This is a genomic window from Streptomyces glaucus, from assembly GCF_039533365.1.
Lineage (GTDB): Bacteria > Actinomycetota > Actinomycetes > Streptomycetales > Streptomycetaceae > Streptomyces > Streptomyces glaucus.
Genome location: NZ_BAAATK010000002.1, coordinates 1 through 110303, shown reverse-complemented (window position 1 = coordinate 110303; position 110303 = coordinate 1). Strand labels below are relative to the sequence as shown.

Here is a 110303-nt window from a genome sequence, read left to right as displayed (position 1 = left end):
CGCGCCCCCGGTGCACCACCACCCGGCTGTACGCCGACGACAGCGCCCCCGCCAGCCGTTCCGCGCGCACCGCCAGCAACTCGGCCGGGAAACCCGCCTCCACCCGCACCTCGGGCAGTCCCAGCACCGCCCGCGCCGACGCGCCCACCGTGTCGTAGGCGTCCTCCGGCCGCAGCCCGTGCCGCGAGGCCAGCAGGTACGCCGTGTCCAGCGGGTCCCCGCGCCCCACCGGGTTCGCCGCGTCCCGCAGCGCCCCGCTCCCCGCGGCGACCCGCACCCCGGCCGCCCGCAGCAGCCGTACCGGTGCCGTGCCGCGGCGGTCGACGCCCGCGCAGCCGCCCTGCGGCAGGCACACCACCGTCACCCCGGCCGCCGCCAGCCGGTCCGCGGCCCGGGACGCCGCCTCCGCGGGCAGCCGGCCGAGGCCGCCGCACGGACCCAGCGCCACCCCGGGACGCAGCCCGCCCGCCATCGCCGCGAGCCGGGCCAGCCGCCCCGGATCGGCGGCGTCCGTGTGCAGGTCGACCGGGCGGCCGTGCTCGCCGGCGACCTCCAGGACGGCCTCCACGTGACCGGTCGGGTCGGGATCCAGGTCCGGGCAGCCGCCCACCACGCAGGCGCCCATCCGCAGCGCCTCCCGCAGCATCGCCAGCCCGTCGGCGCCGGCCACCCCGGTCAGCACCCGCGGCACCGCCACCGCCGACAGCTCGGTCAGCCCGCGCAGCGCCCGCCGCGCCCGCAGCACGGCGGCCAGCGCGCCCAGCCCCTCGACGTCCCCCACGCGCACGTGCGCCCGCAGCGCGGTCGCCCCGTGCCCGAGCTGCAGCAGCGCCGCCTCCGTGGCCCGGCGCTGGACGTCCTCGGCGGCGCACGGGACCGGGCCGCCGGCGTCGGCCGACAGCGCGGTGTCGGCGTGCGCGTGCGGTTCGGCCGGGGCCGGCAGGAGCAGGTAGCCGGTGAGGTCCACGCGCGTGCCCGCGAAGGCGCCGGCCGCGGCCAGGCTGCCGGCCGTGCCGACCGCCTCGATGCGCCCGCCGCCCAGCCGTACGTCCACGGTCCTGCCGTCGGTGAGCCGTGCCCCGCACAGCAGCAGCGGGGCCGGGTCGGCCGGGTCCGGTACGGGCGACGAGGGGGGTGGCGGCTGCGGCCGGCTGTCGGGCATCGCGGTCCTCGGGTGCGGGGCTGCGCAGGGGGACGCAAGATCACGCAGAGCGGGTCGAGCCTAGGACGGTGATCGGTCCCCGGCGGGCAGGAGCGCAATAGTCGTACCGGTGTGGTCCGCCGTGCGGGCGACCGCGCGGGGGCTGCGGGGCGTCCGGGAAAGCCTCCGGAGCGGGGAGCGGACGGGCGCCGCGGAACGGATTTGGGCGAACGGCGGCGGAGCGTGTAATGTCTTCATCGCTCGCCCCAATAGCTCAGTCGGCAGAGCGTCTCCATGGTAAGGAGAAGGTCAACGGTTCGATTCCGTTTTGGGGCTCTGGTGTGAGAGGTTCCCGCCGCGAGGCGGGGCCCGATCGCATCGAAGCGGTGTAGCTCAGTCGGTAGAGCAAGCGGCTCATAATCGCTGTGTCACCGGTTCAAGTCCGGTCACCGCTACTCACAGTAGCCGATTGTGGGGTCGGTCCTTCGATCGGCTACTCTTCTTGCGTTAAATCAGTCCACCCGTTCGTCAAGGAGCACTCACGTGGCTGCCACCGACGTCCGCCCGAAGATCACGCTGGCCTGCGTGGAGTGCAAGGAGCGGAACTACATCACCAAGAAGAACCGGCGTAACAACCCGGACCGTCTTGAGATGAAGAAGCACTGCCCGCGTTGCAACGCGCACACCGCGCACCGCGAAACGCGATAAAACAGGCTCGTACGCGAGGCCGTCCCCGTCAAGCCGGGGGCGGCCTCGCGTCGTTTCCGGCCCACCGGCCGGCCGAGGACCTCAGGGGCTTCGTTATCGGGCCCCTACAGCGTGCGCCACCGGTCTCTATCGGGATCCGGCTGGAGAGCACCGGCGGTCGCCGTGGAGGATCACCGGGGAGGGACTTTCCCGTTCCTTGCCGAGGCCGCTCGTCACAGAGGTCGTCCGTGCGCCGCTCGACGACCGCCGACACTTGGAGGTGCCGCGCCCATGGCGCTCGACCAGTCCTTCGTGGGGCGGACCTATCCGCCCACCGCGCCCTACGAGGTGGGCCGGGAGAAGATCCGCGAGTTCGCGGAGGCGGTGGGGGACACCAACCCGGCGTACACGGACGTGGAGGCCGCCAAGGCGCTCGGCCACCCCGATGTGATCGCACCCCCGACCTTCGTGTTCTCCATCACCTTCCGGGCCGCCGGACAGGTCGTCGAGGACCCGCAGCTCGGCCTGGACTACAGCCGGGTCGTGCACGGCGACCAGAGGTTCGCCTACACGCGCCCGGTGCGCGCCGGCGACCGGCTCACGGTCACCTCGACCATCGAGACGATCAGGTCCATGGCCGGCAACGACATCCTGGACATCCGCGGCGAGGTCCACGACGAGGCCGGCGAGCACGTCGTGACCGCCTGGACCAAGCTCGTGGCCCGTGCGGCCGAGGAGGCGTGAACACACCATGACGGCGAAGATCGCGTACGCCGACGTCGAGGTCGGCACCGAACTGCCCGCGCGGACGTTCCCCGTGACCCGCGCCACTCTCGTGAAGTACGCGGGCGCCTCCGGCGACTTCAACCCGATCCACTGGAACGAGAAGTTCGCCAGGGAGGTCGGCCTGCCGGACGTCATCGCGCACGGCATGTTCACCATGGCCGAGGCGATCCGCGTGGTCACCGACTGGACCGGCGACCCCGGCGCGGTCGTCGAGTACGGCGTCCGCTTCACCAAGCCCGTCGTCGTCCCCAACGACGACCGGGGCGCCGTCATCGAGGTCGGCGGCAGGGTCGCGGCCAAGCTCGACGACCACACCGTCCGCGTGGACCTGACGGCGACCAGCGGCGGACAGAAGGTGCTGGGCATGGCACGGGCGGTCGTGCGGCTGGCCTGAGCGGGCGGCCGGATGCGCGCGTGCGAGGGCGTCGCGCGCGTGCAACTAGTCTTGGGCGCGTGCAGGAACTCCACGACGCCCCCCTCGCCCCGCTCACCACCTTCCGGCTGGGCGGCCCCGCGACCCGGCTGCTCACCGCCACCACCGACGACGAGGTGATCGCCGCCGTCCGCGAGGCCGACGACAGCGGCACGCCCCTGTTGCTCATCGGCGGCGGATCCAACCTGGTCATCGGCGACAAGGGCTTCGACGGCACCGCACTCGTCATCGCGACGAAGGGCTTCTCCCTCGACGGCACCGAGCTGGAACTGGCCGCCGGCGAGGTGTGGACCGACGCCGTCGCCCGCACGGTCGAGGCCGGACTCGCCGGCGTCGAATGCCTCGCCGGCATCCCCGGATCGGCGGGCGCCACCCCCATCCAGAACGTCGGCGCGTACGGCCAGGAGGTCTCCGCCACGATCACCGAGGTGATCGCCTACGACCGCAAGGCCCGCGCGACGGTCGCCCTCGCCAACGCCGACTGCGCCTTCGCCTACCGCCACAGCCGCTTCAAGGCCGACCCCGAGCGGTACGTCGTGCTGCGCGTCCGCTTCGCGCTGGAGGACGCCGGCGGGCTCTCGGCCCCCCTCCGGTACGCCGAGACGGCCCGCGCCCTCGGCGTCCGGCCCGGCGACCGCGTGCCGCTGGCCGACGCCCGCGACACGGTCCTGAAGCTGCGCGCCGGCAAGGGCATGGTCCTGGACCCGGAGGACCACGACACCTGGTCGGCGGGGTCCTTCTTCACCAACCCGATTCTCACCGACGCCGAGTTCGCCGTCTTCCGCGCGCGCGTGCGGGAGCGGCTCGGCGACGGCGTGGAACCGCCCGCCTACCCGGCGGGGGAGGGGCGCACCAAGACCTCCGCGGCCTGGCTGATCGACAAGGCCGGCTTCCCCAAGGGCTACGGCACCGGCCCCGCCCGCATCTCCACCAAGCACACGCTCGCCCTGACCAACCGGGGCGGGGCGACCACGGAGGACCTGCTCGCCCTGGCCCGCGAGGTCGTCGCCGGCGTCCGCGAGGCCTTCGGCGTCACCCTGGTCAACGAGCCGGTGACGGTCGGCGTGAGCCTGTAGCCGGTCCCCGCGCGCCCGTCGGAGGACCCGTCAGTACGCCACTCCCACGCCCTGCCGCACCGTCGCCGCGTCGTCGGTCATCGCCAGCATGGCGTGAGCCACGTCGGCGCGCCCGATGAAGCGCCCCTTGGGCGGGAACCCGCCGACGACCGTCCGGTACACCCCGCTGACCGGCTTGTTCTGCAGCCGCGGCGGCCGTACGACCGTCCAGTCCGTGGCGCTGCGGGCGATGTCGGCCTCCATCTGCCGCAGATCCGCGTAGACGTCCTTCAGGACCGCGGAGACGAGGGAGCGCACGGCGCGGTCCAGCGGCCCGTCCTGAGCCGGCGCGGGACCCACCGGCGCCGCGCTCACCACCAGCAGCCGCCGTACCCCCGCCGGCTCCATCGCGTCCAGCACCGTCCGGGTCAGCCGGGCCGCCACCCCGGCGTCCTTCCGGCTGCGGGCGCCGAGCCCGGACAGCACCGCGTCCCGGCCGGCCACCGCCGGGCGCACCGCCGCCGGGTCGTCCAGCTCGGCCCGGAACACCTCCAGGCCCGCGCCGGTCACCGTGAGCCGCGCGGGATCCCGTACCACCGCCGTGACCTCGTGCCCGGCGCCGAGCGCCTGCCGGACGATCTCCTGACCGATGCCTCCCGTGGCGCCGAACACCGTGAGCCGCATGACGTTCCCCTGTCCGCTCGGGTGGGTGAGTGCTTACTCACTCCGGTGTCCCCTATAGTGAGTAAGCACTCACTCACCGTCAAGCCCGGTTGGAGCAGCCATGCGGTCACCGGCCCTCAAGCCGGCCCGGGAGCGCGTCCTGGACGCCGCCCACCACCTGATGAGCACCGTCGGACTCGCCCGCACCACCACCAAGGAGATCGCCCGGGAGGCCGGCTGCTCCGAGGCCGCGCTCTACAAGCACTTCGCGAGCAAGGAGGAGCTGTTCATCAGCGTCCTGGCCGAACGCCTGCCGCAACTGGCGCCGCTGCTGCACGGCCTGGCCGCCGAGCCGGGGCGGCACACGCTCGCGGAGAACCTCACCGAGATCGCCCGCCAGGCCGCCCTCTTCTACGAGCAGAGCTTCCCGATCGCGGCCTCGCTGTACGCCGAGACCCAGCTCAGACGGCGGCACGACGACGCGATGCGGGAGGTGGGCAAGGGGCCGCACCTGCCCATCGAGGGGCTCGCCGCGTACCTGCGGGCGGAACAGGCCGCGGGACGGGTCAGCGCCGACGCCGACCCCTTCGCGGCGGCCTCGCTGCTGATCGGGGCGTGCGCGCAACGGGCCTTCGCGTACGACGCCGCGCCCGGCGGACGCCCCCCGGTGGACGACTTCGCCCGCCGCCTCGTCCGCACGCTGCTGAGCGGGATCTCCGCCGCCGACGACCGGACGTGACGGCCGCCGGGCGCACGGCGCGGGGCGCCCGTACGCGGCCGGGGCCGCGCCGCGGCACGCCGCCGCCCCAGGCGGTGGCCCGCCTCAGGCGACCGGGGCGCCGAGCCAGGCGTCGACGCCCTCCAGCAGCTTCGTCTTGACGTCCTCCGGGGCCACCGACGCCCGCACCGACTGCCGGGCCAGTTCCGCCAGTTCCGCGTCCGTGAACCCGTGATGCCGGCGCGCGATCTCGTACTGCGCCGCCAGCCGCGAGCCGAACAGCAGCGGGTCGTCCGCGCCCAGCGCCATCGGCACGCCCGCCTCGAACAGTGTCCGCAGCGGCACGTCCTCCGGCTTCTCGTACACGCCGAGCGCCACGTTCGACGCCGGGCACACCTCGCAGGTCACCTGCCGGTCCGCGAGCCGCTTCAGCAGCCGCGGGTCCTCCGCCGCGCGCACCCCGTGCCCGATCCGGTCCGCCTCCAGGTCGTCCAGGCAGTCCCGCACCGACGCCGGGCCGGTCAGCTCGCCCCCGTGCGGCGCCGACAGCAGCCCGCCCTCCCGCGCGATCGCGAACGCCCGGTCGAAGTCCCGGGCCATCCCGCGCCGTTCGTCGTTCGACAGCCCGAAGCCGACCACGCCCCGGTCCGCGTACCGCACCGCCAGCCGGGCCAGCGTGCGCGCGTCCAGCGGGTGCCTCATCCGGTTCGCCGCCACCAGCACCCGCATCCCGAGCCCGGTCTCCCGCGTCGCGGTCTCCACCGCGTCCAGGATGATCTCCAGCGCCGGGATCAGCCCGCCCAGGCGGGGGGCGTACGAGGTCGGATCGACCTGGATCTCCAGCCAGCCCGAGCCGTCCTTGATGTCCTCCTCCGCGGCCTCGCGCACCAGCCGCCGGATGTCCTCCGGCTCCCGCAGGCACGAGCGTGCCGCGTCGTACAGCCGCTGGAAGCGGAACCAGCCCCGCTCGTCCGTCGCCCGCAGCCGCGGCGGTTCCCCGCTCGTCAGCGCCTCGGCCAGCGTCTCGGGCAGGCGCACGCCGTACTTGTCGGCCAGCTCCAGCAGGGTGGCGGGCCGCATCGACCCGGTGAAGTGCAGGTGCAGATGGGCCTTCGGCAGCTCAGAGAGATCACGTACACGCTCCATTCCCAGATCCTGCCGCACGTCCCCGGCGTCCCGGTAGCGCCTTCCCCGTTCGTGGTCTTGCCCGCACACACGTCAGAGGGCCCGTCCCAGGAACGTTCCCAGGACGGGCCCTCCCGGCGGACGTCAGTCCCTGGCCTCCGCCAGCAGCTTCTGGATCCGGCTCACGCCCTCGACGAGGTCCTCGTCGCCCAGCGCGTACGACAGCCGCAGGTACCCCGGCGTGCCGAACGCCTCGCCGGGCACCACCGCGACCTCGGCCTCCTCCAGGATCAGCGCGGCCAGCTCCACGGTGTCCCGCGGACGCCTGCCGCGGATCTCCTTGCCGAGCAGCGCCTTCACCGACGGGTAGGCGTAGAACGCGCCCTCGGGCTCCGGGCAGACCACGCCGTCGATCTCGTTCAGCATCCGCACGATGGTCCTGCGGCGCCGGTCGAAGGCCTCCCGCATCCTCTCGACCGCGCTCAGATCGCCGGACACCGCGGCCAGCGCCGCCGCCTGCGCCACGTTGGACACGTTCGACGTCGCGTGCGACTGGAGGTTGGTCGCGGCCTTCACCACGTCCTTGGGGCCGATGACCCAGCCGACCCGCCAGCCCGTCATGGCGTACGTCTTCGCCACGCCGTTGACGACGATGCACTTGTCGCGCAGCTCCGGCAGGAGCGCGGGCAGGGACGTGAACGCCGCGTCCCCGTACACCAGGTGCTCGTAGATCTCGTCCGTCAGGACCCACAGCCCGTGCTCCACGGCCCACCGGCCGATCGCCTCGGCCTGCTCGGCGCTGTAGACGGCGCCGGTCGGGTTCGACGGCGACACGAACAGGACGACCTTCGTCCGCTCCGTCCGGGCCGCCTCCAGCTGCTCGACGCTCACCCGGTAACCGGTCGTCTCGTCCGCGACGACCTCCACCGGGACACCGCCGGCCAGCCGGATCGACTCCGGGTACGTCGTCCAGTACGGCGCCGGGACGATGACCTCGTCGCCCGGGTCGAGGATCGCGGCGAACGCCTCGTAGATGGCCTGCTTGCCGCCGTTGGTGACGAGGATCTGCGCGGGGTCGACCTCGTAGCCCGAGTCGCGCAGCGTCTTCGCGGCGATCGCGGCCTTCAGCTCGGGCAGACCGCCGGCCGGGGTGTAGCGGTGGTACTTCGGGTTGCGGCAGGCCTCGACCGCGGCCTCGACGATGTAGTCCGGGGTCGGGAAGTCGGGTTCACCGGCGCCGAAGCCGATCACCGGACGCCCGGCGGCCTTGAGGGCCTTGGCCTTGGCGTCCACGGCGAGGGTGGCGGACTCGGAGATCGCGCCGACTCGGGCGGAGACCCGGCGCTCGGTGGGAGGGGTTGCAGCGCTCATGAAACCCATCGTTCCAGACCGGAAACGCGCCCGGCACGCGGGTTTCACGTACTGAACAGCCCCGGGCAAACCCGTGGACACCCGTGCGGATCCACCCCGCGGACCGGGCGCTCTTCAGCCAGAGTTCCGCTCCCGAGGCCGACCACGGGCCTTTTCTGTTCGACGACCGGCCCCGGACCACGTACACTCTCACCTCGTTGGCCTTCAACAGCCGCACTCGCAGGGTGCACACCCGGCACCCGGGTGGATGCGGTACGTTGGGGGGCACACAAAGGGTCGTAGCTCAATTGGTAGAGCACTGGTCTCCAAAACCAGCGGTTGGGGGTTCAAGTCCCTCCGGCCCTGCTACACACACCGCCAGGATGTGTGCGCATGTACGTACAGCAATGCACTGCCGTGCGGCTCAGACCGGGCGCGGCACGGCCACGACCCGGAATCAGGTGAGGACGAGTGACGGACGCCGTGGGCTCCATCGACATGCCTGATGCCCAGGACGAGGCGCCGGACTCCAAGAAGACCCGCAAGGGCGGCAAGCGAGCCAAGAAGGGCCCGCTGAAGCGCCTCGCGCTCTTCTACCGCCAGATCATCGCGGAGCTCCGCAAGGTCGTCTGGCCGACCCGCAACCAGCTGACGACGTACACCACCGTGGTGATCATCTTCGTCGTCATCATGATCGGCCTGGTCACCGTGATTGACTATGGGCTCAGCAACGCCGCCAAGTACGTCTTCGGCTGAGCCGCGAGCGAAGAGCGCCGAGGTACCCGGCGCTCCTTTTCGCATGTTCCACCCCTATGTATCCAGGAAGAAGCAGCCACCGTGTCTGACCCGAACGTGAACGACGCCATCGAGCCGGTCGAGTCCGTCGAGGACGAGCTCGACACCGTCGAGGGCGCGGACAACGAGGACACCGAGACCTCCGCCGAGGTCGAGGCTGCCGACGCCGCCGAGGCCGAGGAGACGGACGGCGGGACCGAGGCCCGGGAAGAGGAGACCGAAGCCGAGCCCGAGCTCGACCCGGTCGAGAAGCTCCGCCAGGAACTGCGCGGCCTGCCCGGCGAGTGGTACGTCATCCACACCTACGCCGGCTACGAGAAGCGCGTGAAGGCCAACCTGGAGCAGCGCGCCGTCTCGCTGAACGTCGAGGACTTCATCTACCAGGCCGAGGTGCCCGAGGAAGAGATCGTCCAGATCAAGAACGGCGAGCGGAAGACGGTCAAGCAGAACAAGCTCCCCGGCTACGTCCTGGTCCGCATGGACCTGACCAACGAGTCCTGGGGCGTCGTCCGCAACACCCCCGGCGTCACCGGCTTCGTGGGCAACGCCTACGACCCGTACCCGCTGACCCTGGACGAGATCGTCAAGATGCTCGCCCCGGAGGCCGAGGAGAAGGCCGCCCGCGAGGCCGCCGAGGCCGAGGGCAAGCCGGCTCCGCAGCGCAAGGTCGAGGTCCAGGTGCTGGACTTCGAGGTCGGCGACTCGGTCACCGTCACCGACGGCCCGTTCGCCACGCTGCAGGCCACCATCAACGAGATCAACGCCGACTCCAAGAAGGTCAAGGGCCTGGTGGAGATCTTCGGCCGGGAGACGCCGGTCGAGCTCTCCTTCGACCAGATCCAGAAGAACTAGCCGCTTCCGGACCGCCAGCTCCCGAACAGGTCAGACGGGCTCCGAGCCGGTCTGACCTGCTCGGTTTTTGGCCGCACATGGATACCCGTTATCGTTGTGCGGTATGCCTCCATCCGGACGATCCGGATCGGACGGTGGAAAACTCTCACTAAGGACCCGGAGAGAGCACATGCCTCCCAAGAAGAAGAAGGTCACGGGGCTCATCAAGCTCCAGATCCAGGCCGGTGCCGCCAACCCGGCCCCGCCGGTCGGCCCCGCGCTGGGTCAGCACGGCGTGAACATCATGGAGTTCTGCAAGGCCTACAACGCCGCGACCGAGTCGCAGCGCGGTTGGGTCATCCCGGTGGAGATCACGGTCTACGAGGACCGTTCCTTCACCTTCGTCACCAAGACCCCGCCGGCCGCCAAGATGATCCTCAAGGCCGCGGGCATTGAGAAGGGCTCCGGCGAGCCGCACAAGACCAAGGTCGCCAAGATCACCCGCGACCAGGTCCGCGAGATCGCCCAGACCAAGATGCCCGACCTCAACGCCAACGACCTGGACGCCGCCGAGAAGATCATCGCCGGCACCGCCCGTTCCATGGGCGTCACGGTCGAGGGCTGACCTCAACCCCCGTACCAAGCGGAAGTGTGGCAGGGCCTGCTCGGCCCGGACCACGACTCCTAGGAATCCACAGGAGCTTTAAGTGAGCAAGCGCAGCAAGTCCCTTCGCGCTGCGGACGCCAAGATCGACCGGGAGAAGCTCTACGCTCCCCTCGAGGCCGTCCGTCTCGCCAAGGAGACCTCCACGACCAAGTTCGACGGCACCGTCGAGGTCGCCCTGCGTCTGGGCGTCGACCCGCGCAAGGCCGACCAGATGGTCCGTGGCACCGTGAACCTCCCGCACGGCACCGGCAAGACCGCCCGGGTCCTGGTCTTCGCGACCGGTGACCGTGCCGAGGCCGCGCGTGCCGCGGGCGCCGACATCGTCGGCGCCGACGAGCTGATCGACGAGGTGTCGAAGGGCCGCCTGGACTTCGACGCCGTCGTCGCCACCCCGGACCTCATGGGCAAGGTCGGCCGCCTCGGCCGTGTGCTCGGTCCGCGTGGTCTGATGCCGAACCCGAAGACCGGCACCGTCACCCCCGACGTCGCCAAGGCCGTCACCGACATCAAGGGCGGCAAGATCGAGTTCCGCGTCGACAAGCACGCGAACCTGCACTTCATCATCGGCAAGACGTCCTTCGACGACACCAAGCTGGTGGAGAACTACGGCGCGGCGCTGGAGGAGATCCTCCGTCTGAAGCCGTCCGCCGCCAAGGGCCGCTACATCAAGAAGGCCGCCATCACCACCACGATGGGCCCCGGCGTCCCGGTCGACCCGAACCGCACCCGCAACCTCCTCGTCGAGGAGGACCCGGCCGCGGTCTGAGCCCGGTGGCTCACCTGATCGGTCACGGGCCCGGCACCTTTCGAGGTGCCGGGCCCGTTCCCTTTGCGGGACAGCCGTCGGCGGCCTGCGTTAGCGTGCAGGCACGGGACACGCACAGGGGGGCCTCAGGGGTGGAACGGGTGAAGCGCGGGTTCGTACGCCGGGTGGGTCTCGTGATCGCGCTGGCGGCCGCCCTGACGGGCACGGGCGCCTGCACCGTCGCCGGCCCCTCCGACGGCTCGGCCGAGGACACCGGGACCGGCCGGGCCGCGACCCGGGCCGGCCTGGCGGCCCTGCGCGCCGCCGAGCGGTCCACGGACCGGGCCGACTCCGCCCGCGTCGAGTCCACCACGACGATGGGCACGCTGATGTCCATGACCGCCGACGGCACCCTGCGCTGGGGCGACGGCCTCACCGGCACCCTCACCCTCACCTGCACCGGCGGCACGCTGGCCGACACCATGCGCCGCCTCGGCACCACGTCGATGGAGGCCCGCTACCTCCCCGACGCCTACTACGCCCGCATGGGCGACGCCTTCGCCGAGCAGGCGGACGGCAAGCACTGGATCCGGTACGCGTACGACGACCTGGAGGACCTCGCCGGCGGCTCCGGCGCCTACCTCGGGGACCGGATGCGCAGCACCACCCCGAACCAGTCGGTGCAGCTCCTGCTGGCCTCCGGGGACGTCCGCGAGGTCGGCGAGGAGGAGGTGCGCGGCGAGCGCACCACGCACTACTCGGGCACGGTCGACGTCGCCGGCCTCGCCACCCGCGACTCCGGCCTCGGCGAGCGCCGGCTCGCCGACCTGAGGAAGCAGCTCACCGAGGCCGGCGTCACCACCGAGACCGTCGACCTCTGGATCAACGACCGGAACCTGCTGGTGAAGAAGGTCGAGAAGAGCCGGACGGCGATCGGGCAGCTGACCCAGACCGCGTACTACAGCGACTACGGCGTCCGGGTCTCCGTCGAGAAGCCCCCGGCCGACGACACCGGGGACTTCGAGGAACTGCTGCGCGAGCACGGGACCGCCCTGGACGACGGCGCCCCCTGACCCCGCTCGGGCCCGTGCGCGCGGGCTCCTCCCGGGTCCCGTACGGGCGGATTTGCTCGACGGCGTCTCGTTCCCGTACTCTCCTACAGAAGCCAAAGACCGCTGGTCGTTGCCGTGCCCCGAACGGGGTCGGTGGCCGAAGGATCCGCTGAACTGCGGACGACCCGCGCAGGTGACAGTGGAAGAACTCCCGGAGCATGCGTGTCCACACGCGTGTGCGGCCGGTCGAGTCCGCCCCGTGCGCCTGCGCCGGGGCGTTTCGTTTTCCCCAGTCCTCCTTCGGGTCCGCGCGGTCCGAATCACCCGGAAGGAGGCCGAGGCTCTATGGCGAGGCCCGACAAGGCTGCCGCGGTTGCCGAGTTGACGGACCAGTTCCGCAACTCGAACGCCGCCGTGCTGACCGAGTACCGCGGTCTCACCGTGGCCCAGCTCAAGCAGCTGCGCCGTTCGCTCGGTGAGAACGCCCAGTACGCCGTGGTGAAGAACACGCTGACCAAGATTGCGGCCAACGAGGCCGGGATCACGACGCTGGACGACCTGTTCAACGGTCCGACGGCGGTCGCCTTCGTCACCGGTGACCCGGTGGAGTCGGCGAAGGGTCTTCGTGACTTCGCCAAGGACAACCCCAATCTCGTCATCAAGGGCGGTGTCCTTGACGGCAAGGCGCTGTCCGCCGACGAGATCAAGAAGCTTGCGGACCTCGAGTCCCGCGAGGTTCTGCTGTCCAAGCTGGCCGGTGCCTTCAAGGCGAAGCAGTCCCAGGCTGCCTCCGTCTTCCAGGCGCTGCCGTCGAAGCTCGTCCGCACCGTGGACGCGCTGCGCGCCAAGCAGGACGAGCAGGGCGGTGCCGAGTAATTCGGCTCGCTTCCTGACCCACGCCGCCTGAGCGCGGCACGGGTCGCAGCGGGCCCGACGTACGCCCGCCTCACCCAGTACATCCGGCACCTGCCGATTTAGTGGAAGGACCGCCATCATGGCGAAGCTCACCCAGGACGAGCTGCTTGCCCAGTTCGAGGAGATGACCCTCATCGAGCTCTCCGAGTTCGTGAAGGCCTTCGAGGAGAAGTTCGACGTCACCGCCGCCGCGGCCGCCCCGGTCGTCGTCGCCGGTGGTGCCGCCGGTGGCGCCGCCGCCGAGGCCGAGCCGGAGAAGGACGAGTTCGACGTCGTCCTCACCGGTGCCGGCGACAAGAAGATCCAGGTCATCAAGGTCGTGCGCGAGCTGACCTCCCTGGGCCTGAAGGAGGCCAAGGACCTGGTCGACGGTGCGCCGAAGCCGGTTCTGGAGAAGGTCAACAAGGAGCAGGCCGACAAGGCCAAGGAGGCCCTCGAGGGCGCCGGCGCCTCCGTCGAGGTCAAGTAAGACCTCTCCGGGGCTCGGACACTCTCCGACCTCTCTGCGGCGCTGAGAACAGCCTCGTAGGGCTGTAACGCGAACGCACCGAGGAGCGATCATCCATCCGGGTGGTCGCTCCTCGGCGTTCCCGGGGTCCGGCCACGGTTGCCTTGCATCCCCGTTCGCGGGAGGTATGGTGATCTTCGTCGTCCCTCCGGGTGCCCCGCTCGGGGGTGGGGAGGGCCTTGACGAACCGCACGCAGCGCGCAATTCTCAGGACGCGTCGTCACAAGGATCCAGAAATCCGAGGCATGGATCGACGACGAAGAGGGCAGTATCAACGTGCGTTGAGGGCAAGCATGCCGAGGGCGTTGAGAACAACAAGGGTCGCGAAAACCCCGCACTGGACATCAGTGGGCCAAGTGGCTACACTGACCCTTTGCGCTGCCTGTTAGCTGTCCCCTGCCCGTCACCAGGGGTCTGCCCTCGCCTCAGCACCGACGACCGGATCATCCCCGACCTGGGATTTCTGTCTCCGTGCACGGTGGGGGACCGGTACGCGCGTAGTGAGTCCGAGCCCTCGGAAGGACCCCCTCTTGGCCGCCTCGCGCAACGCCTCGACCGCGAATACGAACAACGCTGCCAGCACCGCCCCGCTGCGCATCTCCTTTGCAAAGATCAAGGAGCCCCTCGAGGTTCCGAACCTTCTCGCGCTCCAGACCGAGAGCTTCGACTGGCTGCTCGGCAACGACGCATGGAAGGCTCGCGTCGAGGAGGCCCTGGAGAACGGTCAGGACGTCCCCACTAAGTCCGGCCTCGAGGAGATCTTCGAGGAGATCTCCCCGATCGAGGACTTCAGCGGGTCGATGTCGCTGACCTTCCGCGACCACCGCTTCGAGCCGCCGAAGAACTCGATCGACGAGTGCAAGGAGCGCGACTTCACGTACGCGGCCCCGCTCTTCGTCACGGCCGAGTTCACCAACAACGAGACCGGCGAGATCAAGTCCCAGACGGTCTTCATGGGCGACTTCCCGCTCATGACCAACAAGGGCACCTTCGTCATCAACGGCACCGAGCGTGTCGTCGTGTCGCAGCTGGTCCGTTCGCCGGGTGTCTACTTCGACTCCACCATCGACAAGACCTCCGACAAGGACATCTTCTCCGCCAAGATCATCCCGTCCCGGGGCGCCTGGCTGGAGATGGAGATCGACAAGCGCGACATGGTCGGTGTCCGCATCGACCGCAAGCGCAAGCAGTCCGTGACCGTCCTGCTCAAGGCGCTCGGCTGGACCACCGAGCAGATCCTCGAGGAGTTCGGCGAGTACGAGTCCATGCGCGCCACCCTGGAGAAGGACCACACCCAGGGCCAGGACGACGCGCTGCTCGACATCTACCGCAAGCTGCGCCCGGGCGAGCCCCCCACGCGCGAGGCCGCGCAGACGCTGCTCGAGAACCTCTACTTCAACCCCAAGCGCTACGACCTCGCCAAGGTCGGCCGCTACAAGGTCAACAAGAAACTGGGTACGGACACCCCGCTGGACGCCGGGATCCTGACCGTCGAGGACATCATCGCGACGATCAAGTACCTGGTGAAGCTGCACGCCGGCGAGACCGAGACGGTCGGCGACAACGGCCGCACGATCATGGTCGAGACCGACGACATCGACCACTTCGGCAACCGCCGTATCCGCAGCGTCGGCGAGCTGATCCAGAACCAGGTCCGTACGGGTCTCGCCCGTATGGAGCGCGTCGTGCGCGAGCGCATGACCACCCAGGACGTCGAGGCGATCACGCCGCAGACCCTGATCAACATCCGGCCGGTCGTCGCCTCCATCAAGGAGTTCTTCGGCACCAGCCAGCTGTCCCAGTTCATGGACCAGAACAACCCGCTGTCGGGGCTGACGCACAAGCGTCGTCTGAACGCCCTCGGCCCGGGTGGTCTCTCCCGTGAGCGGGCCGGCTTCGAGGTCCGTGACGTCCACCCGTCGCACTACGGCCGCATGTGCCCGATCGAGACGCCGGAAGGCCCGAACATCGGTCTGATCGGCTCGCTGGCCTCCTACGGCCGGGTCAACGCGTTCGGCTTCATCGAGACGCCGTACCGCAAGGTCGTCGACGGCCAGGTCACCGACGAGGTCGACTACCTGACCGCCGACGAGGAGGACCGCTTCGTCATCGCGCAGGCCAACGCGCCGCTGACGGACGACCTCCGCTTCGCCGAGAACCGCGTGCTGGTCCGCCGCAAGGGCGGCGAGGTCGACTACGTCGGCCCCGAGGACGTGGACTACATGGACGTCTCGCCGCGCCAGATGGTGTCGGTCGCGACCGCCATGATCCCCTTCCTGGAGCACGACGACGCCAACCGTGCCCTCATGGGCGCGAACATGATGCGCCAGGCCGTCCCGCTGATCCAGGCGGAGGCCCCGCTCGTCGGCACCGGCATGGAGTACCGCTCCGCCGTCGACGCCGGCGACGTGGTCAAGGCCGAGAAGGCCGGTGTGGTCCAGGAGGTCTCCGCGGACTACATCACCACCGCCAACGACGACGGCACGTACATCACGTACCGCCTGGCCAAGTTCGCCCGCTCCAACCAGGGCACCTCGGTCAACCAGAAGGTCATCGTCAACGAGGGCGACCGCGTCGTCGAGGGCCAGGTCCTCGCCGACGGCCCGGCCACCCAGAACGGCGAGATGGCGCTCGGCAAGAACCTGCTGGTCGCCTTCATGCCCTGGGAAGGCCACAACTACGAGGACGCGATCATCCTCAGCCAGCGCCTGGTGCAGGACGACGTCCTCTCCTCGATCCACATCGAGGAGCACGAGGTCGACGCCCGGGACACCAAGCTCGGCCCCGAGGAGATCACCCGGGACATCCCGAACGTCTCCGAGGAGGTCCTCGCCGACCTCGACGAGCGCGGCATCATCCGCATCGGCGCCGAGGTCATCGCCGGTGACATCCTCGTCGGCAAGGTGACCCCGAAGGGTGAGACCGAGCTGACCCCCGAGGAGCGCCTGCTGCGCGCGATCTTCGGTGAGAAGGCCCGTGAGGTCCGCGACACCTCGCTGAAGGTGCCGCACGGCGAGACCGGCAAGGTCATCGGCGTGCGCGTCTTCGACCGCGAGGAGGGCGACGAGCTGCCGCCGGGCGTGAACCAGCTGGTCCGCGTCTACGTGGCGCAGAAGCGCAAGATCACCGACGGTGACAAGCTCGCCGGCCGCCACGGCAACAAGGGCGTCATCTCGAAGATCCTGCCGATCGAGGACATGCCGTTCCTGGAGGACGGCACCCCGGTCGACATCATCCTCAACCCGCTGGGCGTGCCGTCCCGGATGAACCCGGGACAGGTGCTGGAGATCCACCTCGGCTGGCTCGCCAGCCAGGGCTGGGACGTCTCCGGCCTGGCGGAGGAGTGGGCGCAGCGGCTGCAGGCCATCGGCGCGGACCAGGTCGAGCCGCGGACCAACGTGGCGACGCCGGTCTTCGACGGTGCCCGCGAGGACGAGCTGGCGGGTCTGCTGCAGCACACCCTGCCGAACCGCGACGGCGACCGCCTGGTCCTCCCGTCCGGCAAGGCGCGGCTGTTCGACGGCCGTTCGGGTGAGCCGTTCCCGGACCCGATCTCGGTCGGCTACATGTACATCCTGAAGCTGCACCACCTGGTCGACGACAAGCTGCACGCCCGCTCGACCGGCCCGTACTCGATGATCACCCAGCAGCCGCTGGGTGGTAAGGCCCAGTTCGGTGGCCAGCGGTTCGGTGAGATGGAGGTGTGGGCACTCGAGGCCTACGGCGCCGCGTACGCCCTCCAGGAGCTGCTGACCATCAAGTCCGACGACGTCACCGGCCGCGTGAAGGTGTACGAGGCCATCGTCAAGGGCGAGAACATCCCCGAGCCCGGCATCCCCGAGTCCTTCAAGGTGCTCATCAAGGAGATGCAGTCCCTGTGCCTGAACGTGGAGGTGCTGTCCAGCGACGGCATGTCCATCGAGATGCGCGACACCGACGAGGACGTCTTCCGCGCCGCGGAGGAGCTCGGCATCGACCTGTCCCGGCGCGAGCCGAGCAGCGTCGAAGAGGTCTGACGGGAGTCCGGCGGGCCTGCCACCAAGGCCCGCCACCCCCGGTGACCCCCGTACAGACCGAAAGACTTACGACCCTGAGAGGGATTGACGCATAGTGCTCGACGTCAACTTCTTCGACGAGCTCCGGATCGGCCTGGCCACCGCTGACGACATCCGTCAGTGGAGCCACGGCGAGGTCAAGAAGCCCGAGACCATCAACTACCGCACCCTCAAGCCCGAGAAGGACGGCCTCTTCTGCGAGAAGATCTTCGGTCCGACCCGGGACTGGGAGTGCTACTGCGGCAAGTACAAGCGTGTCCGCTTCAAGGGCATCATCTGTGAGCGCTGCGGCGTCGAGGTGACCCGCGCCAAGGTGCGCCGTGAGCGGATGGGCCACATCGAGCTGGCCGCCCCCGTCACGCACATCTGGTACTTCAAGGGCGTCCCGTCGCGTCTGGGCTACCTGCTCGACCTGGCGCCGAAGGACCTGGAGAAGGTCATCTACTTCGCGGCGTACATGATCACGTACGTCGACGAGGAGCGCCGTCAGCGCGACCTGCCCTCGCTGGAGGCCCACGTCTCCGTCGAGCGCCAGCAGATCGAGCAGCGCCGCGACGCCGACCTGGAGGCCCGCGCCAAGAAGCTCGAGGCCGACCTGGCCGAGCTGGAGGCCGAGGGCGCCAAGGCCGACGTGCGCCGCAAGGTGCGCGAGGGCGCCGAGCGCGAGATGAAGCAGCTGCGCGACCGCGCCCAGCGCGAGATCGACCGTCTCGACGAGGTGTGGAACCGCTTCAAGAACCTCAAGGTCCAGGACCTGGAGGGCGACGAGCTGCTCTACCGCGAGCTGCGCGACCGCTTCGGCACGTACTTCGACGGCTCGATGGGCGCCGCGGCGCTGCAGAAGCGCCTGGAGTCCTTCGACCTCGAGGAGGAGGCCGAGAAGCTCCGCGAGATCATCCGTACCGGCAAGGGCCAGAAGAAGACCCGCGCGCTCAAGCGCCTCAAGGTCGTCTCCGCGTTCCTGCAGACCAGCAACAGCCCCAAGGGCATGGTGCTGGACTGCGTGCCGGTCATCCCGCCGGACCTGCGTCCGATGGTGCAGCTGGACGGTGGCCGCTTCGCGACCTCCGACCTGAACGACCTGTACCGCCGGGTCATCAACCGCAACAACCGTCTGAAGAGGCTGCTCGACCTCGGCGCGCCCGAGATCATCGTCAACAACGAGAAGCGCATGCTTCAGGAGGCCGTTGACGCCCTCTTCGACAACGGCCGTCGCGGCCGCCCGGTGACCGGCCCCGGCAACCGCCCGCTGAAGTCCCTCAGCGACATGCTGAAGGGCAAGCAGGGCCGCTTCCGCCAGAACCTGCTCGGTAAGCGTGTCGACTACTCGGCGCGTTCCGTGATCGTCGTCGGTCCGCAGCTGAAGCTGCACCAGTGCGGTCTGCCGAAGGCGATGGCGCTGGAGCTGTTCAAGCCGTTCGTGATGAAGCGCCTGGTCGACCTGAACCACGCGCAGAACATCAAGAGCGCCAAGCGGATGGTCGAGCGCGGCCGCACGGTCGTGTACGACGTGCTGGAAGAGGTCATCGCGGAGCACCCGGTCCTGCTGAACCGTGCGCCCACGCTGCACCGCCTCGGCATCCAGGCCTTCGAGCCGCAGCTGGTCGAGGGCAAGGCCATCCAGATCCACCCGCTCGTGTGCACCGCGTTCAACGCGGACTTCGACGGCGACCAGATGGCCGTGCACCTGCCGCTGTCCGCGGAGGCGCAGGCCGAGGCCCGCATCCTGATGCTGTCCTCGAACAACATCCTCAAGCCCGCCGACGGCCGGCCGGTGACGATGCCGACCCAGGACATGGTCCTCGGTCTGTACTTCCTCACCACCGACCACGAGGGCCGCGACGTCAAGGGCGAGGGCCGTTCCTTCGCGTCCGTCGCCGAGGCGATCATGGCGTTCGACGCCGGCGAGCTGTCGCTCCAGGCGCCGGTCGACATCCGCTTCCCGGTGGGCACCATCCCGCCGCGCGGCTGGACCCCGCCGGCCCGCGAGGAGGGCGAGCCCGAGTGGCAGCAGGGTGACAGCTTCCGGCTGCGCACCACGCTGGGCCGCGCGCTCTTCAACGAGCTGCTGCCCGAGGACTACCCGTTCGTCGACTACGAGGTCGGCAAGAAGCAGCTCTCCGAGATCGTCAACGACCTCGCCGAGCGCTACCCGAAGGTCATCGTGGCGGCCACGCTCGACAACCTGAAGGCGGCCGGCTTCTACTGGGCCACCCGCTCCGGCGTCACCGTCGCCATCTCCGACGTCGTCGTCCCCGAGGCGAAGAAGGAGATCGTCCGCGGCTACGAGGCGCAGGACGAGAAGGTCCAGAAGCAGTACGAGCGCGGTCTGATCACCAAGGACGAGCGGACCCAGGAGCTCATCGCGATCTGGACCAAGGCCACCAACGACGTGGCCGAGGCCATGACGGGCAACTTCCCGAAGACCAACCCGATCTTCATGATGGTCAACTCGGGTGCCCGAGGAAACATGATGCAGATGCGTCAGATCGCCGGTATGCGCGGTCTGGTGTCGAACGCGAAGAACGAGACCATCCCGCGGCCGATCAAGGCGTCGTTCCGCGAGGGTCTGTCCGTGCTGGAGTACTTCATCTCCACGCACGGTGCTCGTAAGGGTCTCGCCGACACCGCCCTGCGTACCGCCGACTCGGGTTACCTCACCCGTCGTCTGGTCGACGTCTCCCAGGACGTCATCATCCGCGAGGAGGACTGCGGCACCGACCGCGGCCTGAAGCTCCGGATCGCGGAGCGCGGCGCGGACGGCGTGCTGCGCAAGGCGGAGAACGTCGAGACGTCCGTGTACGCGCGCTGCCTCGCCGAGGACATCGTGGTCGACGGCAAGGTGCTGGCCCCGGCCGGCACCGACCTGGGCGACGTGCTCATCGAGGAGCTCATCCTCCAGGGCGTCGAGGAGGTCAAGACCCGCTCGGTCCTGACCTGCGAGTCCGCGGTCGGCACCTGCGCGATGTGCTACGGCCGTTCGCTGGCCACCGGCAAGCTGGTCGACATCGGCGAGGCGGTCGGCATCATCGCCGCCCAGTCCATCGGTGAGCCCGGCACCCAGCTGACGATGCGTACCTTCCACACCGGTGGTGTGGCCGGTGACGACATCACCCAGGGTCTGCCGCGTGTCGTCGAGCTCTTCGAGGCCCGTACCCCGAAGGGTGTCGCCCCGATCTCCGAGGCCTCCGGCCGCGTGCGGATCGAGGAGACGGAGAAGACCAAGAAGATCGTCATCACCCCGGACGACGGCAGCGACGAGACGGCTTACCCGATCTCGAAGCGCGCCCGGCTCCTGGTCAGCGAGGGCGAGCACGTCGAGGTGGGCCAGAAGCTCACCGTGGGTGCCACCAACCCGCACGACGTGCTGCGCATCCTGGGTCAGCGCGCCGTCCAGGTCCACCTGGTCGGCGAGGTGCAGAAGGTCTACAACTCGCAGGGTGTGTCGATCCACGACAAGCACATCGAGATCATCATCCGGCAGATGCTGCGCCGCGTGACGATCATCGAGTCCGGCGACGCCGAGCTGCTGCCCGGCGAGCTGGTCGAGCGCTCGAAGTTCGAGCAGGAGAACCGTCGTGTGGTCCAGGAGGGCGGTCACCCGGCCTCCGGTCGTCCGCAGCTCATGGGTATCACCAAGGCCTCGCTGGCGACCGAGTCCTGGCTGTCGGCGGCGTCCTTCCAGGAGACGACCAGGGTCCTCACGGACGCGGCGATCAACGCCAAGTCCGACTCCCTGATCGGCCTCAAGGAGAACGTCATCATCGGTAAGCTCATCCCGGCCGGTACGGGCCTGTCCCGCTACCGCAACATCCGGGTCGAGCCGACCGAGGAGGCCAAGGCCGCGATGTACTCGGCCGTCGGCTACGACGACATCGACTACTCGCCGTTCGGCGCGGGCTCCGGGCAGGCCGTGCCGCTGGAGGACTACGACTACGGTCCGTACAACCAGTAAGCGAGCAGCCTGACCGGAGGGCGGTCACCCCGCGCGGGGTGACCGCCCTCCGGCGTTTCCGGAACCGTTCAGCGGCCGGTCGGGACGTACGGCTCCGGGGTCCGCGGCCCCACTGGGGCCGGGGCGGCTGGGGAGCAGGCGGGCGAGGGCGCCGGACACGCCGTGCCGGTCCCCGCCGGCGGGGCCGCCGCCGGAGCCGGGCGCGCCCCCGGTGGGGCCGGGGACGACGCCTTTCGCGGGAGGCGCGGACGCGGTCCTCTCGCCCAGCCATGGGCGGCGAGGAGGACGTACGACGACGGCTCGTGCCGGCGGGCGGGACGCCGCGGGGCCGGAAGCCCGGCTCGCGGCCGGGACCGGGGAGGGTCTCGCGGTCCTGCTTCTCCGGGTGCGCCGGCAAGGGCAGCCGGTCGTCGGGCCCCGCCTCCGCGGGCAAGCCTGTCGTGGCCACGGAGCTCCCGTCCCCGCCGACCGCGCGGTGATCGTTCAACGTGCCGAAGCCGTCGTGGTCATGGCCGCCGGATCGGCGGACCGGCGCCCGGGGAGGCGCTGGTGCCGCACGCGCGGTTTCGGCGCATCATGGAGGGACTCCGGCGCTCCGGGAGGTGCTCCGTGTCGCAGCCACCGTATCCGTCGTGGCAGCCCTGGCCGCAGGGGCAGGGCGGCGCCCGGCAGCCGTGGGCCGGCCACGGCGCTCCGCCGATGCTCGCCTCGCACGCCGACCGGGAGAGGGCCGTGGACGTGCTCAGAGCCGGGTACGGGGAGGGGCGGCTCGAGCACGGGGAGTTCGAGGAGCGGGTGGCCCGGGCGTACGCGGCCCGCACGGTGGGGGAGCTGGCGGTGCTGGTCGCCGATCTGCCCCAGGGACCCCTGCCGGGGCCCGCGGCCGCCGCGGCCGTGCCGCGGACGTTCCCGCCGGCGCCGCGGTCGCCGGTCAACGGGAAGGCGGTCGGGGCCGCGGTCTGCGGGCTGCTGTGCGTGCCGACCTTCGGGCTGACGGGCCTGCCCGCGGTCGTCCTGGGGCACGTGGCGCGCTCCGAGATGCGGCACTCGGGGGAGAGCGGGGACGGGCTCGCCCTGACGGGGCTCGTCCTCGGGTGGTTGTCCACCGCGGGCTGGGTACTCGTCCTGGTGCTCCTGACCGTGATGTCGGTCGCGGTCGGCTGACGTCCACTCAGAATCGCCGGAAAAGTGTGCGAAACGGGCGGCGGCCGTCGATTCGAAGATCGTTTACGGGGCCGGGGCTTGACAGGACGCGCAGGGCGATGTGGGCGGTGTCCATTTGTTTTGACCGCAGCGTATGCGATAGGTACGCTCAGACCTTGTGCCTGGGGTGTGCCTTGGCTCTCCTGCGTGCCTTCAACCGCATAGGGAGCCGTGACCGGCCACCGTAATCCGTGCCCTTTTCGCCATGCGGCGGGAGCCCGCACGATTCGACACACCCGACCGCGTGGGTCGGCGACGTTCCAGGTTAGCTGTACCCATCGGCACACAGAAACCGGAGAAGTAGTGCCTACGATCCAGCAGCTGGTCCGCAAGGGCCGGCAGGACAAGGTCGAGAAGAACAAGACGCCCGCACTCGAGGGTTCCCCTCAGCGTCGCGGCGTCTGCACGCGTGTGTTCACGACCACCCCGAAGAAGCCGAACTCGGCCCTGCGTAAGGTCGCGCGTGTGCGTCTGACCAGCGGGATCGAGGTCACGGCCTACATTCCGGGTGAGGGACACAACCTGCAGGAGCACTCCATCGTGCTCGTGCGCGGCGGCCGTGTGAAGGACCTGCCGGGTGTTCGTTACAAGATCATCCGTGGCTCCCTCGACACCCAGGGTGTCAAGAACCGCAAGCAGGCCCGCAGCCGTTACGGCGCCAAGAAGGAGAAGTAAGAATGCCTCGTAAGGGCCCCGCCCCGAAGCGCCCGGTCATCATCGACCCGGTCTACGGCTCTCCTCTGGTGACCAGCCTGATCAACAAGGTGCTGCTGAACGGCAAGCGCTCCACCGCCGAGCGCATCGTCTACGGCGCCATGGAGGGCCTGCGCGACAAGACCGGCAACGACCCGGTCATCACGCTCAAGCGCGCTCTGGAGAACATCAAGCCGACCCTCGAGGTCAAGTCCCGCCGTGTCGGTGGCGCCACCTACCAGGTTCCGGTCGAGGTCAAGCCCGGCCGTGCCAACACCCTGGCGCTGCGCTGGCTCGTCGGTTACGCCCGCGCTCGTCGTGAGAAGACCATGACCGAGCGTCTGCTCAACGAGCTCCTCGACGCCAGCAACGGCCTCGGTGCCGCTGTGAAGAAGCGCGAGGACACGCACAAGATGGCCGAGTCCAACAAGGCCTTCGCGCACTACCGCTGGTAGTCGGAACCCCTTCGAGAACCGAGAGAAGACTGAAGCCTTATGGCTACCACTTCGCTTGACCTGGCCAGGGTGCGGAACATCGGCATCATGGCCCACATCGACGCGGGCAAGACGACCACCACCGAGCGGATCCTGTTCTACACCGGTGTGTCCTACAAGATCGGTGAGGTCCACGACGGCGCTGCCACCATGGACTGGATGGAGCAGGAGCAGGAGCGTGGCATCACGATCACCTCTGCTGCCACCACCTGCCACTGGTCGCTGGACGACGTCGACCACACCATCAACATCATCGACACGCCGGGCCACGTCGACTTCACCGTCGAGGTGGAGCGCTCCCTGCGCGTGCTCGACGGTGCCGTGACGGTGTTCGACGGCGTCGCCGGCGTCGAGCCGCAGTCCGAGACGGTGTGGCGTCAGGCGGACCGCTACGGCGTTCCGCGCATCTGCTTCGTCAACAAGCTCGACCGCACCGGTGCCGAGTTCCACCGCTGCGTCGACATGATCAGCGACCGCCTGGGCGCGCAGCCGCTCGTCATGCAGCTGCCGATCGGTGCCGAGGCCGACTTCAAGGGCGTCGTGGACCTGGTCCGCATGAAGGCCCTGGTCTGGTCCGCGGAAGCGACCAAGGGCGAGATGTACGACGTCGTCGACATCCCGGCCACGCACACCGAGGCCGCCGAGGAGTGGCGCGGCAAGCTGCTCGAGGCCGTCGCCGAGAACGACGAGGAGATGATGGAGCTGTACCTGGAGGGCGAGGAGCCCTCCGAGGAGCAGCTGTACGCGGCGATCCGCCGCATCACCATCGCCTCCGGCAAGGGCCAGGGCACCACGGTGACCCCGGTCTTCTGCGGCACCGCCTTCAAGAACAAGGGCGTCCAGCCCCTGCTCGACGCGGTCGTGCGCTACCTGCCGTCCCCGGTCGACATCGAGGCCATCGAGGGCCACGACGTCAAGGACCCGGAGACGGTCATCACGCGCAAGCCGTCCGACGAGGAGCCGCTCGCCGCGCTGGCGTTCAAGATCATGAGCGACCCGCACCTCGGCAAGCTCACCTTCGTCCGCGTGTACTCCGGCCGCCTGGAGTCCGGCACCTCGGTGCTGAACTCCGTCAAGGGCAAGAAGGAGCGCATCGGCAAGATCTACCGCATGCACGCCAACAAGCGTGAGGAGATCGACTCGGTGGGCGCCGGCGACATCGTCGCCGTCATGGGTCTGAAGCAGACCACCACCGGCGAGACGCTCTGCGACGACAAGGCCCCGGTGATCCTGGAGTCCATGGACTTCCCGGCGCCGGTCATCCAGGTCGCCATCGAGCCGAAGTCGAAGGGCGACCAGGAGAAGCTGGGCGTCGCGATCCAGCGCCTGGCCGAGGAGGACCCGTCCTTCCAGGTCCACTCCGACGAGGAGACCGGCCAGACCATCATCGGCGGCATGGGCGAGCTGCACCTCGAGGTGCTGGTCGACCGTATGCGCCGTGAGTTCAAGGTCGAGGCCAACGTCGGCAAGCCGCAGGTCGCGTACCGCGAGACGATCCGCAAGTCGGTCGAGAAGGTCGAGTACACCCACAAGAAGCAGACCGGTGGTACCGGTCAGTTCGGTAGGGTCATCATCTCGATCGAGCCGATCGAGGGCAGCGACACCTCGTACGAGTTCGTGAACCAGGTGACCGGTGGTCGCATCCCGAAGGAGTACATCCCCTCGGTCGACGCCGGCTGCCAGGAGGCGATGCAGTTCGGCATCCTCGCGGGCTACGAGATGACCGGTGTCCGGGTCACTCTGCTCGACGGTGCCTACCACGAGGTCGACTCCTCCGAGCTCGCCTTCAAGATCGCCGGTTCGCAGGCCTTCAAGGAGGCCGCGCGCAAGGCCAGCCCCGTTCTCCTGGAGCCGATGATGGCCGTCGAGGTCACCACGCCCGAGGACTACATGGGCGACGTCATCGGCGACATCAACTCCCGCCGTGGCCAGATCCAGGCCATGGAGGAGCGGGCCGGTGCCCGCGTCGTGAAGGGCCTCGTGCCCCTGTCGGAGATGTTCGGCTACGTCGGAGACCTCCGCAGCAAGACGTCGGGTCGCGCAAGCTACTCGATGCAGTTCGACTCCTACGCCGAGGTTCCGCGGAACGTCGCCGAGGAGATCATCGCGAAGGCCAAGGGCGAGTAACGGACCCCGTCCGAACGCCGTAGGCTTGACTCCGGAGCCTCGTGGGGCAAACACCCGCAATCGTGGGGGTTTGCCCCGGGGATCCGGGCCATCCAGCAAAGATCACCTGGCGCCGATGAAGTAAGGCGTACAGAACCACTCCACAGGAGGACCCCAGTGGCGAAGGCGAAGTTCGAGCGGACTAAGCCGCACGTCAACATCGGCACCATCGGTCACATCGACCACGGTAAGACGACCCTCACGGCCGCCATTACCAAGGTGCTGCACGACGCGTACCCGGACCTGAACGAGGCCACCCCGTTCGACAACATCGACAAGGCGCCCGAGGAGCGCCAGCGCGGTATCACCATCTCCATCGCGCACGTCGAGTACCAGACCGAGGCGCGTCACTACGCCCACGTCGACTGCCCGGGTCACGCGGACTACATCAAGAACATGATCACCGGTGCCGCCCAGATGGACGGCGCGATCCTGGTGGTCGCCGCCACCGACGGCCCGATGCCGCAGACCAAGGAGCACGTGCTCCTGGCCCGCCAGGTCGGCGTTCCGTACATCGTGGTCGCCCTGAACAAGGCCGACATGGTGGACGACGAGGAGATCCTGGAGCTCGTCGAGCTCGAGGTCCGTGAGCTCCTCACCGAGTACGAGTTCCCGGGCGACGACGTCCCGGTCGTCAAGGTCTCCGCTCTGAAGGCGCTCGAGGGCGACAAGGAGTGGACGCAGTCCGTCCTGGACCTCATGAACGCCGTCGACACCGCCATCCCGGAGCCGGAGCGCGACGTCGACAAGCCGTTCCTGATGCCGATCGAGGACGTCTTCACCATCACCGGTCGCGGTACGGTCGTCACCGGCCGTATCGAGCGCGGTGTCCTCAAGGTGAACGAGGAAGTCGAGATCATCGGCATCAAGCAGGAGAAGACCAAGACCACGGTCACCGGCATCGAGATGTTCCGGAAGCTCCTCGACGAGGGCCAGGCCGGTGAGAACGTCGGTCTGCTCCTCCGCGGCATCAAGCGCGAGGACGTCGAGCGCGGCCAGGTCATCATCAAGCCGGGCTCGGTCACCCCGCACACCGAGTTCGAGGCGCAGGCCTACATCCTCTCCAAGGACGAGGGTGGCCGCCACACGCCGTTCTTCAACAACTACCGTCCGCAGTTCTACTTCCGTACGACGGACGTGACCGGCGTCGTGACCCTCCCCGAGGGCACCGAGATGGTCATGCCGGGTGACAACACCGAGATGAAGGTGGAGCTCATCCAGCCCGTCGCCATGGAGGAGGGCCTGAAGTTCGCCATCCGCGAGGGTGGCCGCACGGTGGGCGCCGGCCAGGTCACCAAGATCCTGAAGTAAGTTCCGCTTGCTTTGAGGGTCGCCTGACCTCACAGGCCTGAGAGGGCCCGTACGACTCCGGTCGTACGGGCCCTTTCGTGTCTCCGCGTGCCGGAGTGAGGACGCGTGGGGGCGCGGGTGCCTGCGCGGGGTCCGGGTGCGGCGCCCGCGCGGGTTGCTCGTACGGGCGCCGTCGGCGCCGTCGGTGCGGGGGGTGCGGGGTGTGCGGGGTGTCCCGGGCGGGTGCGCGGCCGTACCGCTGCGGGCGGGGACGAGGGCCGGGCGGGGGACGGGGGTGAGGGACGAGGGGCGGAGACGGCGACGCCCCCGGCTCGTGGGGAGCCGGGGGCGCCGGTGTGGGGGGTGGGATGTGGGGGGTGGAGCGTGAGGGTCAGGGGGTCAGCCGACCGTCCACTTCTGGTTGGCGCCGCCGGTGCACGTCCAGATCTGGAGCGGGGTGCCGTCGGCCGCCGAATTGCCCTTGGCGTCCAGGCACTTGTCCGCGCCGACGTTGACGAGGTCGCGCGCGGCCGTGTGCACCCACTGCTGGGCCTTGGTGCCGTTGCAGGTGTAGAGCTGGACCGCGGCTCCGTCGGCGGTGGATCCGCCGCGCACGTCGAGGCACTTGCCGAGGGCGCGTACGGTGCCGTCGCCGCCGAGGGTCCACTTCTGGGCGTCGACGCCGGTGCAGTCGTGGAGCTGGATGGGCGTGCCGTCGGCCGTCGAGGCGCCGGCGACGTCGACGCACATGCCGCCGATGCCCTTGATGGCGCCGGTCCTCGAGGCGCCCCCGCCGCCGGAGCCGTCGGAGGCCGAGACGCGGACGTAGTCCACGGTCATCGTCTGCGGGAACCGCGTGTTCGCGTCCGGGCTGCCGGGCCAGTTGCCGCCGACGGCGAGGTTGAGGATCAGGAAGAACGGGTGGTCGTAGACCCACTTCTTGCCGCCCAGGTCGGCCGGGGTGCGGGTCTGGTAGGTCTGCCCGTCGACGGACCAGGTGATCTTCTCGGGGCTCCAGTCCACGGCGAAGACGTGGAAGTCGTCGGCGAAGGCCCGGCCGCCCGGGAGCGTGTACGCCGCGCCTATGCCGCCGCTGCCGGAGTAGCCGGGACCGTGCAGGGTGCCGTGGACGACGCCGGGCTCGTAGCCGACGTTCTCCATGATGTCGATCTCGCCGCTGTTCGGCCATCCGACGCTGCCCAGGTCGTTCCCGAGCATCCAGAACGCGGGCCACATGCCCTGGCCCCGCGGCACCTTGATCCGGGCCTCGAAGTGGCCGTAGGCCTGCGTGAAGGTCCTGGCGGTGTTGAGCCGGGCGGAGGTGTACTGGCAGGCGCCGTACCAGCACTGGAGCCCGGGGTCGGTGTTCTTGCGCGCGGTGATGACGAGGTTGCCGTTGCCGTCGAGGGCGACGTTGTCCCTGCTGTTCGTGTAGTACTGCAGCTCGTTGTTGCCGTTGCCGGAGCCGCCGGTCTCCACGGTCCACTTGGCCGGGTCCGGCGCGCTGCCGGCGGCGCCGTTGAATTCGTCGGACCAGGTCACTGCGGTGGGGGCGGCGGTCGCGGCGTCGGCCTCGTGGGCGGACGGGCCCGCCGTGGTCAGGGCGAGCGCGGCGGCGGAGGCGCAGAGCAGCGGGACGAGCCCGCCGAGCGACCACCGGCGTGCGCGATGAGCAGCCATGGCTGAACACACCTTGTCTGTGGGGTTGGTCGTGGGGGGTTCCCCTGGGGGTGCCGGGGAGCGGCCGAGGCTGTCGACCGTGGGGGGATGCTACGGACGGCTCACCGCGCGGCCAACTGTCCCATTGATCCCTCAACTGCCTTTGAGCTGCGGATACTTGAGCGGTACGGGCTGATCGACGGATCGCTTAATGCGTGTTTAAGGCGGCCTTAATCCCGGTCCTCGACGGCTCGGGGCGACGCCTGTGCCGAGACCGCGCCCCGCCCCGTCCGCGTCCGCCGCCCCGCTCCGCCCCGTCCGCGTCCGCCGCCCCGCTCCGGCCCGTCCGCGTCCGCCGCTCCGGCCGCGTCCCCGGACCCCGGAGCTCCGGGACGCGGTCGGACGGCCGGCAACGGCCCGGAGCGCGTGGGCCGGCTCTCCCGCGTACGGCTCAGGAAGGCGGCCGCCCAGTGGCACGCGCCCGCTCCCGGTCGTATACGAGAGCGGGCACCCCGTCCTGGCGCGGCCCCGCCGTCCCGTGCCAGGACGGCGGGCCCGTCCCCCGTGGCGTACCCGGTTTCCCGCCCGTCGTCAGGGACTGTCGGCCCGCGGTCCGCCGTCCCGCGTCCCGTGCTCCGGGTCTCGTATGGCGGACGGATGCGTGAGCTCTTGCCTTTCCGGTTTACACAGGGGTAACACTGGAAAGTCGGCCGCTTCCGGGCACTCGCCCCCGGCGGCCGCTGTCCTGCGCGCGGCAATGGCGCCGAGCGCCCCTCACCGGACCGTTCCCGGTGTCCGCCCGCGCCAGAAAGGGATTCCGTGGCCACACGACCCGACCCCAAGACCATGCTCGACCGGCTGCGCGCCGAGGTCGAGCGCCGCAACCCGGCGGAGCCGGAGTTCCACCAGGCCGCACGCGAGGTGCTGGAGACGCTGGCGCCGGTGCTCGCGGCGCGGCCCGAGTACGCGGAGCCCGGACTCGTCGAGCGGCTCGTCGAGCCGGAGCGGCAGATCATCTTCCGGGTGCCGTGGCAGGACGACACCGGCCGGGTGCACGTCAACCGCGGCTTCCGGATCGAGTTCAACAGCGCCCTCGGCCCGTACAAGGGCGGCCTGCGCTTCCACCCCTCCGTGAACCTCGGGATCATCAAGTTCCTCGGGTTCGAGCAGATCTTCAAGAACGCGCTGACCGGGCTCGGCATCGGCGGCGGCAAGGGCGGCAGCGACTTCGACCCGCAGGGGCGCAGCGACGCGGAGGTCATGCGCTTCTGCCAGTCCTTCATGACCGAGCTGCACCGGCACATCGGCGAGTACACCGACATCCCGGCCGGTGACATCGGCGTCGGCGCCCGCGAGATCGGCTACCTGTTCGGCCAGTACCGGCGGATCACCAACCGCTGGGAGGGCGGCGTGCTGACCGGCAAGAGCGCCGGCTGGGGCGGCTCGCTGATCCGCCCGGAGGCGACCGGATACGGCAACGTGCTGTTCGCGGAGGCGATGCTGCGCGCCCGCGGCGAGGACCTGGAGGGGCAGACGGCGGTCGTCTCCGGCTCCGGCAACGTCGCGATCTACACCGTCCAGAAGCTGGCGGCCCTCGGCGCCAACCCGGTGACCTGCTCCGACTCCAGCGGCTACGTCGTCGACGAGAAGGGCATCGACGTGGAGCTGCTGCGCCAGGTCAAGGAGGTCGAACGCGGCCGGGTGAGCGACTACGCGGAGCGCCGCGGCGCCTCCGCCCGGTTCGTGCCCGGCGGGCGGGTCTGGGAGGTCCCGGCCGACGTCGCGCTGCCGTCCGCGACCCAGAACGAGCTGAACGCCGCCGACGCCGCGATCCTCATCCGCAACGGCGTGAAGGCGGTCTCCGAGGGCGCCAACATGCCCACGACGCCGGAGGCCGTACAGCTCCTGCAGGAGGCCGGTGTCGCCTTCGGCCCCGGCAAGGCGGCCAACGCGGGCGGGGTCGCGGTCAGCGCCCTGGAGATGACGCAGAACGCCTCGCGCACGTCGTGGAAGGCCGACCAGGTCGAGAACGAGCTGGCCCGGATCATGACCGACATCCACACCACCTGCGCCGAGACCGCCGAGCGCTACGGCGCCCCCGGCGACTACGTGACCGGCGCGAACATCGCCGGCTTCGAGCGGGTGGCGGACGCGATGCTGGCGCAGGGCGTCATCTGACACAACCCGGCGAAGGAGGCCGGGAAGGAGCCGCGCGACAGGGCCCTTCCCGGCCTCCTCGCGGTGTGCCGGGCGGGAGCGGGGCGGGTCCGGGCGGCCGGGGCCCGGCCGCGCGTGACCGCGTTCGCCGCCGGTCCGGCCACGACGCGCCCCGCCGGGCGCAACGGCACGCTCCGGGCGATGCCGGCACACCGCGAGGTCCGCTCCGGGCGGGACGGCAGGACCGGGTCGCCGCGGTTCGCGGCCGGCACAGCGGCCGGGCGCTCCGCCGGGCGTCCGACGGCCCCGGCACCGTCCCCGCCCGGGGCCCCTGGCGCACCGGGGCCCCGACTCATGCTCGCGCCGAAGGCCTCGGGTCTTCGTGTCGTACGCCGGCCGGGACCGAAGCCCGTCCGCCGTCCGGCGCGGGTCTCAGCCGGCCATGGCGGCTTCGCCGCGGAGGGACCGCCCGGAGGGAGCGCCCGGGCTCCGCCCGACCGCGCGCTCGTAGTCCTGGGTCAGCACGCTCCATTCGGCCGCGCCGACGGCCTCTCCCGCCCGCGCGGCGAATCGCAACTCCGCCTGGCGCTGCTCCAGGGTGTCCGGGTGCATGGGGGAGAACCGCTGCGTGAGTTCGACCGCGAGCCCGGCGAACTCGCGGGACAGCTCGGCGGAGCGGCGGACCGGGGCCGGCGGGCCCGCGGAGATCTCCGCCGGCCGGCCCCGGACGGTTTCCGCTTCGAGAGCCGTACGGATGCGTGTGAGCGCCTGGTACACCTGCAGGGCGTCCTGGGGCCGGTCGTCGGGGTCGAAGGCCTGGAGCTGGTCGACCAGCTCCCGGAGGGCCTGGGGGAAGGCCTCCTCGTACTCCGACATGGTTCCGTACAGCCCCGTGTGGAGCAGCTCGGACAGCATGACGCCGAACGAGTACAGGTCGCTCCGGTGGTCCAGCGGCCGGAACCGCCGCTGCTCCGGTGACGCATAGAGACCGGTCATCGGTGAGTGTCCGTCGATCGTCGTGCTGAACATGCGCGAAGGTCCCCGGGACCTGATGAAGCGGGCGATGCCGAAATCAAGGACTTTGACGAGACCTCCGTGCGGAGCGTCGACGACGATGACGTTCGACGGTTTCAGGTCACGGTGGACCACGTCCCTGGCTCCGGCCCGGAAGAGCACGGACGCGATCTGGCGGCCCCAGTCGACCACTGTGGTCAGGGGAATCGGCGTGCCCGTCTTCAGAAGGTCCTCCAGGGTCGGCCCGGGGCAGAGGTCCATGACCAGGGCGGGGACCTCCGCCCCCTTGTGGCGCACCAGCCCGTACGCGTGGACGAACACGAGGTTGGGGTCGACACGCCGGGGATCGTCGCCGGACAGCATCAGCTGGATCTCGCCTCCCCGCTTGAACCGGAGCAAGGCCCTGTCCTGCTGCTTCGCCGCCAGCACCGCTGCCCCGATGCCCGTGCGCCTGTTCTTGAGGACCTTGATCGCGACCGCCTGGCCCGTCCTGCGGTCGTAAGCGCGCAGGACGGTCCCGTAACCCCCTTGACCCAGCTTTCGGTCCGTCAGTTCGTACCGCTCCTGAAGCCGCGGAAAGTCGTCCTGAAACATGCCGCTCCCCCCTCGGGAGGGGCGTCCGGCACGTCCCGCACGCCCTCGGACCACCCCTCCGGGCGAACTTTCCCCCTTAACCCATGGATGATGCGATCAATCGGCTAATTCGGAAATGTTGGTGCCAGTGAGGCTGCAAGGCATTTCCGGGATCGAGGTGAACAGTGCGCATGCGCGGTGAGCGGTCGCGCTCTCGCCGCTCATCGGCCGGGCCGTCGGCCAGTCGCCAACCAGGCGGCAAGCGGTATAAGAATCTGCCATGGTGATACTCGCGCCGGCCGCGGAGTCGGCCGACGACATCTGGGCGGCCGTGCAGGCGGTGGCGGCCGTGATCGCCATCCCGGTGGCGATCGGCCTCGGGCTGCTGGCCTACCGGGCCGTCTGGCCGCGTCGCAAGCTCCGCTGGTCCGCGCGTGTCCGGCCGTTGGTGAGCCACGACGCCGCGCACACGAACCGGCTGGCGGTGGTCTTCCAGGGGGTCCAGCTCGTCAAGCCGCACATCGTGGAGGTCGAGCTGAGCAACGTCGGCAACAAGGACCTGGAGCCGGCTCACTTCAACGGCACACCGGTGGACATCCGCTCGTCCGTCCCGATCGTCGAACTGCTCCAGCACGGCTCCAGCCCCGGCGTGCAACGGGTGCTGAGGCCGACCGTCACCGGCCGGACGGTTTCCCTCGACACGCGGACTCCGCTGCACAGCGGCCAGACGCTGACCTACGTGATGCTGGTCGACGGAGCGGACCCCGGGATCGAACTGCTCGCTTCCGTGAGCAACACGCGCATCGAGCGTGCGCCCGCGTCCGGACCGGTCACGCCGAGGGCGGCCTTCGTCAAGCCGGCTCTCGTCCTGCTGGTCGCCACCCTGCTCGTCATGGCCGCCTCCGGAGTCCTGGCCCTCTCCCGCCTGCGGGGCCGCTGACCACCGGTCGCGCCGGACGGTCGGCTGCAGGCGGCGTCGGCTCGCGGGCCGGTCGATCCGATGGGCCGCCTCACGGGGCGGGGGAGGGCAGGGACTCGGGCCGGATCCGGCGCTCCAGGCGCGGGCGCCCGCCGGGCCCGGAGCGGGGCGCCGGGTGGGGCGGCTCGTCGGAAGGCCGTGCCGCTCCGGTTTGATCCATGCCGCTCCCGGGGTAATCTCTACGCCCCCGATTGGCGTCCCCGCTGCCCCATATGGCAGACTGTCCGAGTTGCTCGGTCGAGTGTTGATGCTGCGCGCCTCCCGCCGGGAGGACCGGAAGCGAGTCCCACAGTACTCGTCAACCCCGCGCGGGTTGGAAGTACGGGAATCTTCCGGGAAGCGTCGGCGCGGCGCCGGCCAGGCACCCGGTGGGTCCTTCGCCCCCGGCTCGCGGTTCCGGCAGGGCCGTGTGCAATCCCGCAGGGATGTCCCGACAAGGGACATTCATGTCAGCGAGAGTGCGACACGCCCGACCGCGTGGGTCGGAGGAACGAACGAGACGGCCGGGTTCCAGAGCTGTAGAAGAGACAGGACTACGAAGTAGCCATGGCGGGACAGAAGATCCGCATCCGGCTCAAGGCCTACGACCACGAGGTCATCGACTCCTCGGCGAAGAAGATCGTCGAGACGGTGACCCGCACTGGTGCGTCGGTCGCGGGCCCGGTGCCGCTGCCCACTGAGAAGAACGTGTACTGCGTCATCAAGTCGCCGCACAAGTACAAGGACTCGCGCGAGCACTTCGAGATGCGCACGCACAAGCGCCTGATCGACATCCTCGACCCGACCCCCAAGACCGTTGACTCTCTGATGCGACTCGACCTCCCGGCCGGTGTCGACATCGAGATCAAGCTCTGAGGCCGGTGATCTGAAGAGATGGCTAAGCAGATCAAGGGCATCCTGGGCGAGAAGCTCGGCATGACTCAGGTCTGGGACGAGAACAACCGCGTCGTCCCGGTGACCGTCGTCAAGGCCGGCCCGAACGTCGTCACCCAGGTCCGCACCAACGACGTCGACGGCTACGAGTCCGTCCAGATCGCCTTCGGCGAGATCGACCCGCGCAAGGTGAACAAGCCCCTCAAGGGCCACTTCGCCAAGGCCGACGTCACCCCCCGTCGTCACCTCGTCGAGATCCGCACCGCGGACGCCTCCGAGTACACGCTCGGCCAGGAGATCACCGCCGAGGTGTTCGAGGCCGGCGTGAAGGTCGACGTCACCGGCAAGAGCAAGGGCAAGGGCTTCGCCGGTGTCATGAAGCGCCACAACTTCGGTGGCCTCGGCGCCGGACACGGTACCCAGCGCAAGCACCGCTCGCCCGGTTCCATCGGTGGCTGCGCCACCCCGGGCCGCGTGTTCAAGGGCCTCCGCATGGCGGGTCGCATGGGCAACGAGCGGGTCACCACCCAGAACCTGACCGTCCACGCCGTTGACGCGGAGAAGGGTCTGCTGCTCATCAAGGGCGCGGTTCCCGGTCCGAACGGCGGCCTCGTCCTGGTCCGCACCGCGGCCAAGGGGGCCTGAGGTAACCGATGAGCACTGTTGACATCCTTTCGCCGGCGGGCGAGAAGGCCGGTACCGTCGAGCTCCCCGCGGAGATCTTCGGCGTTGAGAAGGTCAGCGTCCCGCTGATCCACCAGGTCGTCGTCGCGCAGCTGGCCGCTGCCCGTCAGGGCACCCACAAGACCAAGACCCGTGGCGAGGTCCGCGGCGGCGGCAAGAAGCCGTACCGCCAGAAGGGCACCGGTCGCGCCCGCCAGGGCTCGACCCGCGCGCCGCAGTTCGCCGGTGGTGGCGTCGTGCACGGTCCCGTGCCGCGCGACTACTCGCAGCGGACCCCGAAGAAGATGAAGGCCGCGGCCCTGCGCCACGCCCTCACCGACCGGGCCCGCCACAACCGCATCCACGTCGTCACCGGCGTGGTCGAGGGCGAGACCCCCTCCACGAAGGCCGCCAAGAGCCTGTTCGGCAAGCTCAGCGAGCGCAAGAACCTGCTGCTCGTCGCCGACCGCTCCGACGAGGCCGCGTGGCTGTCCGCCCGCAACCTGCCCCAGGTCCACATCCTGGAGCCGGGCCAGCTGAACACGTACGACGTTCTCGTCTCGGACGACGTGGTCTTCACCAAGGCCGCTTTCGAGTCCTTCGTCGCCGGCCCGCAGAAGGCCAACGACACCGAAGGGAGCGAGGCCTGATGGCTGCACGTCACCCCTCCATCGCCTCGAAGGCCGCCAAGAAGGCCAAGGAAGCGCGTCTGAAGAAGGCGCGTCGCCACGCCACCGAGGGCAAGAACACCGTCGAGACGCCGCTGAGCAAGTCGTACACGGACCCCCGTGACGTCCTGATCAAGCCGGTCGTCTCCGAGAAGAGCTACGCGCTCCTCGACGAGAACAAGTACACGTTCATCGTCGACCCGCGTGCCAACAAGACCCAGATCAAGGAGGCCGTCCAGGCGGTCTTCGAGGTCAAGGTCACCGGGGTCAACACGATCAACCGCCAGGGCAAGCGCAAGCGGACCCGCACCGGCTTCGGCCAGCGCGCGTCCACCAAGCGCGCGATCGTGACCCTCGCCGAGGGCGACCGTATCGACATCTTCGGCGGTCCGACCTCCTGACCGGAGGTCCGGATCGTCCGGAATCGGACGAGGACTGAGAAATGGGTATCCGCAAGTACAAGCCGACGACTCCTGGCCGTCGTGGCGCCAGCGTCGCCGACTTCGTCGAGGTCACGCGGTCCACGCCGGAGAAGTCGCTGGTTCGCCCGCTGCACAGCAAGGGCGGCCGTAACAATTCCGGTCGTGTGACCGTCCGCCACCAGGGCGGCGGCCACAAGCGCGCCTACCGCGTGATCGACTTCCGTCGTCATGACAAGGACGGCGTGCCGGCGAAGGTCGCGCACATCGAGTACGACCCCAACCGCACCGCGCGCATCGCGCTCCTGCACTACGCGGACGGCGAGAAGCGCTACATCCTCGCGCCGCGTGGCCTGAGCCAGGGCGACCGCGTCGAGAACGGTCCCGGGGCCGACATCAAGCCGGGCAACAACCTGGCCCTGCGCAACATCCCGGTCGGTACCACGATCCACGCGATCGAGCTCCGCCCGGGCGGCGGCGCCAAGTTCGCCCGCTCCGCCGGCGCCTCCGTGCAGCTGCTCGCGAAGGAGGGCGCCTACGCCCACCTGCGCATGCCGTCCGGTGAGATCCGCCTGGTCGACGTCCGCTGCCGCGCCACCGTCGGCGAGGTCGGCAACGCCGAGCAGTCGAACATCAACTGGGGCAAGGCGGGCCGCAAGCGGTGGCTGGGCGTTCGCCCGACCGTCCGTGGTGTGGTCATGAACCCGGTCGACCACCCGCACGGTGGTGGTGAGGGCCGGACCTCCGGTGGCCGCCACCCGGTCTCCCCGTGGGGCAAGAAGGAAGGCCGTACTCGTTCGCCCAAGAAGGCGTCGAACAAGTACATCGTCCGCCGCCGCAAGACGAACAAGAAGCGCTAAGGACGGGTTGAGATGCCTCGTAGCTTGAAGAAGGGGCCCTTCGTCGACGACCACCTGATCAAGAAGGTGGACGCCCAGAACGAAGCCGGCACCAAGAACGTCATCAAGACCTGGTCCCGTCGCTCGATGATCGTCCCGGCCATGCTCGGCCACACGATCGCGGTGCACAACGGCAAGACCCACATCCCGGTGTTCGTCACCGAGTCGATGGTCGGCCACAAGCTCGGCGAGTTCTCGCCGACCCGCACCTTCCGGGGCCACGTCAAGGAAGACCGGAAGTCGAAGCGCCGCTAAGCGGATCGCATTCAGACACGCAAGTAACTGAAGGGACAACCATGGAAGCCAGGGCCCAGGCGCGGTACATCCGCGTCACGCCCATGAAGGCCCGCCGCGTGGTGGACCTCATCCGTGGCATGGACGCCACGGAGGCCCAGGCCGTCCTGCGATTCGCTCCGCAGGCAGCCTCCGTGCCGGTCGGCAAGGTGCTCGACAGCGCCATCGCCAACGCCGCGCACAACTACGACCACACCGACGTCGACAGCTTGTACGTCTCCGAGGCGTACGTCGACGAGGGCCCGACCCTGAAGCGGTTCCGGCCGCGCGCCCAGGGCCGCGCCTACCGGATCCGCAAGCGGACCAGCCACATCACCGTGGTCGTCAGCAGCAAGGAAGGAACCCGGTAATGGGCCAGAAGGTAAACCCGCACGGGTTCCGGCTCGGTGTCACCACCGACTTCAAGTCGCGCTGGTACGCCGACAAGCTCTACAAGGACTACGTCAAGGAAGACGTCGCCATCCGTCGGATGATGACGTCCGGCATGGAGCGCGCCGGCATCTCCAAGGTCGAGATCGAGCGCACCCGTGACCGCGTCCGCGTCGACATCCACACCGCGCGTCCGGGCATCGTCATCGGCCGCCGCGGCGCCGAGGCCGACCGCATCCGCGGCGACCTGGAGAAGCTGACCGGCAAGCAGGTCCAGCTGAACATCCTCGAGGTCAAGAACCCGGAGACGGACGCTCAGCTGGTGGCCCAGGCCGTCGCCGAGCAGCTGTCCTCCCGCGTCTCCTTCCGCCGCGCCATGCGCAAGAGCATGCAGTCGGCGATGAAGGCCGGCGCCAAGGGCATCAAGATCCAGTGCGGTGGCCGCCTCGGCGGCGCCGAGATGTCCCGCTCGGAGTTCTACCGCGAGGGCCGCGTGCCCCTGCACACGCTCCGCGCGAACGTGGACTACGGCTTCTTCGAGGCCAAGACGACCTTCGGCCGCATCGGCGTGAAGGTCTGGATCTACAAGGGCGACGTCAAGAACATCGCCGAGGTCCGCGCCGAGAACGCCGCCGCCCGTGCCGGCAACCGCCCGGCCCGCGGTGGCGCCGACCGCCCGGCCCGTGGTGGCCGCGGTGGCGAGCGGCGCGGTCGCAAGCCGCAGCAGGCTGCTGCCGAGGCCCCCAAGGCCGAGGCCCCCGCAGCCGCCGCTCCGGCTGAGAGCACCGGAACGGAGGCCTGACCACCATGCTGATCCCCCGTAGGGTCAAGCACCGCAAGCAGCACCACCCGAAGCGCAACGGCATGTCCAAGGGTGGCACGCAGGTTGCGTTCGGCGAGTACGGCATCCAGGCGCTGACCCCGGCGTACGTCACGAACCGCCAGATCGAGGCGGCTCGTATCGCCATGACCCGTCACATCAAGCGTGGCGGCAAGGTCTGGATCAACATCTACCCGGACCGCCCGCTGACCAAGAAGCCCGCCGAGACCCGCATGGGTTCCGGTAAGGGTTCGCCGGAGTGGTGGGTCGCGAACGTCAAGCCCGGACGCGTCATGTTCGAGCTGTCGTACCCCAACGAGAAGATCGCCCGTGAGGCGCTGACCCGTGCGGCCCACAAGCTGCCGATGAAGTGCCGGATCGTCAAGCGCGAGGCAGGTGAAGCGTGATGTCGGCCGGTACCAAGGCGTCCGAGCTGCGCGAGCTGGGCAACGAGGAGCTGCTGAACAAGCTCCGCGAGGCCAAGGAAGAGCTGTTCAACCTCCGCTTCCAGGCGGCGACGGGCCAGCTCGAGAACCACGGCCGTCTGAAGGCGGTCCGCAAGGACATCGCCCGGATCTACACCCTCATGCGTGAGCGTGAGCTCGGCATCGAGCAGGTGGAGAACGCCTGATGAGCGAGAACAACGTGACTGAGCAGAACACCGAAGCGCGCGGCTTCCGTAAGACCCGTGAGGGCTACGTCGTCAGCGACAAGATGGACAAGACCGTCGTCGTCGCCGTCGAGGACCGCGTCAAGCACGCGCTGTACGGCAAGGTCATCCGCCGTACGAACAAGCTCAAGGCGCACGACGAGCAGAACGCCGCGGGTGTCGGCGACCGCGTCCTCCTGATGGAGACCCGGCCGCTGTCCGCGACCAAGCGCTGGCGCGTCGTCGAGATCCTCGAGAAGGCCAAGTAGGCAATTCGCGCAAGCGGATTCCAATAGATACGCCTGCGGGCAGACCCCGCAGGTCAGTTCCGCCAGGCTCCGGGGGCCGCTCGCCGAGCGGCCCCCGGGGAACCGGCAGACGATCAGGAGATAGACGTGATCCAGCAGGAGTCGCGACTGCGTGTCGCCGACAACACGGGTGCGAAGGAGATCCTCTGCATCCGTGTGCTCGGCGGCTCCGGTCGCCGCTACGCGGGTATCGGTGACGTCATCGTCGCCACCGTCAAGGACGCGATCCCCGGTGGCAACGTGAAGAAGGGTGACGTCGTCAAGGCGGTCATCGTTCGCACCGTCAAGGAGCGCCGCCGTCCGGACGGCTCGTACATCCGCTTCGACGAGAACGCCGCCGTCATCCTCAAGAACGACGGCGACCCTCGCGGCACCCGTATCTTCGGCCCCGTGGGCCGTGAGCTGCGCGAGAAGAAGTTCATGAAGATCATCTCCCTCGCGCCGGAGGTGCTGTGAGCATGAAGATCAAGAAGGGTGACCTGGTCCAGGTCATCACCGGCAAGGACAAGGGCAAGCAGGGCAAGGTCATTGCCGCTTTCCCGCGCGAGGAGCGTGTCCTGGTCGAGGGTGTCAACCGGGTCAAGAAGCACACGAAGGCCGGGCCGACCGCCCGCGGCTCGCAGGCCGGCGGCATCGTGACCACCGAGGCCCCCATCCACGTCAGCAACGTGATGCTGGTCGTGGAGAAGGACGGCCAGAAGGTTCCGACCCGCGTCGGCTACCGCTTCGACGAGGACGGCAACAAGATCCGCGTTGCCAAGCGGACGGGTGAGGACATCTGATGACGACCACCACCGTGACTCCGCGTCTGAAGCAGAAGTACAGGGACGAGATCGTCCAGAAGCTGCGTGACGAGTTCAAGTACGAGAACGTCATGCAGGTTCCGGGCCTCGTCAAGATCGTGGTCAACATGGGTGTGGGCGACGCCGCCCGCGACTCCAAGCTGATCGAGGGCGCCATCCGCGACCTCACCACGATCACCGGCCAGAAGCCGGCCGTCACCAAGGCCCGCAAGTCCATCGCGCAGTTCAAGCTGCGTGAGGGCCAGCCGATCGGTGCCCACGTCACGCTCCGTGGCGACCGCATGTGGGAGTTCCTGGACCGCACCCTGTCGCTCGCGCTGCCGCGCATCCGCGACTTCCGCGGCCTGTCCCCCAAGCAGTTCGACGGCCGTGGCAACTACACGTTCGGTCTCACGGAGCAGGTCATGTTCCACGAGATCGACCAGGACAAGATCGACCGCGTCCGGGGTATGGACATCACCGTGGTGACCACGGCGACCAACGACGAAGAGGGCCGTGCCCTTCTCCGTCACCTCGGCTTCCCGTTCAAGGAGGCGTGAGCGAGATGGCGAAGAAGGCTCTCATCGCGAAGGCTGCCCGCAAGCCCAAGTTCGGCGTGCGCGCGTACACCCGCTGCCAGCGCTGCGGCCGTCCGCACTCCGTGTACCGCAAGTTCGGCCTGTGCCGCGTGTGCCTCCGTGAGATGGCTCACCGCGGCGAGCTGCCGGGCGTGACCAAGAGCTCCTGGTAATCCGGTAGTTCCGGACTCCCAGGACTCTCGGTAGGCAAATGGGACGGCAGGCCGCCCACTCCCCATGGCTTAGGCTTGTGGGGTTGGGCACCTGCCGTGCCGTACGACTTACTACGCCGTAGGTCCACCGCGCCGCACCCGTCCCGTCTCGGATCGGGGAGAGGGATGGCGCACCAGGAAACCCCGGCGAGAGAGGCCGAAGGCCAATTCATGACCATGACTGATCCGATCGCAGACATGCTGACGCGTCTGCGGAACGCGAACGCGGCGTACCACGACTCCGTGTCGATGCCGCACTCCAAGATCAAGTCGCACATCGCGGAGATCCTCCAGCAGGAGGGCTTCATCACGGGCTGGCGCGTCGAGGACGCCGAGGTCGGCAAGAACCTCGTCCTGGAGCTGAAGTTCGGCCCCAACCGTGAGCGCTCCATCGCGGGCATCAAGCGGATCTCCAAGCCCGGTCTCCGGGTGTACGCGAAGTCCACCAACCTGCCGAAGGTCCTCGGCGGCCTGGGCGTGGCGATCATCTCCACGTCCCACGGTCTGCTGACCGACAAGCAGGCGCAGAAGAAGGGCGTGGGTGGGGAAGTCCTCGCCTACGTCTGGTAACTCGGGAACGGAGGAGAGACAGCAATGTCGCGTATCGGCAAGCTCCCCATCCCGGTTCCCGCCGGCGTGGACGTCACCATCGACGGCCGTACGGTCAAGGTCAAGGGCCCCAAGGGCGAACTGACCCACACCGTCGTCGCGCCGATCGAGATCGCTAAGGGCGAGGACGGCACCCTCCAGGTGACCCGCCCGAACGACGAGCGGCAGAGCAAGGCCCTGCACGGCCTGTCCCGCACGCTGGTGGCGAACATGATCACCGGTGTGACCCAGGGATACGTCAAGAAGCTCGAGATCAGCGGTGTCGGTTACCGCGTGACCGCCAAGGGCTCGAACCTCGAGTTCGCGCTCGGTTACAGCCACCCGATCACCGTCGAGGCCCCCGAGGGCATCACCTTCAAGGTGGAGACCCCGACCCGTTTCTCGGTCGAGGGCATCGACAAGCAGAAGGTCGGCGAGGTTGCGGCCAACATCCGCAAGCTGCGCAAGCCCGACCCGTACAAGGCCAAGGGTGTCAGGTACGAGGGCGAAGTCATCCGCCGCAAGGTCGGAAAGGCGGGTAAGTAAGCCATGGCATACGGGCAGAAGATCCTCAAGGGCGACGCCTACAAGCGTGCCGCTATCAAGCGTCGCCACATCCGGATCCGCAAGAAGGTCTCGGGTACCGCCGAGCGTCCCCGTCTGGTCGTGACCCGCTCCAACCGCCACATCGTGGCGCAGGTGATCGACGACCTGAAGGGCCACACCCTGGCGTCGGCGTCCACCCTGGACGCGTCGATCCGCGGTGGCGAGGACGACAAGTCCACGCAGGCCAAGAAGGTCGGCGCCCTGGTCGCCGAGCGCGCCAAGGCCGCCGGTGTCGAGGCCGTCGTGTTCGACCGTGGTGGCAACCAGTACGCCGGGCGCATCGCCGCCCTGGCCGACGCCGCCCGCGAGGCCGGGCTCAAGTTCTGAGCCAGGTTCCGTAGCTAGCGGAAACAGAGAGAGGTAATTCCAATGGCTGGACCCCAGCGCCGCGGAAGCGGTGCCGGTGGCGGCGAGCGGCGGGACCGGAAGGGCCGTGACGGCGGCGCTGCTGCCGCCGAGAAGACCGCGTACGTCGAGCGCGTCGTCGCGATCAACCGCGTCGCCAAGGTTGTGAAGGGTGGTCGTCGCTTCAGCTTCACCGCGCTGGTCGTGGTGGGCGACGGTGACGGCACCGTGGGTGTCGGATACGGCAAGGCGAAGGAGGTGCCGGCCGCCATCGCCAAGGGTGTCGAGGAGGCCAAGAAGCACTTCTTCAAGGTCCCCCGGATCCAGGGCACCATCCCGCACCCGATCCAGGGTGAGAAGGCCGCCGGCGTCGTGCTGCTCAAGCCGGCCTCGCCGGGTACCGGTGTGATCGCCGGTGGTCCGGTGCGCGCCGTGCTCGAGTGCGCCGGTATCCACGACGTGCTGTCGAAGTCGCTCGGCTCCGACAACGCCATCAACATCGTGCACGCGACCGTGGAGGCCCTGAAGGGCCTGCAGCGTCCCGAGGAGATCGCGGCCCGCCGCGGTCTGCCGCTGGAGGACGTCGCCCCCGCGGCCCTGCTGCGTGCGCGTGCCGGGGTGGGTGCGTAATCATGGCTCAGCTCAAGATCACGCAGGTCAAGTCCTACATCGGCAGCAAGCAGAACCACCGTGACACCCTGCGGTCGCTTGGTCTCAAGGGGATCAACACCGTGGTCGTCAAGGAGGACCGTCCCGAGTTCCGCGGCATGGTGCACACCGTCCGCCACCTCGTGACGGTCGAGGAGGTCGACTGATCATGGCGGAGAACAACCCGCTCAAGATCCACAACCTCCGTCCGGCCCCGGGCGCCAAGACCGCCAAGACCCGTGTCGGTCGTGGTGAGGCGTCGAAGGGTAAGACGGCCGGTCGTGGCACCAAGGGCACCAAGGCCCGCTACCAGGTTCCGGAGAGCTTCGAGGGCGGCCAGATGCCGCTGCACATGCGGCTCCCGAAGCTGAAGGGCTTCAAGAACCCGTTCAAGACCGAGTACCAGGTCGTGAACCTCGACAAGCTGGCCAAGCTCTACCCCGAGGGTGGCGAGGTCACGGTCGAGGACCTGGTGGCCAAGGGCGCCGTTCGCAGGAACAGCCTGGTCAAGGTCCTCGGCGAGGGCGAGATCTCCGTGGCGCTGACGGTGAAGGTCGACAAGGCCTCCGCCTCCGCCAAGGAGAAGATCGCCGCCGCCGGCGGCAGCGTCACCGAGCTCGTCTGACCCGTTCCAGGCGTCTCGATGGCTTGAACGATCCCAACCGGGGATGCCCACAAAAGGGGTATCCCCGGTTGGTCGTTCCTAGGGCGGCAGTCTCGCCGGTAAGGTGGCCTGCACTGCCCACTTTCCCCGGGTGCCCCACACGGGGCACCCTGAGCGGCAGTAGACCGTTAGCCAGTCGTCCCTATCAGTCGAACCTCAAGACCGTCACCCTTGACGCAGTTGCGCGGGGGTCGCAGGAGGCACCGTGCTCACCGCGTTCGCCCGGGCGTTCAAGACGCCCGACCTGCGCAAGAAGCTGCTCTTCACGCTCGGCATCATCGTGGTCTACCGGATCGGTACGAACGTCCCGATCCCGAACATCGACTACAAGAACGTCCAGTACTGCATCGACCAGGCCAATGCCCAGCAGGGCCTGTTCGGTCTGGTCAACATGTTCAGCGGCGGCGCCTTGCTGCAGATCACGGTCTTCGCGCTCGGGATCATGCCGTACATCACGGCGAGCATCATCCTGCAGCTGCTGACCGTGGTGATCCCGCGCCTGGAAGCCCTCAAGAAGGAGGGCCAGGCCGGTACGGCGAAGATCACGCAGTACACCCGCTACCTCACCATCGCGCTCGCCATTCTGCAGGGCACCGGCCTGGTGGCCACCGCCCGCAGCGGTGCGCTCTTCTCCGGCTGCTCGGCGGCCGGCCAGATCGTGCGGGACCGTTCGATCTTCGCCACCATCACGATGGTCATCGTCATGACCGCCGGCACGGCCATCGTCATGTGGCTCGGTGAGCTGATCACCGACCGCGGCGTCGGCAACGGCATGTCGATCCTGATGTTCATCTCGATCGCCGCCACCTTCCCGTCCGCCCTGTGGGCCATCAAGAAGCAGGGCGACCTGGCGGGCGGCTGGATCGAGTTCGGCACCGTCATCGCCGTCGGCCTGGTCATGGTGGGCCTGGTCGTCTTCGTGGAGCAGGCTCAGCGCCGCATCCCCGTGCAGTACGCGAAGCGCATGATCGGCCGCCGGTCCTACGGCGGCACGTCCACGTACATCCCGCTCAAGGTCAACCAGGCGGGTGTCATCCCCGTCATCTTCGCGTCGTCGCTGCTCTACATCCCGGCCCTGATCGCGCAGTTCTCCAGCGGAACCTCGGGGTGGAAGACCTGGATCGAGGCCCACCTCGTGAGGGGCGACCACCCGATCTACGTCACCCTGTACTTCCTGCTCATCGTCTTCTTCGCGTTCTTCTACGTGGCGATCTCCTTCAACCCCGAGGAAGTCGCGGACAACATGAAGAAGTATGGTGGCTTCATCCCGGGCATCCGGGCTGGCCGACCGACCGCTGAGTACCTCAGCTACGTACTCAACCGGATCACCTGGCCGGGTTCGCTGTATCTGGGTCTGATCGCTCTCGTACCGACGATGGCGTTGGTTGGTTTCGGGGCAAACCAGAACTTCCCGTTCGGCGGGACCAGCATCCTGATCATCGTGGGTGTCGGTCTCGAGACGGTGAAGCAGATCGAGAGCCAGCTCCAGCAGCGCAATTACGAAGGGTTCCTCCGCTGATGCGAATCGTCCTCGTCGGGCCGCCGGGTGCCGGTAAGGGAACGCAGGCCACGCGACTGGCCGAGAAGCTGCGCATCCCGCACATCTCCACGGGCGACCTGTTCCGCGCCAACATCAGCCGGCAGACGGAGCTGGGGAAGCTCGCGAAGTCCTACATGGACGCCGGCAACCTGGTGCCGGACGAGGTCACCATCGCGATGGCCAAGGACCGCATGGAGCAGCCGGACGCCGAGGGCGGCTTCCTGCTGGACGGTTTCCCGCGCAACGTCTCCCAGGCCGAGGCGCTCGACGAGCTCCTGCGGACCGAGGGCATCCGGCTGGACGCGGTGCTGGACCTGGAGGTCCCGGAGGAAGAGGTCGTCAAGCGGATCGCCGGGCGGCGGATCTGCCGCAAGGACTCCAGCCACGTCTTCCACGTGTCGTACAGCCCGCCGAAGCAGGAGGGCGTCTGCGACGTCTGCGGCGGCGAGCTCTACCAGCGGGACGACGACTCCGAGGAGACCGTGCGGACCCGGCTGGAGGTCTACCACACGCAGACCGAGCCGATCATCGACTACTACAAGGCGCAGGGGCTGGTCGTGACCATCTCCTCGCTGGGGCCGGTCGACGAGGTCACGGGCCGGGCCCTGGAGGCGCTCAAGCGCGACGAGGACGGCCGGTAGCCGTCCGTACGCAGCCGAGCCGCGGTTCCCTGTGAGGGAGCCGCGGCTGCTGTGTGGGGGCCGGCCGGCCGGCGCGGCCCCGTATCGTTGAAGGCGTTCGTACTCTTCCGGTCCAGAAAGGCCGCAGTCCCCATGGTGCAGATCAAGACGCCCGAGCAGATCGCCAAGATGCGTGCGGCGGGCCTGGTCGTCGCCGCCATCCACGCGGCCACACGGGAGGCCGCCGTGCCGGGGGCCACGACGAAGGACCTGGACCAGGTCGCCCGCAAGGTGCTCGCCGAGCACGACGCCAAGCCGAACTTCCTCGGGTACGGCGGTTTCCCCGCGACGATCTGCACCTCCGTCAACGAGGTCGTCGTCCACGGCATCCCCTCCGAGGACGTCGTCCTCAAGGACGGGGACATCATCTCCGTCGACTGCGGCGCGATCGTCGACGGCTGGCACGGCGACGCCGCCTACACGGCCTTCGTGGGCTCCGGCCACGCCCCGGAGCTGATCGAGCTCTCCCGGGTGACCGAGGAGTCGATGTGGGCCGGCATCGCCGCGATGAAGCAGGGCAACCGCCTGGTGGACATCTCCCGGGCGATCGAGACCTACATCCGCCGCCAGCCGAAGCCGGGCGGCGGCCGGTACGGGATCATCGAGGACTACGGCGGCCACGGCATCGGCACCGAGATGCACATGGACCCGCACCTGCTGAACTACGTCGACCGGCGCCGCGGCAAGGGCCCCAAGCTGGTCCCCGGCTTCTGCCTGGCCATCGAGCCGATGGTCTCCCTCGGCACGCCGAGGACGCGGGTGCTCCAGGACGACTGGACCGTCGTCACCACCGACGGCACCTGGTCCTCGCACTGGGAGCACTCCGTGGCGCTGACCGAGCAGGGCCCGCTGGTCCTCACCGCGCCCGACGGGGGCCGGGCGAAGCTCGCCGAGTACGGCGTCACGGCCGCCCCCGACCCCCTCGGCTGACGGCCCCGGCCCCCTCGGCCGGCACCTCCCGGCCCCGCCGGTTAACGCTCTTCGGAGCTGGGCAGACTTCCCCGATTCGTCTTTCCGGGTGCGCTGACGTAGACTGACTCGTCGGCTCTTGTGCACCCGCATGTTCGCATGCGCCCGTCAGGGAAGTGCGGGAGTCGATCAAGGTAGTCGATTCGAAGGGCGAAGCGTGGCCAAGAAACAAGGTGCCATCGAGATCGAGGGCACTGTCGTCGAGTCTCTGCCGAACGCCATGTTCAAGGTCGAGCTCCAGAACGGCCACCAGGTCCTGGCACACATCAGCGGCAAGATGCGTATGCACTACATCCGCATCCTCCCTGACGACCGGGTCGTGGTGGAGCTGTCTCCGTACGACCTGACGCGTGGCCGGATCGTCTACCGCTACAAGTAGATCTTGCCCGCACCTCGTCCCGCGGGGTGGTGGCACTGACCCGGAGAACCTCGATCCCATGAAGGTCAAGCCGAGCGTCAAGAAGATCTGCGACAAGTGCAGGGTGATCCGCCGTCACGGTCGGGTCATGGTCATCTGCGAGAACCCGCGCCACAAGCAGCGCCAGGGCTGACCGCACGACCGCACCCTCTGCGATTCGCAGAAATTCGCGCGACGCGAGCAACACATGTTCATACGCAGAGCCCAGACGGCCAGCCGTCTGACACCCCCGGTCGGAGGCCGGGGACCCGGTCCGTACCTGATACGGCGGTCGGGAACCGGTTCTGCGGAAGACCTCCGAAGATCAAACTGGAGCCATTGAATGGCACGCGTTTCCGGTGTTGACATCCCGCGCGAAAAGCGCGTGGAGGTCGCCCTTACGTATGTGTTCGGCATCGGCCGGACCCTTTCGAAGCAGACGCTGGCCGCGACCGGCGTGGACCCGAACACTCGCGTCCGTGACCTCTCCGAGGAGCAGCTGGTCGCGATCCGCGAGTACGTCGACAACAACATCAAGACCGAGGGTGACCTCCGTCGCGAGATCCAGGCCGACATCCGCCGCAAGGTCGAGATCGGCTCGTACCAGGGTCTGCGGCACCGCCGTGGTCTGCCCGTCCGCGGCCAGCGCACCAGCACCAACGCCCGCACCCGCAAGGGCCCGCGTCGCGCCATCGCCGGCAAGAAGAAGCCGGGCAAGAAGTAGTCCGCAGCGGACACCTGTCCACGGTCTTCGCTGTAGGACCGACCACCTCCCGAGGAGTTAGTAGATGCCCCCCAAGGGACGTCAGGGCGCTGCCAAGAAGGTGCGCCGCAAGGAAAAGAAGAACGTCGCTCACGGCCACGCGCACATCAAGAGCACGTTCAACAACACCATCGTTTCGATCACGGACCCGTCCGGCAACGTGATCTCCTGGGCCTCCGCCGGCCACGTCGGCTTCAAGGGCTCGCGGAAGTCCACGCCGTTCGCCGCGCAGATGGCCGCCGAGTCGGCCGCCCGCCGCGCCCAGGAGCACGGCATGCGCAAGGTCGACGTGTTCGTGAAGGGCCCGGGTTCCGGTCGTGAGACCGCGATCCGCTCCCTGCAGGCCACCGGCCTGGAGGTCGGCTCGATCCAGGACGTCACGCCGACCCCGCACAACGGCTGCCGTCCGCCGAAGCGCCGCCGCGTCTGACGCACGGCTCTTCGCCGCGGGATGTCCGGGCGGCACGGTCCCCACGGGTCGTGCCGCCCGTACCCTTGCAGTACCCGCACCTTCCCGGGTGCGGCTCTCAGGGTCGGGCGTCATATAGCGGGCGCCCCCGACTGAAGGATCTGATCCACACATGCTGATCGCTCAGCGTCCCTCGTTGACCGAAGAGGTCGTCGACGAGTTCCGCTCCCGGTTCGTGATCGAGCCGCTGGAGCCGGGCTTCGGCTACACCCTCGGCAACTCCCTCCGCCGCACCCTCCTGTCGTCGATCCCCGGTGCCGCCGTCACCAGCATCCGCATCGACGGCGTGCTGCACGAGTTCACCACCGTGCCGGGCGTCAAGGAGGACGTCACCGACCTGATCCTCAACATCAAGCAGCTGGTCGTCTCCTCGGAGCACGACGAGCCGGTCGTGATGTACCTGCGCAAGCAGGGCCCGGGTCTGGTCACCGCCGCCGACATCGCGCCGCCGGCCGGTGTCGAGGTGCACAACCCCGACCTCGTCCTCGCCACGCTCAACGGCAAGGGCAAGCTGGAGATGGAGCTGACCGTCGAGCGCGGTCGCGGCTACGTCTCCGCCGTGCAGAACAAGCAGGTGGGTCAGGAGATCGGGCGCATCCCGGTCGACTCGATCTACTCGCCGGTGCTCAAGGTCACCTACAAGGTCGAGGCGACCCGTGTCGAACAGCGCACCGACTTCGACAAGCTGATCGTCGACGTCGAGACCAAGCAGGCCATGCGTCCGCGCGACGCGATGGCCTCGGCCGGCAAGACCCTGGTCGAGCTGTTCGGTCTCGCCCGCGAGCTGAACATCGACGCCGAGGGCATCGACATGGGCCCGTCCCCGACGGACGCCGCCCTGGCCGCCGACCTGGCGCTGCCGATCGAGGAGCTGGAGCTCACGGTCCGCTCCTACAACTGCCTCAAGCGCGAGGGCATCCACTCCGTGGGCGAGCTCGTGGCGCGCTCCGAGGCCGACCTGCTCGACATCCGCAACTTCGGTGCGAAGTCGATCGACGAGGTCAAGGCGAAGCTGGCCGGCATGGGCCTGGCGCTCAAGGACAGCCCGCCCGGATTCGACCCGACCGCCGCGGCGGACGCGTTCGGCGCCGACGACGACGCGGACGCCGGGTTCGTGGAGACCGAGCAGTACTGAGAGCCCGGGCCTTCCGGCCCGTACTCGGGCGCGGGTGCGCTGCGGCTCGTCGCGCCCGCGCGGCGGAGCCGCATATCGAATGCAGCCCCGCGCCCCTTCCGGACGACAGCCCCTCCGGGGTTTGTCGTCCGGATCTCCGACAGGCAACCGCCTGCTCGGATACTGACTCCGGTACCTGATACGGCCGGGGCAGACACACAGGAGAAGAACCATGCCGAAGCCCACCAAGGGTGCCCGCCTGGGCGGCAGCGCCGCGCACGAGAAGCTGCTCCTCGCGAACCTCGCGAAGTCGCTCTTCGAGCACGGCAAGATCACCACCACCGAGGCGAAGGCCCGCCGCCTGCGCCCGTACGCCGAGCGGCTGATCACCAAGGCGAAGAAGGGCGACCTTCACAACCGCCGCCAGGTGCTCCAGGTCATCACGGACAAGAGCGTCGTCCACACGCTCTTCACCGAGATCGGCCCGCGCTACGAGAACCGTCCGGGTGGCTACACCCGCATCACCAAGATCGGCAACCGTCGCGGCGACAACGCGCCCATGGCGGTCATCGAGCTGGTCGAGGCGCTGACGGTGCAGCAGACGGCGGTCGGCGAGGCCGAGGCCGCGACCAAGCGCGCGGTCAAGGAGGCCGACGAGGCCAAGGCCGAGGAGACCAAGGCCGAGGAGACCAAGGCCGAGGACGCCAAGGCCGAGGAGACCCCGGCGGAGGAGTCCAAGGACGAGGAGTCCAAGGACGCCTGAGGCACTGCCGAAGCGCTGAAGCGGGTCCGTCCTTCGGGGCGGGCCCGCTTTCGCGTACCTGAGAGGATCTGAGGGTGAGCGACGAAGTACAGCCCGGACACGTCCGCATCCGCCTCGACCTGTCCTACGACGGCACCGACTTCCACGGCTGGGCCAAGCAGGCCGGCGGCCGGCGGACCGTGCAGGGCGAGATCGAGGACGCGCTGCGGACCGTCACCCGGTCCGGGGGCACGACCTACGAGCTGACCGTGGCCGGGCGGACCGACGCCGGCGTGCACGCGCGCGGGCAGGTGGCGCACGTCGACCTGCCGCGCGAGGTGTGGGCCGAGCACAGCCGGAAGCTGCTCAAGCGGCTCGCCGGCCGGCTGCCGAAGGACGTGCGGGTGTGGGCCCTCAGGGAGGCGCCGCCCGGCTTCGACGCCCGCTTCTCGGCGATCTGGCGGCGCTACGCCTACCGGGTCACCGACAATCCCGGCGGGGTCGACCCGCTGCTGCGCAACCACGTGCTGTGGCACGACTGGCCGCTCGACGTCGACGCGATGAACGAGGCCGCGCAGCGGCTGCTCGGGGAGCACGACTTCGCCGCCTACTGCAAGAAGCGGGAGGGGGCCACGACCATCCGGACCCTCCAGGAGCTGAGCCTGGTGCGCGGGGACGACGGGATCGTCACCGCGACCGTGCGGGCCGACGCCTTCTGCCACAACATGGTGCGCTCGCTGATCGGGGCGCTGCTGTTCGTGGGGGACGGGCACCGCCCGCCGGACTGGCCGGGGAAGGTGCTGGCGGCCGGCGTACGGGACTCGGCCGTGCACGTGGTGCGGCCGCACGGGCTGACGCTGGAGGAGGTCGGCTACCCGGCGGACGAGCTGCTGGCGGAGCGGAGCCGGCAGGCCCGGAACAAGCGGTCGCTGCCCGGGGCCGGGTGCTGCTGAGCCGCCCGGGCCGGGTGCCGTCGAGCCGTCCGGCGGAACGGGGCCGGTGCGCCGCGCCGGTCAGTCGTGCGCCCACGCGGAGAGCAGTCCGGTGATCGCGTCCGCGGCCTCGTCGGCGTCGCGTCCGTCGCCGCGGGCGTGCGGGGCGAGTTCCAGGTGGACGAAGGTCGCGTGCTGCCGCTGGGCCGCACGTCCCTGGACGTTGCTCCGGCCCTCCAGGGGACAGCGGTCCGACCAGCCCCGGCAGACCCGCAGTCCGTCGGCCTCCATGCGGTCGGCCAGGGCGACGACCTCGCCGGGCGCGCTCTGCGCGGCGCCCGTGGAGAGCACGGCGTCGTAGGGCCGGCGGTCGGAGGAGTCGTCGAAGCCGTGCAGCTGGATGCCGGGCACCCCGCGCCGCTGCAGTTCCGCCACCACGGTGTGGAACGCGCTGTCCTCCCGGTGGGCGACGTCGGCGGCGCCGTCGTCGCCGGCCCGGCGGTGGGCGCCGGCCAGCACCAGGGCGCCGCCCGGGGCGTCCTCCAGCAGCCGCACGCCGAGGTCCTCGGTGTTCCGGTCGGACCGGGGGTGCGGCACCTGGGCGCTCCAGCGGACGTCCGCGTCCGCGTTCAGGTAGAGCCGGCCCCAGTGGGCGCTGTCGCCCGGCCCGGTGGCCGCGACCTCGTCGTAGCGGCGGCCGGAGGCGGTGTCGGTGAGCCGGGTGATGCCCAGGCCGAGCGGGGCGAGCAGCTCCTCGGCCCGGCGGAAGTCGCCCTCCAGCAGGCGGCCGACGCCCCGGGCCAGCCGCTCGCGCCCGTCGTCGTCGGGCGCGGTGTAGGGGCCGTCCTCCTGGAAGGTGGCCGTATACCCGAGGACGCGGCTGCGCAGATCGACCAGTTCCCGGGCCGAGGGCGCCGGTCTCTCCGGCTCCCGGTGCGTTCCCGACTGGCAACCGAACAGAGCCAGCGCCAAACCCGCCTGAGCGAGAACGCGAACGAAACGTGACCGCCTTGTAATGGAAAAGCCGGAGTCAGTTGTGTGACTCATGTGAACATGGCTCGGTGACATTCCGTAAGTCTCTCCGTATGGGTGGTATGCCGGCTGTTCTGGGGGTGGCTGCCGTTCTGACCGTCTCGTGCGGTTCGGAAGCGGTGCGGCCGCAGGCCGGGCCGGGCGGCCGGTCCTTCACCGTGGCCGCGGCCGGGGACGTGCTCCTCCACCCCGAGCTGGTCGAGCAGGCGGCCGAGGACGCCGAGAAGACCGGCAAGGGAGAGGCCGGGCTCGACTTCGGGCCGCTGCTCGCCGGGGTGAAGCCGGTCATCGGCAAGGCGGACCTGGCGATCTGTCACATGGAGACTCCCGTCGGGAAGCCCGAGGGCCCCTTCCAGGGGTACCCGGAGTTCCTGGTGCCACCGCAGGTTCTGACGGCGCTGAAGGACGTGGGCTACGACACCTGCTCGACGGCCTCCAACCACACCTTCGACCACGGTTTCAAGGCCGTGAAGCGCACGCTGGACGCCATGGACGAGGCGGGCCTCGGGCACACCGGCTCGGCGCGCACGCCCGAGGAAGCAGAACAGATCAACATCCGGGACGTCAACGGCGTCAAGGTGGCCCACCTCTCCTACTCGTGGGAGTCCTTCGTCCACCCGGTGCCCGAGAAGCAGCGCTGGGCGTTCAACGGGACGGACGCCTCGGCCATCAAGCAGGCCGAGACCCGGGCCCGGGCCGAGGGCGCCGAGGTGGTCATCCTCTCCATCCACTGGGGCGCGGAGTACTACAACGAGCCGGGCGTCGCGCAGCTGCGGCTGGCGCAGTGGCTCACCGAGGAAACCGGCATCGACCTCGTGCTCGGACACCACGCCCACGTGGTCCAGCCCATCCAGAAGGTGAACGGCACCTGGGTCGCCTACAGCCTCGGCAACCAGGTCGCCCGGCACTCCTCGCCCCAGGGCGTCACGGAGGAGGGGGCCATCGGCTGGTTCGAGTTCCGCGAGGCGGCCGACGGCTGGGACGTCACCGCCCGCTACCGCACCACGCTGGTGGACATCCCGCCGGAGACCGAGCCCGGCGAGCGGCTGCCCCGGGGCGCGGTCGAGGACCACCGGCTGGTGGACGTCCAGCACCAGCTCGACCACCCGGACGGCCTGTCCGAGGAGCGGCTCGCCCGCTACCGGCTGGCCGCCGACCGCACCCGCGGCTTCCTCTACAACCGGGGCGCCCCCGGCGGCGACGGGCTGCGGCCGCTGTCGCTGGAGCCGTGACCGGCACGGCCGTCCCCGCGCGGAGGTGACCGGGGACACAGCCCCTCCCGGGCGCCGGGGATACAACCCTGGCGTCACTCATCAGTCTTTCAAGTGACGGCGTCACACGGCCGCGGCAGCGGTGCTTCCTGCGGACGCTGAGCCTTTCGAAGCGACCAAGGAAGAACACCCGTGACATCGAGCCCTGCCGCGCATCCCGGGCACGGACGGCGGCGCAGCCGCAAGCGGGCGGACATGCCGCTCCTGGGGGGGATCCGCCCGCCGATCGCGGTGCTGTGCGTGCTGATCCTCGCCCTGGCCGGTCTGACGGCGAAGGTGCTCGGCCCCGGCGGCGAGCCCGTCGTCCCGGAGGCGGTGCTCTCCTCCCAGCGGCACTTCGCCGAGGACGGCGCCATCGCCCTGCGCGCCTCGATCGACGAGCGGGTCACCGACCTGCGCCGCACCGCCGCCGCGCTGAACGCGGGCGCGCCGGCCGAGCCGGAGCGCGTCCTGTCCGACCTGGGCAGGACCTACCAGAAGTGGACCGGCACCACGATCCTGGACCTGGAGAGCGGGGATGTGCTCGCCGCGCGTGGCGAAAGGATTCCGCTCGCCTGGCTGGACGAGGAGGTCCTCACCGGCGAGCAGGCGCTGCTCCCGCGCATGGTGCGGCTGGAGACCGGCGACGTCCGGCTGATGACGATGGTCGTCCTCGACTGGAAGGACCGGCCGCAGCAGCTGCTGATCGCCTCCAACAGCCTCGCCGTCCCCGCCATCAACCTGGGCCCGTTCCGCACCATGGCGGTCGTGGCCCGGGACGGCGAGGTCCTGGCCACGGCCGGCTTCGAGGAGTCCGAGGCGCTGAACTCGGACAAGCAGCGCGAGGAACTCGTCTTCCTCGAGAAGCAGATGTCCCGCCTGTCCGACCAGGCGGCCGAACGGACCGAACAGCACCCCGTCAGCGCCAGGGAGCCCGGCTCCCGCGGCTACCCCGGCGTCAGCGGAACCCTGCTGGGCGACGACTACAACGGCCGGATCACCACGGCCGGGTACGCCTCCCTGGCCTCCTCCGACCCCGAGGAGAAGGAGAGCGTCGCCGCCGGCCTCGGACTCACGGTCGTGGCCATGCTGCCGGTGGTCCAGCAGCAGGGCACCGTCGGGCCGGACCGGGAGCTGTACGGGCTGATCGCGGCCGGGGCCCTGGTCGTGCTCGGCCTGCTCGCCGTGGCCCTGCTGTGGATGAGCGTGCAGCGCCCGCTGCTGCGGCTGTTCCTGGAGTCCCGCCGGCTCGCCCGCGGCGACCTGACCCGGCCCGTCGCCGTGCCCCGCTCGGGCGAGGCCGCCCGCATCGGCTCGGCCCTGGAGCGGCTGCGCGGCCAGCTGGGCGGCCCGGGCCACGAGCCGACCGCCGGACCGGGCGGCGGGGTGCGGTTCGGGCTGCGGGTGCCGCTCGCGGTGACCGCCGTCCTGCTGCTGCTGTGGTGCGTGCCCGTCGGCTGGCTGCTGAACCGCACCGACGACTCGGTCAGCGTGCCGGCCACCATGGTCAACGACCAGCGCGACCGCACCGACCTGGTCGCCGACCGGGTCCGCCGGGCGCTGAACGAGGCGCAGGCCGACCTGGTCTCCACCTCCCGCCTGATCGACCCCGACGACCCCGGCGCCGGCGCCGCCCTGCTGACGGACGCGCTGCGCGAGCACACCCGCTACCAGGCGCTGTACGTCGTCGGCGAGGACGGCGAGGTCGTCGCCCGGGCCGGGGAGGACCCCCACGCCTGGGACCGCGACGCCGACGAGCCGCTGGTCCGGGTGTCCGGCGAGGGCGAGAGGAAGCCGGTGGTCCAGGCCGCCGCGCCCGTCCCGGGGCACCGGGGCGTCACCCTCGTCGGCGAGGTGCGGGTGGAGTTCCTCAACTCGCTGCTGAAACGGCCCGGCCTCGGCGAGGTCCGGGTGGTCGACGCCGACGCGCGGACCCTGGCCGGCAGCGACGGCTTCCTCGCCTTCGAGGAACTGCCCGACGACGCGCTGCCCCACCTGGTCCGCGCGGGCAACGTGCGGGTGGGCGCCGGGCCCGTCGAGAACGGCCTGCTCATCCGGGACGGCGGCAGCGTCACCGTGGCCGCCGCGGCCCCCTTCTCCGGCGGCGGCGTCGCCTCCGACATCGGCTGGACCGTCGTCAGCTGGCAGAACGCCAAGCACTTCCAGATCACCCCGTACGAACGCGAGGACCGCAGCGTGCTCGCCGGCCTGCTCGGCCTCGCCGCGATCGTGGTCTGCCTGGGCTGGATCCACCTGGTCGTCGCCCGGCCGCTGCGGGCCCTGGCGGCCAGTGCCGAGAAGCTCGCGGACGGAGACCTCAAGACCGTGCTGTACCCCCGCTACCAGGACGAGGTCGGCGCCGTCGTGCGCAGCCTCGAACTGATCCGGCAGCAGTTGCAGGCCCGCCGGCAGAACCAGCCGCGCCGGCCCGCCGAGTCCCGGCTCGGCGCCGGAGGAAGGTGACCCGAGCCGTGCTCTACCTGTACTTCGTCCTGCTGACCGGCAGTGTGTTCCTGCTCGTCGCGGGCATCGTCGAGCAGCGCCGGCACTACGCCGCGCTGCACTCCATCCCCTCGCGGGTGCTGGTCAACGGCATCCGCGGCAAGTCCTCCATCACCCGGCTGTGCGCGGGCGCGCTGCGCGGCGGCGACCTGGTGACCGTGGCCAAGACGACCGGGACGGCGGCGCGGTTCATCCACCCGGACGCCACCGAGGAGCCGGTCTACCGCAAGTTCGGCATCGCCAACGTGGTGGAGCAGATCGGCATCGTCCGGCGCGCGGCCACCTACCGGCCCGACGCCCTGGTGATCGAGTGCATGGCCGTCATGCCGGCCCTGCAGGAGGTCAACCAGAGCAAGCTGATCCGCTCGACGATCGGCGTGCTGTGCAACGTCCGCGAGGACCACCTCGCCGAGATGGGCCCCACCCTGGACGACGTGGCCCGCTCGCTGTGCCGTTCGATGCCCGAGAACGGCATCTGCGTCACCGCCGAGAAGGAGCGCTTCCACATCCTCCAGGAGGAGGCGGACGCCCGTAACTGCCGGCTGGTCTACGCCGACCCGGAGACGGTCACCGACGAGGAGCTGCGCGGCTTCAGCTGGTTCACCTTCAAGGAGAACGTCGCGATCGCCCTGGTCGTCGCCGAGCTGCTCGGCGTGGAGCGGAAGGTCGCGCTGCAGGGCATGTACGACGCGCCGCCGGACCCCGGCGTGCTGTCCGTGGAGCGCTATGTCACCGAGGAGGGCAAGCGGCTGGCCTTCGCCAACGTCTTCGCGGCCAACGACCCCGAGTCGACGCTGATGAACATCAACCAGCTGCTCGACCTCGGGGCCATCAGCCGCCCGCTGAACGTCGTGATCAACTGCCGTCCGGACCGCGTCGAGCGCAACGGGCAGATGGGCGAGATCATCCCCGACCTGAAGCCGGACAACGTCTTCGTCATCGGGCACCCCTCGAAGAGCGCCATCGACGCCATCCCCGCCCAGTGGCGGGACCGGGCGGTCGACCTGGGCGGCGAGCGGCGCCCGGCGGAGGAGTTCATGCCCGCCCTGCTCGGCCGGATGGCCGACGGGTCCTCCCTGGTCGCCATCGGCAACATCCACGGCCAGGGCGAGGAACTCCTGGAGTACCTGGCCGAACTCCCCGCGGACGAGAGCGGCGCCGGGCAGCCGGCACCCGGCCCGGCCGCCGCGGCGCCGGCCCAGCCGCCGCGTCTGGACCCGTTCGCCTCGTACCCGGTGGCGTACGAGGAGCGCTACCAGGCGTCGCAGACCCAGGAGATCCCGGTGATCGGCGCCCCCGCCCGGACGGCCGGCCCGCACCAGCGGTACGGGCAGCCGGACCAGCACCGGCAGCAGGACCGGTACGGACAGCCGGACCAGTACCAGTACCAGCAACAGCAGCAGGGCCGGCAGTACCAGCAGGGCCAGTACCAGCCGCAGGACCAGTACCAGCAGTACGGGCAGCAGGACCGGTACCAGCAGTACGGGCAGCAGGACCGGTACCAGCAGTACGGGCAGCAGGACGGGTACCAGCCGTACGCCGACGCGCCACCGTCCGCGCAGGCGCAGCCGTACGCGCCGCCGCAGCCGTACGCCCCCGGCCGGCAGGACCCGCCGTACCACGACGAGCCGCACGACGGCCCCTTCGCCGGGCCCCGGCACCCGACCACCGAGGGCGGCGGACCGCCCCCGCGCGCCTGACCCCGCGGGCCGACCGCCTCGCCCACCCGCCGTACACCCGCCCGGAGACCCCGTTGACCACCGCCGCCCTGACCCCCGAGATGGCCGCCCTGGGCATCGCCATAGGACTGTTCTTCTCGCTGCTGTGCTACCTGACCACCAACCTGTCCCCGGGCGGAATGATCACGCCGGGCTGGCTCGCCCTCACCCTGATCGAGGACCTCCAGCGCGCGGCCATGGTGGTGGGCGTCACCGCCCTGACCTACGCGGGCACCAAGGTCATGCAGCGGCTGGTGATCCTGTACGGCAAGCGGCTGTTCGCCGCGGTGGTGCTGCTGGGCGTGCTGCTCCAGGCCACGGTGATGATCCTGCTCTCGATCGAGTTCCCGCTGCTGTACGGCAACCAGACCCTCGGGTTCATCGTGCCCGGCCTGATCGCCTACCAGATGGTGCGCCAGCCCAAGGGCGCGACCCTGCTGGCCACGGGCACGGTCTCCCTCATGGCCTACATCGTCGTCGCCGCCGGCCTGCTGCTCGGCGTCATGCCCACCGTCTGAGAGGCCGCCCGAGAAGGCAGCCGAGAAGCCGTCCGAGAAGAACCGAGGAGTAACCGATGGCAGGGAAGAGGAAGTCACGGCCCGTCGTCTCGGGCCTGGTGGTGCTGGCGCTGGTCGGGACCTCCGGCTACCTCACCATGGAACTGCGCGCCCAGGAGGCGCCCGGTGTCACGGAGGTGCGCAACGTCGGCGTCCTGAACGGCAGCCGCGGCTCCGGCGGCGGGTCCGACGACAAGGGCGAGGTGAGCTGGTCCCGGCTGGAGAACCCCGCGCGCTCGGTGCTGCGCGGGGCCGACGGCCAGATCAAGGCCGTGTTCACCGACGGGGCCCGCACCGCGACCCTGACCGGGCCGGCCCGCACCTTCGAGGAGCCGGCCTCCACCTCCTCCAAGGTCTCCACCACCGACTGGGTGCGGCTCCTGCCCGAGCCCTGGAAGAAGGGGGCGGAGAAGGAGAAGTGGTTCACGGACTGGTACGCCGAGTACAAGGACAGCAAGGAGGACGACCTGTTCGCCTTCGCCTTCCAGTACGTGGCGGGCGCCCCCGACAAGAAGGACGAGCAGGGCGTCGTCTACGCCGGCGACGCCAACTTCGGGCCGCTGAACACCACCGGCGCCGAGGGCGGCGACCTGCGCCTGGAGCAGTCCGACTTCTACGACTACCTGGGCCTCGCGTACCCCTTCCGGGACGGCACCGTGGGGACGCCGGAGAGCATGCGCGCCAAGTCCCTGGACTGCTCGGGCTTCATCCGCATGGTGCTCGGCTACCGCGCCCGCTACCCGCTGATGTCCTCGGACGCCTCCGGCGACGGCCTGCCGCGCACCGCCAACGGCATGGCCCGCTCGAAGGAGGGCGTCGACGTCCTGCCGCTGACCGGCGTCTCGGCGGACGACCGGCCGTCCGCCATCGACCAGCTCCAGCCGGGCGACCTGGTCTTCTTCAAGCTCGACACGCGCACCAAGGAGCGGCTGGACCACGTGGGCATGGTCCTCGGCTACGACACCGAGGGCCACCTGATCTTCGTCTCCAGCCGGGAGGAGGTCAACGGCCCGACCATCGGCGACGTGGGCGGCGTCTCCCGGCTGGACGGCAACGGCTACTACGCGAAGACGCTGCGCAGCGCCAAGCGGCTGTGACCCCCGGGCGCGGCGGCCCGGCGGCGGGCTATCCGTGCGCCGCCGCCGACGCCTGGGCCTCGCCCCGGCGGCGGATCTGCCGGAACGTGAACTCGGCCAGGTCGTCGCCGGTGGCGAACACCGCCGTGTCCTTGGTGGTCACGTCCTTGCCGCTGGTGAAGCCGGCGAGCGTGAAATAGGCGTAGCGGCCGTAGGAGTTGGTCGTCGAGCGGCAGACGGCGCCGTTGCAGAAGTCCCGCACGCCGTCGCCGGACAGGGCCTCGACGATGCTCTTGGCGTCGGCCTGGCTCTTGGCCCGGGCCGCCCGGGCCTCGGTGTCGAAGACGGCCACGCCGACCGTCACCGCGACGCCGTCCCTGGTGTAGGTGACGCGCATCAGACGGGTGCAGCCGTTGTCGGCGAGGACCTTCGGCAGGGTGTTGCGGGCCGCCGACGCGCAGTTCTCCGTGTCGGCCGTCGGGCCCTTCTTGTACACGGTCTCGCCCATGGTGAGCTGCGTGCCCGGGAAGAGGACGTCCGGGGCGAGGGGGGCGGTGTCCTTCTTCGCGCTGGCGACGAAGTCCTTCGGGTCCAGCGGCGGCGGGGCGCTCGTCGGGGCGAACGACGGCGCCTCGTCCGTCGCGCTCGGGAGGTCGGCGGCCGAGGGCAGCCGGGAGGCCGCGTCCGACGCCCCGCCGGAGCCGTTCGCGGACACCACGGCCACGGCGACGGCGGCTCCTACGGCCACGGTGGCCAGCGCGCCGCCGCCGATGAACAGCAGTCGGCGCCGCTTGGTGCGGGCCTCCGACGCCTCAGCGAGCGCGGCCCAGTCCGGGCTCTGGCTGTCGTCGCTGTTCCCGGGCTGCTGAGAGTGCGGTTTCCAGGGATCCCACTGGGATGAAGGTCCCCCCTGCCCAAAGCTCATGGGGCGCATCTTAGACGGGGCGGGCGGCGCGCTGGTCCGCTCCGGCGGGCCCCGGGCCGCCTAGCGTTCCTCGGGTGGAAAAGGTCAAAAGCGACATCTTCGGGTGGTTGGTGCGGCCGGCCGGCCGGCACCTGTGGGCGGCGCTCGCCGCGGTGCTGGCCGCTTCGGCCGCGCGTACGGTGCGCCGGACCGCGCACGGCGGCATGGACAACGCGATCGTCGTCCGGGCCGCGCGGACCTGGCTGGCCGGGGGCGCCCCGTACGACGACCCGCACTTCCTGTATCTGCCGAGCGCGGTCCTGGCCGCGGCCCCGCAGGCGCTGCTGCCGCCGGAGGCGCTGCGGCTGCTGGTGCCGCCGGCCGTGACCGGCGGCCTCGCGCTGGGCTGGGCGCTGGCGCTGCGCGTGCACGGCGTGCCGCCGGGCAGCCGCTTCGCCGCCCTCGGCCTGATCGGCCTGGCGGCGGGCTGCGCGCCGTTCGGGCACCTGGTGATGCTCGGCAACTGGACGGTGACGGCGGTGGTGGCGCTGCCGCTGTGCCTGCTGCTGGCGGTCCGGGGCCGGTGGACGGCGGCCGGCCTGGTCGTCGGCGTTGCCGTGGCGCTCAAACCGCTGCTCGCCCCGCTGGCGCTGCTGTTCCTGTTCGCGCGCCGCTGGCGGGCGCTGGGGGCGATGCTGCTGGTGCCGGTCCTCGCCTCGGCCGGGGCGGCGCTGCTGCTGCCGGACCCGGCGGGCTTCTTCACCCGCACCCTGCCGTTCCTGCTGAACGGCGACGACGACTTCGTACGGCTCTACGAGATCTCCCCGGCGGCGGTGCTGCCGCGGCTGGGGGTGCCGGGGGCGCTGTCCGGGGCGGTCGCGCTGCTCGCGGCGGCGGGCGGCGTGCTGTGCGCGTACCGGCGCTGGCGCCGGGCCGACGCCGGCCCGCTGCGGCTGACGGAGACGGCGGCCTGCCTGATGCTGTCGGCGTTCCTCGTCTCGCGCCCGTCGTACAACCACTATCTGCTGGTGGTGCTGCCGCTGCTGCTCGCCGGGCTGCCGCACCGGGGCTCGGTGGCCCGGCGGCCCTGGTTCTGGCTCGCCCTGGTGCCGCAGCTGCCGGGGCTGACCTGGCCCTATCTGGAGTCGGGGCGGCGCCGGGCCGTCAAGGACGCCGTCACGCTGTGCGTCCTCGCGGCGACGGTCGCCCGGCACTGCGCGCGCCGCCGGCCGGTCCGCGGGGCCGGTGTCCGCGGCGCCGCGCCGGAGGGCGGGACCGCCGCGGCGCGGGTGGGCGGCGATCCCTCGTTTTGACCCCCACCGGGGACCCCGGTATTCTGCTTTTTCGTTGTGTATTGGCTTGCTCATTCTCACGGGACGGGCCCTTACACCGGTCCACCGGGCCGATGACCAGCGACCAGCACGCGGTTTGCGTCACCGCTGTGCGGTCTAGGCTGTCGTGATCGTTTCGGTGACCTTGTCTAGGACCATTCACTCGAAGCGAAGGCTACGAACCGTGCGTACGTACAGCCCCAAGCCCGGCGATGTGACGCGCCAGTGGCACGTCATCGACGCTCAGGACGTCGTCCTGGGCCGTCTCGCCAGCACTGCCGCCACCCTTCTGCGGGGCAAGCACAAGCCGATCTACGCGCCGCACGTCGACGCTGGTGACTTCGTCATCATCATCAACGCCGACAAGGTGCACCTGTCCGGCAACAAGCGGACCCAGAAGCTGGCGTACCGGCACTCCGGCTACCCGGGCGGTCTGCGCTCCGTCCGCTACGACGACCTGCTCGACAAGAACCCCGAGAAGGCCATCGAGAAGGCCGTCAAGGGCATGCTGCCCAAGAACTCCCTGGGCCGTCAGATGCTCTCGAAGCTGAAGGTCTACAAGGGTGACCAGCACCCGCACGGCGCGCAGCAGCCGCAGCCGTACGAGATCACCCAGGTCGCGCAGTAAGTCCGGCCACCCCCTAAGACTGAAGAGAATCTGAGGAGAATCGTGGCCGAGACCACTGCCGAGCAGCCGCTCGAAGAGCTTGACATCGACAGCTACACCACCGAGTCCGAGGTGCCCGTCGAGGGCGAGTACACCTCGGAGTCCCTCGCCTCCCGCTTCGGCGAGCCCCAGCCGGCCGCCGGCCTGGGCCGCCGCAAGGAGGCCATCGCCCGGGTCCGGATCGTTCCGGGCACCGGCAAGTGGAAGATCAACGGTCGCACCCTCGAGGACTACTTCCCGAACAAGGTGCACCAGCAGGAAGTGAACGAGCCCTTCAAGGTGCTCGAGCTCGAGGGCCGTTACGACGTCATCGCCCGCATCTCCGGCGGCGGTGTCTCCGGTCAGGCCGGTGCGCTCCGTCTCGGTGTCGCCCGCGCGCTGAACGAGGCCGACGTCGACAACAACCGCGGCCCGCTGAAGAAGGCCGGCTTCCTGCGCCGCGACGCCCGCGCGGTCGAGCGGAAGAAGGCCGGTCTGAAGAAGGCCCGCAAGGCCCCGCAGTACAGCAAGCGCTAAGCGCAGCTGCCTGCTCGTACTCCGAACGCCCCGGCGGCACGCCACTGTGCCGTCGGGGCGTTCGTTTTCTCATCGGCGTGGGCGTATAACGACACAAGGCGCTCAAAGGCTGGTGTGCTTGTGTGATCTGACGCCGGGCGTCGCGTGTCATCGCGCGCCCGGGACGCGGAGGCAGTGTGCGCGGGCCGCACCGGCACCGCTTCCGCAACTGACGCTTCCTCAGGAGGACAAGTGGGACGACTCTTCGGCACGGACGGCGTGCGCGGTGTCGCCAACGCGGACCTGACGGCCGAGATGGCCCTCGGCCTCTCCGTCGCCGCGGCGCACGTGCTGGCCGAGGCGGGCACGTTCGAAGGACACCGGCCGACCGCGGTGGTCGGGCGTGACCCGCGCGCGTCCGGGGAGTTCCTGGAGGCCGCCGTCGTCGCGGGCCTGGCCAGCGCCGGCGTGGACGTGCTGCGGGTCGGCGTGCTGCCGACGCCCGCGGTGGCCTACCTGACCGGCGCGCTCGGCGCCGACCTCGGCGTGATGCTCTCCGCGAGCCACAACGCCATGCCCGACAACGGCATCAAGTTCTTCGCCCGCGGCGGCCACAAGCTCGCCGACGAGCTGGAGGACCGCATCGAGGCCGTCTACGACGAGCACCGCCGCGGCGAGCCGTGGGAGCGGCCCACGGGCGCGGGCGTGGGCCGGGTGCGGGAATACGAGGAGGGGGCCGAGCGGTACGTCGAGCACCTGCTGGGCGTCCTCCCGAACCGGCTCGACGGGCTGAAGATCGTCCTCGACGAGGCGCACGGCGCGGCCTCCGCGGTCTCGCCGGAGGCGTTCACGCGGGCCGGGGCCGAGGTCGTCACCATCGGCGCCGAGCCGGACGGGCTCAACATCAACGACGGCTGCGGCTCCACGCACCTGGAGAAGCTGAAGGCGGCGGTCGTCGAGCACGGCGCCGACCTCGGCATCGCGCACGACGGCGACGCCGACCGCTGCCTGGCGGTGGACCACACCGGCGAGGAGGTGGACGGCGACCAGATCCTGGCCGTGCTCGCGCTGGCGCTGCGGGAGCGCTCCGAGCTGCGCTCCGACACCGTGGTGGCGACCGTCATGTCCAACCTGGGCTTCAAGCTCGCCATGGAGCGCGCGGGCATCCGGCTCGTCCAGACGGCGGTCGGCGACCGCTACGTCCTGGAGGAGATGAAGGAGAACGGCTACGCGCTCGGCGGCGAGCAGTCCGGGCACGTGATCGTCCTCGACCACGCGACGACCGGGGACGGCACGCTGACCGGGCTGCTGCTGGCCGCCCGGGTCGCCGCCAGCGGCCGCCCGCTGCGGGAGCTGGCGTCCGTGATGGAGCGGCTGCCGCAGGTGCTGGTCAACGTGCCGGACGTGGACAAGTCGCGGGTCGGCACGAGCGGGGAGCTGGCCGCGGCCGTCACCGAGGCCGAGCGGGAGCTGGGCTCCACCGGGCGGGTGCTGCTGCGGCCGTCGGGGACGGAGCCGCTGGTGCGGGTGATGGTGGAGGCCGCGGACCTGGAGCAGGCCCGGTCGGTGGCCGGCCGGCTGGCCGACGCGGTGAAGTCGGCGCTCGGCTAGGACCTCGCCATACGGTCGTGCTGCCTGGCCCAGAACCACTTCTGGGCCAGCAGCGTCAGGGTGCCGGCCAGGACGATGCCGAGCAGGTTCAGCAGGAGCTGCTCCGTCGACCCCCAGGTCTGCCCGGTGTCGCCGTAGCCGAGGGCCACGGCCGCGTTGGCGGCGGCGGGGACCGTGGTCACGGAGATGGCGACGCCGACCAGGGCGCCGGACTTGGCCGAGGTCAGGGACAGGGTGCCGGCGGCGCCGGCCAGGACCGCCACCACGAAGGAGAACCAGTCCGGGGCGTAGATGAAGCCGGTGTTGGGCCGGTCGGCCTTCAGCTGGTCCTTGCTGAACAGGTCGACCGCGTCCATGAAGAGGCTGAAACCGACCGTCACCGCCATCGCCGCCGCGAAGCCCGCCAGCAGCGCGGCCAGCGAGCGCAGCGCCAGCCGGGGCGCCCGCTGCACGATCGCCGTGCAGATGCCGGCCAGCGGGCCGAACTCCGGGCCCACCGCCATCGCGCCGACGATCAGGATCGCGTTGTCCAGGACCACGCCGCAGGCCGCGATCATCGTGGCGAGCGTGATGAAGGCGACGTAGGTGACGGAGAGGGTCGACTCCTCGTGCGTCGCCTCCTCCAGCTGCTCCCACAGCACCGCGTCCGCGCTCTCGCCCGGCGCCTCCCGCTCGGCCTCCTCGGCCCGGTCGGACAGCGACAGGTCGATGCCCTCGACGGCGATGGACCCGCACTTGTCCAGGTCCAGCTCCCGCAGTTCGCCGATGAGCTCGTCGCCCGCCTCGCGGGCCACGTCGCACAGCACGACGTCCCCGGCGGGGCTGCGGGCGGCGCCCGGCAGCACGACGAGGTGCGCGGTGCCGACCGTGCCCTCGATCAGGCGGACCACGTCGCCGGTCTTCTCGGGCGGCGTGATCAGGCGCAGATGCAGCATGGCGGCAGCGTAGCGGTCACAGTTTGCGCAGGCTCAGGCGCTGCACCGTGTGGTCCGGGCCCTTGCGCAGGATCAGGGTGGCGCGGCCGCGGGTGGGGGCGATGTTCTCCACCAGGTTGGGCTTGTTGATCGTGCGCCACGTCGTGCGGGCGTAGTCGAGGGCCTCCTCCTCGGAGACCTGGGTGTACTTGCGGAAGTACGAGGACGGGTCCTGGAAGGCGGTCTCGCGCAGCTTGCGGAAACGGTTCAGGTACCAGCGCTCGATGTCCTCGGGGCGGGCGTCGACGTACACGCTGAAGTCGAAGTAGTCGGCGAGGCCGACCCGGGTGCGGCCGTCCTTGCCGGGCAGGGCGGGCTGCAGGACGTTGAGCCCCTCGACGATCAGGATGTCCGGGCGGCGCACGACGAGCTTCTCGCCGGGGACGATGTCGTAGATCAGGTGGGAGTAGACCGGGGCCGTCACCTCGTCCTTGCCGGCCTTGATGTCGGCGACGAAGCGGGTGAGCGCCCGGCGGTCGTAGGACTCGGGGAAACCTTTCCGCGACATCAGGCCGCGGGCCTGGAGCTCCCGGGTGGGCAGCAGGAAGCCGTCCGTCGTCACCAGCTCCACGCGCGGGTGCTCGGGCCAGCGGGAGAGCAGGGCCTGCAGGAGGCGGGCGACGGTGGACTTGCCGACCGCGACCGATCCCGCGACGCCTATCACGAAGGGCGTGCCCGCCTGGGACCTCTGCTCGCCGAGGAAGGTGTTCAGCGCGCCCCTGAGCCGGTCGGTGGCCTCGACGTAGAGGTTGAGCAGCCGGGACAGCGGCAGGTAGATGTCCCGCACCTCGTCGAGGTCGATGACGTCGCCGAGGCCGCGCAGCTTCTCCACCTCCTCCGCCGTCAGCGGCAGCGGCGTCTTGTCGCGCAGCGCGCTCCACTCGGCACGGGTGAGATCGACGTAGGGAGTCGCCTCCGGCCGCTGCCGGTGGGCGCTCCGGGGCATCGGGGAGACCGGAGAGATCACAGTCCATTGTTACGGGCGTGCGAACGGATCGGCGGGTGGGGTGCGTCACGCGACCGGTTTCCGGCCGTACGGGCGGCGTCCGGCGGGACGGCTTCCTGCCCCGGTGGGAATTTCCGATTTCGGGCACGCGACGAGGGGTTCGGACGGGGATCGGACCGTAGGCTGCCGCCCATGTGCGGAATCGTGGGATACGTGGGGTCGCGGTCGGCCCTGGAAGTGGTGACGGCCGGACTGAAGAGGCTGGAGTACCGGGGCTACGACTCGGCGGGCGTCGCCGTGCTCGCGGACGGCGGACTGGCGACGGCGAAGAAGGCCGGGAAGCTGGAGAACCTGGAGAAGGAGCTCGCCGAGCGCCCGCTGCCGACGGGCACGACGGCCATCGGGCACACCCGGTGGGCCACGCACGGCGGCCCGACCGACGCCAACGCCCACCCGCACATCGACAACGCGGGCCGGGTGGCGGTGGTGCACAACGGCATCATCGAGAACTTCGCCCTGCTCCGCGCCGAGCTGGCCGAGCGCGGCCACGAGCTGGCCTCCGAGACCGACACCGAGGTCGTGGCGCACCTGCTCGCCGAGGAGTTCTCCTCCTGCGCCGACCTGGCGGAGGCGATGCGGCTGGTGTGCCGGCGGCTGGAGGGCGCGTTCACGCTGGTCGCGGTGCACGCGGACGAGCCGGACGTGGTGGTGGGCGCCCGGCGGAACTCGCCGCTGGTGGTGGGCGTCGGCGCGGGGGAGGCCTTCCTCGCCTCGGACGTCGCCGCGTTCATCGCGCACACCCGGTCGGCGATCGAGCTGGGCCAGGACCAGGTGGTGGAGCTGCGCCGGGACGCGGTGACGGTGACCGGCTTCGACGGCAGCCCGGCGGACGTCCGCTCCTACCGCGTCGACTGGGACGCCTCGGCCGCCGAGAAGGGCGGCTACGACTACTTCATGCTCAAGGAGATCGCCGAGCAGCCCAAGGCGGTCGCCGACACGCTGCTGGGCCGCATCGACGCGTCCGGCTCGCTGACGCTGGACGAGGTGCGGATCCCGCCGGGCGTGCTGCGCGAGGTCGACAAGGTCGTCATCGTGGCGTGCGGCACGGCCTTCCACGCCGGGCTGATCGCCAAGTACGCCATCGAGCACTGGACGCGGATCCCGTGCGAGGTGGAGCTGGCCAGCGAGTTCCGCTACCGGGACCCGATCCTGGACCCGCGGACCCTGGTCATCGCCATCTCCCAGTCCGGCGAGACCATGGACACGCTGATGGCGCTGCGGCACGCCCGCGAACAGGGCTCCCGGGTGCTGGCGATCTGCAACACCAACGGCTCGACGATCCCGCGCGAGTCGGACGCCGTGCTCTACACGCACGCCGGCCCGGAGGTGGCGGTCGCCTCGACGAAGGCGTTCCTGACCCAGCTGGTCGCGTGCTACCTGGTGGCCCTCTACCTGGGCCAGGTGCGCGGCACCAAGTGGGGCGACGAGATCCGCGCCGTCATCCGGGACCTGTCGCGGATCTCCGGCGCGGTGGAACGGGTCCTGGAGACCATGGAGCCGGTCCGGGAGCTGGCGCGCACGCTCGCCGACAAGAACACGGTGCTGTTCCTCGGGCGGCACGTCGGCTACCCGGTGGCCCTGGAGGGCGCGCTGAAGCTGAAGGAACTCGCCTACATGCACGCCGAGGGCTTCGCGGCGGGCGAGCTGAAGCACGGGCCGATCGCGCTGATCGAACAGGACCTGCCGGTGGTGGTCGTGGTGCCGTCCCCGCGCGGCCGGTCCGTCCTCCACGACAAGATCGTCTCCAACATCCAGGAGATCCGGGCCCGGGGCGCGCGGACCATCGTCGTCGCGGAGGAGGGCGACGAGGCGGTCGTGCCGTACGCCGACCACCTGATCCGCATCCCGGCGACGCCGACGCTGCTCCAGCCGCTGGTGGCGACGGTGCCGCTGCAGGTGTTCGCGTGCGAGCTGGCGACCGCGCGGGGGAACGAGGTCGATCAGCCCCGGAACCTGGCGAAGTCGGTGACGGTGGAGTAGGACTCCGCCTTCAGGGCCTCGACGAAGAGGGTGAAGGCTCCGACCGGGAAGGTGAGGGTGGCCCTGGCCGGGGCCTTCGAGTCGCGTATGGATATGCGGGTGGGGGAGGTGGCGATTTCCACGCAGGCGTTGCCGTCGTCGGGGCCCGAGTAGGACGACTTGCGCCAGTTGTCCATGGGATGCCTCACAGCTCCTTCGCCAGCCGACTGATGAAGTCACGCGACGGTTCGGGGTCGAGTGACACAGCTTCCACCTTACGGAAGCGCGTTCGAAAGGCGCTGAGCTGTGCTTCGGAGTCGATGAAGGCCGAGCCGTGGGGGACGTCACGCACCACCGTGTCCAGTCTGGGGACGGGACCGCCCGCGTACGTCATCGTGCTGGCGGCTCGCGCGAAGTCGTCCAGGTCGAACGGGATGACGCGCACGGTGATGTGGTCCGCTTCGGAGAGTTCCAGGAGCTTGCCGAGCTGAGCACGGGAGACGGCTCGGTTGCTGACCCTGATACGCAGGGCCGCCTCGTGGATCACCAACTCGTACGGAATGGTGATCTGCTGGCGTCTCATCCGATGGTGGACCCGCAACTCAAGTTCTTCAGCCGTGAGTTCGGGGACCCTGCTGGAGAAGACGGCCCGGGCGTACTCCTCGGTCTGCAGCAGGCCGGGTACGTACAGGATCGCCACCTCGTGCAGGAAGGAGGCGTGGTGCTCCAGCTCGGCGAGGTCCAGGAACGACGTGGGCAGCAGGCCCCGGTACTCCTCCCACCAGCCGCGTGTGCGGTCGGTGGCCATGGCGACCAGAGCGTCGATGAACTCGTCGTCCGTGCAGGCGTAATGGGAGGCGAGGCGGCGGAGCCGCTGTTCGCTGACGCCTGCGATTCCGGACTCGATCTGGCTGATGACCGGTGCGGTCACCCCGAGGAGGGCCGCCGCCTGCCGGGCGGTGAGGCCCGCCGCTTCGCGGAGCCTGCGCAGTTCGACCGCCAGTCGAAGCTGACGGGCCGTCGGCTCGTTCCTCAAAGCCATCGGCTGTTTCTCCCAACCCGCCCGCGAACGCGACTCGTTCGGGCGTAACACTACGCGATCCGCTTGCAGAGTTTAAATAATTAGCCCTACGGTCGGTGACGCGACGCGCACTCTGCGGAAGCGCACCGCCCCGCCCTGCCGCGGCGGCCGCGGCACTGCCACCGCCCGGACGCGTAGCGCCCCCTGCCAACTCCCTCGCCTCGACAGGAGTCACGCATGCCCGGAACCGAGTCCAACGAGCCCGACGAGTCCTGGGAGTACTCCCTCTCCCTCCCCAACGACCTGCGTGCCGTCACCGTCAGCCGCCGGACCCTCCGGCTGATCCTGACCGTGCACGGGCTGATCCGCCTCGTCGACGTGGCGGAGCTGCTCGCGGCGGAGCTGGTCTCCAACGCCGTATGTCATGCCAAGGGCCCGGCCGCCCTGCGGGTGTGCTGGTCGGCGGGGGTGCTGCGGATCGGGGCGTGGGACGCGGACCCGCAGCCGCCCGGACCGCCGCACTCCTTCGAGCAGGCCCTCGACCTGGAGGGGGGAAGGGGGCTCGCGCTGGTCCGGGCCTGCTCCGACCTGTGGGGGTGGCAGCCGCTGACGAGGGACGGCAGCCGGGGCAAGTACGTGTGGTGCGAACTGGCCGGGGTCGCGTGAACGTTTTGCCGATCCCCGAAAGGGTGAACGTATCCCGATCACCCGGACAGCCCATCCCTTGAGCCGCCTAGGTTGCGCACATGGTCACATCCGCCCATGAGGGCATGCATCGCATCTTTCAGGAGAGGCCTGAAATCCTCACGCCCGTCTTCGACGTGCTGGACGTCGAGTTGCCCGAGAAGGCGGCGGTGGACGCGATCGTCTCCGACGTGACGGAGACCAGGCCGATGGCGCGTCACGTCGACACGGTGCTGCGGGTCACCTCCGCCGACGGCGACGCCTTCCTGCTCGCCGTGGAGGCGCAGGAGCGGCGGGACCCGAGGAAGGAGTCGAGCTGGCCGTACTACATCGCGTACCTCAACTCGAAGTACGGCCTGCCCGTGCTGCTGCTCGTGGCCTGCCGGGACCGGGCCACCGCCGCGTGGGCCGCCGGCCCGTTCGACTGCGGAGCCCGCGGCTGGACCGCCCAGCGGACGTATCCCCTGGTCGTGAGCCCGGACAACATCCCGCCGATCACCGACGTGAGAACGGCCATGGAGAAGCCCGCCATGGCGGCGTTCTCCGTCCTGACACATGCCAACAGTCCTGACATCGACGCCATACTGGACGTGCTGGCCCGAGCCCTCGCGAGGCTGGACTCCGAGATCTCGGACTACATCTACCAGTTCCTTGACGCCACCCTGGGGAACACCCCCGCCGGAGAAAAATGGAGGAACATCATGACCTTCGTCAACTACTTCCCTGGCCGGGGCACGGTCATGGAGCGGGCCTACCTCGAGGGCAAGGCCGAAGGGAAGGCCGAAGGGAAGGCCGAAGGGAAGATCGAGGGAGTTCTGCGCGTGCTGGAGGGGCGCCGTCTTCTGGTCTCCGACGAGGTGCGCGAGCGCATCACCGCCTGCACCGACCTCGACCGCCTCGACGACTGGCTCGAACGGGCCGGCACCGTGGAGAGCGCGGAGGGCCTGTTCGACGCGGACCCGGAGGCTCCCCCGAGCGCTCCCGGACAGGACTGACCTATGGACGGTTCCCGGGAGGACGAAGCCCGGGACGCACGGTCGGAACTGCTCGGCCTCTGCCGGTTCGCGGCGCCGGGCCTCGCACGGGGCGTCCCGCGGGAGAAGGCGCCGGCCGACTTCCACAACGGGCTGGGGGGCCTCGGGCGGCGCGGCGTCGTCTCCCTCGACGACATGGCCCGGGCGCGCGCCAGGAGGGCGCCGGATGCGAGGGAGCACCTCGCGCAGTGGGCCAAGGGCTTCGCGGACGGATACCGCTCGGCGCGGGCCGCGGCGGTCCCGCAGGTCCTGGACGCACGCGAGGCCGCCGTTCCCGCGGCTGCCCGCCGGGCCCTCGCCGTGTACCCCGACGCGAACGCACTCATCCGCTTCCCCGACCGGGCCGGCACCGTGACCGACGTGGCCGGTCCGTTCACGGGGGACCCGAGCCGGCGGCCGTCGCGCGGATCGTAGGGTGCTCGGCATGAGCATCATCGGGGTCGGTATCGACGTCGCGGAGATCGACCGGTTCGAGGCGTCGCTGAAGCGGACGCCGGGACTGGCCGACCGGCTGTTCCTGAAGAGCGAGTTGCTGCTGCCCAGCGGGGAGCGGCGGGGTGTCGCCTCGCTGGCCGCCAGGTTCGCCGCCAAGGAGGCGGTGGCCAAGGCGCTCGGCGCCCCGGCCGGGCTGCACTGGACCGACGCCGAGGTGTACGTCGAGGACAGCGGGCGGCCCCGGCTCCGGGTGACCGGAACCGTGGCCGCCCGCGCGGCCGAGCTGGGCGTGCGGTCCTGGCACGTGTCGCTCAGTCATGATGCCGGGGTGGCTTCGGCCGTCGTCGTCGCCGAGGGGTGAGGAAGCGGGGGAGGCGGCCTTCCGCGACGGCCCTCAGCAGATCGACTGCACGCTGTTGACCAGCGTGTTGTTGCGGAACGTGGTGTTCGTGCCGCACGGGCTCTCGCGGATCGCGGAATTGGTCACCGTCAGGTTCTGGATCGTGATGTCGGAGTTGTTCGGGAACTCCGAGCGGGCCGCGAGGCGGATCTCGCCGCCGCCCGTGACCGTGCCGCTCCGGGCGGCGATGTTCACGTTGGAGCAGTTCTCGACCAGGATCGCGTTGTTGCCGGTGTGGGACAGGGTCACCCGGTCGATGGTCGCGCCGCCGCTCTCCGAGACGCAGAACACGCCGCGCCCGCCGCCGCGTGCCACGACCTCGCCGACGCGGATGTTGGTCGGGTAGGAGTTGCCCACCCGGCCGTTGCGGTTGGCCATGCGGAAGGCGGCGTACCCGGTTCCGGTGCCCGCGTTCTCCGCGTCCACCTTGGTGACGGTGGCGTTGATGGTCTGATTGAGCAGCAGTCCGGACTCGCCCACGTCGCGGGCGGTCACCGTGCCGACGGTGAGGCCGTCGACGCCGTAGGTCTCGACGGCGTGGCTGGACGCGCCCGAGACGTAGACGTCGTCGATGCGGACGTTGCGCGTCCACTGGCTGGTGTCGCCGCGGTTGTCGATGCGGACGCCGAGGCCGGCGGACAGGCGCATGTCGATCCGGCCGAGGACGACGTTCTGCACGTTGCGCAGGAAGACGCCGTACAGCGGGCTGCCCGTGACGTTGAGGTGCTGGACCTCGACGTCCCGGGTGCCGCGGGAGTAGACCGGCGCCTGGTCGCCCGTGCCGCTGCCGGTGACGTTGATCGTGCCGCAGACGTCGAGCACCGTGTAGCTCGGCAGCGAGATGCGCGAGCCCGCCGACATGGAGCCCGAGCCGCGGACCACGACCCGCTCCTTGGCCGTGCGTCCGGCGGTCAGGCTGTTCACCGCCGCCTGGACGGCGGCCCGCAGGTCGGTGCCGGTGTAGACGGTGCTGCCGCCGCGCCGGGCGGTCCAGGTGCTCCCGTTGAGCACGGCCTCGGCCTGGTACGCGCCGTCGCCGCAGGCGGCGGCGCGGGCGGGGGCCGCGGCGGCGGGCGCGGGCGCGGTCAGGGCGCCCGCCAGGGTGAGGAGGGCGACCGCGCCGGCGGCGGCCAGGCCGGCGCGCTTGCGCGCCGACGCGCGGACGGACGTGCGTGAGGAGAGGAGTGCGGCTCTGCGTCCCATGGGAGTGGGTCTCCGCTCGTGAGTGTCGAACCGATTCGAGTGAATCGATTCATCCTGTGGGGAGCCGTGAGTTTGGCAAGAGCGCGGCAGAGCGTCAATGGGCGCGGCGGAACATGTGCGGCGCGACGGCCGCACCGTCGTGCACGACGTGCGGGAGACTCGACCGCATGCGTACTGCGTACAGCGTGGAGACGGTCAGGACGGCTGAGCGGGAGCTGATGGCGCGGCTCCCCGAGGGAGCGTTGATGCAACGGGCGGCGGCCGGGCTCGCCGCCGCCTGCGCGGATCTGCTGGGGCGGGTGTACGGCAGCCGCGTCGTGCTGCTGGTCGGCAGCGGCGACAACGGGGGCGACGCCCTGTACGCCGGCGCCCGGCTCGCCCGGCGCGGCGCGGGCGTCACGGCGGTGCTGCTCGCGCCGGAACGGGCGCACGCCGGAGGGCTCGCGGCGCTGCGCCGGGCGGGCGGGACCGTCGCGGCCCCGGGCGCGGGCGAGGAGCTGATCGAGCGGGCCGACCTCGTCCTCGACGGCATCGTCGGGATCGGCGGCAAGGGCGGGCTGCGGCCGGACGCGGCGCCGCTGGCCGCCGCGGCCGAGCGGGCGCGGGCCGCCGTCGTCGCCGTCGACCTGCCGAGCGGGGTGGACGCCGACACCGGCGAGGTGCGCGGGGCCGCGGTCCGGGCCGACCTGACGGTGACCTTCGGGACGCACAAGCCGGGGCTGCTGATCGACCCGGCGCGGGAGCACGCCGGGTCCGTACGGCTGGTCGACATCGGGCTGGAACTGCCGGCCGAGCCCGAACTGGAGGCGTTGCAGCACGCGGACGTGGCGCGGCTGCTGCCCGCGCCGGCCGCCGAGAGCGACAAGTACCGGCGCGGGGTCGTCGGCGTCGCCGCCGGGTCCGCGCGGTATCCGGGGGCGGCGGTGCTCGCGGTGTCGGGGGCGCTGCGGGGCGGGGCCGGGGCCGTGCGCTACGTCGGACCCGCCAGGGACGCGGTGATCGCCCGCTTTCCCGAGGCGCTCGTGTCGGACCGGGGGCCGCGGCGGGCGGGACGCGTGCAGGCCTGGGTCGTCGGGCCCGGGGCCGGTGACGACGGCCGCGCCGTGGCCGAGGTGCTGACGGCCGACGTGCCCGTGCTGATCGACGCGGACGGGCTGCGGCTGGCCGACCGCGGGCTCGTACGGGCCCGTACCGCGCCGACGCTGCTGACCCCGCACGCCGGGGAGGCCGCCGCGCTGCTCGGGGTGGACCGGGAGGAGGTCGAGGGGGCGCGGCTGGCCTCGGCGCGGGAGCTGGCGGCGCGGTACGGGGCGACGGTGCTGCTGAAGGGGTCGACGACGCTGGTCGCCGACGCGGCCGGCGGCGCCGTACGGGTGAACCCCACCGGGACGCCCTGGCTGGCGACGGCCGGGAGCGGGGACGTGCTGTCGGGGCTCGCCGGATCGCTGCTGGCGGCGGGGCTGCCGGCGCGGGACGCCGGGAGCGTGGCGGCGTACCTGCACGGGCTGGCCGGGAGGCTCGCGGCGGACGGGGCGCCGGTGAGCGCGCACGACGTGGCGGAGGCGATCCCCGGGGCCTGGCGGGACGTGGTGCGGGGGTGAGTCCGGACGCGGCCTGGGCGGACCCGCTGCCTCCGGTCCTGTTCGTCCCCTCTGAGACACTGGGCGGCGATGAGTGAGACAGCAGCCCTGCGGACCGCGCCCCTGCGGGCCCGCGCCGAGATCGACCTGGCCGCCGTGCGGGCCAACGCGCGCACCCTGCGCGCCCTCGCGCCGGACGCGGCCCTGATGGCGGTCGTGAAGGCCGACGGGTACGGACACGGAGCACTGCCGTGCGCCCGCGCGGCGGTCGAGGCGGGGGCGACCTGGCTGGGCACCGCCACGCCCGAGGAGGCGCTCGCGCTGCGCGCCGACGCCGGGCTGCCGGCGGACGTACGGATCATGTGCTGGCTGTGGACGCCCGGCGGGCCCTGGCGGGAGGCCGTCGAGGCCGGCCTCGACGTGTCCGTCAGCGGGATGTGGGCCCTCAGGGAGGTCACGGCGGCGGCACGGCTCGCGGGCCGCCCCGCGCGCGTGCACCTCAAGGCCGACACCGGGCTCGGGCGCGGCGGCTGCCAGCCCGGCGCGGACTGGGCCGAACTGGTCGGCGAGGCCCTGCGCGCCGAGCGCGCGGGACAGGTGCGGGTGACCGGCCTGTGGTCCCACTTCGCCCGCGCCGACGAGCCCGGCCACCCCTCCATCGCCGCCCAGCTCACCCGCTTCCGGGAGATGGTGGCGTACGCCGAGCAGCGGGGCGTGCGCCCCGAGGTGCGGCACATCGCCAACTCCCCGGCCACCCTCACGCTCCCCGAGTCCCACTTCGACCTGGTACGGCCGGGGATCGCCCTCTACGGCATCTCGCCCAGCCCCGAGGTCGGCACCCCGGCCGACCTCGGCCTGCGCCCGGCCATGACGCTGTCGGCCTCCCTGGCCCTGGTCAAGCACGTCCCGGGCGGGCACGGCGTCAGCTACGGCCACCACTACGTCACCCCCGGCGACACCACCCTCGGCCTGGTGCCGCTGGGCTACGCCGACGGCATCCCGCGGCACGCCTCCTCGGCCGGCCCCGTCCTGGTCGACGGCAAGTGGCGCACGGTCGCCGGGCGGGTCGCCATGGACCAGTTCGTCGTCGACCTCGGCGGGGACGAGCCCGAGCCGGGGGCGCAGGCCGTCCTCTTCGGGCCCGGCGACCGCGGCGAGCCCACCGCGGAGGACTGGGCGCAGGCCGCGGGCACCATCGCGTACGAGATCGTGACCCGGATCGGAACACGCGTTCCCCGCGTCTACGTGAACGAGCGGCAAGCGGGGTAACCGAACAGGAGCCCGCACCGGCACGGGAACACCGCCGGCGCGAGCGGCGCGGGCAGGGCCGGGGACCGGCCCGGCCCGCAGCAGCCCGGAAAGGCCTGGGAAGAGCCCCGGTGGAGCCGGGAAAGGGGAGCGGTACGTGAGCGAGAGCAGTGGGGGGGCCGTCGCGGACGTCGCCGCGGCGGCCGTCGCCTCCGCCACGGGGGCGGCCGCCGGCGGCTGGCGCAGGACGACCGGCCTCGCCGGCGCCGCGATAGGCGTGATCGCGGCGGGCGCGGCCGTCGGCGTCGCCGTCGAGCGGCTCACCGTCGGCCGCGGCATACGCGCCAAGGCCCGGCTCGTCCTCGACGCGGCGGGACCGTACGGCGCCCTGCGCGGCACCCCCGGCAGGGCGTACGCCGACGACGGCACCGAGCTGTACTACGAGGTCGACGACGTCGACCCGGACACCGCGTCCGCGACCGGCCCGCGCCGCCGGCGGCTCTTCGGGAGCCGGGCCCCCGCCCCCGTGACCGTCGTCTTCAGCCACGGCTACTGCCTGAACCAGGACTCCTGGCACTTCCAGCGCGCCGCGCTGCGGGGCGTGGTGCGGGCCGTGTACTGGGACCAGCGCAGCCACGGCCGGTCGGGACGGGGCGTCGCCCAGGTGCGGGACGGCGAACCGGTCACCATCGAGGAGCTGGGCCGCGACCTGAAGGCCGTGATCGACGCGGCCGCGCCCGAGGGGCCGATCGTGCTGGCCGGGCACTCCATGGGCGGCATGACCGTGATGGCCCTCGCCGACCAGTTCCCCGAGCTGGTCCGCGAGCGGGTGGCCGGCGTCGTCCTCGTCGGCACGTCGTCCGGGCGGCTCGGCGAGGTCAACTTCGGACTGCCCGTGGCCGGCGTCAACGTGGTGCGGCGCGTGCTGCCCGGGGTGCTGAAGGCGCTGGGGCAGCGGGCCGAGCTGGTGGAGAAGGGGCGGCGGGCGACCGCGGACCTGTTCGCCGGGATCATCAAGCGGTACTCGTTCGCGTCGCGGGACGTCGACCCGGCGATCGAGCGCTTCGCCGAACGGATGATCGAGAGCACGCCGATCGACGTGGTCGCCGAGTACTACCCGGCGTTCGACAACCACGACAAGACCGAGGCGCTCGCGCACTTCGCGGACAAGCCGGTCCTCGTGCTGGCCGGGATCCAGGACATGGTCACGCCCAGCGACCACAGCGAGGCGATCGCCGACCTGCTGCCGAACGCGGAGCTGGTGCTGGTGCCGGACGCCGGGCACCTGGTGCTGCTGGAGCACCCGGAAGTGGTCACCGACCGCCTCGCCGACCTGCTCGCGCGCGCCGGCGCGGTCCCGGCAGGGGCTACCGTGGGTGGCTATGAGAGCACCAGCAGCACCGCACGACCCGGCTGACACCGAGCTGATCGTCACCTCCCCCGAGCAGATGCGGGAACTGGGCCGCGAACTGGCCAAGCTGCTGCGCGCGGGCGACCTGGTGATGCTCACCGGGGAGCTCGGAGCGGGCAAGACGACGCTGACCCGCGGGCTCGGCGAAGGGCTCGGCGTGCGCGGCGCGGTCACCTCCCCGACCTTCGTGATCGCCCGGGTCCACCCCTCCCTCGGCGACGGCCCGCCGCTCGTCCACGTGGACGCCTACCGGCTGTCCGGCGGCCTGGAGGAGATGGAGGACCTCGACCTCGACGTCTCCCTGCCGGAGTCCGTGGTCGTCGTGGAGTGGGGCGAGGGCAAGGTCGAGGAGCTGACCGACGACCGGCTCCAGGTCATGATCCACCGGGCCGTGGGCGACACCGCCGACGAGGTGCGGCACGTGACGCTGACCGGGCTGGGGGAGCGCTGGGCGGCGGTGGACCTGAGCGTGCTCGCCGGCTGAGCGCTCCGGGCGGCCCGCGGGACGGGCCCGGCACCGCGGGCCCGTCCCGGAACGTTCCGACAAGTCGTCGGCAAGATGTTGCGCTCGGCGTCCCGGACGTGGTCACATGGTACCCAGCCCGTAGTTAGGTCTACCTAACCACGCCCGCCCCCGGCCTCAGGAGGCGTCCATGCCGGCCACGGAACGAGACGAGGCGCCGCAGCGCGCGGTGTCCGGGGTGCCCATGCGGGACCTGCTGGCGGCATGCGCCGCCGCGACCGTGATCTCCACCCCGCCCCGCGCCCCGGAGCCCGAGGAGGCGGAACCGCCCGCCGAGCACCGCCGGCGGGAAGCCGCCTGACCCGCCGCGGGCCCGCGGGCAGGGGCCCGGCTAGCGGATGACGACGACCCTCTGCCCGATCGTCGCGAACGACCACATCGCCGCGCCGTCCGCGCGCGACTGCCGGATGCCGCCCGTCCGCGCGCCCGGGCCGGGCCGCGGCGCCGAGCCGTCCACGGCCGCGCTGAAACCGATGGCCACGCCGTCCACGCTGGTGAAGCGGACGACGTGCTCGACGGGGACGCCGTCGGATCCGGTGACCCGCTTCGAGCGGGACGTCACCGCGTAGGTGCCCGGCTCCGGGTCGACCGCGCCCGGGGTGACCGTGAACGTGCGCCGGACCCGGCCGTCCGCGCCGACCAGCCACACCCGGTCGTCGTCCACCGAGTACACCACCCGTTCACCCGTCCCGGACCCCGCGGGCAGCGCGGCGGGGTCCGTCCGGTCCCGGGGCGCCTTCGAGGCGGCCGCGGCCGGCGCGCCGCTCGCCCGCGGCGCGCCCGGTCCCGCGGGGACGCCCGCGGACGCCTGGTAGGCGAGGACGCCCACCGTCACCAGGGCCGCCGCGGTGAGTCCGGCGACGGTCGAGGAGCTGCTGCTGGCCACGGGCGCCCACCTCGGTCGCGTCGTACGTCGTGCGTGTCGTCTCGGGGCGACGGTAGCAGCCGGTGACCGTTTTGCCGGGGTGTCGACCGCCCGGGACGCGGGAGCCGTAGGCTGTTCGCGTGCTCTTGCTCGCTCTGGATACCGCCACCCCCGCCGTCACCGTCGCGCTGCACGACGGCGGGGACGTCATCGCCTCGTCGAGCCAGGTGGACGCGCGCCGCCACGGCGAACTGCTGCTCCCGGCGATCGACCGGGTGCTCGCCGAGGCCGGCGTCCGCCTGGACGCCGTCACCGGCATCGTCGCCGGCATCGGGCCGGGCCCGTACACCGGGCTGCGCGTCGGCCTGATGACCGCGGACACCCTCGGCCTCGCGCTCGGCGTGCCCGTGCACGGCGTGTGCACCCTGGACGGCCTGGCGTACGCCGCCGACCTGACGGGACCCTTCGTGGTGGCGACCGACGCCCGCCGCAAGGAGGTCTACTGGGCGCGGTACGCCGACTCCCGCACCCGCCTCACCGACCCGGCCGTGGACCGGCCCGCCGACATCGCCGGCCAGGTGAAGGGCCTGCCCGCGGTCGGCGCGGGCGCGCTGCTGTACCCGGACACCTTCCCCAGCGCGCACGAGCCCGAGCACGTGTCGGCCGCCGCCCTGGCCCGGCTGGCCGCCGAGAAGCTCGCCCGGGGCGAGGAACTGCCCGCGCCCCGGCCGCTGTACCTGCGCCGCCCCGACGCCCAGGTCCCCAAGAACTACAAGGTGGTCACCCCCAGGTGACCGGGCCCGTGACCCCCGTGCTGCGCGAGATGCGCTGGTGGGACATCGACCCCGTGCTGGAACTGGAACGGGACCTGTTCCCCGAGGACGCCTGGTCGCGCGGGATGTTCTGGTCCGAGCTGGCCCACGCGCGCGGACCGGGGGCCAACCGGCGGTACGTGGTCGCCCAGGTCCCCGGGGAAGGCGCCGGGCGGATCGTCGGGTACGCCGGACTCGTCGCCTCCGGCGAGCAGGCCGACGTCCAGACCATCGCCGTCGCCCGCGACCACTGGGGGACCGGCCTCGGCGGGCGGCTGCTGACCGAACTGCTGAGGGCGGCGACCGCGTTCGAGTGCGCCGAAGTGCTGCTGGAGTGCCGCGTGGACAACGTCCGCGCGCAGCGGCTGTACGAGCGCTTCGGCTTCGAACCCGTCGGCGTCCGGCGCGGCTACTACCAGCCGGGCAACGTGGACGCCCTGGTCATGCGCCTGACCCCGGCGGCCGGCAGCGGCTTCGCCACGGGTGCACAGTGTCCGACCGCGGCCGAGCCGCGGTCCGTACGAGGAACAGAGATCCATGACTGACGAACCCCTGGTGCTGGGGATCGAGACCTCCTGCGACGAGACCGGTGTCGGTGTCGTCCGCGGTACCACCCTGCTGGCCGACGCCGTCGCGTCCAGCGTGGACGAGCACGCCCGCTTCGGCGGGGTCGTGCCGGAGGTGGCCAGCCGGGCGCACCTGGAGGCGATGGTGCCCACCATCGACCGCGCGCTGAAGGAGGCGGGCGTCTCCGCCAAGGACCTGGACGGCATCGCGGTGACCGCCGGGCCGGGCCTCGCGGGCGCCCTCCTGGTCGGCGTGTCGGCGGCGAAGGCGTACGCCTACGCCCTGGGCAAGCCGCTGTACGGCGTCAACCACCTCGCCTCCCACATCTGCGTCGACCAGCTGGAGCACGGCGCGCTGCCGGAGCCCACGATGGCGCTGCTGGTGTCCGGCGGGCACTCCTCGCTGCTGCTGTCGGCGGACATCACCTCCGACGTCCGCCCGCTGGGCGCCACCATCGACGACGCGGCCGGCGAGGCCTTCGACAAGATCGCCCGCGTGCTGGACCTCGGCTTCCCCGGCGGCCCGGTCATCGACCGGTACGCGCGCGAGGGCGACCCGGACGCGATCGCCTTCCCGCGCGGCCTGACCGGCCCGCGCGACCCGGCGTACGACTTCTCCTTCTCCGGGCTGAAGACGGCCGTGGCCCGCTGGATCGAGGCCAGGCGGGCGGCGGGGGAGGAGGTGCCGGTGCGGGACGTGGCGGCCTCCTTCCAGGAGGCGGTGGTCGACGTGCTGACCCGCAAGGCCGTGCGCGCCTGCAAGGACGAGGGCGTCGACCACCTGATGATCGGCGGCGGCGTCGCCGCCAACTCCCGCCTGCGGGCCCTGGCGCAGGAGCGCTGCGAGGCGGCCGGGATCCGGCTGCGGGTGCCGCGGCCGAAGCTGTGCACGGACAACGGGGCGATGGTGGCCGCGCTCGGCGCGGAGATGGTCGCCCGCAACCGGCCCCCGTCCGGCTGGGACCTGTCCGCGGACTCCTCGCTGCCGGTGACGGACCCGCACGTGCCCGGTCACGACCACGTGCACGAGACCGGTGAGGAGAACCTGTACTCGTGACGGTCGCGCTGATGTGGGAGGCGCGGGCGGTGCCCGGCCGGGGAGAGGAACTGCTGGCCTGGGCCCGGGCGCAGCAGCTCGCCGCGGAGCCCCTGCGCCGGGAGACCCTGCGCGCCCCCGGGGACCGGGTCCTGGTCATCACCTGGTGGGACGCGCCGTACGACGCCGAGCTGCCCGAACTGCCGGAGCCCGACGGGGACCTGGTCACCCGGGCGGTGCACCGGTGGCGGTTCGAGTCGGTGGCCGCGGACTGACCGGGGACGTCGTGGCCGGGAGCCCGTGACCGGGCCCGCCGCCGGCCGGGCGACGGCGGCGGGCGCCGGGGAGGCGGGCCGCCGCCCGCGGTGCGGCGGCCCGCCCACCGCGCTCCCGGCGCGGCGGGTCACGTCGGCCGCGCCACCTCCGTCTCGCACCGCAGCCGCCGGTCCGGGCCGAGCACCCGCAGCGGGCCGGTGAGCGTCAGCCGTGCCGTGTGGCGCACGTCCGCGCTGGACGCCGCCAGCCGCAGTTCCAGGTCACCGGGCTCCACCACCCGCCGCCCCGAACGGTCGGTGAACGCTGACAGGTCCGCGTGGAACCGGAACGTCACCCGCGCCGCCTCGCCCGGCGCCAGCTCCACGCGCCGGTAGCCGACCAGGCGGACGTCGGGCCGGGTCACCGACGCCACCGGGTCGTGCAGGTACAGCTGCACCACCTCCGCGCCCGCGCGGTCGCCGGTGTTGCGGACGGTGAGCGAGAGGTCGTACGAGCCGTCCGTGCCGATCCCCGGCTCCGTGCCGGCGACGTCCTCCCAGGCGAACGTCGTGTACGAGCGGCCGTGGCCGAAGGCGTACAGCGGGGTCGGGTCGAGGTTGCTGACCTCGCCCGCGAGGCCGAGCGGCGGCTGGAGATAGGTCCAGGGCTGCCCGCCGGGCACCCGCGGGACGCTCACCGGCAGGCGCCCGGAGGGGTTGACGCGGCCCGACAGCACGCCCGCCACCGCGGGGCCGCCCTCCTCCCCCGGGAAGAACGCCTGGACCACGGCGGCCAGCCGGCCCTGCCAGCGGCCGAGCGCGTACGGCCGCCCGGTCAGCAGCACCAGCACCACCGGCACGCCCGTCGCCACCAGCGCGTCCAGCAGCGCCCCCTGCACACCGGGCAGCCCGAGGTCGGAGGTGTCGCAGCCCTCGCCCGAGGTGCCCCGGCCGAACAGGCCCGCCCGGTCGCCCAGCACGGCCACGCACACGTCCGCCTCGGCCGCGCGGGCCACCGCCTCCTCGAATCCGGCGGTGTCCGGGTCGGACACCCCGCAGCCCTCGGCGAACGTCACCTTGGCGTCCGGCAGTTCGTCCCGCAGCGCCTGGAGCACCGTCGGGATCTCGATGCCCGTCGGCACCTCGGGATGGTGGGGGAGCACATGGGAGGGGAAGGAGTAGCAGCCGAGCATCGCCAGCGCGTCGGCCGCGCGGGGGCCCACCACCGCGATCCGGGTGTCGGGGGCCAGCGGCAGCAGGCCGTCCGGGTTGTCCAGCAGCACCACCGACTCCTCCGCCAGGCGGCGGGCCAGGGCGCGGTTGGCGGCCGAGTCCAGCTCGACGGGGCCGGCCGGCTCCGGGGTCCAGTCCTCGTCCAGCAGGCCCAGTTCGCACTTCTGCAGCAGCACGCGGCGGGCCGCGCGGTCGATCAGGTCCTGGGGAACCTCGCCCGCCCGCACCGCCTCCAGCAGCGGTTTCCCGTAGCACTTCAGGGTCGGCAGCTCCACGTCGATGCCGGCCGCGAGCGCCGCGTGCGCCGCCTCGGCGGGGCTGCCCGCCACCCGGTGCAGGGTCTCGAGGAAGCCGACGCCGAAGTAGTCCGCGACCACCGTCCCCGTGAACCCCCACTCCTCGCGCAGGATCCCGGTCAGCAGCCCGGGGTCCGCCGAGGCGGGCACGCCGTCGGTCTCGGTGTACGCCGCCATCACCGACCGCGCCCCGCCCTCGCGCAGCGCCATCTCGAACGGCGGCAGGGTGACGTCCGCGAACTCGCGCACCCCGGCCCGCACCGGCGCCAGGTTGCGGGCGCCGGCCGAGGCGGCGTACCCGGCGAAGTGCTTGAGCGTGGCGACGATCCCCGCCGACTCCAGCCCCCGCACGTACGCGGCGCCGATCGTGCCGACCAGGTACGGGTCCTCGCCGATGGTCTCCTCCACCCGGCCCCAGCGCGGATCCCGTACGACGTCCAGGACGGGCGCGAGCCCCTGGTGGACGCCGACCGAGCGCAGGTCGCGGCCGATGCGCCGGGCCATGTCCGCCACCAGCTCCGGATCGAAGCTCGCACCCCAGGCCAGCGGCACCGGGTAGGCGGTGGCCCGCCAGGCGGTGAAGCCGGCCAGGCACTCCTCGTGCGCGACGGCCGGAATGCCGAACCGGCCCGCCTCGGTGATGCGGCGCTGGGCGCGGGCCAGTGCCTGCGCGCCCAGCGCCGGGTCCACGGGGGCGGTGCCGAAGGGGCGGGTGAGCTGGCCCAGGCCGTGGGTGATCAGCTCGTCCCAGTCGTAGTCGATGGTCATGTCGTGCTGGTGCGGGGCGACTCCGTCGCCGTCCGTGGCGGCGCCCACCCACACGCCGTACAGCTGGGCGGTCTTCTCCTCCAGGGTCATCCGGGAGAGGAGGTCGTCGACGCGGGCGGCGGCGGGCAGGGCGGGGTCACGCCAGGGCGCGGTGGTCATGAAACTCCTGTCGGGGGGACGGACGGCCCTCTCACGAATGTTTCGGTCCATAATTCGAATGTTCCGGGAACCTATGGCGCTCCGAGGACTTCGTCAAGAGGTCCCGCAGGGATACGATCGCCGCCATGACATCCCCGCAGCCCGCTGAAACCCGGACGCACGGGCGATCGGCGCAGACCGCGACCCTCGCCGAGATCGCCCGTGAGGCCGGCGTGTCGGCGCCGACTGTTTCGAAGGTCCTCAACGGCCGGGCCGACGTGGCCCCGGCCACCCGGGCTCGGGTGGAGGAACTGCTGCGCGCCCACGGCTACCGGCGCCGCCGGGCCGAGGCGACCCGCTCGCCCCTGATCGACCTGGTCTTCCACGAACTGGAGAGCGCCTGGGCGATGGAGGTCATCCGGGGCGTGGAGAACGTCGCCAGGGACGCGGGCCTGAGCGTGGTGCTCTCGGAGAGCGCGGGCCGGCTCACCCCCGGGCGGACCTGGGCCGACCAGGTGGCCGCCCGCCGCCCGCACGGGGTGGTCCTGGTGCTGTCCGGGCTCGACGAGTCCCAGCGGGCGCTGCTGACCAGCCGCTCCATCCCGTTCGTGGTGATGGACCCGGCCGGCGACCCGGGCACCGACGTGCCGTCCATCGGCGCCACCAACTGGCAGGGCGGGCTCGCCGCGACCCGGCACCTGGTCGAGCTGGGGCACACCCGCATCGGCGCCATCAGCGGGCCCTCGCGGATGATGTGCAGCCGCGCCCGGATCGACGGCTACCGGGCCGCCCTGGAGACGGCCGGGCTGCCGGTCGACCCCGGGCTGATCCGCACCGGCGACTTCCACCACGAGGCCGGCTACCGGCAGGGCCTGGCGCTGCTGCGCCGCCCGGACCGGCCCACCGCCGTCTTCGCCGGCAACGACCTGCAGGCGCTCGGCCTGTACGAGGCCGCGCGGGAGCTGGGCCTGCGCATCCCGGAGGACCTGAGCGTGGTCGGCTTCGACGACCTGCCGGTGGCGCGCTGGGTGGGGCCGCCGCTGACGACCGTGCGGCAGCCGCTGACGGAGATGGCGGAGGCGGCGGCCAGGCTGGTCCTCGACCTCGGACGCGCCGACGGCTCCGCGGCGGCCACCCGGGTGGAACTCGCCACCAGCCTGGTGGTGCGCAGCAGTACGGCCGTGGCCGGAAGGTGACGTGTCGACGGGTGGGGCCGGCGGCCCTCAAGTGATCGAAGTCTGTCGGTTGTGCAATCGAAACTTTCGAAATTCATCGTCGTGAGCACCCCCGGATCCGCTGGGACGAGGCGGACGCGCCGTCCGAGGAGGACGGCGCCCGCCGGCGGACCCTCGGGCCCGACGGCCCCGGCGCCGACGCGTCGCCCGGGCGCCGGCCCCGCCCCCCGGGAAGTCTGAGAATTTCTGAAGAAACGCTGCCCCACATCCCTGCTCGTAATAATTCGGACTTACGTTCCTCGTTGTGACGGGACACGACGGCGACGGGGACGGGGGCGGACGCATGGGCCGGCGGTCGATGGTGCTGAAGGCCGCCGGCCTCGCTCTGGCGGGCGCGCTGCTGCTGGGACTCGGGGCGGCGGCCTGGGCGTACTGGCGGCTGGACAGCAACATCCGCGGCGTCGACATCAACAGCGCGCTCGGCGACGACCGCCCGGCGGCCTCCACCCCGTCCGCCTCGGCCTTCGCCGCCGCGCCGCCCACCGGCGCCCTGAACATCCTGGTCCTCGGCTCGGACTCGCGCAGCGGCGCGCAGAACCGGGAACTGGGCGGCGGCGACAGCTCCGGCGCCCGCTCCGACACGGCGATGGTCGTGCACCTCGACGCGGGCCGCACCAGCGCCACGGTGGTCAGCATCCCGCGCGACACGCTGGTCATCCGGCCGTCCTGCCCGCTGCCGTCGGGCGGTTCGACCCCGGCGGCGTACCAGGTGATGTTCAACACCGCGTACGCGGTGGGCGGGCCGGTGTGCGCGGTGAAGACGGTGGAGTCGCTCACGGGCCTGCGCATGGACCACTACATCGAGATCGACTTCTCCGGCTTCGCGAAGCTGGTGGACGCGCTCGGCGGGGTCACCGTCACCACCGAGGAGGACATCGACGACGACAAGAGCCACCTGCGGCTCCGAGCGGGCACCCACCACCTGAACGGCACCCAGGCCCTGGGCCTGGCCCGCACCCGGTACGGCACGGCGAACGGCAGCGACCTGGACCGCATAGAGCTCCAGCAGAAGCTGGTCAAGGCGCTGCTGACCCGGGTCTCCGCGACCGACCTGCTCACCGACCCCGCGAAGCTGTACGAGGTCGCGGACGCGGTCACCGGCAGCCTCACCACCGACACCGGCCTGGACTCCCTGAACGAGCTGACGCGCCTGGGCCGCAGCCTCGACGGCCTCACGGCGGACCGGGTGCGGACGGTGACGATGCCGGTGGTGCCGGCCCTCTCGGACGCCAACCGGGTGGTGGCCGAGGAGCCCGAGGCGCGAAAGCTCTGGGACTCGCTGCGGTGAGCCGCTCGGGCCGGTGAGTGCCGGGCGGGGGACCGGCGCGCGGGGAGCGCCGCCGTGCCGCGCGGCCCGGGCCTCACGGCCGGACGGGATGCCCGACGAGCACCGTCGGCGCGCCCGCGACCCGGGTCAGGAACACCGTCGCCGCGTTCGGCCCCTGCGGCCGCACCTTCCGCCGCAGCTCCTCCGGTTCGACGGCCGACCCCCGCTTCTTCACGGTCAGCGTGCCGACCTCCCGCTGCCGCAGCAGGGCCTTCAGCCTCTTGACGTTGAAGGGGAGGTGGTCGGTGATCTCGTACGCGGTGGCGTACGGCGTCGGCCGCAGGTCGTCCGCCGTGACGTACGCGATGGTCGCGTCGAGCAGCCCGCCGCCCACCAGGTCGGCGACCTCCGCGACCAGGTGGGCGCGGACGACGGCGCCGTCGGGCTCGTACAGGTACCGCCCCACCGGACGCACCGGCGGATCCGGCAGCCGGCGGGAGAGCAGGGTGCGCGGCCCCGGCAGCAGGGTCGCCCGGACCGCGCCCGGCTCGGTGCCGAACCACAGCACCGCCTCCTTCACGTCCCCGCCGTCGGAGACCCACTCGGCCTCGGCGTCGGCGGGCACCGCCTCGTGCGGGATGCCGGGCGCGACCTTCAGCGCGGCGGCGCGGGAGGCCGTACGGGCTGCCGCGACGGCCCAGGACAGCGGCGGCGAGTAGGCCTCCGGGTCGAAGACGCGGCCGCGTCCGCCGCGCCGGGCGGGGTCGGCGAACACGGCGTCCCAGCCGGTGGTGTCCACGTCCGTGACGTCCGCCTCCCGCACCTCGATCAGGTCCGCGAGCCCCAGCGCGTCGGCGTTGGCCCGCGCCGCCGCCACCGCCGCCGGGTCCCGGTCCACGGCGAGCACCCGGATCCCGGCCCGGGCCAGCGCGATCGCGTCGCCGCCGATGCCGCAGCACAGGTCGGCCACGGACGTCACGCCCAGCTCCCTCATCCGCTCCGCCCGGTACGCCGCCACCGCCGCGCGCGTCGACTGCTCGACCCCGTTCGGCGTGAAGTACATCCGCCGCGCGTCCTCGGCGCCGAACTTCGCCGCCGCCCGCTGCCGCAGCCGCGCCTGGCCGAGCGCCGCCGACACCAGCCCGGCGGGGTGCGCGCGCCGCAGCCGGGTGGCCACGGCCAGCTCCTCGGCGGGGTCGGTGTCGCGCACCTCGTCGAGGAGGGCGCGGCCTTCGGGGGTCAGCAGGAGGGCGAGGTCGTTCACCGGGTCATTGTGGGCCAGTCGGTGGACGGCGCGCCCGCGGCGGCGGTGTCGGCCCGGGACCGGGACGCCGGGCTGCGAGGATCCGGCACCATGCGAGCAGCCGTACAAAATGACGAACGCCGGGCGCGGGGGGCGGTTTCCCCGAGACTGCGGATCCGTGGCGGCCTCGCCGTGCTCGCCGTCGCCGCCCTCGCCCCGGGATGCGCGCCGAACGACGACCGGGCGCGGCCCGTCGCCGGCCAGCAGGCCCCCCAGACGTCCCCGGCCCGGGCGCTGGCCGCCTACGCCGCCAGGCTGCGCGCGGCCCACGCCGCCCGGGTCGCCGCGGCGAAACGCTGGGGCCTGCGCCGGGTCCCCCTGACGGCCCCGCCCCCGCCCGCCGAGAAGCCGAGGATCGGGACCCGCGCGGGCTTCGAGGTCGACGACCACCGGGAACGGGACCTCCCCCCGGTCTTCACCACCGTCCCCACCCGGCACAAGGTCGTCTTCCTCACCATCGACGACGGCGCCGAGAAGGACCCGGCGTTCCTGCGGATGATGAGCGAGCTGAGGATCCCGTACTCCGCCTTCCTCAGCGACTACCTGGTCCGGAAGGACTACGGCTACTTCGAGCGGATGCAGCGGCTGGGCGTCACCCTCAACAACCACACCCTGCGCCACCCCTACCTGCCCGCGCTGTCGTACGCCCGCCAGAAGCGGGAGATCTGCGGCATGCAGGACGTGATCGAACGGCGCTACGGCAAGCGGCCGGTCCTCTTCCGCCCGCCCTACGGCAACTACGACCAGGACACGCTGCGCGCCGCCAAGGCCTGCGGCATCCGGTACGCCCCGCTGTGGAACGAGGAGGTCTTCGCCGACCGCTGGGAGTACCGCGAGTGGGACCGCGAACTGCGCCCCGGCGACATCGTCCTCAGCCACTTCCGGGGCCGGGGCGACTGGGAGGGCACGATGCGGGACATGGCCCGCCGCTTCCTGGACAAGGTGACGGCCGAGGGGTACGCGGTGGCGCGGCTGGAGGACTACCTGTGAGGCCGCGGCGGGCGGCGACCGGCCTCCTCGCGGCCGCCGCCCTCACGGCCGCCCTGACCGCCTGCGGCACGCAGCCGCCGACCGCGGCCCGGCCGGGCGGCGACGCGGCGCACGGCCACCGGCCGGGCGGCGCCCGGGAGCCGGCCGCCCGCGGCACGGGCCTGCCCCCGGTCGTCGACCGCGTCCCGACCCGCGACCGGGTCGTCTTCCTCACCTACGACGACGGCGCCGAGCGCGACCCCCGGTTCGTCGACCTGGTCCGCGCCCGGCGCCTGCCGGTCACCATGTTCCTCACCGACAGCGTCGCGGGACCGGCGTACGGCCACTTCGCGCGCCTGCGCGCGGTCGGCGCGAGCCTGCAGAACCACACCCTCGACCACCCCTTCCTGCGGGGCCTGCCCTACGCCGGCCAGCGCGCCGAGATCTGCGGCCAGCAGGACAAGCTCAAGTCCCGCTTCGGCGTCCGCCCCCACCTCTTCCGGCCGCCGTACGGCGCGTACGACACGGCGACGCTCCGCGCCGCCGCCGACTGCGGGATCACCGCGGTCGTCCTGTGGCGGGCGTCGGTGACGGGCACCGGCGAACTGGCCTACGCCCGGGGCGCCCCCCGCCTCCGGCCGGGCGACATCGTCGCCGTGGACCCCGACGAACCCACGGGCCTGTCCCTCCTGGACCGTACGAGACGCCTGCTGGGGGAGATCGAGGAACAGGGGCTGCGCGTGGGACGCCTGGAGGACCACGTCCGGATCCCCGGCCGGGGACCACGTACGGACGCGCGGCCCTCCGGCGCCGGCCGGGGACCGCGTACGGACGCCCGGCCCTCCGGCGCCGGCCCGTCCGGCGCCCGGGAACGGGGCCGTCCGGGAACGGAACCGTCCGGGAACGGGGCCGTCCGGGCCTGAGCGGGGGTCCGGGGGCGGCTCCCGGGGGCGGTCTCTCCGGCACCGGCCGGCTGCGCGGACGCGCGCCCGCGGGGATTTCCCGCGCCACGCCACGGGCAATTGGCACTCCGCTTGACCGAGTGCTAATCGCGGTCATAGTCTCGGCTCTGGCACTCCCCCCTGGAGAGTGCCAACAACGCGACGGGCAGGTCCGGCACCCGCGACGACGGATCGACCTGGTCGCCACCTCAGACAGTTAACCCCGTGAGATCTCCGAAGGGGGAGGTCGGATCGTGACGACCGCCAGCTCCAAGGTTGCCATCAAGCCGCTCGAGGACCGCATCGTGGTCCAGCCGCTGGACGCCGAGCAGACCACGGCCTCTGGCCTGGTCATTCCGGACACTGCCAAGGAGAAGCCCCAGGAGGGCGTCGTCCTGGCCGTGGGCCCGGGCCGCTTCGAGGACGGCAACCGCCTTCCGCTCGACGTCAAGGTCGGCGACGTCGTGCTCTACAGCAAGTACGGCGGCACCGAGGTGAAGTACAACAACGAGGAGTACCTCGTCCTCTCGGCCCGCGACGTCCTCGCGATCGTCGAGAAGTAAGTCGACGCCACCTCGACTCCTTGCTCTCCAGCTGCGCCCCTGGCCCCCGCGACCGATAAGAAGCCGGGCGCCCGGGGCGCAGTTGATTTCCCCTAGATCCCGAGAGGGCTCACGCTCCCATGGCGAAGATCCTGAAGTTCGACGAGGACGCCCGTCGCGCCCTTGAGCGCGGCGTCAACAAGCTCGCCGACACGGTCAAGGTGACGATCGGCCCCAAGGGCCGCAACGTCGTCATCGACAAGAAGTTCGGCGCGCCCACCATCACCAACGACGGTGTCACGATCGCCCGCGAGGTGGAGATCGAGGACCCGTACGAGAACCTCGGCGCCCAGCTGGTCAAGGAGGTGGCGACCAAGACCAACGACATCGCGGGTGACGGTACGACCACCGCGACCGTCCTGGCCCAGGCCCTGGTCCGCGAGGGCCTGAAGAACGTCGCCGCCGGCGCCTCCCCGGCGCTGCTGAAGAAGGGCATCGACGCGGCGGTCAAGGCCGTCTCCGACGACCTGCTCGCCACCGCCCGCCCGATCGACGAGAAGTCCGACATCGCCGCCGTCGCCGCGCTGTCCGCCCAGGACCAGCAGGTCGGCGAGCTCATCGCCGAGGCGATGGACAAGGTCGGCAAGGACGGTGTCATCACCGTCGAGGAGTCCAACACCTTCGGCCTGGAGCTGGACTTCACCGAGGGCATGGCCTTCGACAAGGGCTACCTGTCGCCGTACTTCGTGACGGACCAGGAGCGCATGGAGGCCGTCCTGGAGGACCCGTACATCCTTATCCACCAGGGCAAGATCTCCGCCATCGCGGACCTGCTGCCGCTGCTGGAGAAGGTCATCCAGGCCAACTCCTCCAAGCCGCTGCTGATCATCGCCGAGGACGTCGAGGGCGAGGCCCTGTCCACCCTCGTCGTGAACAAGATCCGCGGCACCTTCAACGCCGTCGCCGTCAAGGCCCCCGGCTTCGGCGACCGCCGCAAGGCGATGCTGCAGGACATGGCCGTCCTCACCGGCGCCACCGTCATCTCCGAGGAGGTCGGCCTCAAGCTCGACCAGGTCGGCCTGGACGTGCTCGGCACCGCCCGCCGCGTCACCGTCACCAAGGACGACACCACGATCGTCGACGGCGCCGGCAAGTCCGAGGACGTGCAGGGCCGCGTCGCGCAGATCAAGGCCGAGATCGAGACCACGGACTCCGACTGGGACCGCGAGAAGCTCCAGGAGCGCCTCGCGAAGCTGGCCGGCGGCGTGTGCGTGATCAAGGTCGGCGCCGCCACCGAGGTGGAGCTGAAGGAGCGCAAGCACCGTCTGGAGGACGCCATCTCCGCGACCCGCGCCGCGGTCGAGGAGGGCATCGTCTCCGGTGGCGGCTCCGCCCTGGTGCACGCCTCCAAGGTCCTGGAGGGCAACCTCGACAAGACCGGCGACGAGGCCACCGGTGTCGCCGTCGTCCGCAACGCCGTCGTCGAGCCGCTGCGCTGGATCGCGGAGAACGCGGGCCTGGAGGGCTACGTCATCGTCTCCAAGGTCAAGGAGCTGGAGAAGGGCAGCGGCTACAACGCCGCCACCGGCGAGTACGGCGACCTGGTCAAGGCCGGCGTCATCGACCCGGTCAAGGTCACCCGCTCCGCCCTGGAGAACGCCGCCTCCATCGCCTCCCTCCTGCTGACGACCGAGACCCTGGTCGTCGAGAAGAAGGAAGAGGAAGAGCCGGCCGCCGCGGGCCACGGCCACGGCCACGCCCACTGAGCGAACCGCTCGCGAAAGGCCCCGGTCCCGGGAGGGACCGGGGCCTTTCCCTGTCGGACGGACCTTCCCCCGCCGGCCCCGGGTCTCGTCAGCCGTCGGCGCGCACCGGGAACCGGAGGGGTTTTGCGGGCAAGGCTCGAGCCCAGTCCACGCCTCAGGCCGGTCCCGGACATCCGTCCGATGCGTGGCCAGGCACGCGCTGTGCGGGGCGGCGGTGAACCAGGGGAGAGGCGAAGGCAAGCGGACCCGAGCCCGCCGGTCATCGGGCGAGTCGATCCATGAGCAGCCACAGCGCGGGCGACGACGGTGGCCGCGTCCGGATTGCGGACGCCGCCCGGCCTGCCGGTGCGTGACTCCGAGCGGCCGGGCGGCGCCGTGCTCATGGCGGTGGCATACATGGGAACGGCAACGCGCGACCGCGTGAAGGTGAAAGGGGCGGCGGCCGGCCCCGGGGCCCGCGCCCTTCGTCGTGCTTGCCGTCCGCCGGTGCGTCCGGGACAGCGCTCCGCACAGCGGTACGGACTCGGGGCTTGCCGACCCCTGTCCCCGAGGCCGGCCGCCCCCCGTCCCTACGGCGCGGCCAGGCGTCTGGCCCAGGAGGACAGGTCGTCCACGGAGTTGCCGCTCACGCTCGCGGAGTAAGTCTCCGGGCCGACCCGGATGTCCAGGACGAGGTGCCGGGGCAGCAGCGGAAAGCGGCTCCTGGTGACGCGGGCGTCACCGGTGAACACCTTCCGGACCAGCTCTCCCAGGTGTTCGGTGCGCACGTTCTCGAAGGTGAAGTCGTCCAGCATGAGCCGTACGGCCTCGGGGTGGTTGTCGGCCCCCATGACGAAAAGATGGACGTCGTGGCCGCGGACGCTGCCGTCCCAGTCCGCGACCCAGGCGCCCCCTTCCCAGCGCTCGATGAACGCGCCGTCCTCCGCGCCCAGTGAGCGAAGCGCTGATTCGAGCTCCGCCGTCGCCTGCGGCTTGTCAACTTTTCCTGCCATGCCCCACGTCTACCTTCCGGCCCCGGATTCCGGCCATCCCTCGCCGGATTCCAGCCGGAGGACGGCCCGGGCGGCTCCGCAGCCGTCGGCACCTCCGGAACCGTCCCGCATACGGCCCGGACGGCGTCGGACCGGAGCCGCCCCCGTGGGAACAGGGCAGGGAAAGCAGGTCACGACCGTCCCGCGGGGACAGCCGGGGCTGGACGGGGAGGCGCCGAAGGCCGGCCCACGGCCCTCACGGCCCGCACCCGCACCGTCTCCCCGGGAGCGTCGGCCGTCCGGCCACACCCCACCCCTCGGCCGGCGACGCCACCGGGGCCGGCCCGCGTCCGCCGTCCGCGAGCGGCCGGCCGTCGGACGTGGGAGACGGGCAGCAGCCCCCCCGCACACATCGCTCACCTCCACCCGGACACGCCCCCGCCGCCCCGCCCGGCCGCAGCCCGGCACCCCGGCCGGGCACCCGCTCGTGGGCGACGGCGTTCGCGGGCGAGCTCGGCCGCGACCAGTTCCACGGCGTCGCGGGCCGGGTGCCGTAGAACTGTCGACCGCCCCGGACGCCCCTCTGGTGCGAGGCAAGACGCCGGGTCGGACGAGCGTGGCGGGGGGTGGCAGCGAGACGGAGGGTGAAGGGGGAGGCGGGGTGAAGACGGGGGTCGTGGCCCAAAGTTCCCACCCGGCCAGGGCTGTGACCGGGTGGACCGCGCCTACGGCGGGATTCCGCGGAGGCTCGGCCGATGAGTGCCGGGATGCCGTGGCGGGGGCTCCCGCCGAGGCGGAGGTGGGGATGCGCGCTGCGCGCATGAGTACAAGCATTCAATGAGCCTTTTCCATCATCGGTCTGAGCTGGCCGAATGCAGGGGTATAACGGCTCGGACGAGGCTCGTGGCGCGAGTGGTCAAGCACCGCAGTTTGCGGAGAAGTCTCCAGGACTTGAGGGTGGCGACGGCCTTCTCGACCAGGGCCCGGATGGTGGCGTGAGACCGGTTGACGGCCTTCTGGCCTTGGGAGAGCGTCTTCCAGCGTCCCCAGTACGGGATGCGGACCGTGCCCCCGGCGCCTCGGTATCCCTTGTCGGCCCAGCACGTGATGCCGAGGTCCGTGAGCGTGCGGATGACGCCGTGTTCACGGGCGGCCCGGACGTCGTGGACGGCACCGGGCAGAGCCGGCGAGGCCCACAGCAGCCGGCCGGACGGATCGGCCAGGACCTGCACGTTCATCCAGTGTTTCTTGCGTTTGCCGGAGTAGGCGGACAGGAAACGCAGGGCAGAGCTGGACACGTCGACGCCGGACGGGTGGACAAGCACACGAAGCCTCTGGTGAAGACGGATTTCTTGGTCGAAAACCCATCTACCAGGAGCTTCACTTGTCCGTCAGCCCAACTGACGTCCTCAGCCGCCAGGTTGGAAAGGACTCAGTGAGTTGGCGGACCGCTTCCGGCAGCTCACGGGTGGCTGGCAGACCGAGGCGGACGAGCGGCGCCACCTCCCGCCTCCGCTGCTCAGGGGTGATGAGCAGTTCACCCGGATCGCCGGACCCTAATGGGGTCCGACTTCTGCAAGGGACACGCCTTCACGTGGCTGCCCAACCACTTGATGGACGATGTCGAGCAGGTCAGCCCGCGCAGCTTCCTCAGCGCGCTGCGCAAGGCGCTGTCGGAGACCAGCGACCAGTACGCCGGCCATGAGTTCGCCTTGCACCACGAATGCATCGCCGCGGAGTGCAGAAGGCTTCGGAGACGCGGATTGCCGAAGTCAGTGAGGACATGCCGTGGGCGCGGGATGCCATTGGGCTACTGGCCGGGCACCAGGTGCCCATCGAGCAAGTGAAGGTCGAAGTCCTGTGGGAGGAGCACCGCTTGGTGGACGCCCTACGCAAATGGGTCGAGCGGTACGTGCCCAGAACGACGAGGACGAGACCAGGGTGCGGACCGGGCCCCCGCCACCCAGAACACCCTGAGCTGCTGATCGAGGAGCTGGTCGCACTGGGCGTGATGCGCCGCCGCTGCGACGGCCGTATCGACTTGCCGGACGTCTATCGCTTCGCAATCGGAGTAGGCCGTAAGGAGGGGTTTCCCGGGGGACGAGCTGAACCCGCAGGGCCACTCGCACTGAGTGGCTACTCTGCGGGCAAGGACGAGCGCCGTGGTGTGCCGCATCGCTGCCGTTCGCTTCCCGGCCGCCGCCAGCATCTGAGTACGGATACTCAGGCGGCCGTGGTGATCGGAACGGATGGGGCATGTGGTGAAGGGGTGTAGCGTGCTTCCCGGTCAGCGCAGCGTTGCGGTCGCTCGTTCGCGGCGAGCGGCGCACGGCACAGCAAGAGGAGGGGAACCACGCGTGGCGTGGGAGGAGTGGGAGCAGCTCAAGGTCGCGGCAGCCGAACGGCACTCCGCGCGGATGCAGCTTAACCAGTTGCCCGCCGACCAGGGTGGCACCGGCGCTTCTGGCAGACTCCGGTCCGACAAGGCGACATGGTCCGCGGCCGGTGAAGGCGTACGCGACTTGCGGGACAACATTCACAAGGCGCTGGCGAAGCTGAAAGACGGACAGACGGGGCTCGGCAAGGGAGTCGGCTGTCTGACCGCAGCGGCTCAGAAGAGCGTGCACGACTCCTGGGAACGCCGAGTGAGGAACATCGGCGAACTCTGCGACGGACTCGCCGACGTGTTGGAGAAGGCGGGAAACGACCAGCTCAGGACCGATGAGGCCATCAAGGCCGAGATTGCCAAGTTGAGGGTCCGCCCCGAGGGTACGTCCACTGTCGGCGGCAAGGACCGGTGATCCGGAGACATGGATCTCAAGACGCTCAAGGCTGTCAACCCCTCCGAGTACGCGGACGCGGCGGACGGATACCGCGCGATCAGCGACATGGCCGATGCGGCCAGGGACCGCATCGACCAGCAGATCATCAAGGCTATGCAGAAGGCCAACGAGGGTGAGGGGGCGGACGCGGCGTTGAAGCAGCTGGCCAAGCTGTCGGAAAACTTCCACTACACCCAGATGGAATGCGGCTTGGTCAGCGGAGCGCTCAACGGCTTCTCGTCCGAGATCGCCGCCCCTAGGCGCCGCCTGCTGGAGGCGTTGGAGGACGCAAAGGAGCTGTCGTACACCGTAGACGCGGACGGCAGCGTCACGTACCCCGCCGGTGGCGAGAACGGGCTGACCGGTGACAAGGTTCCCGGCGGAACGATCAAAAGCAACACCGGCCTGTACAACCCTGGGCTTGGCCCCGACACCTCGGGCCTGCACATCCCCAACCCCCACCACGCGAAGGCCCAGGACATCGCTGACCGCATCGCTTACGCCGTGCGGGAGGCCACGGAGATCGATGAACGGTACAGCAAGGCGTTGGGGAAGCTGAAGGCGGCGCCGGGGCTGACCGTCAACGCCAAGACGTGGGCGGATGTGGCGGCCGACGTGGATACCGTCGACTCGGCCGCGAGCGAGTATCTTCGGGACACCATCCCGCTGGACAAGTCGCCCGCCGACCGCAAGGAGTGGTGGGACAGTCTCAGCGACGAGGAGCGCGACGAGTACAGGAGGGCGTTTCCGGAGACCATCGGAAACCTGGATGGCATTCCGGCCGTGGTGCGGGACGAAGCGAACCGCGAAAATCTGGGGATGCTTATCGCGAAGCTGGAAGGCCAGCACGACGAGAGGTCGCGAACCATGCTGGACGGTCTGAAGTCCATCGACCATCAGTTGCGGCACCCGGATCCTGAGTCTCCGCCTATGTACCTGCTCGGTATCGGTGATGAGGGAAACGGGCGGGCGATTGTTTCGTACGGGAATCCAGACGCCTCGCGTAACGTTTCCGCCTATGTGCCGGGCCTTGGGACCGCGCTGGATTCGGATTTCGCCGAAAACGACTTGAAGCGAGCCATGGACACGGCCATCGACGCGCAGAAATATGATTCTTCAAGTGCGTCGATCGTCTGGCTGGGATACGATGCTCCGCAGTTGCCTGCCGACAGGGTCGTGGAAAATTTTTCCGTCATGTCGATGGGCGACGCCAAGGCCGGTGCCACGGCTTATAACCAGTTCATGGCCGGTATATCTGCCACGAATGAGCACACCGATCCGCACATCACTGCCATCGGCCACTCCTATGGATCCCTCACCGTGGGTCAGGCGGCTCAACGAAACGGGGGAATCCCCGGAGCCGACGACATCATCCTCCTTGGCAGTCCTGGCACGGGGGCCGATCGAGCGGAGGACCTCAACGTCGGCAAAGAGCATGTCTTCGTGGGTGCGGCCGACAACGACCCCGTCACTCACCTTCCCTCGAAGAAGGAGGCAGCGGCCGCTGCCATCGGCTTCAGTGGGGGACCGCTGGTTTCTTACCTTTTTGGGGATATCGCGGATCAAGGCGATGACGACATCTGGTTCGGAAAGGATCCAGCGAGTGAGGAATTCGGCGCTCGCCGCTTCCTGGTGGATGACGGGCCACGTCCCTTCATCGACGGTCAGGGACCCACGCCCGCACACTCGAACTACTTCAACCCGGAAAAAGACCTGGAGTCCGCGGACAACATTGCGAAGATTGTGGCGGGGGAGTCCGAGCGCATCAAGGTGGAGCGGTGGAGATGAGTGGTTTCAGAAGGATTCTGACGCTGGCGTGCGCGGCTACTTTCGCGCTCTCCGGGTGCAGTATGGTGGACCGCTCGACCGGATCATCGTCGGACAATGGTGAGAAGCGCGCCATGAATATGACCATGCAGCAGGCCGCAGAGCGGGCTGACTCAATGCTTGACGCCACGCTTGACGCGATCGAGCCGAGTGTCCGTTGGACGCACGGGGCATCGACGGCGGGGAAATGTGATGTCTCGCGACGCCGCGTCGTTATGACTATTATTTCCAAGGAGCGGATGGGAAACCTTTTGGGGCTGGTTCAGCGGTCTTGGGAAAAGAGCGGTTACCGGATAAAGTCGGTCAATAAGGATGAAAAATTTCCGGCGATTTATGCTCAGTCGTCCGACGGTTTCGGTATCGCTTTGACGGTTGGCGCCGAGAGGCAAGTATTCTTCGAAGCGACCACGCCCTGTGTGAAGCCCTCCGACGTGGCCGCTCCCACCGCTTCGCCCAACGGTCCGGCCTATGAATATCCGATCCCCCGCCCCAACGTCCGCTCAGACTTCTGGTCGTCGACCACTCCGTTCTCCTCCGCTTCACCGACGACGTAGACGGGCCGATGACGGCCCTGGGAGGGAATCCCGGCGCGATGTCGCCCGCCCGATCGCTTGAGCAAGGCGAAGTGAGAGGGTCGCGCAGGATGTGCGTACGGATGGTGCGATGGGCGGGTGTCCAGTGGCCGGCCAACGCGCGGTGAGGTGGGGCCGCTTGGTCTGCGGGGGCACGACGCAGACAAGGAGACCCTCGTGAACGGCGTTCACTCGTATGGATCGACTTGCCGGTTTCCTTTCGTCGTTCACGCGTTCCGGCCTCCGACCGGTGAAGGTGGCTTGGCCTACGGCGAGGGGGTGGGACGGCATGGACGCGGGTGCGGGCTCGAAGGCGGGTGGGACGGAGCCGGACTTCGGGACGCGGTTCCGGCGTTGTTCCGGACGCCGGACGAAGTCGTTGCAGGAGGCGGCCCGAGCCGGTCAGCCGCAGACAGGCGAAAGGCCTGTTCCTGAGTAAGGAAGCTCCCGCACGGGAGCCCTCGGACGACAGGCACGGGAACGGGCCCCGTGGCCGTGGCCGGAGCCGGAGCCGGCGGGCTCAGCCGCAGGATGCTCCCAGCTGTTCCCTCGGTCCCGCCCGGTCGTGGTGCCACCAGCCCTCGCAGATCTTCCCGTCCCGGAAGTGGTGCCAGGTCGAGCCGGTCATGCTCACGTCCTGGCCGGTCGGCGGAACGCCGGGGAAGGCGCCCTCGTGCCGCGCCGTCCACGTCCAGAGCGGGCCCATCTGGTCGCCCTCGCCGGTCCGGCCGTCGACGCGGAGGGAGAAGCCGAACGCCGCCCGCCAGTCGCCGTACTGCTCGGCGGAGGCGGCGAGTCCCCGGACGCCTCCGGGGTGGGCGGAGCCGTGGTCGACGTGGTCGCCCGTGCAGAACTCGGACAGCAACCCCGGTCCGGTCCGCCCCGTCGCCCCGAAGAACGCCCGCGCCGGCGCCTGGTTGGGCTGCTCGTCGCGCACCACCTCCAGATCGGTGAACGTCGGCATCTCGTCGCGGAGCGCGACCATCTTTCGGAAGACCCGGTCGGTCTTTGGCAGGTCGGAGTTGCGCATCGCCTCCTCGTACGAGGGGGACTCCACGCTCTCGACGATGTGCGACGTGTCCGAGCGGCCCTTGCCGAGCACCGCGTGCGTCGCCGTCCGCTTCCCCCTGGTCCGCTCGACCCAGGTGTCCGTCAGCCGGTTCGTCTCGTCGAACCGGTCGGTCCGGCACTCGATGAGCTGTACGGGGGCCATGACGCCGCCGCCTCCCGGCCCGGAGTTCGGGTTGTGTCCTTCCGGTCCAGGTCCGCAGCGGTTTCCGGCCGGGTCTACTGCGGCCCGTACTTCCGCCCCGTCCTCGACGTGATCCCGCCCAGCAGCCCCCGCGGCACGACCTTCGCCACGCCCGTCAGCGCCTTGTAGCGCGGGTCGGGGACGGACAGCGTCTTTCCCCGGGCCAGGTCCGCCAGTGCCGCCGCGACCAGTTTGTCCGCGTCCAGCCAGAGCCAGTTCGGGATGTTGTCCGTGCCCATCCCGGCCCGCTGGTGGAACTCGGTGCGCACGAAACCGGGGCACAGCGCCATCAGCCGTACGCCGCTGCCCGCCAGGTCCCGCGCCACGCCCTGGGTGAACTGCACGACCCACGCCTTGGACGCCCCGTAGGTGCCGCGCGGCACGAAGGCCGCGACCGAGGCGACGTTGACCACGCCGCCGCGGCCCCGCTCCCGCATCGCCTCCGCCGCCGCCGAGGTCAGCCGCAGCACCGCCTCGCAGTGCACCTTGAGCATCCGCAGCTCGTCGGCCATGGACACGTCGAGGAAACGGCCCTTGTTGCCGAAGCCGGCGTTGTTGATCAGCAGGTCGACGGGGTTCCTGCGGTCGCCCAGCCGGGCGGCCACCGCGTCGATGCCCTCGTCGGTCGCCAGGTCGGCCGTCAGCACCTCGGCCTCGATGCCGTGCCGGTCGTGCAGCTCGGTCGCCTGTTCCCGCAGCCGTCCGGTGTCGCGGGCCACCAGCACCAGGTCGTGTCCGTCGGCCGCCAGCCGCCGCGCGAAGGCGGCGCCGATGCCCGCCGTCGATCCCGTGATCAATGCCGTTGTCATGACGCAAGATTAGTGACCCGGACCTCATCCGTCCGTTTGCTGCACGAGGCCTCCACGAACGGTGAAGCGCCGGTTGACGGCCGAAGGCGTGAACGCGCGTCAGCCCCCGTACCGCGCCACGTACTTCTGCGCGTCCGCGAGCGCCTCCGGGTGCAGCGCCCGGCCGGCCGCGAGCACGCGCGGCAGCAGCGTCCGCTCGGTGGTCGCCGCGCGGAACAGCAGGGCCACCGTCACGTCGTGGCCGGGCCGGTGCACGATCTCCACCGGGTCGCCCGCCCGTATCTCCCCGGGTTCGATCACCCGCAGGTACGCGCCCGGCGCGCCCCGCTCCGTGAACCGCCTCACCCACCGCTCCTCGTCCAGATGACCCTGGAAGGTGCGGCACGGGATCCGCGCGCAGGTGACCTCCAGCACCACCTCGGGCCCGATCCGCCAGCGCTCGCCGATGAGCGCGCCGGAGACGTCCAGGCCCGACGTCGTGAGGTTCTCGCCGAACGCGCCGTTCGCCAGCGGCCGGGAGAGCTCCCGTTCCCAGTCGTCCAGGTCCTCGCGCGCCATCGCGTACACCGCCTGGTCGTCGCCGCCGTGGTGCCGCGTGTCGCACACCGTGTCCCCCGCCAGGCCGCTCGCGCCGACCCCCTTGGGCCCGGGCGCCGCCACCCGCACCGGCCCGTCCGCCGGCCGCTTGTCGATGCCGGTCACCCCCTGCGGGTGGTCCGTGTACGGCACGGCCTTCGGGCGGCCCAGATTCACCGAGAGAAGCTTCATGCCCGCACGGTAAGGGACACGGGCCCAAAGCGGCGACGCATTATCCGGCATCGCGTCAAAGGCTCGCTTATCCTCGAAGGGTGATCGAAGCCCGCCACCTCCGCGTCCTGCGCGCCGTGGCCGCCACCGGCTCCTTCTCGGCGGCGGGGCGCGAGCTGGGGTGCACCCAGCCCGCCGTCAGCCAGCAGATGAAGGCCCTGGAGGCGTCCGTCGGCACCCCCCTGCTGATCCGCACCGGGCGTGAGATGCGGCTGACCCAGGCCGGCGAGGCGCTGGTACGGCACGCCGCGGGGATCCTCGCCGGGCTCACCGCGGCCGAGGAGGAGGTCGCCGCCATCGCGGGGCTGCGCGCCGGGCGGGTCCGGCTGGTCTCCTTCCCCAGCGGCAGCTCCACCCTCGTCCCGACGGCCCTCGCCGCGCTGCGCGCCGCGCACCCCGGCACCCGGGTCTTCCTGGAGGAGGCCGAGCCGCCGCGCTCGGCCGGGATGCTCCGGGAGGGCGACTGCGACGTGGCGCTCGCCTTCCGCTACGAGGGGGCGGCGGGCGCCGAGGAGTGGGACGACCTCGTCGTACGGCCGCTGCTGACCGACCGGCTCGTCGCCCTCGTGCCCGAACGGCACCGGCTGGCGCGCGCCGGGTCCCTCGCGATCGGGGAACTGGCCGGGGAACCGTGGATCGCGGGCTGCCCGCGCTGCCGCGGCCAGCTGGTCGAGGTGTGCGAGGCGGCCGGTTTCACGCCCCGCATCGACTTCGCCACCGACGACTACCCGGCGGTCGTCGGCCTGGTCGGCGCCGGCCTAGGCGTCGCCGTCCTGCCCCAGCTCGCCGTCGAGTCCGTACGGCCCCGGGGGGTGCGCACGGTGACGCTGGAACCGGCGGTGCGCCGGGAGATCGTCGCGCTCACCCTGCCCGACCTGGCCCAGGTGCCGGCGGTGACGGCGACCCTGGACCAGCTGGGGCGGGCGGCCGCGCGCCAGGAGCGGTCGGGGGACGGGCCGTAAAAGCAACGGGCACGCGTGCGCGTGCCCGTATTGCAGAAACGTTCCTTCAAGTGTTCGAGGCGCTCTCCCCGCCGGCGGCCGAAGCCGATACCAGCCGATTGCGCGCCCGTCCCATGAGCTCTTCGCGCTCGTCCTCGGTCAGCCCGCCCCACACGCCGTACGGCTCGCGCACCGCCAGCGCGTGCGCCGCGCACTCGGCGCGGACCGGGCACCTCATGCAGACCTCTTTGGCCGAGTTCTCGCGAGCACTCCGAGCCGCACCGCGCTCGCCCTCCGGATGGAAGAAGAGCGAGCTGTCCACCCCGCGGCACGCAGCCAGGAGCTGCCAGTCCCACAGGTCCGCGTTCGGTCCGGGAAGGCGGGAGAAATCTGCCATTGCGTGACCCCTTGTAGCCGATCTGGGCGGATACGGTGTCCACGACCGTACAACTACGATCTAAGGAGATGAAAATATGACCCATTGCGAATCTAGTAGCAGACACCTAGGAAGAGGAAGAAAATACGCCAAATGGGTCATAGGTTGTGATGAAAGGTTGAGGGTCTGTTGCGCATGTCCGCCTCGTGTCGGTCCCCTCACGTAGAGTGCCGAAGAGGACACACAGTCCCGTAACTCTTTCGAGTGACCGTCGTTGAGAGTGCGAGGCGGTTGAAGGAACCGGCGCTCGGGCGGGCGTCCGAGACGGTCGACCGCACAGGTGACGATTTCGTACCAGCCTGGAGGCTCAAGGTGACGCGCAGCAGCTGTGAGAGCCGCGGAGGACAGTCATGACTTCCGTCCTCGTCTGCGACGACTCCCCGCTTGCCCGAGAGGCGCTCCGCCGTGCGGTCGCGACCGTGCCCGGCGTCGAGCGCGTGACGACGGCCGCCAACGGCGAGGAAGTCCTCCGCCGCTGGGGTGCCGACCGCTCGGACCTGATCCTGATGGACGTGCGCATGCCCGGCCTGGGCGGCGTCGAGACCGTCCGGCGGCTGCTGTCCGCCGACCCCGGCGCGCGGATCATCATGCTCACCGTCGCCGAGGACCTGGACGGCGTGGCCCTCGCCGTCGCCGCCGGCGCCCGCGGCTACCTGCACAAGGACGCCTCGCGCGCCGAGCTGCGCGCCACGGTCACGCAGGCCCTCGCCGACCCGACCTGGCGGCTCGCCCCGCGCCGGCTGCGGTCCGCCGAGATGGGCGCCGCGCCCACCCTCACCGCGCGCGAGATCCAGGTCCTGGAGGGCATGAGCCACGGCCGGTCCAACGCCGAGATCGGCCGCGAGCTGTTCCTCTCCGAGGACACCGTCAAGACCCACGCCCGGCGGCTCTTCAAGAAGCTCGGCGCCTCGGACCGGGCGCACGCCGTGGCGCTCGGCTTCCGGTGGGGCCTGGTCCGTTAGGGCGTCCCCCGTGCCGTGCGGGCGGGGGTGCGGGGAGCCCCGCCTACCGCGGGACGGGCGGGGAAGGCAAGGAGGCCCACCGGGTGCCCGCTGCTCGTTTCGCCGCGGATGCCGCATCCTTGAGGTGTGGAGTCTCTCGGGGACGAGTCGGTCGAGCGGAAGGGGAGGGCGCAGGGGATGAGTTCCGGCGCACCTGCTCATAACGCTTCGGTGCACAACAGCGAACGCGGCACCACGGACAGCACGGCCACAGGGCACCATGGACCGATGCGCGACGACGAGGCGGCCCCTGGCCAAGGGGCGATCGGTGCGCTCGTCCATCGCGCCGTCGACGGGGACGAGCAGGCCACGCACGACCTGCTCGCCCATGTCCACCCCCTCGCGCTGCGCTACTGCCGCACCCGGCTGTCCCGGCTGCCGGGCGACGCCCGCCACTTCGTCGAGGACCTCGCCCAGGAGGTCTGTGTCGCGGTGCTCCTCGCGCTGCCGCGCTACCGGGACACCGGGCGCCCCTTCGAGGCGTTCGTCTTCGCCATCGCCGCCCACAAGGTCGCCGACCTGCAGCGCGCGGCGATGCGCCACCCCGGCTCGACGGCGGTCCCGTCCGACGAGATGCCCGAGCGGCCGGACGACTCACTGGGCCCCGAGGAGCGCGCGCTGCTCAGCAGCGACGCGGAATGGGCCAAGAAGCTCCTGGCCAACCTTCCGGAGAACCAGCGGGAGCTGCTCCTGCTGCGCATCGCGGTGGGCCTGACGGCCGAGGAGACCGGTCAGATGTTGGGAATGTCACCCGGCGCGGTCCGGGTGGCGCAGCACCGGGCGCTGAGCAGACTGCGGGCGTTGGCCGAGCAATAACCCCGCATCCAACAGGCGATCCGCCGTTTCCGTACGAACATACGAAGGTCGGAGCCATCCGGAACCGTGGAATGAGACAGCCACGCTTCCCGTTAGCATGGACATCCGCACCGATCAAGGCCATTTGGGGAAGGTGTCATGACTGCCAACGTCGACGGAGTGCCCGGTAAATTCGCGACACTCGGGCTGACCTACGACGACGTGCTGCTGCTGCCGGGCCCGTCGGACATGGCACCCGACGAGATCGACACCGCCTCGTACGTCTCCAAGAACGTGCGGGTCAACATCCCGCTCCTGTCCGCCGCCATGGACAAGGTCACCGAGTCGCGCATGGCGATCGCGATGGCCCGCCAGGGCGGCGTCGGCGTACTGCACCGCAATCTGTCCATCGAGGACCAGGCCAACCAGGTCGACCTGGTCAAGCGCTCCGAGTCCGGCATGGTGGCGAACCCGATCACCATCCACCCGGACGCCACGCTCGCCGAGGCCGACGCGCTGTGCGCGAAGTTCCGCATCAGCGGCGTGCCGGTCACCGACCCGGCGGGCAAGCTGCTCGGCATCGTCACCAACCGCGACATGGCCTTCGAGACCGACCGCACGCGCCGGGTGCACGAGGTCATGACGCCGATGCCGCTGGTCACCGGCAAGGTCGGCATCTCCGGCCAGGAGGCCGTGGAGCTGCTGCGCCGCCACAAGATCGAGAAGCTGCCGCTGGTCGACGACGAGGGCGTCCTCAAGGGCCTGATCACGGTCAAGGACTTCGTGAAGGCGGAGAAGTACCCCAACGCCGCCAAGGACGCCGAGGGACGGCTGCTGGTCGGCGCCGCGGTCGGTGTCGCCGGTGACGCCTTCGAGCGCGCCCAGGCCCTCATCGAGGCGGGCGTCGACTTCATCGTCGTCGACACCGCGCACGGCCACTCCCGCCTGGTCGGCGACATGGTCGCCAAGATCAAGTCGAACGCGTCCGGCGTCGACGTCATCGGCGGCAACGTCGCCACCCGCGAGGGCGCCCAGGCCCTCGTCGACGCGGGCGCCGACGGCATCAAGGTCGGCGTCGGCCCCGGCTCCATCTGCACCACCCGCGTGGTCGCCGGCGTCGGCGTCCCGCAGGTGACCGCCATCTACGAGGCGGCGCTGGCCGCCAAGGAGGCCGGCGTCCCGGTGATCGGCGACGGCGGCCTGCAGTACTCCGGCGACATCGCCAAGGCGCTCGTCGCGGGCGCCGACACGGTGATGCTGGGCTCGCTGCTCGCGGGCTGCGAGGAGTCGCCGGGCGAGCTGCTGTTCATCAACGGCAAGCAGTTCAAGTCGTACCGCGGCATGGGCTCCCTGGGGGCCATGCAGTCCCGCGGCGACCGCAAGTCGTTCTCCAAGGACCGCTACTTCCAGGAGGGCGTCGCCTCCGACGAGCAGCTGGTGCCCGAGGGCATCGAGGGCCAGGTGCCCTACCGCGGCCCGCTCTCCTCGGTCGTCCACCAGCTGGTCGGCGGCCTGCGCCAGTCGATGTTCTACGTCGGCGGCAGGACGGTCCCCGAGCTCCAGGCCAGGGGCCGGTTCGTGCGGATCACCTCGGCGGGCCTGAAGGAGAGCCACCCGCACGACATCCAGATGACGGTCGAGGCGCCGAACTACAGCGCCAAGCGGTGACGCCCGCGCGCACGGCGCGCGGTCCCGGCTTGCGGAGGGCGGCCCCGGACGTTCCGGGGCCGCCCTCGCCGTCCCCGCGGAGGGCCGCCGCCGGCCCGGTCGGGGATACTGGAAGGCGCTGAAACGCATAGGGAAAGGCCACACATCGTGACTGAGATCGAGATCGGGCGAGGCAAGCGCGGCCGCCGGGCGTACGCCTTCGACGACATCGCCGTCGTCCCCAGCCGTCGTACGCGGGACCCGAAGGAGGTCTCGATCGCCTGGCAGATCGACGCCTACCGCTTCGAGCTGCCGTTCCTGGCCGCCCCCATGGACTCGGTCGTCTCCCCGGCCACCGCGATCCGCATAGGGGAACTCGGCGGCCTCGGCGTGCTGAACCTCGAGGGCCTGTGGACGCGGTACGAGGACCCCCAGCCGCTGCTCGACGAGATCGTCGGCCTGCCCGTCGAGACGGCCACCCGCCGCCTGCAGGAGATCTACGCCGCCCCCATCAAGGAGGAGCTGATCGGCGCGCGCATCAAGGAGGTGCGCGACTCCGGCGTGGTCACCGCCGCCGCGCTCTCCCCGCAGCGCACCGCCCAGTTCTCCAAGGCCGTCGTCGACGCGGGCGTGGACATCTTCGTCATCCGCGGCACGACGGTCTCGGCGGAGCACGTCTCGCACGCGCACGAGCCGCTGAACCTGAAGCAGTTCATCTACGAGCTCGACGTCCCGGTGATCGTCGGCGGCTGCGCCACCTACACCGCCGCGCTGCACCTGATGCGCACCGGCGCGGCCGGCGTGCTGGTCGGCTTCGGCGGCGGCGCCGCGCACACCACGCGCAACGTGCTGGGCATCCAGGTCCCCATGGCGACCGCGGTCGCGGACGTGGCCGCCGCCCGCCGCGACTACATGGACGAGTCCGGCGGCCGGTACGTGCACGTGATCGCGGACGGCGGCGTCGGCTGGTCCGGCGACCTGCCCAAGGCGATCGCCTGCGGCGCCGACGCGGTCATGATGGGCTCCCCGCTCGCGCGCGCGACGGACGGCCCGGGCCGGGGCCACCACTGGGGCATGGAGGCCGTCAACGAGGAGCTGCCGCGCGGCAAGAAGGTCGACCTCGGCACGGTCGGCACCATCGAGGAGATCCTCACCGGCCCGTCCCACACCCCCGACGGCTCGATGAACTTCTCCGGCGCGCTGCGCCGCGCCATGGCCACCACCGGCTACAGCGAGCTGAAGGAGTTCCAGCGGGTCGAGGTGACGGTGGCGGACTCGCAGCACCGGCGGTGAGGTGACGCCGCGCCCGGCCCGGGCGGAGGAGGCGGAGGAAGGGCCCGGTCACTCGTGGGAGTGGCCGGGCCCTTCCGCTTGCCCGGCCGGACGTGCGGGGGCGCGGGGCCGCATCCGGGGCGGAGAGGGCGGGGAGGGGCGTTTTGGGGCGGTGGTGTCCGTGTCCGGTGCCCCGGTTCCGCGGAGCGCTCCCTTCCGGGGCGCGGCCGCACGCCACCGGCCCCGCAGGCTCGGGCGCTGCGCGCGCTCCCCTCTCACAACCGGTGCGCCGCCCCGGTGGGCGTCGCCCCGCGCGTGTCCAGCAGCAGCTGGGCCTTCACCGACAGGCCCTGGAGGTCGTACGTGCGGTGCTGCTGGAGCAGGATCGTCAGGTCGGCCTCGGCGGCGGCCTCGTAGAGGGAGTCGGCGCGCGGGACCGGGCGGTCCAGGACGCTCCAGGAGGGGACGTGCGGGTCGTGGTAGCTGACCGCGGCGCCCAGCTCCATCAGCCGGATCGCGACCTCCTGGGCGGGCGTGGCCTGCTGGTCGGCGAGGTCGGCCTTGTAGGTGACGCCGAGCAGCAGCACGCGCGCGCCGCGGGCCGACTTGCCGTGCTCGTTGAGCAGGGCCGCGGCGCGCTGGACGACGTACCGGGGCATCCGGCTGTTGACCTGCTGGGCCAGTTCCACCATGCGCAGAGTGCGGCGCGCGTGACCGGCCAGGTCCTGGGGGACGGAGGGGCCGCCGACGCCGGGGCCGGGGCGGAAGGCCTGGAAGCCGAACGGCTTGGTCTCCGCGCAGCGGATGACGTCCCACAGGTCGACGCCGAGGTCGTGGCAGAGGACCGCCATCTCGTTGACGAGGGCGATGTTCACATGCCGGTAGTTGGTCTCCAGCAGCTGCACCGTCTCCGCCTCCCGGGGGCCGCGCGCGCGTACCACCTTGTCGGTGAGCCGGCCGTAGAAGGCGGCGGCCGACTCGGTGCAGGCGGGGGTGAGGCCGCCGATGACCTTGGGGGTGTTGGCGGGGGTGAAGGCGCGGTTGCCGGGGTCGACGCGGCTGGGGGAGTAGGCGAGGTGGAAGTCGCGTCCGGCGCGCAGCCGTGAGCCCTCCTCCAGGAGCGGGCGCAGGAACTCCTCGGTCGTCCCCGGAAGCACGGGCGACTCCAGGATCACCGTGGTGTGCGGGCGCAGATGGGCGGCCAGGGCGCGGGCGGCCGCCTCCACCTGGCCCAGGTCGGGCCCGCCGTCCGCGCCGCGCGGGGTCGGGGCGCAGATGACGGCGGTCCGGACGCGGCCCAGTTCCGCCGGGCGGGCGGCCGGGCGGAATCCCCGCGCGAGCATCCGGCGCAGTTCGGCGGGGCTGAGGGAGCCGGTCTCGGGGCCGGTGCGGTAACCGAGGGTGGGAATGCCGGCGGCGACGGCGGCCTGGGCCAGGGGCAGGCCGTACGGGCCGAGTCCGATGACGGCGAGATCTGCGGGCATGGCGTGGGCCGTCCTTCCCAGTAACCGAAGCGGGACAGGTGCGCAAGCCCGGTGGACAGCACGGGCGAGCACAAACGTCACACTAGGAGTAAATATGACCGATATGCGGGATTGGGTGGCTGTGTTGCGGCGGGAGTCGTCCGCGGGCCGCGGGTGAGGGACGGCCGGAGCCGGGCCGCCCGGTCGGACTCCGGGCGCGGGCAGGCGCGAACCGGGCCGCGCCCGGCGAATGCGGCCCGCACGACCGGTGAGCGGCGGAACGCGGGATTCACCGGGGCCGGGCCCACCGGCTCCCGTCACGCCGTCAGGGACACCCTGGGCACCGAGCACTTGTCGGGTGAGGGACAATGAAGTCTCTGTCAGGGCGGGTTGCATGAGGGGACGCATGTCGGAGGCGGAGCGGGCGGGGGCATCCCGTCAGGACGAGAGCGCACGTCTCCTCGCCGGGCGGTACCGGCTGGGAGACGTGCTCGGCCGCGGCGGCATGGGCACGGTGTGGCGTGCCGAGGACGAGACCCTGGGGCGCACGGTCGCCGTCAAGGAGCTGCGGTTCCCGTCGAACATCGACGAGGAGGAGAAGCGGCGCCTGATCACGCGCACCCTGCGCGAGGCCAAGGCGATCGCGCGGATCCGCAACAACAGCGCCGTGACGGTCTTCGACGTGGTCCAGGAGGACGACCGGCCGTGGATCGTGATGGAGCTCGTCGAGGGCAGGTCCCTCGCCGAGGTCATCCGGGAGGACGGCCTGCTGGAGCCGAAGCGCGCCGCGGAGGTCGGCCTCGCCGTGCTCGACGTGCTGCGCTCCGCGCACCGCGAGGGCATCCTGCACCGCGACGTGAAGCCGTCGAACGTGCTCATCGCCGACGACGGCCGGGTCGTGCTCACCGACTTCGGCATCGCCCAGGTCGAGGGCGACCCGTCCATCACCTCCACCGGCATGCTCGTCGGCGCGCCCTCGTACATCTCCCCGGAGCGGGCCCGCGGCCACAAGCCGGGACCGGCGGCCGACCTGTGGTCGCTGGGCGGGCTGCTGTACGCGGCGGTGGAGGGCGTGCCGCCCTACGACAAGGGCTCCGCGATCGCGACGCTCACGGCGGTGATGACCGAGCCGCTGGAGGAGCCGAAGAACGCGGGACCGCTGAAGGACGTCATCTACGGACTGCTCACCAAGGACCCGGCCAAGCGGCTCGACGACGCCGGCGCGCGGGCGATGCTGAACGCGGTCATCCACGCGCCGCGGACCGGGCCGGCCGGCGGGGCGGAGCCGGCGGACGCCACCAAGGTCGTGCCGCTGCCGGCGCCGCCCGGCGGGCCGGCCGGCCGCGGCGGCGCGGCGGACGCCGGGAGCGAGCGGC

112 protein-coding genes, 3 tRNA genes and 1 pseudogene (1 of these 116 running past the window's edge) are annotated in these 110303 nt (G+C 71.0%); 93 read left to right on the top strand and 23 right to left on the bottom strand.

Annotated features, from left to right (window positions below; genetic code table 11):
- Positions 1-1162, bottom strand: the 5' portion of a protein-coding gene (locus tag ABD363_RS01995; RefSeq protein WP_344599569.1) for an amidohydrolase family protein. Its footprint begins 95 nt before the window's first position; only the first 1162 of its 1257 coding nucleotides appear in the window; its start codon is at positions 1160-1162; its stop codon lies off the left edge, out of view.
- 242 nt (positions 1163-1404) lie between these two features.
- Here ABD363_RS01995 and ABD363_RS01990 point away from each other — a divergent pair.
- From ABD363_RS01990 to ABD363_RS01965, 6 genes are all read left to right on the top strand, one after another.
- Positions 1405-1477, top strand: a tRNA-Thr gene (locus tag ABD363_RS01990).
- A 46-nt stretch (positions 1478-1523) separates the two neighbouring features.
- Positions 1524-1596 (top strand) — tRNA-Met (locus ABD363_RS01985).
- 88 nt (positions 1597-1684) lie between these two features.
- Entirely contained in the window at positions 1685-1849 is a 165-nt protein-coding gene (gene rpmG / locus ABD363_RS01980) for a 50S ribosomal protein L33 (protein WP_003948671.1), read from the top strand.
- Between the two features lie 270 nt (positions 1850-2119).
- Positions 2120-2572 carry an FAS1-like dehydratase domain-containing protein gene (locus tag ABD363_RS01975; RefSeq protein WP_344599568.1) on the top strand — a complete coding sequence of 151 codons (453 nt, stop codon included), beginning with the start codon at positions 2120-2122 and terminating at the stop codon, positions 2570-2572.
- Positions 2573-2579: 7 nt separating this feature from the next.
- Positions 2580-3008, top strand: a complete 429-nt coding sequence (locus tag ABD363_RS01970) for a MaoC family dehydratase (protein WP_344599567.1) — start codon at positions 2580-2582, stop codon at positions 3006-3008.
- Between the two features lie 59 nt (positions 3009-3067).
- Positions 3068-4123, top strand: coding sequence for a UDP-N-acetylmuramate dehydrogenase (locus tag ABD363_RS01965; protein WP_344599566.1), 1056 nt, complete (start codon positions 3068-3070; stop codon positions 4121-4123).
- A gap of 30 nt (positions 4124-4153) precedes the next feature.
- On the opposite strand, the gene ABD363_RS01960 is transcribed toward ABD363_RS01965, so the two are convergent.
- A complete protein-coding gene (locus tag ABD363_RS01960) occupies positions 4154-4786 on the bottom strand; it encodes an NAD(P)-dependent oxidoreductase (protein WP_344599565.1) in 633 nt (210 codons plus the stop codon).
- A gap of 100 nt (positions 4787-4886) precedes the next feature.
- On the opposite strand from ABD363_RS01960, the gene ABD363_RS01955 reads away from it, so the two are divergent.
- Positions 4887-5504, top strand: coding sequence for a TetR/AcrR family transcriptional regulator (locus tag ABD363_RS01955; protein WP_344599564.1), 618 nt, complete (start codon positions 4887-4889; stop codon positions 5502-5504).
- An 84-nt stretch (positions 5505-5588) separates the two neighbouring features.
- Here ABD363_RS01955 and ABD363_RS01950 read toward each other — a convergent pair whose 3' ends face one another.
- Positions 5589-6629, bottom strand: coding sequence for an adenosine deaminase (locus ABD363_RS01950; protein ID WP_344599563.1), 1041 nt, complete (start codon positions 6627-6629; stop codon positions 5589-5591).
- A gap of 123 nt (positions 6630-6752) precedes the next feature.
- Positions 6753-7979: a pyridoxal phosphate-dependent aminotransferase gene (locus ABD363_RS01945; protein WP_344599562.1), complete on the bottom strand. Its 1227-nt coding sequence runs from the start codon at positions 7977-7979 to the stop codon at positions 6753-6755.
- A gap of 272 nt (positions 7980-8251) precedes the next feature.
- On the opposite strand from ABD363_RS01945, the gene ABD363_RS01940 reads away from it, so the two are divergent.
- From ABD363_RS01940 to tuf, 15 genes are all read left to right on the top strand, one after another.
- Positions 8252-8324: transfer RNA gene (locus ABD363_RS01940), tRNA-Trp, on the top strand.
- A 105-nt stretch (positions 8325-8429) separates the two neighbouring features.
- The gene (gene secE, locus ABD363_RS01935) at positions 8430-8714 is read left to right on the top strand and encodes a preprotein translocase subunit SecE (RefSeq protein WP_344599561.1); all 285 of its coding nucleotides are present in this window, start codon (positions 8430-8432) and stop codon (positions 8712-8714) included.
- An 81-nt stretch (positions 8715-8795) separates the two neighbouring features.
- Positions 8796-9605, top strand: coding sequence for a transcription termination/antitermination protein NusG (gene nusG / locus ABD363_RS01930; RefSeq protein ID WP_344599560.1), 810 nt, complete (start codon positions 8796-8798; stop codon positions 9603-9605).
- 169 nt (positions 9606-9774) lie between these two features.
- On the top strand, positions 9775-10209 hold the full coding sequence (gene rplK, locus ABD363_RS01925; RefSeq protein ID WP_344599559.1) for a 50S ribosomal protein L11: 435 nt from the start codon (positions 9775-9777) through the stop codon (positions 10207-10209).
- 82 nt (positions 10210-10291) lie between these two features.
- Positions 10292-11017, top strand: a complete 726-nt coding sequence (gene rplA, locus ABD363_RS01920) for a 50S ribosomal protein L1 (protein WP_344599558.1) — start codon at positions 10292-10294, stop codon at positions 11015-11017.
- A gap of 140 nt (positions 11018-11157) precedes the next feature.
- Positions 11158-12069 (top strand): SCO4651 family lipoprotein, encoded by a 912-nt coding sequence (locus ABD363_RS01915; protein WP_344599557.1) that lies wholly within the window; start codon positions 11158-11160, stop codon positions 12067-12069.
- 324 nt (positions 12070-12393) lie between these two features.
- A complete protein-coding gene (rplJ, locus tag ABD363_RS01910) occupies positions 12394-12924 on the top strand; it encodes a 50S ribosomal protein L10 (protein WP_210922683.1) in 531 nt (176 codons plus the stop codon).
- 118 nt (positions 12925-13042) lie between these two features.
- Positions 13043-13432 carry a 50S ribosomal protein L7/L12 gene (gene rplL, locus ABD363_RS01905; RefSeq protein ID WP_344599556.1) on the top strand — a complete coding sequence of 130 codons (390 nt, stop codon included), beginning with the start codon at positions 13043-13045 and terminating at the stop codon, positions 13430-13432.
- 569 nt (positions 13433-14001) lie between these two features.
- Positions 14002-17487 (top strand): DNA-directed RNA polymerase subunit beta, encoded by a 3486-nt coding sequence (rpoB, locus tag ABD363_RS01900; RefSeq protein ID WP_344599555.1) that lies wholly within the window; start codon positions 14002-14004, stop codon positions 17485-17487.
- Positions 17488-17581: 94 nt separating this feature from the next.
- Entirely contained in the window at positions 17582-21481 is a 3900-nt protein-coding gene (locus tag ABD363_RS01895) for a DNA-directed RNA polymerase subunit beta' (protein ID WP_344599554.1), read from the top strand.
- A gap of 609 nt (positions 21482-22090) precedes the next feature.
- The gene (locus ABD363_RS01890; protein WP_344599553.1) at positions 22091-22645 is read left to right on the top strand and encodes a DUF1707 and DUF4190 domain-containing protein; all 555 of its coding nucleotides are present in this window, start codon (positions 22091-22093) and stop codon (positions 22643-22645) included.
- A 342-nt stretch (positions 22646-22987) separates the two neighbouring features.
- A complete protein-coding gene (rpsL, locus tag ABD363_RS01885) occupies positions 22988-23359 on the top strand; it encodes a 30S ribosomal protein S12 (RefSeq protein ID WP_003948652.1) in 372 nt (123 codons plus the stop codon).
- Between the two features lie 2 nt (positions 23360-23361).
- Positions 23362-23832: a 30S ribosomal protein S7 gene (rpsG, locus tag ABD363_RS01880; RefSeq protein ID WP_028420788.1), complete on the top strand. Its 471-nt coding sequence runs from the start codon at positions 23362-23364 to the stop codon at positions 23830-23832.
- A 39-nt stretch (positions 23833-23871) separates the two neighbouring features.
- Positions 23872-25998: an elongation factor G gene (gene fusA / locus ABD363_RS01875; RefSeq protein ID WP_344599552.1), complete on the top strand. Its 2127-nt coding sequence runs from the start codon at positions 23872-23874 to the stop codon at positions 25996-25998.
- 156 nt (positions 25999-26154) lie between these two features.
- Entirely contained in the window at positions 26155-27348 is a 1194-nt protein-coding gene (tuf, locus tag ABD363_RS01870) for an elongation factor Tu (protein WP_344599551.1), read from the top strand.
- A 378-nt stretch (positions 27349-27726) separates the two neighbouring features.
- On the opposite strand, the gene ABD363_RS01865 is transcribed toward tuf, so the two are convergent.
- On the bottom strand, positions 27727-29007 hold the full coding sequence (locus tag ABD363_RS01865) for a family 16 glycosylhydrolase (protein ID WP_344599550.1): 1281 nt from the start codon (positions 29005-29007) through the stop codon (positions 27727-27729).
- Between the two features lie 825 nt (positions 29008-29832).
- On the opposite strand from ABD363_RS01865, the gene gdhA reads away from it, so the two are divergent.
- Positions 29833-31164 (top strand): NADP-specific glutamate dehydrogenase, encoded by a 1332-nt coding sequence (gene gdhA, locus ABD363_RS01860; protein ID WP_399031360.1) that lies wholly within the window; start codon positions 29833-29835, stop codon positions 31162-31164.
- Between the two features lie 411 nt (positions 31165-31575).
- Here gdhA and ABD363_RS01855 read toward each other — a convergent pair whose 3' ends face one another.
- The gene (locus tag ABD363_RS01855; RefSeq protein ID WP_344599548.1) at positions 31576-32751 is read right to left on the bottom strand and encodes a serine/threonine-protein kinase; all 1176 of its coding nucleotides are present in this window, start codon (positions 32749-32751) and stop codon (positions 31576-31578) included.
- Between the two features lie 259 nt (positions 32752-33010).
- On the opposite strand from ABD363_RS01855, the gene ABD363_RS01850 reads away from it, so the two are divergent.
- The 32 genes from ABD363_RS01850 (at position 33011) to truA (ending at position 51721) form a co-directional block, all read left to right on the top strand.
- The gene (locus ABD363_RS01850) at positions 33011-33670 is read left to right on the top strand and encodes a hypothetical protein (RefSeq protein ID WP_344599547.1); all 660 of its coding nucleotides are present in this window, start codon (positions 33011-33013) and stop codon (positions 33668-33670) included.
- Between the two features lie 585 nt (positions 33671-34255).
- A complete protein-coding gene (rpsJ, locus tag ABD363_RS01845; RefSeq protein ID WP_003948644.1) occupies positions 34256-34564 on the top strand; it encodes a 30S ribosomal protein S10 in 309 nt (102 codons plus the stop codon).
- Positions 34565-34582: 18 nt separating this feature from the next.
- The gene (gene rplC / locus ABD363_RS01840) at positions 34583-35227 is read left to right on the top strand and encodes a 50S ribosomal protein L3 (protein WP_103781446.1); all 645 of its coding nucleotides are present in this window, start codon (positions 34583-34585) and stop codon (positions 35225-35227) included.
- 8 nt (positions 35228-35235) lie between these two features.
- Positions 35236-35895 (top strand): 50S ribosomal protein L4, encoded by a 660-nt coding sequence (rplD, locus tag ABD363_RS01835; protein WP_344599546.1) that lies wholly within the window; start codon positions 35236-35238, stop codon positions 35893-35895.
- Positions 35895-36314 (top strand): 50S ribosomal protein L23, encoded by a 420-nt coding sequence (gene rplW, locus ABD363_RS01830; RefSeq protein ID WP_344599545.1) that lies wholly within the window; start codon positions 35895-35897, stop codon positions 36312-36314. Before rplD ends, rplW begins: the two co-directional genes overlap by 1 nt.
- A 41-nt stretch (positions 36315-36355) precedes the next feature.
- Complete coding sequence (rplB, locus tag ABD363_RS01825) at positions 36356-37192, top strand: 50S ribosomal protein L2 (protein WP_344599544.1); 837 nt, start codon at positions 36356-36358, stop codon at positions 37190-37192.
- 12 nt (positions 37193-37204) lie between these two features.
- On the top strand, positions 37205-37486 hold the full coding sequence (gene rpsS, locus ABD363_RS01820; RefSeq protein ID WP_004984529.1) for a 30S ribosomal protein S19: 282 nt from the start codon (positions 37205-37207) through the stop codon (positions 37484-37486).
- 41 nt (positions 37487-37527) lie between these two features.
- The gene (rplV, locus tag ABD363_RS01815; protein WP_159668538.1) at positions 37528-37875 is read left to right on the top strand and encodes a 50S ribosomal protein L22; all 348 of its coding nucleotides are present in this window, start codon (positions 37528-37530) and stop codon (positions 37873-37875) included.
- Positions 37875-38696, top strand: coding sequence for a 30S ribosomal protein S3 (rpsC, locus tag ABD363_RS01810; RefSeq protein ID WP_344599543.1), 822 nt, complete (start codon positions 37875-37877; stop codon positions 38694-38696). Before rplV ends, rpsC begins: the two co-directional genes overlap by 1 nt.
- Before the next feature lie 5 nt (positions 38697-38701).
- Positions 38702-39121 carry a 50S ribosomal protein L16 gene (gene rplP, locus ABD363_RS01805; RefSeq protein WP_029380975.1) on the top strand — a complete coding sequence of 140 codons (420 nt, stop codon included), beginning with the start codon at positions 38702-38704 and terminating at the stop codon, positions 39119-39121.
- Complete coding sequence (gene rpmC / locus ABD363_RS01800; protein WP_029380976.1) at positions 39121-39345, top strand: 50S ribosomal protein L29; 225 nt, start codon at positions 39121-39123, stop codon at positions 39343-39345. Before rplP ends, rpmC begins: the two co-directional genes overlap by 1 nt.
- Positions 39345-39632: a 30S ribosomal protein S17 gene (rpsQ, locus tag ABD363_RS01795; protein ID WP_028420769.1), complete on the top strand. Its 288-nt coding sequence runs from the start codon at positions 39345-39347 to the stop codon at positions 39630-39632. The genes rpmC and rpsQ overlap by 1 nt, the downstream gene beginning before the upstream one ends.
- A gap of 126 nt (positions 39633-39758) precedes the next feature.
- The gene (rplN, locus tag ABD363_RS01790; RefSeq protein ID WP_003998823.1) at positions 39759-40127 is read left to right on the top strand and encodes a 50S ribosomal protein L14; all 369 of its coding nucleotides are present in this window, start codon (positions 39759-39761) and stop codon (positions 40125-40127) included.
- Positions 40128-40129: 2 nt separating this feature from the next.
- Positions 40130-40453: a 50S ribosomal protein L24 gene (gene rplX / locus ABD363_RS01785; protein ID WP_344599542.1), complete on the top strand. Its 324-nt coding sequence runs from the start codon at positions 40130-40132 to the stop codon at positions 40451-40453.
- Positions 40453-41013, top strand: a complete 561-nt coding sequence (rplE, locus tag ABD363_RS01780) for a 50S ribosomal protein L5 (protein WP_344599541.1) — start codon at positions 40453-40455, stop codon at positions 41011-41013. The genes rplX and rplE overlap by 1 nt, the downstream gene beginning before the upstream one ends.
- A gap of 5 nt (positions 41014-41018) precedes the next feature.
- Positions 41019-41204 (top strand): type Z 30S ribosomal protein S14, encoded by a 186-nt coding sequence (locus ABD363_RS01775; RefSeq protein ID WP_003956452.1) that lies wholly within the window; start codon positions 41019-41021, stop codon positions 41202-41204.
- Positions 41205-41414: 210 nt separating this feature from the next.
- Positions 41415-41813, top strand: a complete 399-nt coding sequence (gene rpsH, locus ABD363_RS01770) for a 30S ribosomal protein S8 (RefSeq protein ID WP_344599540.1) — start codon at positions 41415-41417, stop codon at positions 41811-41813.
- Between the two features lie 24 nt (positions 41814-41837).
- Complete coding sequence (gene rplF, locus ABD363_RS01765; protein ID WP_344599539.1) at positions 41838-42377, top strand: 50S ribosomal protein L6; 540 nt, start codon at positions 41838-41840, stop codon at positions 42375-42377.
- A gap of 3 nt (positions 42378-42380) precedes the next feature.
- The gene (gene rplR, locus ABD363_RS01760) at positions 42381-42764 is read left to right on the top strand and encodes a 50S ribosomal protein L18 (protein ID WP_344599538.1); all 384 of its coding nucleotides are present in this window, start codon (positions 42381-42383) and stop codon (positions 42762-42764) included.
- A gap of 42 nt (positions 42765-42806) precedes the next feature.
- Positions 42807-43412, top strand: coding sequence for a 30S ribosomal protein S5 (rpsE, locus tag ABD363_RS01755; protein ID WP_014674381.1), 606 nt, complete (start codon positions 42807-42809; stop codon positions 43410-43412).
- Between the two features lie 2 nt (positions 43413-43414).
- Positions 43415-43597: a 50S ribosomal protein L30 gene (gene rpmD / locus ABD363_RS01750; protein ID WP_003998814.1), complete on the top strand. Its 183-nt coding sequence runs from the start codon at positions 43415-43417 to the stop codon at positions 43595-43597.
- A 2-nt stretch (positions 43598-43599) separates the two neighbouring features.
- A complete protein-coding gene (rplO, locus tag ABD363_RS01745) occupies positions 43600-44055 on the top strand; it encodes a 50S ribosomal protein L15 (protein WP_344599537.1) in 456 nt (151 codons plus the stop codon).
- 244 nt (positions 44056-44299) lie between these two features.
- Positions 44300-45613 carry a preprotein translocase subunit SecY gene (secY, locus tag ABD363_RS01740; RefSeq protein ID WP_344599536.1) on the top strand — a complete coding sequence of 438 codons (1314 nt, stop codon included), beginning with the start codon at positions 44300-44302 and terminating at the stop codon, positions 45611-45613.
- A complete protein-coding gene (locus ABD363_RS01735; protein WP_344599535.1) occupies positions 45613-46275 on the top strand; it encodes an adenylate kinase in 663 nt (220 codons plus the stop codon). The genes secY and ABD363_RS01735 overlap by 1 nt, the downstream gene beginning before the upstream one ends.
- A 132-nt stretch (positions 46276-46407) precedes the next feature.
- Positions 46408-47244 (top strand): type I methionyl aminopeptidase, encoded by an 837-nt coding sequence (gene map, locus ABD363_RS01730; protein ID WP_344599534.1) that lies wholly within the window; start codon positions 46408-46410, stop codon positions 47242-47244.
- Positions 47245-47440: 196 nt separating this feature from the next.
- A complete protein-coding gene (gene infA, locus ABD363_RS01725; protein WP_003948620.1) occupies positions 47441-47662 on the top strand; it encodes a translation initiation factor IF-1 in 222 nt (73 codons plus the stop codon).
- 58 nt (positions 47663-47720) lie between these two features.
- A complete protein-coding gene (gene rpmJ, locus ABD363_RS01720; RefSeq protein WP_003998809.1) occupies positions 47721-47834 on the top strand; it encodes a 50S ribosomal protein L36 in 114 nt (37 codons plus the stop codon).
- Positions 47835-48023: 189 nt separating this feature from the next.
- Positions 48024-48404 (top strand): 30S ribosomal protein S13, encoded by a 381-nt coding sequence (gene rpsM / locus ABD363_RS01715; protein WP_344599533.1) that lies wholly within the window; start codon positions 48024-48026, stop codon positions 48402-48404.
- Between the two features lie 64 nt (positions 48405-48468).
- Positions 48469-48873 (top strand): 30S ribosomal protein S11, encoded by a 405-nt coding sequence (gene rpsK / locus ABD363_RS01710; RefSeq protein ID WP_003956432.1) that lies wholly within the window; start codon positions 48469-48471, stop codon positions 48871-48873.
- A 151-nt stretch (positions 48874-49024) separates the two neighbouring features.
- On the top strand, positions 49025-50047 hold the full coding sequence (locus tag ABD363_RS01705) for a DNA-directed RNA polymerase subunit alpha (protein ID WP_003966937.1): 1023 nt from the start codon (positions 49025-49027) through the stop codon (positions 50045-50047).
- Positions 50048-50258: 211 nt separating this feature from the next.
- The gene (rplQ, locus tag ABD363_RS01700; RefSeq protein WP_344599532.1) at positions 50259-50789 is read left to right on the top strand and encodes a 50S ribosomal protein L17; all 531 of its coding nucleotides are present in this window, start codon (positions 50259-50261) and stop codon (positions 50787-50789) included.
- A gap of 74 nt (positions 50790-50863) precedes the next feature.
- On the top strand, positions 50864-51721 hold the full coding sequence (gene truA / locus ABD363_RS01695; protein ID WP_344599531.1) for a tRNA pseudouridine(38-40) synthase TruA: 858 nt from the start codon (positions 50864-50866) through the stop codon (positions 51719-51721).
- A gap of 60 nt (positions 51722-51781) precedes the next feature.
- On the opposite strand, the gene ABD363_RS01690 is transcribed toward truA, so the two are convergent.
- On the bottom strand, positions 51782-52672 hold the full coding sequence (locus ABD363_RS01690; protein ID WP_344599530.1) for a hypothetical protein: 891 nt from the start codon (positions 52670-52672) through the stop codon (positions 51782-51784).
- A 122-nt stretch (positions 52673-52794) separates the two neighbouring features.
- On the opposite strand from ABD363_RS01690, the gene ABD363_RS01685 reads away from it, so the two are divergent.
- The 5 genes from ABD363_RS01685 (at position 52795) to ABD363_RS01665 (ending at position 59856) form a co-directional block, all read left to right on the top strand.
- On the top strand, positions 52795-53964 hold the full coding sequence (locus tag ABD363_RS01685; RefSeq protein ID WP_425577925.1) for a CapA family protein: 1170 nt from the start codon (positions 52795-52797) through the stop codon (positions 53962-53964).
- A 234-nt stretch (positions 53965-54198) separates the two neighbouring features.
- A complete protein-coding gene (locus tag ABD363_RS01680) occupies positions 54199-56445 on the top strand; it encodes a HAMP domain-containing protein (protein ID WP_344599742.1) in 2247 nt (748 codons plus the stop codon).
- Positions 56446-56453: 8 nt separating this feature from the next.
- Positions 56454-58184 (top strand): poly-gamma-glutamate synthase PgsB, encoded by a 1731-nt coding sequence (gene pgsB, locus ABD363_RS01675; protein WP_344599741.1) that lies wholly within the window; start codon positions 56454-56456, stop codon positions 58182-58184.
- Positions 58185-58237: 53 nt separating this feature from the next.
- Complete coding sequence (locus ABD363_RS01670; protein ID WP_344599528.1) at positions 58238-58720, top strand: poly-gamma-glutamate biosynthesis protein PgsC/CapC; 483 nt, start codon at positions 58238-58240, stop codon at positions 58718-58720.
- 56 nt (positions 58721-58776) lie between these two features.
- Positions 58777-59856: a C40 family peptidase gene (locus tag ABD363_RS01665; RefSeq protein WP_344599527.1), complete on the top strand. Its 1080-nt coding sequence runs from the start codon at positions 58777-58779 to the stop codon at positions 59854-59856.
- A 28-nt stretch (positions 59857-59884) separates the two neighbouring features.
- On the opposite strand, the gene ABD363_RS01660 is transcribed toward ABD363_RS01665, so the two are convergent.
- Positions 59885-60760 (bottom strand): hypothetical protein, encoded by an 876-nt coding sequence (locus ABD363_RS01660; RefSeq protein WP_344599526.1) that lies wholly within the window; start codon positions 60758-60760, stop codon positions 59885-59887.
- Between the two features lie 74 nt (positions 60761-60834).
- On the opposite strand from ABD363_RS01660, the gene ABD363_RS01655 reads away from it, so the two are divergent.
- The 4 genes from ABD363_RS01655 (at position 60835) to glmM (ending at position 64843) form a co-directional block, all read left to right on the top strand.
- Positions 60835-62052 carry a glycosyltransferase family 87 protein gene (locus ABD363_RS01655; RefSeq protein WP_344599525.1) on the top strand — a complete coding sequence of 406 codons (1218 nt, stop codon included), beginning with the start codon at positions 60835-60837 and terminating at the stop codon, positions 62050-62052.
- 202 nt (positions 62053-62254) lie between these two features.
- Positions 62255-62698 (top strand): 50S ribosomal protein L13, encoded by a 444-nt coding sequence (gene rplM, locus ABD363_RS01650; protein ID WP_344599524.1) that lies wholly within the window; start codon positions 62255-62257, stop codon positions 62696-62698.
- Positions 62699-62740: 42 nt separating this feature from the next.
- A complete protein-coding gene (gene rpsI / locus ABD363_RS01645; protein ID WP_344599523.1) occupies positions 62741-63253 on the top strand; it encodes a 30S ribosomal protein S9 in 513 nt (170 codons plus the stop codon).
- Between the two features lie 231 nt (positions 63254-63484).
- Positions 63485-64843, top strand: coding sequence for a phosphoglucosamine mutase (gene glmM, locus ABD363_RS01640; RefSeq protein ID WP_344599522.1), 1359 nt, complete (start codon positions 63485-63487; stop codon positions 64841-64843).
- Here glmM and ABD363_RS01635 read toward each other — a convergent pair.
- Both ABD363_RS01635 and coaA read right to left on the bottom strand, forming a co-directional pair.
- A complete protein-coding gene (locus tag ABD363_RS01635) occupies positions 64840-65778 on the bottom strand; it encodes a DUF389 domain-containing protein (protein ID WP_344599521.1) in 939 nt (312 codons plus the stop codon). The two genes, glmM and ABD363_RS01635, sit on opposite strands and share 4 nt — an antisense overlap.
- A gap of 16 nt (positions 65779-65794) precedes the next feature.
- Positions 65795-66763: a type I pantothenate kinase gene (gene coaA, locus ABD363_RS01630; RefSeq protein ID WP_344599740.1), complete on the bottom strand. Its 969-nt coding sequence runs from the start codon at positions 66761-66763 to the stop codon at positions 65795-65797.
- Positions 66764-66955: 192 nt separating this feature from the next.
- On the opposite strand from coaA, the gene glmS reads away from it, so the two are divergent.
- On the top strand, positions 66956-68803 hold the full coding sequence (glmS, locus tag ABD363_RS01625) for a glutamine--fructose-6-phosphate transaminase (isomerizing) (RefSeq protein WP_344599520.1): 1848 nt from the start codon (positions 66956-66958) through the stop codon (positions 68801-68803).
- Here the strand turns inward: glmS and ABD363_RS01620 are convergent.
- Both ABD363_RS01620 and ABD363_RS01615 read right to left on the bottom strand, forming a co-directional pair.
- Positions 68764-68979: a DUF397 domain-containing protein gene (locus tag ABD363_RS01620; RefSeq protein ID WP_344599519.1), complete on the bottom strand. Its 216-nt coding sequence runs from the start codon at positions 68977-68979 to the stop codon at positions 68764-68766. The genes glmS and ABD363_RS01620 overlap by 40 nt on opposite strands.
- A gap of 8 nt (positions 68980-68987) precedes the next feature.
- The gene (locus ABD363_RS01615; protein ID WP_344599518.1) at positions 68988-69824 is read right to left on the bottom strand and encodes a helix-turn-helix domain-containing protein; all 837 of its coding nucleotides are present in this window, start codon (positions 69822-69824) and stop codon (positions 68988-68990) included.
- A 216-nt stretch (positions 69825-70040) separates the two neighbouring features.
- Between ABD363_RS01615 and ABD363_RS01610 the strand changes: the two genes are divergently transcribed.
- The 4 genes from ABD363_RS01610 (at position 70041) to ABD363_RS01595 (ending at position 72317) form a co-directional block, all read left to right on the top strand.
- Positions 70041-70469, top strand: coding sequence for an ATP-binding protein (locus ABD363_RS01610; RefSeq protein ID WP_344599517.1), 429 nt, complete (start codon positions 70041-70043; stop codon positions 70467-70469).
- A gap of 104 nt (positions 70470-70573) precedes the next feature.
- The gene (locus ABD363_RS01605; RefSeq protein WP_344599516.1) at positions 70574-71482 is read left to right on the top strand and encodes an RpnC/YadD family protein; all 909 of its coding nucleotides are present in this window, start codon (positions 70574-70576) and stop codon (positions 71480-71482) included.
- 3 nt (positions 71483-71485) lie between these two features.
- Positions 71486-71935, top strand: a complete 450-nt coding sequence (locus ABD363_RS01600) for a hypothetical protein (RefSeq protein WP_344599515.1) — start codon at positions 71486-71488, stop codon at positions 71933-71935.
- A 10-nt stretch (positions 71936-71945) separates the two neighbouring features.
- Positions 71946-72317, top strand: a complete 372-nt coding sequence (locus tag ABD363_RS01595; protein ID WP_344599514.1) for a holo-ACP synthase — start codon at positions 71946-71948, stop codon at positions 72315-72317.
- A gap of 33 nt (positions 72318-72350) precedes the next feature.
- Here ABD363_RS01595 and ABD363_RS01590 read toward each other — a convergent pair whose 3' ends face one another.
- Positions 72351-73559, bottom strand: a complete 1209-nt coding sequence (locus ABD363_RS01590; protein ID WP_344599513.1) for a hypothetical protein — start codon at positions 73557-73559, stop codon at positions 72351-72353.
- A 167-nt stretch (positions 73560-73726) separates the two neighbouring features.
- On the opposite strand from ABD363_RS01590, the gene ABD363_RS01585 reads away from it, so the two are divergent.
- The 5 genes from ABD363_RS01585 to ABD363_RS01565 all read left to right on the top strand — a co-directional run bounded on the left by ABD363_RS01585 (position 73727) and on the right by ABD363_RS01565 (position 78622).
- Positions 73727-75160: an NAD(P)H-hydrate dehydratase gene (locus ABD363_RS01585; RefSeq protein WP_344599512.1), complete on the top strand. Its 1434-nt coding sequence runs from the start codon at positions 73727-73729 to the stop codon at positions 75158-75160.
- 69 nt (positions 75161-75229) lie between these two features.
- Positions 75230-76408: an alanine racemase gene (alr, locus tag ABD363_RS01580; RefSeq protein ID WP_344599511.1), complete on the top strand. Its 1179-nt coding sequence runs from the start codon at positions 75230-75232 to the stop codon at positions 76406-76408.
- A 136-nt stretch (positions 76409-76544) separates the two neighbouring features.
- Positions 76545-77804 (top strand): alpha/beta fold hydrolase, encoded by a 1260-nt coding sequence (locus ABD363_RS01575; RefSeq protein WP_344599510.1) that lies wholly within the window; start codon positions 76545-76547, stop codon positions 77802-77804.
- The gene (gene tsaE, locus ABD363_RS01570; protein ID WP_344599509.1) at positions 77770-78282 is read left to right on the top strand and encodes a tRNA (adenosine(37)-N6)-threonylcarbamoyltransferase complex ATPase subunit type 1 TsaE; all 513 of its coding nucleotides are present in this window, start codon (positions 77770-77772) and stop codon (positions 78280-78282) included. The genes ABD363_RS01575 and tsaE overlap by 35 nt, the downstream gene beginning before the upstream one ends.
- 169 nt (positions 78283-78451) lie before the next feature.
- A complete protein-coding gene (locus ABD363_RS01565; protein WP_344599508.1) occupies positions 78452-78622 on the top strand; it encodes a hypothetical protein in 171 nt (56 codons plus the stop codon).
- A gap of 30 nt (positions 78623-78652) precedes the next feature.
- On the opposite strand, the gene ABD363_RS01560 is transcribed toward ABD363_RS01565, so the two are convergent.
- Positions 78653-79207, bottom strand: a complete 555-nt coding sequence (locus ABD363_RS01560; protein ID WP_344599507.1) for a hypothetical protein — start codon at positions 79205-79207, stop codon at positions 78653-78655.
- Between the two features lie 119 nt (positions 79208-79326).
- Here ABD363_RS01560 and tsaB point away from each other — a divergent pair, with 119 nt between their 5' ends.
- From tsaB to ABD363_RS01540, 4 genes are read left to right on the top strand one after another with little or no spacing between them, the layout of a single operon-like run.
- Positions 79327-79980, top strand: coding sequence for a tRNA (adenosine(37)-N6)-threonylcarbamoyltransferase complex dimerization subunit type 1 TsaB (gene tsaB / locus ABD363_RS01555; protein WP_344599506.1), 654 nt, complete (start codon positions 79327-79329; stop codon positions 79978-79980).
- Positions 79977-80543: a ribosomal protein S18-alanine N-acetyltransferase gene (rimI, locus tag ABD363_RS01550; RefSeq protein WP_344599505.1), complete on the top strand. Its 567-nt coding sequence runs from the start codon at positions 79977-79979 to the stop codon at positions 80541-80543. Before tsaB ends, rimI begins: the two co-directional genes overlap by 4 nt.
- On the top strand, positions 80536-81621 hold the full coding sequence (gene tsaD / locus ABD363_RS01545; RefSeq protein ID WP_344599504.1) for a tRNA (adenosine(37)-N6)-threonylcarbamoyltransferase complex transferase subunit TsaD: 1086 nt from the start codon (positions 80536-80538) through the stop codon (positions 81619-81621). The genes rimI and tsaD overlap by 8 nt, the downstream gene beginning before the upstream one ends.
- On the top strand, positions 81618-81875 hold the full coding sequence (locus ABD363_RS01540) for a hypothetical protein (protein WP_344599503.1): 258 nt from the start codon (positions 81618-81620) through the stop codon (positions 81873-81875). The genes tsaD and ABD363_RS01540 overlap by 4 nt, the downstream gene beginning before the upstream one ends.
- Positions 81876-82003: 128 nt before the next feature.
- Here ABD363_RS01540 and ABD363_RS01535 read toward each other — a convergent pair whose 3' ends face one another.
- The gene (locus ABD363_RS01535; protein WP_344599502.1) at positions 82004-84310 is read right to left on the bottom strand and encodes a beta-xylosidase/alpha-l-arabinosidase; all 2307 of its coding nucleotides are present in this window, start codon (positions 84308-84310) and stop codon (positions 82004-82006) included.
- Between the two features lie 125 nt (positions 84311-84435).
- On the opposite strand from ABD363_RS01535, the gene ABD363_RS01530 reads away from it, so the two are divergent.
- Together ABD363_RS01530 and ABD363_RS01525 are read left to right on the top strand one after the other, a co-directional pair.
- Positions 84436-85485 carry a LacI family DNA-binding transcriptional regulator gene (locus tag ABD363_RS01530; protein ID WP_344599501.1) on the top strand — a complete coding sequence of 350 codons (1050 nt, stop codon included), beginning with the start codon at positions 84436-84438 and terminating at the stop codon, positions 85483-85485.
- A gap of 322 nt (positions 85486-85807) precedes the next feature.
- Positions 85808-86812, top strand: coding sequence for an LCP family protein (locus ABD363_RS01525; protein WP_344599739.1), 1005 nt, complete (start codon positions 85808-85810; stop codon positions 86810-86812).
- 73 nt (positions 86813-86885) lie between these two features.
- Here ABD363_RS01525 and ABD363_RS01520 read toward each other — a convergent pair whose 3' ends face one another.
- A complete protein-coding gene (locus tag ABD363_RS01520) occupies positions 86886-88055 on the bottom strand; it encodes a THUMP-like domain-containing protein (RefSeq protein ID WP_344599500.1) in 1170 nt (389 codons plus the stop codon).
- A gap of 90 nt (positions 88056-88145) precedes the next feature.
- Between ABD363_RS01520 and ABD363_RS01515 the strand changes: the two genes are divergently transcribed.
- The 4 genes and pseudogenes from ABD363_RS01515 to groL all read left to right on the top strand — a co-directional run bounded on the left by ABD363_RS01515 (position 88146) and on the right by groL (position 92312).
- Positions 88146-89084, top strand: coding sequence for a polysaccharide deacetylase family protein (locus ABD363_RS01515; protein ID WP_344599499.1), 939 nt, complete (start codon positions 88146-88148; stop codon positions 89082-89084).
- A pseudogene (locus ABD363_RS01510) lies at positions 89081-89827 on the top strand (polysaccharide deacetylase family protein); the annotation flags it as partial. The gene ABD363_RS01515 and the pseudogene ABD363_RS01510, both read left to right, overlap by 4 nt.
- Positions 89828-90258: 431 nt before the next feature.
- Positions 90259-90567: a co-chaperone GroES gene (gene groES / locus ABD363_RS01505; protein WP_190206047.1), complete on the top strand. Its 309-nt coding sequence runs from the start codon at positions 90259-90261 to the stop codon at positions 90565-90567.
- A 119-nt stretch (positions 90568-90686) separates the two neighbouring features.
- Positions 90687-92312 (top strand): chaperonin GroEL, encoded by a 1626-nt coding sequence (gene groL, locus ABD363_RS01500; protein ID WP_344599498.1) that lies wholly within the window; start codon positions 90687-90689, stop codon positions 92310-92312.
- Between the two features lie 569 nt (positions 92313-92881).
- Here the strand turns inward: groL and ABD363_RS01495 are convergent.
- Both ABD363_RS01495 and ABD363_RS01490 read right to left on the bottom strand, forming a co-directional pair.
- Positions 92882-93304: a hypothetical protein gene (locus ABD363_RS01495; protein ID WP_344599497.1), complete on the bottom strand. Its 423-nt coding sequence runs from the start codon at positions 93302-93304 to the stop codon at positions 92882-92884.
- Between the two features lie 830 nt (positions 93305-94134).
- Complete coding sequence (locus ABD363_RS01490) at positions 94135-94608, bottom strand: transposase family protein (protein WP_344599496.1); 474 nt, start codon at positions 94606-94608, stop codon at positions 94135-94137.
- A 1032-nt stretch (positions 94609-95640) separates the two neighbouring features.
- Here ABD363_RS01490 and ABD363_RS01485 point away from each other — a divergent pair.
- From ABD363_RS01485 to ABD363_RS01475, 3 genes are read left to right on the top strand one after another with little or no spacing between them, the layout of a single operon-like run.
- A complete protein-coding gene (locus ABD363_RS01485) occupies positions 95641-96084 on the top strand; it encodes a hypothetical protein (RefSeq protein ID WP_344599495.1) in 444 nt (147 codons plus the stop codon).
- Between the two features lie 9 nt (positions 96085-96093).
- A complete protein-coding gene (locus ABD363_RS01480; protein WP_344599494.1) occupies positions 96094-97893 on the top strand; it encodes an alpha/beta hydrolase in 1800 nt (599 codons plus the stop codon).
- Positions 97890-98486: a hypothetical protein gene (locus ABD363_RS01475; RefSeq protein ID WP_344599493.1), complete on the top strand. Its 597-nt coding sequence runs from the start codon at positions 97890-97892 to the stop codon at positions 98484-98486. The genes ABD363_RS01480 and ABD363_RS01475 overlap by 4 nt, the downstream gene beginning before the upstream one ends.
- Positions 98487-99024: 538 nt before the next feature.
- Here ABD363_RS01475 and ABD363_RS01470 read toward each other — a convergent pair.
- The 3 genes from ABD363_RS01470 to ABD363_RS01460 form a co-directional block, all read right to left on the bottom strand.
- A complete protein-coding gene (locus ABD363_RS01470) occupies positions 99025-99717 on the bottom strand; it encodes an ester cyclase (RefSeq protein ID WP_344599492.1) in 693 nt (230 codons plus the stop codon).
- Positions 99718-99791: 74 nt separating this feature from the next.
- The gene (locus ABD363_RS01465; protein ID WP_344599491.1) at positions 99792-100565 is read right to left on the bottom strand and encodes an SDR family NAD(P)-dependent oxidoreductase; all 774 of its coding nucleotides are present in this window, start codon (positions 100563-100565) and stop codon (positions 99792-99794) included.
- 99 nt (positions 100566-100664) lie between these two features.
- Complete coding sequence (locus ABD363_RS01460) at positions 100665-101333, bottom strand: MOSC domain-containing protein (protein ID WP_344599490.1); 669 nt, start codon at positions 101331-101333, stop codon at positions 100665-100667.
- Positions 101334-101413: 80 nt separating this feature from the next.
- Here ABD363_RS01460 and ABD363_RS01455 point away from each other — a divergent pair, with 80 nt between their 5' ends.
- A complete protein-coding gene (locus ABD363_RS01455; protein WP_344599489.1) occupies positions 101414-102334 on the top strand; it encodes a LysR family transcriptional regulator in 921 nt (306 codons plus the stop codon).
- A gap of 46 nt (positions 102335-102380) precedes the next feature.
- On the opposite strand, the gene ABD363_RS01450 is transcribed toward ABD363_RS01455, so the two are convergent.
- Positions 102381-102710: a WhiB family transcriptional regulator gene (locus tag ABD363_RS01450; RefSeq protein ID WP_344599488.1), complete on the bottom strand. Its 330-nt coding sequence runs from the start codon at positions 102708-102710 to the stop codon at positions 102381-102383.
- A gap of 389 nt (positions 102711-103099) precedes the next feature.
- Between ABD363_RS01450 and ABD363_RS01445 the strand changes: the two genes are divergently transcribed.
- From ABD363_RS01445 to ABD363_RS01430, 4 genes are all read left to right on the top strand, one after another.
- Positions 103100-103711 (top strand): response regulator transcription factor, encoded by a 612-nt coding sequence (locus ABD363_RS01445; RefSeq protein ID WP_003948568.1) that lies wholly within the window; start codon positions 103100-103102, stop codon positions 103709-103711.
- Positions 103712-103978: 267 nt separating this feature from the next.
- Positions 103979-104566, top strand: coding sequence for a sigma-70 family RNA polymerase sigma factor (locus ABD363_RS01440; RefSeq protein ID WP_344599487.1), 588 nt, complete (start codon positions 103979-103981; stop codon positions 104564-104566).
- Between the two features lie 138 nt (positions 104567-104704).
- Positions 104705-106213: an IMP dehydrogenase gene (gene guaB, locus ABD363_RS01435; RefSeq protein ID WP_344599486.1), complete on the top strand. Its 1509-nt coding sequence runs from the start codon at positions 104705-104707 to the stop codon at positions 106211-106213.
- Between the two features lie 147 nt (positions 106214-106360).
- Positions 106361-107485, top strand: coding sequence for a GuaB3 family IMP dehydrogenase-related protein (locus ABD363_RS01430; RefSeq protein WP_344599485.1), 1125 nt, complete (start codon positions 106361-106363; stop codon positions 107483-107485).
- A 254-nt stretch (positions 107486-107739) separates the two neighbouring features.
- Here ABD363_RS01430 and ABD363_RS01425 read toward each other — a convergent pair whose 3' ends face one another.
- Positions 107740-108948 (bottom strand): nucleotide sugar dehydrogenase, encoded by a 1209-nt coding sequence (locus ABD363_RS01425; RefSeq protein WP_344599484.1) that lies wholly within the window; start codon positions 108946-108948, stop codon positions 107740-107742.
- Positions 108949-109333: 385 nt separating this feature from the next.
- On the opposite strand from ABD363_RS01425, the gene ABD363_RS01420 reads away from it, so the two are divergent.
- On the top strand, positions 109334-110303 hold a 970-nt coding region (locus tag ABD363_RS01420; RefSeq protein WP_344599483.1), incomplete at its 3' end, for a serine/threonine-protein kinase.

What these genes read in the sequence shown, in the direction of transcription:
- ABD363_RS01975 (WP_344599568.1), top strand. Translation starts at nt 2,120, where the DNA reads ATGGCGCTCGACCAGTCCTTCGTGGGGCGGACCTATCCGCCCACCGCG.
- ABD363_RS01970 (WP_344599567.1), top strand. Translation starts at nt 2,580, where the DNA reads ATGACGGCGAAGATCGCGTACGCCGACGTCGAGGTCGGCACCGAACTG.
- ABD363_RS01960 (WP_344599565.1), bottom strand. Translation starts at nt 4,786, where the DNA reads ATGCGGCTCACGGTGTTCGGCGCCACGGGAGGCATCGGTCAGGAGATC.
- ABD363_RS01955 (WP_344599564.1), top strand. Translation starts at nt 4,887, where the DNA reads ATGCGGTCACCGGCCCTCAAGCCGGCCCGGGAGCGCGTCCTGGACGCC.
- ABD363_RS01950 (WP_344599563.1), bottom strand. Translation starts at nt 6,629, where the DNA reads ATGGAGCGTGTACGTGATCTCTCTGAGCTGCCGAAGGCCCATCTGCAC.
- ABD363_RS01945 (WP_344599562.1), bottom strand. Translation starts at nt 7,979, where the DNA reads ATGAGCGCTGCAACCCCTCCCACCGAGCGCCGGGTCTCCGCCCGAGTC.
- rplK (WP_344599559.1), top strand. Translation starts at nt 9,775, where the DNA reads ATGCCTCCCAAGAAGAAGAAGGTCACGGGGCTCATCAAGCTCCAGATC.
- rplJ (WP_210922683.1), top strand. Translation starts at nt 12,394, where the DNA reads ATGGCGAGGCCCGACAAGGCTGCCGCGGTTGCCGAGTTGACGGACCAG.
- rplL (WP_344599556.1), top strand. Translation starts at nt 13,043, where the DNA reads ATGGCGAAGCTCACCCAGGACGAGCTGCTTGCCCAGTTCGAGGAGATG.
- rpsG (WP_028420788.1), top strand. Translation starts at nt 23,362, where the DNA reads ATGCCTCGTAAGGGCCCCGCCCCGAAGCGCCCGGTCATCATCGACCCG.
- fusA (WP_344599552.1), top strand. Translation starts at nt 23,872, where the DNA reads ATGGCTACCACTTCGCTTGACCTGGCCAGGGTGCGGAACATCGGCATC.
- ABD363_RS01865 (WP_344599550.1), bottom strand. Translation starts at nt 29,007, where the DNA reads ATGGCTGCTCATCGCGCACGCCGGTGGTCGCTCGGCGGGCTCGTCCCG.
- gdhA (WP_399031360.1), top strand. Translation starts at nt 29,833, where the DNA reads ATGCTCGACCGGCTGCGCGCCGAGGTCGAGCGCCGCAACCCGGCGGAG.
- ABD363_RS01855 (WP_344599548.1), bottom strand. Translation starts at nt 32,751, where the DNA reads ATGTTTCAGGACGACTTTCCGCGGCTTCAGGAGCGGTACGAACTGACG.
- ABD363_RS01850 (WP_344599547.1), top strand. Translation starts at nt 33,011, where the DNA reads ATGGTGATACTCGCGCCGGCCGCGGAGTCGGCCGACGACATCTGGGCG.
- rpsJ (WP_003948644.1), top strand. Translation starts at nt 34,256, where the DNA reads ATGGCGGGACAGAAGATCCGCATCCGGCTCAAGGCCTACGACCACGAG.
- rplC (WP_103781446.1), top strand. Translation starts at nt 34,583, where the DNA reads ATGGCTAAGCAGATCAAGGGCATCCTGGGCGAGAAGCTCGGCATGACT.
- rplD (WP_344599546.1), top strand. Translation starts at nt 35,236, where the DNA reads ATGAGCACTGTTGACATCCTTTCGCCGGCGGGCGAGAAGGCCGGTACC.
- rplW (WP_344599545.1), top strand. Translation starts at nt 35,895, where the DNA reads ATGGCTGCACGTCACCCCTCCATCGCCTCGAAGGCCGCCAAGAAGGCC.
- rplB (WP_344599544.1), top strand. Translation starts at nt 36,356, where the DNA reads ATGGGTATCCGCAAGTACAAGCCGACGACTCCTGGCCGTCGTGGCGCC.
- rpsS (WP_004984529.1), top strand. Translation starts at nt 37,205, where the DNA reads ATGCCTCGTAGCTTGAAGAAGGGGCCCTTCGTCGACGACCACCTGATC.
- rplV (WP_159668538.1), top strand. Translation starts at nt 37,528, where the DNA reads ATGGAAGCCAGGGCCCAGGCGCGGTACATCCGCGTCACGCCCATGAAG.
- rpsC (WP_344599543.1), top strand. Translation starts at nt 37,875, where the DNA reads ATGGGCCAGAAGGTAAACCCGCACGGGTTCCGGCTCGGTGTCACCACC.
- rplP (WP_029380975.1), top strand. Translation starts at nt 38,702, where the DNA reads ATGCTGATCCCCCGTAGGGTCAAGCACCGCAAGCAGCACCACCCGAAG.
- rpmC (WP_029380976.1), top strand. Translation starts at nt 39,121, where the DNA reads ATGTCGGCCGGTACCAAGGCGTCCGAGCTGCGCGAGCTGGGCAACGAG.
- rpsQ (WP_028420769.1), top strand. Translation starts at nt 39,345, where the DNA reads ATGAGCGAGAACAACGTGACTGAGCAGAACACCGAAGCGCGCGGCTTC.
- rplX (WP_344599542.1), top strand. Translation starts at nt 40,130, where the DNA reads ATGAAGATCAAGAAGGGTGACCTGGTCCAGGTCATCACCGGCAAGGAC.
- rplE (WP_344599541.1), top strand. Translation starts at nt 40,453, where the DNA reads ATGACGACCACCACCGTGACTCCGCGTCTGAAGCAGAAGTACAGGGAC.
- ABD363_RS01775 (WP_003956452.1), top strand. Translation starts at nt 41,019, where the DNA reads ATGGCGAAGAAGGCTCTCATCGCGAAGGCTGCCCGCAAGCCCAAGTTC.
- rpsH (WP_344599540.1), top strand. Translation starts at nt 41,415, where the DNA reads ATGACCATGACTGATCCGATCGCAGACATGCTGACGCGTCTGCGGAAC.
- rplF (WP_344599539.1), top strand. Translation starts at nt 41,838, where the DNA reads ATGTCGCGTATCGGCAAGCTCCCCATCCCGGTTCCCGCCGGCGTGGAC.
- rplR (WP_344599538.1), top strand. Translation starts at nt 42,381, where the DNA reads ATGGCATACGGGCAGAAGATCCTCAAGGGCGACGCCTACAAGCGTGCC.
- rpsE (WP_014674381.1), top strand. Translation starts at nt 42,807, where the DNA reads ATGGCTGGACCCCAGCGCCGCGGAAGCGGTGCCGGTGGCGGCGAGCGG.
- rpmD (WP_003998814.1), top strand. Translation starts at nt 43,415, where the DNA reads ATGGCTCAGCTCAAGATCACGCAGGTCAAGTCCTACATCGGCAGCAAG.
- rplO (WP_344599537.1), top strand. Translation starts at nt 43,600, where the DNA reads ATGGCGGAGAACAACCCGCTCAAGATCCACAACCTCCGTCCGGCCCCG.
- ABD363_RS01735 (WP_344599535.1), top strand. Translation starts at nt 45,613, where the DNA reads ATGCGAATCGTCCTCGTCGGGCCGCCGGGTGCCGGTAAGGGAACGCAG.
- map (WP_344599534.1), top strand. Translation starts at nt 46,408, where the DNA reads ATGGTGCAGATCAAGACGCCCGAGCAGATCGCCAAGATGCGTGCGGCG.
- rpmJ (WP_003998809.1), top strand. Translation starts at nt 47,721, where the DNA reads ATGAAGGTCAAGCCGAGCGTCAAGAAGATCTGCGACAAGTGCAGGGTG.
- rpsM (WP_344599533.1), top strand. Translation starts at nt 48,024, where the DNA reads ATGGCACGCGTTTCCGGTGTTGACATCCCGCGCGAAAAGCGCGTGGAG.
- rpsK (WP_003956432.1), top strand. Translation starts at nt 48,469, where the DNA reads ATGCCCCCCAAGGGACGTCAGGGCGCTGCCAAGAAGGTGCGCCGCAAG.
- ABD363_RS01705 (WP_003966937.1), top strand. Translation starts at nt 49,025, where the DNA reads ATGCTGATCGCTCAGCGTCCCTCGTTGACCGAAGAGGTCGTCGACGAG.
- rplQ (WP_344599532.1), top strand. Translation starts at nt 50,259, where the DNA reads ATGCCGAAGCCCACCAAGGGTGCCCGCCTGGGCGGCAGCGCCGCGCAC.
- ABD363_RS01685 (WP_425577925.1), top strand. Translation starts at nt 52,795, where the DNA reads ATGCCGGCTGTTCTGGGGGTGGCTGCCGTTCTGACCGTCTCGTGCGGT.
- ABD363_RS01680 (WP_344599742.1), top strand. Translation starts at nt 54,199, where the DNA reads ATGCCGCTCCTGGGGGGGATCCGCCCGCCGATCGCGGTGCTGTGCGTG.
- ABD363_RS01665 (WP_344599527.1), top strand. Translation starts at nt 58,777, where the DNA reads ATGGCAGGGAAGAGGAAGTCACGGCCCGTCGTCTCGGGCCTGGTGGTG.
- ABD363_RS01660 (WP_344599526.1), bottom strand. Translation starts at nt 60,760, where the DNA reads ATGAGCTTTGGGCAGGGGGGACCTTCATCCCAGTGGGATCCCTGGAAA.
- ABD363_RS01635 (WP_344599521.1), bottom strand. Translation starts at nt 65,778, where the DNA reads ATGCTGCATCTGCGCCTGATCACGCCGCCCGAGAAGACCGGCGACGTG.
- coaA (WP_344599740.1), bottom strand. Translation starts at nt 66,763, where the DNA reads ATGCCCCGGAGCGCCCACCGGCAGCGGCCGGAGGCGACTCCCTACGTC.
- glmS (WP_344599520.1), top strand. Translation starts at nt 66,956, where the DNA reads ATGTGCGGAATCGTGGGATACGTGGGGTCGCGGTCGGCCCTGGAAGTG.
- ABD363_RS01620 (WP_344599519.1), bottom strand. Translation starts at nt 68,979, where the DNA reads ATGGACAACTGGCGCAAGTCGTCCTACTCGGGCCCCGACGACGGCAAC.
- ABD363_RS01615 (WP_344599518.1), bottom strand. Translation starts at nt 69,824, where the DNA reads ATGGCTTTGAGGAACGAGCCGACGGCCCGTCAGCTTCGACTGGCGGTC.
- ABD363_RS01610 (WP_344599517.1), top strand. Translation starts at nt 70,041, where the DNA reads ATGCCCGGAACCGAGTCCAACGAGCCCGACGAGTCCTGGGAGTACTCC.
- ABD363_RS01605 (WP_344599516.1), top strand. Translation starts at nt 70,574, where the DNA reads ATGCATCGCATCTTTCAGGAGAGGCCTGAAATCCTCACGCCCGTCTTC.
- ABD363_RS01600 (WP_344599515.1), top strand. Translation starts at nt 71,486, where the DNA reads ATGGACGGTTCCCGGGAGGACGAAGCCCGGGACGCACGGTCGGAACTG.
- ABD363_RS01595 (WP_344599514.1), top strand. Translation starts at nt 71,946, where the DNA reads ATGAGCATCATCGGGGTCGGTATCGACGTCGCGGAGATCGACCGGTTC.
- ABD363_RS01590 (WP_344599513.1), bottom strand. Translation starts at nt 73,559, where the DNA reads ATGGGACGCAGAGCCGCACTCCTCTCCTCACGCACGTCCGTCCGCGCG.
- ABD363_RS01585 (WP_344599512.1), top strand. Translation starts at nt 73,727, where the DNA reads ATGCGTACTGCGTACAGCGTGGAGACGGTCAGGACGGCTGAGCGGGAG.
- alr (WP_344599511.1), top strand. Translation starts at nt 75,230, where the DNA reads ATGAGTGAGACAGCAGCCCTGCGGACCGCGCCCCTGCGGGCCCGCGCC.
- tsaE (WP_344599509.1), top strand. Translation starts at nt 77,770, where the DNA reads ATGAGAGCACCAGCAGCACCGCACGACCCGGCTGACACCGAGCTGATC.
- ABD363_RS01565 (WP_344599508.1), top strand. Translation starts at nt 78,452, where the DNA reads ATGCCGGCCACGGAACGAGACGAGGCGCCGCAGCGCGCGGTGTCCGGG.
- tsaD (WP_344599504.1), top strand. Translation starts at nt 80,536, where the DNA reads ATGACTGACGAACCCCTGGTGCTGGGGATCGAGACCTCCTGCGACGAG.
- ABD363_RS01535 (WP_344599502.1), bottom strand. Translation starts at nt 84,310, where the DNA reads ATGACCACCGCGCCCTGGCGTGACCCCGCCCTGCCCGCCGCCGCCCGC.
- ABD363_RS01530 (WP_344599501.1), top strand. Translation starts at nt 84,436, where the DNA reads ATGACATCCCCGCAGCCCGCTGAAACCCGGACGCACGGGCGATCGGCG.
- ABD363_RS01525 (WP_344599739.1), top strand. Translation starts at nt 85,808, where the DNA reads ATGGGCCGGCGGTCGATGGTGCTGAAGGCCGCCGGCCTCGCTCTGGCG.
- ABD363_RS01515 (WP_344599499.1), top strand. Translation starts at nt 88,146, where the DNA reads ATGCGAGCAGCCGTACAAAATGACGAACGCCGGGCGCGGGGGGCGGTT.
- groL (WP_344599498.1), top strand. Translation starts at nt 90,687, where the DNA reads ATGGCGAAGATCCTGAAGTTCGACGAGGACGCCCGTCGCGCCCTTGAG.
- ABD363_RS01495 (WP_344599497.1), bottom strand. Translation starts at nt 93,304, where the DNA reads ATGGCAGGAAAAGTTGACAAGCCGCAGGCGACGGCGGAGCTCGAATCA.
- ABD363_RS01480 (WP_344599494.1), top strand. Translation starts at nt 96,094, where the DNA reads ATGGATCTCAAGACGCTCAAGGCTGTCAACCCCTCCGAGTACGCGGAC.
- ABD363_RS01475 (WP_344599493.1), top strand. Translation starts at nt 97,890, where the DNA reads ATGAGTGGTTTCAGAAGGATTCTGACGCTGGCGTGCGCGGCTACTTTC.
- ABD363_RS01470 (WP_344599492.1), bottom strand. Translation starts at nt 99,717, where the DNA reads ATGGCCCCCGTACAGCTCATCGAGTGCCGGACCGACCGGTTCGACGAG.
- ABD363_RS01465 (WP_344599491.1), bottom strand. Translation starts at nt 100,565, where the DNA reads ATGACAACGGCATTGATCACGGGATCGACGGCGGGCATCGGCGCCGCC.
- ABD363_RS01460 (WP_344599490.1), bottom strand. Translation starts at nt 101,333, where the DNA reads ATGAAGCTTCTCTCGGTGAATCTGGGCCGCCCGAAGGCCGTGCCGTAC.
- ABD363_RS01450 (WP_344599488.1), bottom strand. Translation starts at nt 102,710, where the DNA reads ATGGCAGATTTCTCCCGCCTTCCCGGACCGAACGCGGACCTGTGGGAC.
- ABD363_RS01445 (WP_003948568.1), top strand. Translation starts at nt 103,100, where the DNA reads ATGACTTCCGTCCTCGTCTGCGACGACTCCCCGCTTGCCCGAGAGGCG.
- ABD363_RS01440 (WP_344599487.1), top strand. Translation starts at nt 103,979, where the DNA reads ATGCGCGACGACGAGGCGGCCCCTGGCCAAGGGGCGATCGGTGCGCTC.
- guaB (WP_344599486.1), top strand. Translation starts at nt 104,705, where the DNA reads ATGACTGCCAACGTCGACGGAGTGCCCGGTAAATTCGCGACACTCGGG.
- ABD363_RS01425 (WP_344599484.1), bottom strand. Translation starts at nt 108,948, where the DNA reads ATGCCCGCAGATCTCGCCGTCATCGGACTCGGCCCGTACGGCCTGCCC.